This window comes from Deinococcus detaillensis, assembly GCF_007280555.1.
GTDB classification, from domain to species: domain Bacteria; phylum Deinococcota; class Deinococci; order Deinococcales; family Deinococcaceae; genus Deinococcus; species Deinococcus detaillensis.
Window position 1 is genome coordinate 57672 of record NZ_VKDB01000002.1, and the last position, 115343, is coordinate 173014.

The window sequence follows — 115343 nt, forward strand, 5'->3', positions numbered from 1 at the left end:
TATGTGGCAAATTGCCGCTGTGGCGTTTCGCTCTATCCCGCAAGCTTAGCGGGATTTGGGGGGCCTAGTCATGACTAAAATCGCTCGTTCACCGTCCGCCGTTCACCCCGTCGATGAAATTTTGCCGGCCCAGAACATGATCGCTTTTGGCCTCCAACACGTGCTGAGCATGTACGCGGGAATTGTGGCGGTGCCGCTTGTGCTGGCCAGCGCCCTGGGACTTCCCAGCAGCGACGTGGTGCTGATTATTGGAGCCAGCTTTTTTATGTGCGGCGTCGCCACTTTGATTCAGACGCTCGGCTTCGGCGTGTTTGGGGCCAAACTGCCCATCGTGCAGGGCACCACCTTCGCCTCGGTGGCCACCATGATCTTGATCGGCAAGCAAGCGGGGCTGCCGGGGATTTTCGGCGCGGTGATCGCGGGCGGGCTGTTCACGGTGCTGGCCGCGCCGTATTTCTCGCGCCTCCTGCGCTTTTTTCCGCCGGTGGTGGCTGGCACCGTCATTACCATGATCGGCGTCTCTCTGTTGCCGGTGGCGATCAAGTGGGCGGGCGGCGGCGTGCCGAGTTTGCCGACTTTCGGTTCACCCAGTAACCTCGCACTGGCCGGCATTACTCTCCTCATCGTGCTGCTGATCACCCGCTTCGGGCACGGCTTCGTGGGCCGGGTGGCGGTGTTGCTGGGTCTGGTGATAGGCACTGTGATCGCCGCCGCCGTGGGCAAAGCCGACTTCTCCGGCGTGGCGAACGCGGCTTGGTTCGGCTTCTCGGTTCCGTTTCACTTCGGCACGCCAACCTTTGCCCTGGTGCCGGTGCTGTCGATGATCATTGTGATGCTGGTCGTGATGGTAGAAACCACCGCCGATCTGCTGGCGATTGGCGAGGTCGCCGGCAAAGAAGTGGACGCCAAAACGGTGGCCAATGGCCTGCGGGCCGACGGGCTGTCTACTGCGCTGGGCGGGATCTTTAACGCTTTCCCCTTCACTGCCTTTGCCCAAAATGTCGGTTTGGTGCGCTTTACCGGCATTAAGAGCCGCTTCGTGGTGGCGGTGGCAGGCGTGATTTTAATGATGCTGGGCTTTTTGCCCAAACTCAGTGCGCTGGTCTCGGCCATTCCGCTTCCAGTGCTGGGCGGCGCAGGCTTGGTGCTGTTCGGCAGCGTGGCGGCGGCGGGCATTCAGACGCTGGCCAAGGTCAATATGGCCGACAACCGCAACTTGATTATCGTGGCCATCAGCATCGCGCTGGGCGTCATTCCGTCCACCGTGCCGAACTTTTACGCCCAGCTTCCCGATCAAGCGCGTTTGTTTCTCGACAGCGGCATCACAGCGGCCAGCTTATCGGCGATCTTGCTCAACATCCTCTTTAATTTGCTTAGCACAGGCCGTGAGCGCCTGTCATCCACGGCGGAAGTGGCCGCCCACGCGCCGCAAGTGGGCGACATTCACTAACGCTAAACACCATCCACTCAAATGCCGCCCGAAGTTCAGAGGGCGGCATTTTCACATTTCCCCTTGTGATTTCCATTCCAATCTGTTATGCTATAGACGTAATTGAGGTAAAGATATTAAGATATGGACTCAAGGAGGAACCGATGCTCTACCGTCACGGCGATGTTCTGGTTCAAAGTGTTTCTGAGCAGAGTGTCTCTGATCTGCCTGCCGCCCACCCCCGCCCCGGCGTTACGCTGGCACGCGGCGAAGTCACCGGCCACAGCCACCGTTTCCGAGACGCGGCGAGCGTGCAACTCTACACCGTCGGTGCAGACACTTACGCGCAGGTGCTGGCCGAAAGCGCCGAGCTGATTCACGAAGAACATGCCACCATCACCTTGCCGCGCGGCCTTTACAAAGTCTGGATGCAGCGCGAATACAGCCCCGAAGCCATTCGGCGGGTGCTGGACTGATGCTGGCCAGTCTGGGTACAGGTTCGCTCAGCGCGGCGCAGGCGAAAGAGGTGATTCTGAGCGGCCAAGTCGGCGGCCCGCTCAGCTTCCGGGGGCGCTTGGATTTATCTGGCGAAAAGAATCTGCGCTTGCCCGATCACCTCAGCGGCGACACGCTCGACATCAGCGGTACCCAGCTGAGTGCTCTGCCCGAACACCTCCAAGTCGGCGAGCTGATCGCCAAAAACCTGCCGCTCAGTGAGGTTCCGGCCAGCTTGCGGGTGCAGTTCCGGCTGACACTGGACGGCTGCGCCCGCTTGCAACACCTTCCCCAAAATCTGACGGTCGGTTCGCTGAGCTTGCAGGACTGCCTCTCTCTGGAGACGCTCCCAGAAGGTCTCAACGTCTGCTTTCTCAACGTGAGCCGCTGTGAAGCGCTTGTCAACTGGCCCCGGCAGGCCGAGGTGCGTTTCGGGCATCTGCTGGCCCGCGATTGCCTGAGCCTGCGCGGTCTTCCGAGCTGGCTGAACCAACTGGCCCAGCTCGATCTTTCGGGTTGCCGGGGCGTTACGGCGCTGCCGCCGCACCTCAAAATCAGCGGCTGGCTGGACGTGGCGGGCAGTGGCCTGACTGCTCTCCCAGCCCAGCGGCCCGCCTTGCGCTGGCGCGGCGTGCGAATCAGCGAGCGGCTGGCCTTTGAGCCGGAAACCATCAGCGGCGTGGAAATCGTGGCCGAGCCAAACACCGAAGTGCGCCGCGTGATGATGGAGCGGGTCGGCTACGAGCGCTTTTTGGACGAAGTCGGGGCGCGAGTCCTCGACCGCGACACCGATGCGGGCGGCGAACGGGTGCTGGTGCGGGTGGAGTTGCCGGAAGACGAGCCGTTCGTGGCGGTGTGTGTCAGTTGCCCGTCGACGGGGAGGCGCTACACCCTGCGCGTGCCGCCGACCATTACCCGCGCTCAAGCGGCCTCGGCGTGGCTGGCGGGCTTTGACGAGCCGAGTCTTTATCGGCCAGCGGTGGAAGCGTGAGCGGTGGAGGCATGAAGCTGCTGAGCGCGTGTCAGATACGCTTCCAGCCCCCCAGACTCGGCCCACCCGCCTGAGTCGGGAATGCGGGCCAGCAAGCCCTCGCCGTAAATATCCGCTGCGCCGAGTTCCGGCAAATGCACATACCCGATGTGGCATTCGCAGCTTGAGCGGCTGCATAGGCGGGGCCGCAGCAACTCGCGCACGTCCTGAGCGTAGATGTTGCCCAGAGGCCGCTCGATAAAGTGGCAGCGGCGAGCGGTGCCGTCGCCGTCCACGCTGATGACGCTCTCGCCCGCGCCGCAAGCATGGCCGCGCGTGCGGTAGCGGCGGGTATTGACTTCAAACAGGGGATCGGCAGCGCTTAGACGCGCCAAGTCAGGGGGTGAATAGTAGCTCTCCCCCACCTTGAAGGCGTTGACCCACAAATAAATTTCTGGCGGCAAAGCGGCCCTCAGCGCTTCTATTTCGCCGAAGTGGCTTTTCTTGCCGACCACGCCGACGCTGTAGCGCACACCCAAGGTGTCGAGCTCCGCACACTTGGCCAGAAAGCGCTCGCGTTTGACTTCATTCGGGTGGTAGGTGGCCCACAACCCAATTTTGCTGCGCTCAGCATGGCCCAACCAAGCCAGCGAACCCGACAAGTTGGTTTGAATGGCCAGTTGCCGGATGTGCGGCGCGTGGCTGAGCCGTGTCAGGGCGGCCTGATAACGTGGCCTGACCAGCGCTTCGCCCCAGGGCGTGAACAAGATGGACAAATCAAACGGTTGCGCTTCGGCCCAGCTGATGAAGCGTTCCAGCGCCGCCGCGTCTGCCGCGTGTTCTGCCGCCGTCTCGGTGTGCTTGGCGAACGGGCAATAGGGGCAAGCGTAATTGCAACTCGAAAGCGGGCCTCTGTAAATCACGGAGAGGTGACTTACCTCCACTGGTAGTCCTCGCTCAGTGCACGCACGGCGGGCGAATACAGCCACGGCCCCAGCGCGTCTGATTGCTCCAGTCCGGCGGGAGTGAGGATCAACCGACCCGTTTGCCAGTTTGCCAAGCCGAGTTCTGAGAGTTCGGCAAGTTGCGGAAAGTCACTCAGCGCCTCGCTGCCGAACTCGCGGGCGTACAGCGCCGCGTCCAGTCCAGAAAAGTGCAGCAGCGATTGAAGCGCGAACCTGCGCCGCCGCTCGTCTGGGCTGAGCTGAATGCCGTGCGTGATAAAGCCAAACGATTCGGCAGGCCGCGCCACGTAATCGGCAATGATCTCGCGCACCCCCACCGCGCCCACCGCGTATTCGCTGGAATAGTGCAGTGACCGCGTGTACGAGCGAGCGCCGCAGCCGAGGCCCACCATTCCGTCGAGCTGACAGGTGTATTCAGGTTCGGATGTCAGTGGTAGAGCGGATTTCTGGAATCGGCGCATAGAAGTCTGCGTGTAGCCGCTGGAGAGCAGAAATTCGCGCCCCAACTGGTAGAGTTCCAGCCGCTCGTCGTCCCAGGTGCGGCCCAGCCGTCCGATGCCGGTCAGCGGGCGCACGTACAGCGGGTACAAAAACAGTTCTTCCGGCGACCACTCCAGCGCGGCTTGCAGCGAGGCCAGCCAGGTTTGCGGCGTTTGGTGGGCCAGGCCGTAAATCAGATCTATGTTCAGCCCGCTCAGGCCAGCGGCGCGGATGTTGCCCAGCGCCCTCAGGACTTCTGCCGTGCGCTGGGCGCGGCCCACGCTCCGAACCTCGGCTTCGACAAAACTCTGCACGCCGATGCTGACGCGGCTGACGCCCCTTTCAGCCAGCACTTGCAGGCGATCTGGGGTGGCGGTGGCGGGCGAGGTCTCCACGCTGGTCGGCAGGCCCGCCACGCCAAACTGTCTGTCCAGCACCCCAAATACCCTTTCCAAGTCGCCCGCTTCCAGATAAGTCGGTGTGCCGCCGCCGAGAGCGACTTGCGAAAAAGTGGCTCCGCCCAGCTCACGGCTGACCACTTCGGCTTGGCGTTCCAGCGCGGCGAGGTAGCCCTGCTCCAAACTGAGTGGGGCGTTCACAGTCGTAAACAGATTGCAAAAGCCGCAGCGCATTTCGCAGAAGGGAATGTGCAGATACAAAAACAGTGCCGAGCGGTCTTGGGTGGCCCACGCCTCCGAGAGTTTGATCGGCGGGTCAAGCGGGCGGTAAGCGGTTTTGTGCGGGTAAGCGTAGGTGTAGCTCTGGTAAGGCCCGCCGCTGAGCAGATCAGGCAGGGAGGCGGTGGCGGCGGTCATGCCTTAGTTTGCCGCAGCAACGTCTCGGCGTAAGGCACCGTCCACACCTTCGGATGGGCCAGTCGGTGGCCCCAGTAGCCGTCGTCTCCGAAGCAGGTGCCGTGATCGGCGCACACGATCAGCAGCGTGTCGCCGCGTACTTGCAGCGCCGCCAGCAAAATGGGCAGCGCCGCGTCTACCGTTCTCAGAGCTGCCCGCTGACTTTCTGGCGAGTCTCGCTTTGCTCCCGCCAGATAAAAATGCGTTGGTGTATGGGTGGCAGCCACATTCAGCAGCAAAAAGACTTTTTGTTCGGGTGGCTGGGCGCTCAAAGCCGCCGCCGCTTTGTGCATCTGAACCGAGGCTGAATCGGGATTTTTGACGCCGCTGGCGGGCGACCAGTGCGCTTCATCAAACAGATCGGGCAAGACGCTGCCCAGCGCCGAGCGGCCATTGAAAAAGCCCACCCCGCCGACGCAGAGCGTGCGGTAGCCGCGTGCCGAGAGAGCAGCGGGCAGCGCCGCTTCGTCGAAGGTGAAGGTCTGGGCCGAGGTGCTGCGGCTGCCTTCAAAGCTGGCCGCAAAGAGGCGCGGATGCCGCCCCGGACGCGCGGGCGTCGGCAAGAAGCCTGATAAAAAAGCGTGGTGAGCCGCGTAGGTAAAGCTGCCGGGGGTGTGCCGCTCTTCCCAAGCGCCGCCCGGTAAGAGAGCTGCCAAGTTCGGCGTTTCCCCGAGTTCGAGCGCCCGCACGGCCACGTCAAAACGCAGGCTGTCCAGCGTGACGAGCGCCACGTTGCATGTTCCAATCAGCTCACGGGCGGGCAGCATTAAAGCGGCCCCAGTGCGGCTAGCTCCGCCGCGTAAGTGTCTTGACCGTCCACCAAAACGCCCCGGTGATAATCGCCAAAAGCGTTGACTTCCAAGACCGCGTGGCGCTTCCAATTCGGGGTCAGCAGCACGTCCACGCCACCGTAAAGTGCGCCGGGAAAGGCGGCGAGGGCAGCTTGACAGGTTTCTTGTACTGCCGCCCAGCGCTCCTCACCCACTGCTGCCAGCAGAGCCGCCACGTCGCCGCGCTGATTGCCACCGTGCTTGTTGCCCAAATGCAGATTGGTGATCGGCCCCTGCGCCTGCCTGACCAAAGTGTGCCGCGCCCGTCCGCCGATAACCACCACCCGCAGATCGATGCTGCCGCCGCCGCTGTTCTCGGTTTTGGCGACGTTGGCTTTGGGCAGCCAGCGCTCCACGTGCAGGCGCTGCGGAGCGAGAGCGTCGATCAGCTCGGCCACTTCTGCCCAAGTATGGAGCCGCACCAGCCGCCGCGAGTTGTAGATCCGCCTGCCGTCTCGCCGCACGGTGGTCACGGCGCTGACCCGTTTGCCCTGCCACTGCAAGGCCACCGCTCCCGACGCGCTGGAGCCGTAAGCCAGCTTGACGAACACCCGCGACCAACCACGCTGCCCAGCCGCTTCCAGCAACTCGTCAAACGAATGCACCTCCGGCAGCGCGTCCGGCACGGCCACGCCCGCCGCTTGCAAACGGGCGTGGGTGGCGGGCTTGTCGAACATGGTCAGGATGTGGTCGGTGACGTGCATTCGGCTGTGCGGCGGGGCGCTGCTGAGATCGGCGTCGAGCTGCTGCAGCACGGCGCTGAATCCCGCGTACCAAGCGGCTGAGTCGGCCAGTTCGCCTGCCGCGAGGTCTGCGGGCTGGCCGCCGCCCAGCTCAATCAGGGCCAGTTCGGTTTCTATATCCTCACCAGTGGATTCAAACCGCACCACGCTGCCTCGGCGCACTTCATCCGCCAGCTTCACCTGCCCCGCCAGCAAGTCGAGATACGAAATTACTTGTGCTGGGGGCCAGCCGAGGGCGCGCAAGCTGTCCTGAAAAGCGCGGGCGCGGCGGCCCTGCGGCGGAGCGATCAGCAGCACGTCACGGAGCGGGGGATTCACGGAAGACCTGTCGTCAAAACGGCTTCATTCTCCCAGCGCCACGAACCGCCAATCGTCTTCCTCGTCTTGCTGCTCGGAGGCGTCCACTTCAATCGGCAGGGCTTCAAGCTGCTGCATCATCTCGGTGCTGCAAAAGTGGTGGCTGACATCCAGCTTTTTGAGGGTTCTGACGCGCTCGCTGCCCAGCAAAGCCGCTGCGCCCTCGTCGGTCAGCACACCGAGCGACAGGTCGAGCGTTTCAAGCTGATCCAAAATCGGGGCGTGGGCGAACATCTGGGCGATCTCGTCTTGGTGGTCGCTGTTTTTCAGGCCCAGATACTTGAGCGCCGGAAAGCGCTGGCCGTCCAGCAGCGGTGTCAAATCGTCGGCGGCGTTGGTGGAGCCGTACTCCTCGGTTCCCAGATACAGCTCCAGATGCTCCAGCTTGGGCAAGTTGGCCGTGACCACTTCGCGCACCACTTCGGCGCTGAGGCCGCCCGCCTGAACAGTCAGCTCGCGCAACTGGGGCAGCGAAATTTGGCCGAGGCTGAGGTTGTTGCCGCCGCGAATGCCCAGATGGGTGAGCTGTGAATAAGCGCTCAGAATCGGTGAGAGGTCGGCCTGCACGATCCACGACACCTCGTTTTCCTCGTAGGTGATGTCACCGATAAACAGCGCCCGCAAACGGGGAAGCTGGGCGTGGGCAGCCACCAGCGCTTCCACCATCTCGTCGGGGGCCGCGTCCTCGCCCGCTTCGGCGCTCCACATCCCGACCACCAAGCCCTGACTGTTTTCCACGTTCGGCAAAGTCAGAAACGCCCGAAACTTGTCCGTCCAGCTCGTTTCCTCGTCGTACTCCACGCTGATGCGGTGAATGGTGGTCGCCGTGTCGCCCAGCGGCTGCCCGGGTTCCCAGGGCGTGACCTGCAAGCCGCCGAATTTGCTCAGGTGTTCGCCAATCGTCATGGCTTCAGTTTAGCCAAGAAGCGGCGCTATGGTGAGGCTATGGCCCGCTCTCAATTCGCCGACTGCCCGCCTTTTTACGCCCGCTACGTTGACCTCGCGCCGGAAGATGACGTGCTGAGCGCCATGCAGGTGCAGGCCGACGTGACCCGTCAGGCCATTTTGGGGTACGCAGACCGCCCCAGTTTCCGTTATGCGCCGGGCAAATGGAGCGTGCGGCAAGTGGTGGGCCACATGGCCGACACCGAGCGGCTATTCGGCTTCCGGGCGCTGTGGTTTGCCCGCGCCGACCCCGCGCCGCTGCCCGGCATGGAGCAAGACGGCTGGATGGCGGCCAGCGACTTCGACGCGGTGAATCTGGAAGAAGTGCTGGCCGGATTTCAAGCGGCGAGGGCGAGCAATCTCCTGCTGCTGCGCCAGCTCACCCCCGACGCTTGGTCGCGGCGCGGCGTTGCCAGCGGCCATTCCTTCAGTGTGCGGGCGCTGGCCCATATCCTGTTGGGACACGAGCGGGCGCACCTGCAGGTCTTGGCCGAGCGTTACCCGTAAAGCGCTTGCGCTCCGCTCCGGCGGTTATCCATGGGTGTGGCCCTCGCCCGTATGGGCCAGCCGGGTGAGTTCAGCTTTGTCGAAGGCCACCACGGTTCGGCGCTCGATGTTGATGAGGCCCAAGCGGTAGAACTCGCCCAACTTGCGGCTGACCAGCTCCGGCACGGTGCCGAGAAGGGCTGCCAGTTCGCTGTTGGTGGGCAGAGCGTGGGGCGAGTCGGCGTGCGCCAGCAGATACACGGCGAGGCGCTCGCTGAGTTCACTGAAGACGAGGCGGTCAATTCTCGACAACAGCTCGGCCTGCTTGCGGGCAAAAGCGGCGATTACCGACTGGGCCAGATCCGGCGCATGGAAAACTGCTTGCCGCACCGCTTCAATCGGCAGCAACAGCAACTCGGTGGGCGACTGAAGCGCTTGCGCGTAAGCTGGATACCTGGCCTGATTTTGAAAGGCCGCCACTCCCGCCACGACTTGCCGGGGCCCTTCGACGTGCAGCGTCAGCTCACGTGTTCCGCTCCGTGCCAAGCGGTAAACCCGCACGCTCCCTGCGCTGACGATGTGCAGCGATTCGGTCACGTCACCAGCGTGAAAGAGCATGTCTCCACGCTTCAAGCTGCGGAAGCTGCCCAGCACTGCCAAGGGGCGCAGGACTGCGGGCTGCGCTCCACCAAACATCACTGTTCGGCTCAGCAACTCAAGGGCGCGTTCACTCACAGCGCTTATGCTGCCACACCGGCAAGCCAAAATGGTTTCAGGGGTTGATTGACTGGCCCAGCGGTTGATCAACTCGTTGGTGAATCAACTCAGCGGTGGATCAACGTCACCACTACACTGCTGTCTTGGGTGGCGAGCAGCGACAGCGGCTGGTCTCCATCGTGGGTCAGGATTTCGGCGGCCTTGAGCGTGCGGCTCTCTTCAGCCGTCACCTCGACCTGACCGCTCAGCACCGTGACGACCACCTGAGCGCCGGGATGCTTGTGGGTTGGTACGCCCTCACCCGCCGCAAACGTGAAACGCAGCACCCGGCCATGTGGGGTTGCGGTGATGACCTGCGGAGACTCGGCCCGCTTCACGGCTTATCCAGGGGTAGGGTAGCGAAGCGCTCCAGATTGACGCGCATTCGGCTGGCCATCTTGAGAAGCGCCTCGGCTTCGGGCGGGTCAAGCTGCTCACGTAAAGTCTTGTCCCAAAGCGCCAGCCAGCGCTCAAAATGCTCGGCTTCCAGGCCGTGGCCTTGGTGGGCTGGCCCGGGTTGGCCCCGGTAAGTGCTCGGCCCGCCTGTCGTGGCCCGCCAAAAGCCTTCGAGGCGGGTCATGTGTACCGGCCAGCCGTCTTTCGGAAAGGTGCCGAGTTTGGCACGGAAGACGGGCGCGAGCAGCTCGTCTTGCATTACCCGCTCGTAAAAAAGCCACAGCACTCGCCGCAACGTGATTTCACCGATCTGGTCAAACAGACGGCCTGCCACAATGGGTGCAGTCACCATAACGGGCGCAGTCATGTCATCACCGCCGCGCCGCACAGCACCAAGCCTGCCGTCAGCGCCGTGTGGGTGGCCCAGCGCGGCGGCGGGCGCTGCTCACTGCGTGCCTGAAGCACATGCCATCCCACCAGCGAGACCATCAGCAGCAGCGCTCCAAATTCGGTGAGCAGAGCCGCCGAGAAGCCTCCCTGCCAGCCCTGAGCAAAAATGATCAGCGCCAGCCCCAGCATCAGCGGCCCCGCGACGCGGGCGTAAGCCTTACCCACACTCGTCCGGCGGGCGCGGCGTATCTGCGCGTCTGGAAAAAAATCTGAAAACGCTGGACTGACAATGAAGGTCGTAAACACATACATTCCCATCCACAGGCCCACCAGCAAGACATTGACGGCTTCCAAAACATTCATCGAGGCTCCTTACTTTTTGGGAAATGGGTGGTGGTTGGTGATCACGTGGGTCACCCCTCCAATCTGATCAGCTTTGCTTTGCTTGTCCATGACCTAAGTCAAGGTCGCCGGGGCAAGGGTGGAAGGTTTACCTGCACGGTCAAAAGAGAGATTCCTTTTTGACCGTGCGAAGGGTGTCGCTTTGCCCAAGAATCAACGGGAGTGGAAGAGAGAGAGCATTTGAGAGGATGGCTGAGCGTGCTTCTTGCTCAGCCATCCTCTCAAATGCTCTAGTAGCGCGGCAACCACAGCCGCCGAAATGGTTGAAATCTAGATGCTCTCTCCCACCGCTCGCTGGCGGGCTGCTTGGTAAGCGCTCAGGCCTTCAGCAACGTCCACTGCCGCCACCGCTTGCCCGCTGGGAGCCAGCGCCGTCATGACCGCCTGCACCGAGCCGTACAGTCCGGCAGCGGGCATGGCCAGCATCGCCGCGCCCTCGGCAGCGCCGGGTTCGCGGGCAGTTTGCTGCACCTCTAACCCCAGTGCCCCCGCCACCAGACCCAGCCAGAAGGCGCTGCGAGCGCCGCCGCCGGTCGCGAGCAAAGTTGTGAGGCCAGACAGTGGCCGCATCACGTCATATGTGTCGGCCAGCGCGAAGGCGGTGCCCTCCAGCAGCGCTCTGACCATCTGCGGACGGCCATGCGACAAGCTCAGCCCGCTGAAACTGGCCCGCAGATCAGGGTTCATGTGGGGGCTGCGCTCGCCCGACAAAAACGGCAAAAAGGTGACGCCCTCAGCAGACTGAATTCCGGCGGCTTCGTCCAGTAGGGTTTGGAAGGGCGTCTCGGGGGCCAGCTTGTCACGGAACCATTGCAGCGCTCCCGCCGCGCTGAGGGTCACACCCAACAGGTTATACCCGCCGTCGGCATGGGCAAACGAATGCACGCGCCCCAAAGGGTCGGGCGTCGGCTCAGCGAGAGGCGCGAACAGCACCCCGCTGGTGCCGAGGCTGACGCTGCCGAGTTCCGGCCGCCCGCTGGACAGTCCCAGCGCCACGCCCGCCGCCGCGTTGTCGCCGCCGCCCGCGATGATGGGTAGGCCCGCCGGAAGGCCGGTTGCGCTGGCCATCTCCGGCAAAAGCTGGCCGACCACTGCCCACGATTCCACCACCTCGGGAAACAGATCGGCGTCCAGCTTAAGAGCGTTCAGCACGTCTTTATCCCAAGTTTTGGTCGTCAGATTCAGCGCCCCAATGCCCGAAGCGTCGGACGGCTCGGTGCGGGCCTGTCCGGTCAGCAGGAAGCCGAGGTAATCTTTGGGCAGCAGCACGCGGCGCACGCGGGCAAAGTTTTGCGGTTCGGCGGAGCGCAGCCACAGCAGTTTGGGAAGCTGAAAGCCGCTCACGGCCCTGTTGCCGGTACGGGCGATCAGCTCGGCGCGGGGAATGGCAGCTTCGATTTCAGCCACCGCCGCCCCGGTGCGCTGGTCATTCCACAGCGGCGCGGGGCGAATCACGTCGCCCTCAGCGTCCAAAAAGACCGCGCCGTGCATCTGTCCGCTGAGGCCCAAGGCCAAGGGCGTGTGACCCGCCCCCTTAAGCTGAGCGCTCACGTCGCCCAGCGCTTCCAAAGTCGCCGCCGCCCAGTCTCCAGGGCGCTGCTCCGTCCAGCCGGCTTGGGGGGTGAGCAGCGGATAAGGCCTGAGGGCCTGCGCCATTACCTCGCCCGCCGCACTCAGCGCCACCACCTTCACGCCGCTGGTGCCGAGGTCTAGGCCCAGCACCACGTCCAAACCAGTAGGCATCAACGCATTCCCAAAATCAGATCAATGGTGAGCTGATCGAGGTGCTCCAGGCCGGGGCCGCGTGCGCCCAGCGCTGAGCGGTCAAAGGTGCGATTCTTGAGGGCTTGTGCGTTCTCAGGGCTGAACGTTTTGCTGAGCGCCTCCAGTTCGGTGTCCTCCACCCGGTAGGCGCTCAGCGCCGCTTGAATCTCACTGTCGTCGTTAAATTGGCGTGCTTTTTCCTTCAGCATCAGGTCGGTTCGCATACAGCCCCTAGCAAACGCCCACACGCCTGCTTCATCCTCGGTTCTCAGGACGTAGTCAGTGCGCCCGGGAAGCACCTTTGAGACTGTCGCGGCGCTGACCCCAGCGGCGGCGGCCACTTCCTTGATCCTGATCTTCATGGCCGCAGTGTTTCACACCCGGAGCGCGGCGGGTGCCGGTTCCGACTGGCGGCGGCCCTGACTTGAGCCGTTTCAGGCTTGACGGGCGTCCAGTCGGCACTTACCCTTAAGCATCGGTTAAGTCAGCTCCAGTGAGGGCGTGAACCGCCTGAGACCTACTCCAAGGCTCTGCCGCCGCTTTGCTTTGTCTTCGATGCGAGGTTGCCCATGCTTACTGACCCTCTTCAGCCCAGTGCCGCACTGCCCGAACGCTCGCCCAGTGGCAGCGCTTGGCAAGAACTCCTGCCGCCCATGAGCGCCCACGAAGCATTGGTGGAAGCCAACCGCTGCCTGTACTGCTTTGACGCGCCGTGTTTGCAGGCTTGCCCCACCCACATTGACATTCCCACGTTCATTCGCAAAATCAGCACCGAGAATTTGCGCGGAAGCGCCCGCGTGATTTTGGAAGCCAACTTTCTGGGCGGCACCTGCGCCCGCGTTTGTCCGGTGCAAGAACTCTGCGAGGGGGCCTGTGTGCTGGGCGCAGACCACACTCCCATTCAAATTGGACGTCTCCAGCGTTACGCCGTCGATCACGTGCAGGAACGCGGCGTGCAGCTCTTTAGGGCCGGAGCACCGACTGGCAAAAGCGTGGCGGTGGTGGGCAGCGGCCCCGCCGGAATCAGCGCCGCCGCTGAACTCGCCAAAGCGGGACACGCTGTGACGTTGCTGGAAAAACGTGAGTTGGCCGGCGGGCTAAGCAGCTACGGCATCATCAGCTTGCGCGAACCGCTGGAAGTCGCCCAGCGCGAAGTGGAGGCGCTCAAAGCGCTGGGCGTGGAGGTGCAGACCGGGCGCGAACTCGTTGGCGCAGTGGATCTGGACATTTTGCTGGCCGAGCACGACGCCGTGTTTTTGGCGCTGGGCCTCGGCGCGGTTCCGGCGATGGGCATTCCCGGCGAGGAGCAACTCGTTGACGGACTGGCTTTCATCGAGCAGGCCAAGCTCGACCCACTGGGCTTGCAGGTCGCCCAGAGCGTGGTGGTGATCGGCGCAGGCAACACCGCCATCGACGCCGCCACCATGGCCCGCCGCGCCGGAGCCGAGGTGCAGATAGTTTACCGCCGTACCGAGCGTGAGATGACCGCCTACCGCCACGAGTACGAGTTCGCGCTGCATGAAGGCATCGGCTTTACCTTCCTGACTCAGCCCATTGAAGTGCTGAGCACAGGCGGCAAGGTGACGGGTCTGAGATGTCTGAAAATGGCGCTGGCCGAGCCGGATGCTTCAGGCCGTCCGCGCCCTCAACCTGTACCCGGCAGCGAATTTGTCATCGAGTGCGGTACGGTGATCAAAGCCATCGGACAGGAAAAACCGGCTCTGGCCGCAGCGCTGGGCCTGGAACTGGCGGGCGGTTACATCAAGGTGGACGACGGCCTTGAAACCAGCTGGCCCGGCGTGTATGCGGGCGGCGACTGTATCCGTGTGCGTGGCAGCGCCAGTACGGTCATGGCCGTTCAGGACGGCAAGGTGGCGGCAGCGGCCATCAGTGAGCGGCTTTTCACCAAACAGCTCAGTGTCGAGCCAGCCGTAGAAAAGCTCTGAATTACGTAATTCAGAAGAGGTCTCACGGTGTGCTGTGTGGCTCAGCCCGCCGTTCAAACAGCACTGCGTACTGTTGACGGCTGCTTCTCGGCTCGTAGCTGTCCAGCCAGCCCTCAGCGCCTTCTATCCAGGCGTGGCCCGTCACCGCGCCCGCCTCGCGGCGTACTCCGCTGACAAACACCGCCGGATATCCGCGCCGCACCAGTGTGCGGTAAATTGCCAGCGCACGCGGCAAGCAGTCGCCTGCTGAGGAAGCGTAGAGGAGGCGGGTCAGGCGGCGCACGCCCGCGATGAGGCGCAGCTCTTCCTTGGCGCTCAGCGGAGGCTGACCTTGTGCCAGCGGCCAGCCTTCCAGCAGACGCCTTGGATCGGTGTGGCGCTGACGGTACACCGCCCAGACATCTGGCAGAGTGCCGAACAGCATTCTGGGCCAGTCGCGTACACGCCGTAGTTGGCGCGGCCCCCACAGCTTGCGGCCATCTCGCTCGGCGGCCCAGCGGAGTTGGCGGGCGGCGGCGGCGTCATCGAGGCGGAAAATGCCTTTCCACGGATCGCACACGGCTAGATAAGCCCGCCAAGTTCGAGTCAGGCCCAATTCATCGGCGCGGCGCTCAAGCTGCTGGGGCGTTAGGGCGAATCTGTCTTTCAGCGCCCGCAAATCGGGGTAGTCGGCGGGTTTGCAAAATCCTGCGTCACCTGTCCAAGCGCGGGAAACCGCTAAATGCAGCGCCATGTCGGGCGGCGCAGGGACGCGCACCTTGACGCCTTGCCATTCGGTTTCTCGGCTGGCTTCCCAAAGCTGTTGGGTCAGACGCTGCAACCTCCGACGTGATCCATTCGTCCATTCGGCGGCGTAGCGGTGAACATCCAGCCGCACCTGCCGGTCAGGGCTGTACAAGTGGGCCAGTTCGTGCGTCCAGTCTTGTGGTCGCTCCGAGTGGCCGTCATCGTGCCAGCCCAGCGCCACGGCGGCCGCCTTGGCACGCGGCAAGTCAGCTTCGTGAATCAAAATATCCACGTCGCCAAAAGGCCGCAAACCCGCATGTGGATACACCAGCTCGCTGAGGGCAAAGCCTTTCAGCAGCACGCTGGGCATGCCCGCTGCCTGCCAGGCCGAGAGCATGGCCTGCATCTGGCGGCGAATCCTCATGCTGCGGGCCAGCAAAGCCAAGCGGCTGGGTTGCAAAGCGGCCTGTGCCGGATGCTCAGCGCTCAGGCGAGAGGCGACTTCTCCGGTGAGGCCGGCTTGCTCTAGGAAAGGCACGTCGGCGGGCCGCACATCCGGCGGAGTTTGAACGAGCAAATCGGCCAAGCGGACGGCGACTTCGGGCCAGGATTGAGTGGGCTGAGATTGACTGGGAAGGGGTTGAGTGGAAAAAGGCATCGGCTCCTCCATGTGCAGCATAACCAAAAAACCCGCTCCCAAAACTGGGAACGGACTTGAGGAAATGAAATTTAAGGGCAGGTGGTGGCGGGAGAAGCGCTGTTGCGGGGTGCAGGCGCGTCGGCGGTGAAGTCGGCGCTGTTGTTGTCGGTGTCGGTGCAGCCAGCCGCTTTGCGCTGAACCGATTTGGTGTTTGCTGGTGCAGGTGCGGCGCTGCCTTCAGACTGCACGCCCACGCCAGCACCGAAGCCTACACGGTCAACCAAACTGCTGTTCAAGGTCAAGTCTATGCGCCCCGTTGAAGCAGAAATATTCGCGCCGAAGGTGGTTTCGTCCGGCGTCGGCAGGGGCGCGGACGTCGCTGCACCTGCCGCGCCCTGAATCAGGAAGTATTTGCCCGCGCCGAGGCTGCCGTTAAGGGTAACAGAGCCGCCAGAACCAGCCGAAGCCGAGCCGGAGAAGTACTCGACTTTGTAGCCAGTTAAGGTGATGCTGGCATTGGTCGGGTTAAACAGCTCCACAAAGTCGTTGGTGTACTGAGCGCCTGTGTTGCCGCCGCCGCCATACACCTGACTGATCACCAGATGGTTCACGGCGCTGCCGCCGCCGGTGCTGGGAGCCGCCACGGTAAGGCTCTTACTGGCCGTTACCGTTTGGGCGTCGCTGCTGCGCGAAACCGTCACGCTGATGGTGGGCGTGCTGGCAGTGGTGTAGGTGTGGGTCAGGCTCAAGGCATTGTTGGTGATTGCCACGTCGCTGTCCGTCTGGCCGTCGCCCCAAGTCACGTTGGCGCTCTGGGCACCGCTGCTGGTCAGGTCAAGGGTGTAAGCGGTGTTGGTGGTGGCCGTCGCTGCGCCGGACAAGCTGACGGTGGGAGCAGGGTTGGTGGTGGCCGGCAAATTGAAGCCGACTTTCAGCGGATCGTGGTCGCTGCTGCGGTAAGCCGAGTCGTTATAAAGGTTGGTGATTTGATCGGCGCTCTTGAAATCCAAGTTGTAATCCAAGATGTCTGGTTCGTCGGTGTTGTCGTGCCACTTGGCCGAGTCGCCGCTGAGCAGCGCTTTCATGCTCTGGGTCACGAAGGCGTGATCCAAGCTGCCGAATTGCCCGTCGAACTGGTACGAGTACACGCTGCTGTCAAACACGTTGAACAGGTCGTCGCCTGTGTTGGCCAAACCGTCGAGCCCTTTACGCAAGTTGACCAAGCTGGTTTCTTGGTCGTAGGCGTTGAAGTCGCCTACCGCGATCACGTTTTGCACGCCTCTGCCAATCACGATCTGGTTCTGGATCAAGTCGAGTAGGCGGGGCACTTGCTGCTCGCGCCGCGCCGCGCTGCCGCCCTGACCGTCGTTTTGGTCGGCGTTGGCTCCGCTGCCGCTGCCTTTGCTCTTCATGTGGTTGACCACCACGGCAAACTGTGTGCCGTTGGCGGCCTGAAACACCTGTGCCAGCGGGTAACGGTCATTGACCGGGTCGGTGTCGTTGAGCGCCGCGCCCACCAAGCTGACTTTGCTGGGTTTGTAGATCAGCGCGACCTGAATAAAGTCGGTGCCGGGGTTGGGATTGCTGACGGCGGCGTATGTACCCGCGCCCATTTTGGCGTTCAGCGCACTGACCAAATCGCGCAGCGCGTCGCCGCCTTTGCCTTCGGCAGCGTTGTTTTCGACTTCCATCAGCCCGGTGACGTCGGCATTCAGGCCCGCGAGGTTGCTCACGACTTTATCCAACTGCCGCAGGTACTCGGTGCAGTTGTTGGCTCCGCGCCCTGCCGCGTCGGTTCCGCCGTCGGTGCAGCCGCTGTTGCTGTCGTCGATGGTGTTGTCGCCCCGGTTGTTGCCCAGCGTCGTCCAGAAGTTGAGGACGTTGGCACTGGCGACCGTGAGATTGCCGCTGACGGTCGGTGCGGGCGGACGGACTGGGCCGGTGAAGGTGGCGTCGGCCAAGGTGGTTTCAATCCGGTAGGTGTCGGGCTGGCCGCTGTAATCGAAGCCGTAATGCACCACGCCCACCACGTCGGCGTTGTCGCCAGTTCGCAGGGTGTTGGCGGCGCTCAGCGGTTTGTTGTCCCGGCCATACAGAGCGGCGACATTCTGGGCCGTGCTGGCGTCGTCGATAGAGATGGTGCGCTTGGCGATGTCGGCTTTGTGCGCGGCGTATCCGGCAACGCTGGGCGCACTCAGTTGGGTGAACTGGGTCAGGCGGGTATCGGCCACCTTGACGGTGTTGCCGCGTCCCAGCTTGTAATTCTCAGTGACGACGCCTTGCACGCGCACCCGCATGCCTTCAAGGGGTTCCCAATCGGAAACAGGCAAAGTCACGGTGATCGGCGCAGGCAAGGCGATACCGCTGGCGACCACCGTCACGCCGCCCGTCGCGGGGTTGATCTGGGTGACGGTGTTGAACTCGCTGACGGGGCCAGTCACCCGCACGAGGTCGCCCACCTTCACCGCGCAGGCGGGGCAGTAGACAAAGACGCCTTCGCTGGTGGCTGCGTCAGTGTCGGCGTCCGCGTCCGGCGACTGGATAAAGAAGCCCTTGAGCTGCCCGGCGTCTTGGAAGTTGGCTGTCACCACGCCCTGAGTCGTCAGCGTCTGTCCAGCTTTGGGCGAGGCCGGGCCGCCGCCCTGAATCTCGTGAACCGGGGTGTAATTCAGCGGCGCTTGGTCATCGGCAGTCGTGACCACCACGCTGAAGCTGAACGGATCGGTTTTCGGCGAATTGGTCGGGAAATCCACCGCGAAAGTGATGTTGGTGCTCGCGCCCGGAGCCAGCGAGGTCACAGAGCGCCAGCCGCTGCCGGCGACACCATTTACCACGAGGCCGCTGGGCGCAGCCGGATGCAGGCCAGCTGTACCGGCGATGGCTGCGTAAGGCGTCGCTTCGAGATCGGTGCTGACAGTGCCGCTGGCCGCGCTGAAGACCTTGCCGGTCACGGGTGTCAGGCTACTCACCAAAGCGTCAGGCACCGCCGTGCCGCCAAAATCCGTCACGCTATTGAAATACGTGCTGCCCACCGTCGGGGCGCTGGCGGGAGCCGCAGCGCTGCCGTCGGGGTCGGTGTTGATCGGCACAAAACTCAGGTGCTGAATGGTCTGGGCGGTGTTGTTGGTGAGTTTGTAGACCGCCCGTACATGCCGGGTGCCGCCAACGGCGAAGGTGTCAAGGCCAATCAACGTCGCGGGCAGACTGTCGGGGGCGTCCACCAAGGCCTGAGCCTTAATGCCCGCGCTCAAGCGCTGCAAGCTGACGCTGGGTTTGGAGCCGCCCACGCCCTGAAAATGAATTTCGTAGACGCGGCCCAGTGCTGAGGCCACCGGCTTTGGGGCGGGTACGGTCACGGCGGGCCCAGTTACAGCAGGCACAGTCACGGCGGCTTGTCCAGCAGGCTGTTGAACACTGCCGCAGCCGCTGAGCAGGGCCGCGCTGAGCAAACCGAGGGCAAGGCCCGAGCGGGTCAGCCATGTGGTGGTGGGTTGGGCAGGGGCAGATTTAAGCATTAAAACTCCCAGTCATTGTTGCGAGTGTTGGTGAAGTTGAGGCTACCGACGCCGATTGGAAAGCTGCGGGCGAGGGTCAGCGCTTGCCATTGGCCCGCTTTCTCTAGCTGCGGCGGGCTGTAAGGAAGTTTCTTGGTGTTGACGGTATTGGGATTTTCGGCTTCTGGCGGGGTTGGGGTAAGCAGATTCATAGCATCTCCTTGGAGAGAATAGACTTCATCTTCCCTTTATCTACTCGGCAGCACTGCGCCGCGCTGGGAAAACGACTGCGGTGGTTTGCCGACTTGAAGACCAATGCCGACCAAGTATGCGGGGAGCTTGTAAGGTTTTTGTCAGCACCAGCACCTTAGCAAAAGTCGTGCGCCGATGACACGGCGCTGCTTACGAGGCGCTAGCATCGTTTGTGGAATGGACACTAAAATGATCTGGACGACAACTCCCGAAGTAATGGCCACCGAGCTGCCTGACGCGGTGGTGATCTTGGACGAAGGCGGCGAGATGTACCAACTGAGCGGCGTGGCCAGGGCGGTTTGGCTGGCCCTTCCCGCCGACTTAGAAACGCTGACGGCAGCGGTGACGGCTCAGTTTGAAGTCGGCGTGCAGGCCGCCCAAGCCGACATTTCCGCGTTCCTGAGCGAGATGACGCAGAGGGGTTTGCTGACCCAGAGCGGATGACCCAGCAGGCCTTTGACAGTCTGTCGACCCGGGTTACTTTCAGCCCCCAGACCGCTCAGTGGGCCGCTGGACTGAGGCCGCCACTCCTTCACCAAGCGCCGACCACGCCACTCACCAGCCATTTGCAGCTTGAGCGCGGGCCTGCGCGGGCAGACGGGCAACCCGTGCGGCTGAGTTGGTCGGGCGGAAATGTAGAAGCGCGGCGCTCAGGCAACCGCGTTTGTATTCCGGAGGTGCTGGCCTTTGATGTGCAGCCGCGCCTCACCCATGTCGAACTCGGCCCCGACGCCGAGTCAAGGGCCGCCGACGCTTGGCTCGGCCTGCATCTGGCCTTTGCCGAAACGCAGCGGGCAGCGGGGTGGCTGAGTCTGCACGCTGCCCTGCTTAAGCTGGCGGGGCCAAGCGGAGCTGAGCGCTTGATCGCCATCACCGGCCCGAGCGGCGCAGGAAAAAGCACCGCCGCCCTGCGGCTGATGCAGCGCGGCGCGGCGGTGGTTGCCGAAGACAGCGGTTGGCTCTCGCCGGAGGGCGAAGTGTTTGGCTGGGACAGCAATTTGCGCTTGCGGCCCGATACGCTCTCCCAGTTTGCTCCGTCGCTGAGCCGCGCAGGCCAAGACGCTCACGGCAAAGATGTGGTTGAAGTCGGGCGGTCGGCGGGCGGGCCACTTGCGTCAACTTGGGTGCTGGGAGCGCCGCACGGCCAGCTGCTCAGCGCGGCGGATCAGGTGCGGGCCTGGTGGGAGATGAGCGGCCTACCCATCACGCCCGCCGCCCGCAGGGGCGTTCAGCAAGCCGTAGCCCGCTGCTGCGTGCCCAACCTGACGAATATCCCGGTGTATGGCCTGAACCGTGACCGCTTGTTCGAGCTGGAAGATTTATTGAAGCGCTGAAGCTGGTGTCGGAACGATACGGGTCACGGCGATCTTTTCACGAATGAACAGGGTGTCGATTTTGGGGGCCATCTCGGTTTTCCACACCTCACTTTGATAAACCTTGGCGTACAACTCTTCGCGCTGTGCTTCGTTTTCAAAGCGGCGAATCCAGATATAGATGTCGGGGTCTTTTTCGTCCACGAACGAGCCAGTCACGTCCATTCCTTTCGAGACTTGAAAGGGAATGACCGTTTCCTCCATGAACTTCACCAGTTCGTCGCGGCGGCCTGCTTGAGCTTGATAACGGCGGTATTCGTAAAACATAGACGGCCTCCAGGGGCGCGGTAAGAAGCGGTGCCGCGCCTAGGCCTCTAATTCTAGCTGCATAGCTTCTAGCTGCACAGCGCTCAGTCCGTTTGCGGCCCGGTCTGGTTGAGCATCAAGAAGGCCAGCAGGTTGCCCACCGTTTCGTGCGCTTCTATAGGATGCCTCAGCGACTGCTCGCCGCGAATCTCATAGCGGTTGCGCCGCCCAACCCTGACCCGTATCAGAATTCCGGCTTCCTCCAAGTCGCGCACGATGCGCTGCACGGCGCGTTCGGTGATGCCCACCGCCTGCGCCGCCGAGCGCAGGGGCATGTCGGGTTCGCGGGCCAAATAAAGCAGGACGTGGCTGTGGTTGGAAAAAAACGTCCAGCCGGCGGGCGCTGGGGAGCGCTCAGGCCGCTGCGGTGCGGGTGATGGAAGATCGGAGGCTGGGGTCATGGCAGGTGGTGAAGCTGAGTGTAACCGAGTCTGGGGTCGCCGCGCCCTTGACAGCACGTTCACCCTCCTGATATACGATATGTGTTACGCGAAAAGTTTTTCGTATATTTGCCTCCACTTTCCCCCTTACTCGTTTCACGGAGTCCACCATGTCCAGCACCCTCACTGCGCCGCACCCCGCTTCCCCCGTTCTCACCGCCGTTCCGGTAGCAATTACCCGTGGCGACGGCATTGGCCCGGAAATCATGAGCGCCACCTTGCGGGTACTGGCGGCGGCGGGAGCGCGGATCGATACCCGCGAAGTCCGCATGGGCGAGGCGGTTTATCTCGGCGGCCACACCTCCGGCCTCGCGCCCGACGCTTGGGACGTGCTGCGGAGCACCGGAGTGCTGCTCAAAGCGCCGATCACCACTCCGCAGGGCGGCGGCTACAAAAGCCTGAACGTGACGCTGCGCAAGAGCCTCGGCCTGTACGCCAATGTGCGCCCCTGCCGCGCCTACGCGCCGTATGTGACCACCCACCATCCGGCGATGGATCTGGTGATCATCCGCGAGAACGAAGAAGACCTCTACGCAGGCATCGAGCACCGCCAGACCCGCGAGGTCATTCAGTGCCTCAAGCTGATTACCCGTGACGGTTGCGAGAAGATCGTGCGTTACGCTTTCGAATACGCCCGCCAGCACAATCGGCGCAAAGTCACGGCGCTGAGCAAAGACAACATTATGAAGCTGACCGACGGCCTGTTTCACCGGGTCTTCGACGAGATTCGCACCGAGTACCCCGAACTGGAAGCCGAGCACCAGATCATCGACATCGGCACGGCGCGGGTGGCGACCCGGCCTGAACTCTACGACGTGATCGTGACGCTCAACCTCTACGGCGACATTCTCTCGGACGTGGCGGCGGAGGTGGCCGGTTCGGTGGGCCTGGCGGGCAGCGCCAATATCGGGGCGAAGTTCGCCATGTTTGAAGCGATTCACGGCAGCGCTCCCGACATCGCCGGGCAGAACATCGCCAACCCCAGCGGCCTGCTGCAATCGGCGGTGCTGATGCTGGAGTACCTGGGCCAGCCGGACATCGCCAGCACCATCAGCAACGCTTGGCTCAAGACCCTGGAAGACGGTCTGCATACCCGCGACATCGCCTCGGAGCAGACCCGTCAGGTGCTGGGCACTCAGGAATTTGCCGACGCCGTGATCGAGCGCCTCGGCCAGTTTCCAGTTCACCTCAAGCCTACCCCCACGCCCCGCGAAGCCGCCGAGCCGCCCAAGATGAGGCCCCGTGCTCCGATCACCAAGCAGCTTGTCGGCACCGATGTCTTTTTCGAGTGGTTTGAAGGCGAGCGTGATCCGGAAGCGCTGGCGGCGGTGCTGCAATCGGCCCAGCTCGAGCACCTGCCGCTGCTGATGATGACCAACCGGGGCGTCAAGGTCTGGCCACAGGGCATACCTGAAACCTTCAAGTCCGACCACTGGCGCTGCCGCTTTCTGTCAGACGGGTCGATCACCCACGCCGATGTGCTGGCGCTGCTGTCCAACCTGAACCAGACCGGGCTGGATTTCATCAAGACTGAACACCTCTACACCTTTGACGGCGTGCCGGGCTACACGCTGGGCCAGGGTCAGTAAGCCGCCAGTCCAGCACTCGCCCGCTTCAGCTCTTAAAGCCGTGTGGGTGGGTGCGGTGCCAATCCCAGGCGGTCTGGACGATGCCGTTTAGATCGGTGAACTTGGGGTCAAAACCCAGCTCGCTTTTGATCCGGCTGGGATCGGCCACCAATGACGGCGGATCGCCGGGGCGGCGCGGCCCTTCCTCCCGTGTGAGCGGCGTGCCCACCACCGCGTCTACTGCGTCCAGCACCTGCCGCACCGAGAAGCCGTGACCGAGGCCCACATTGAAGGCCTGCCCGCTCACTGCGCCGCCAGAGAGGGCCTGTACCGCCAGCACATGCGCGTCGGCCAAATCCATGACATGCACGTAGTCGCGCACGCAGGTGCCGTCGGGGGTGGGGTAATCGGTGCCGTTGACAAACATTTTTTCGCGCTGACCGAGGGCGGTGAGCAGTGCCAACTCGATCAAGTGGGTTTTGTTGGGATGGTCTTCGCCGATGGTGTGGTCGGGGGCGGCCCCGCAGACGTTGAAGTAGCGCAACACGGTGTACGGAAGGCCGTGCGCCACGCCGAAATCGTGCAAAATCTGCTCCACCATCCATTTGCTGTGGCCGTAGGTACTGGTCGGGCGCTTGGGAGCGTCCTCGGGAATCGGCACGCTCTCGGCGTCTCCGTAGACAGCCGCTGTCGAACTGAACACCAGCGGAATCTTGCGCGTTTCCACGATGGCCTGAAACAAGTTGAGGCTGCCGGTCACGTTGTTTTGGTAATAGCGGCCCGGCGACCGCATACTTTCGCCCACCTCGATCAGCGCCGCGAAGTGAATCACCGCGTCGGGCTTCGCGCTCAGCAGCGCCGCTTTGAGGGCGGGTGGATCGAGCAAGTCGGCCACGATCAGTTCTACAGTTGCGGGCAGAGCTTCTCTGTGACCGCTCGACAAGTTGTCCAGCACCGTGACGCTGTGACCCACCGCTAAAAGTTGCCGTACCGTATGCGAGCCGATATAGCCCGCGCCTCCCACAACCATTAAGTGCATATGTTCGCTCCTTTTGAACAGATGTGATGAAGAAGAGCGGCTCGGACTGCTTCGGCCCGATTTTACCCGGTCTAGCGCCGCCGTAAGCTCCACGCCCCCTCTTGACGCCTGACCTCCTGTTCCCTACACTTCATAACATACGAAAGAAATGAAAGAAAGGGAGGCGGCAAAAGTGAGCCAGCGGCAAACCCAGATTTTGCAATTGCTTACGCGCCAGGAGCAGGTTTCTGTCTCTGAGCTGTCTTCTTTGCTCAGCATTTCGGAAGTTACGGTTCGCAGCGACCTCGAGCAGTTGGGGCGGGCAGGTTTACTGCGCCGTATTCGTGGCGGTGCGGCGCGGCCCCTGTCCACCGAGCAACCGTTGGAGGAAACCAGCAAGCAACACGCGGCGGCCAAACGCCGAATCGGGCGGGCAGCAGCGGGTCTGGTGCAAAACGGCGAGACTATCTTTTTGGACGTCGGCAGCACCACCACCGAAGTCGCTCGCCACCTCCCACCCACACTCAGCGGCGTGACCGTCGTGACCAACGGGCTGAATATTGCCTTGGAGCTTCAGCGGCTGCCCAATTTGCAAGTGATTGTCACGGGCGGCACCTTGCGGCGGTTGCAACACAGCTTGGTCAGTCCCTACGGTTTAGAAGTGCTTTCGAAGATTCGGGCAGACCGTTTGTTTCTGGGCTGCAACGGTGTGCACCTCCAGCACGGCGTGACCAGTGTCAACCACGAGGAAGCCGAAATTAAAGCCCAGATGGTGCGGTGTAGCCGCGAGGTGGTGGTGGTGGCCGATTCAAGCAAACTCGGTTTCGTCAGCCGCGCTCATATTGCTCCGCTCACCAGCGTTCACACGCTCATTATCAACCAATCTTCGGGCCAAAGCCTCAACGGGTACGCGGCTCAGGTTCAACAGATGCTGTGCGTTTAACGCGTCTACCCTTCCAAACGCTCCTTGTTTGACACATTCTCTACTCGCTCCACTTCCCCGCTTTCTACGTCCTTACAGGAGGATTCATGAAAAAAGTAGCTCTCAAATCAGGCGCTCTGCTCCTTTCCTTGGCCCTGGCGGCCAGCACCGCCCACGCCGCCGACCCGGCTTTTCCCAAGGCCCCCAGCGGCAACGTGACCCTAGAAGTCTGGTCGTGGGTGCCGGGCCTCGACAAAACGGTGGCCGCTTTTACCAAGCAGTACCCAAATATCAGCGTTAAGATCCTCAACCTCGGCGGTGGGCCGCAGACTTACACCAAGCTCACCACGGCCATCAAAGCCGGCAGCGGCGCACCTGACGTGGCGCAAGTCGAGTACGGCTTTTTGCCCGCTTTTGCCGATACCGGCGGCATCGTCGATCTGAGCAAGTACGGCGCGAACGACTACAAGAAATACTTCGTGCCTTGGACCTGGGGCCAGGTCAGCCCAGACGGTCAAGGGGTCTACGCCATTCCGCAGGATACCGGCCCGTTTGCGATGGTTTACCGCCAAGACATTTTGAAGAAGTACGGTGTGGCCGTGCCCAAAACGTGGGATGAATACGCCAAAGCCGCTGCGGCGGTCAATGCCAAGAGCAAAGGAGCCGTCAAGCTCGGCAACTTCTACTCTACCTTCGCGCCTTGGTTTATGGCGCTGGCGTGGGCCGACGGCGGGCAGTTTTTCAAGCGTGACGGCGACGGCTGGGTTCAAACCCTCAACAACTCCAGCAGCAAAAAAGTGCTGAATTACTGGTACAGCATGATCAAAAAAGGCGACGTCAGCACGGTCATCGCTTTCAGCGCCGATTACTGGAACGCGGCGGGCGCGGGCAAAATCGCCACCAACATGGAAGCGGCTTGGGGGCCGGGCGGTTACGCGGGCAGCCTCAAAGACAAGTCGGCGGGCCTGTGGCGTGTTGCGCCCATCCCGCAGTGGACGGCGGGCGGCAAAGTCGCCAGCGGCAACTGGGGCGGCAGCAGCAACGTCGTGACCACCCAGAGCAAGAATCCCGAAGCGGCCACTTTGTTCGCGCTGTGGCTCAATCTGTCCACGCCGGCCATCACTGCCAACTGGAACAACGGCGGGCTGTTTCCAGCCTCTGACGCGGGCCTGGGCTTATCAGCGCTGGATGACAAGAGCAAGAACCCCAGCAAGTTCTTCGGCGGCCAGAACATCAGCGCCGTCTATGCGCAGGCTTCACGCGGCGTCAACGTCAACTTTCAGTGGGCACCCTGGTTCCCGTTTGTCAACGACAACTTCAACAAGCAGATGGACAAAATGCTCAAAGGTCAACTCACCCCCGATCAAGCGCTGGACGCCTGGCAAGCCGAGTCGCTGGCCGAGGCCAAGAAAGGCGGCTTCACGGTTAAATAAGGTGTCTGCGGCGCGTGGCCTGTGAAACTCACACGCTGTGGGCCGTCAGCACACTGAACACGGGGAGGGGTGGCCGCAACGCTTCCCTTCCCCACTTTAATGATTTGAACTTGCTGAACTGAGCGGCGTCCCTTGACGCTCTGCCCAGCCCAAGAAAAGGAGGCCAACCCGCTTGCGAAACCGTGCGACCCCTTGGTTTTTTCTGGCTCCCTTTTTAATCGCCTTCACCGCCTTTTTTCTGGCTCCAGTCGGTTACGCTTTTTATCTGAGTTTGTTTATCAAAAAACGCAGCGGCTTCGGCCCAGCCAAAGACGTTTTCGGAGGCTTAGCAAATTACGCCCGCGCTTTTACCGATTCGGATTTTTTGCATTCACTTCTGAATATTTTGTTGTTCCTCGTTATTCAAGTCCCGCTGATGCTGGTGGTCGCCACCGCTTTGGCACTTATTTTAGACGGCGTGAAAAATGGTTTCGCCCAACGCTTTTTTCGCACGGCTTTTTATCTTCCCTATACTGTGCCGAGCGTTATTGCGGGGTTGCTGTGGGGTTACTTGTATTCCAAGAATCTTTCGCCGCTCAATTATATTACTGGTGCTAAAACTGACTTCTTGGCCAGCGGCATTTTGTTGTGGAGCATCGGCAATATCGTGACGTGGACGTGGACGGGCTACAACATGATCACCCTCTACGCCGCCTTGCAAAATGTGCCGACTGATTTGTATGAAGCGGCCCGCATTGACGGCGCGAGCGGTTGGGACGTGACCCGTTATATCAAGATTCCGCTGCTGCGTCCGGCTCTGACGCTTACTGCTATTTTCTCAGTGATCGGCACCATGCAAATCTTCTCCGAGCCGTTTGTTTTGCGGCCTCTCGGCTACGTCCCCGACAACATCACGCCCAACACCTATTTGTACTTGGCGGTGGCCCGTGACGGTAACTTTGGATACGGCGCAACGCTGGCTATCGTCCTGGCGCTGTTTACCTTTATTCTCAGCGGCTTTTTCCTAAAGAATGTCAGAGGAGAATCATGACTGCCGCCAAAGAGCTGCCTGAGAGCAGCGTGACGACCACGCCGAGGAGGCCCACTCCGCGCCGCGAAGGCTTTTCGCCGCTGCAATGGGGCCTGCTGATGATCTTTATGCTGTACTGCTTGTTGCCGCTGTGGTGGGTGATTACCACCATGAACAAAGACAACGGGCAACTGTTTTCTACTTTCGGGCTGTGGTTTGCTTCTCCCAGCCACCTGATCGACAACTTCCATACCCTGTTTACCCGGCAAGACGGGATTTTCTCGCGCTGGCTGCTCAACTCGGTGATCTACGCTGTGGCGACGGCGGCGGGCAGCATGTTGGTCTCGGCGATGGGCGGGTACGCTTTTTCCAAATTCAGCTTTCGGGGCCGTGATCCGATCTTCAATCTGATTCTGGCCACCATCATGGTGCCGTCCACCGCGCTGGCCTTACCGATTTTCCTGCTGATGCAAAAGATCGGCCTGATCAACACCTACTGGGCCGTGATTTTGCCCGGTTTGGTCAACCCGTTCGGCCTCTACCTGATGCGGCTCTTCTGGGACGCCGGATTCCCGACGGAGCTGATGGAAGCCGCTCGCATCGACGGCGCGTCGGAAGGCACCATTTTTTCGAGGCTGGGTTTGCCTTTGGTGCGCGGCGGCCTCGTCACGGTGGCGCTGTTTTCGTTCGTCGGCGCGTGGAACAATTTCTTTTTGCCGCTGGTGGTGGTCAACAGAGACACTCTCTTCCCGCTAACGCTGGGCCTATCGGTTTGGAATCAAACCAGTTCCAGCAGCGGGCAAGAGCCGATTTACACCGTGATCGTGTTGGGCGCACTCATCAGCATTTTGCCGCTGATCATCGCCTTCTTGAGCTTAGGCCGCTACTGGCAAGGCGGGCTGGCCAGCGGAGCGGTGAAGGGATAAAACTTGTTCGCGTTGCTTACCGCCCCCTCCCCAACCTTCCGTCTTCAGGGGTGAGGGAGGGGTAAGTCGAGCGATTGCCTTTAAGCCCTTGCCCACTCACGACCAGCTCAACCAAAAGGAACCCATGACCGAATATCTCCAACTCGCCACCTGTGATTACCCCGAACACGTTCCGGCAGACCGTCCGGCCATTTACGCCAAGCAGCAGCGCGAACTCGGCCTGACTTATGTGCGCCTCGCCGAGTTTGCCTGGAGCCGGATGGAGCCGCGCCAAGGTGAATTCGACTGGGTGTGGCTCGACGAGGCCATTGACGCTTATCAAGCGGGCGGCCTAAAGGTGGTGCTGTGTACCCCGACGCCTACGCCTCCGGCTTGGCTGATTTGCGCCCACCCCGAAATCTTGCCTTATGACGAGCAGGGACGGGTGCGCGAGTTCGGTTCGCGGCGGCATTACGATTTTGCCTCGCCCATCTACCGCGAGCATTCCCGCCGAATCACGCGGGCGATTGCCGAGCGCTACGGTGAGCACCCAGCGGTGGTGGGCTGGCAGACCGACAACGAATGGGCTTGCCACAACACGGGGCGCAGCTACGGCGGCGCGAGCGCGGCGGCTTTCCCGGCGTGGCTGGAGGCCAAATACGGCAGCCTGGAGCAGCTCAACACCGCCTGGGGCAATGTCTTTTGGAGCATGGAGTACACCGACTGGGCGCAGATCAAACCGCCGATTTTGCTCGTCACCGAGCCGAACCCATCGCATGTTCTGGACTACTACCGCTTTTGCTCCTCGCTGATCGCTTCGTTTCAAGCTGAGCAGGTCGCCATTTTGCGTGAGCGGTCGCCGGGCCGCTTTGTCACCCACAATTTCATGATCTTCGAGAGCGGCTTTGATCACTACGAAGTCGCCAAGGGCTTAGATTTCGTCTCGTGGGACAACTACCCCACCGGGATGCTGGAGTTCTTTGCGCCCAGCGGCCAGAGTGACGACATCAAAACCCACTTTGCCCGCACCGGCCACCCCGACTTGATCGGCTTTAACCACGACCTCTACCGGGGCATGCTGAAAGGTAAGGAGGGTCTGGGGCGGCAAGGCGCAGGCACGCCCAGCGGCCCCTGGGTCATGGAGCAGCAGTGTGGGCAGGTCAACTGGGCCCCCTTCAACCCGCTGCCAGCACGCGGCGCGGTGCAACTCTGGACGGCGCAGGCGTGGGCGCACGGCGTGGACGTGGTGAGTTATTTTCGCTGGCGGGCCGCCACGATGGCGCAAGAAGTCATGCACTCGGGCCTGCTGCGCCACGACGAAACGCCGGATCGGGGCTACGAGGAAGTCAAAGCGCTGAAGCTGAGTGATTTTCCGCTTGGCGAAGTCCCAGCCAAAGTCGCTTTGCTCCACGATTACGACAGCTTGTGGCTTTACGACGCCCAAAAGCACAGCGCGTCCATGAGTTACTGGACGCAGACTGTCACCTATTACATGGCGCTGCGGAGTCTGGGACTGGACGTGGACATTCTTCACTCCGACGCCGATTTGAGCGGTTACAAAGTGGTGGTGGCTCCCGCCCTGACCCTCATTTCGGCTGAGCAGGCGCGGCAGTTTTCGGCGCTGGCGGCCAGCGGCACTAAGTTGGTTTTTGGCCCGCGCACCGCCTTCCGAACGCCCGGCGGCGAGACGTGGAGCGAGGGGCAATTTGGCCCCATGAGCGATTTGATCGGCGCAAAGTTGCTGCAATACGACTCGCTGCGCCCTGGCCTTACCCAAAGTGTCAAGTACGGTGAGGGAACATTCGCGGCGACGGACTGGGCTGAGAGCTACCGGCTGAGCGGCGCAAGAGCTCTGGCGAGCTACGTCGGCGGGCCGCTGGATACTCAGGCGGCAGTCATCCGAAAAGGCCACGTCACCGTCATCGGCGCTCACCAGCAAGAACTCATCGGCACGGTCTTGAGCGAAATTTTGATGAATGTCGGCATTTCGGTAGAAACTTTGCCGGACGGGGTGCGCCTCAGTCGCCGGGCCGGCAAGACCTTACTCCAAAATTGGAATCCGCACCCTGTAAAGTGGCAGGGCCGCCTCCTCGCTCCGGTGAGCTTCACGGTGCTGGATGCTTAAAAGGAATCCATGACCCCACTCTCCGATCTCGCTTCGCCACAAACCACGCCTTTTTATGCCCAGGACTTCACCAAACCCGATGGCCGCTCCCTGACTTTGTACGGCCTCTTTCCGATTGAACTCGCCTCACCCGTTCCCAGCCCCAGCGACGAACCGGTGGACGCCCGCCCCGAAATGCGCTGGCATCCGCTGCGGGGAGAGTGGGTCATGTACGCCGCGCACCGCATGGGCCGCACGTTCTTGCCGCCGCCGGAATACAACCCGCTTGCCCCCACCTCCGACCCTGCTCATCCCACTGAGTTGCCGCGTGGGCGCTACGACATGGCGGTGTTCGACAACCGCTTTCCCAGCCTGAGCCTCTTGGCCCCGCAACCAGAAGCCGTGCCCGGCACCGACCCCCGGCCCGGCACCGGCAAGTGCGAGGTGGTGGTGTTTAGCCAAGACGCTTCCGGCACACTGGGGGGGCTGAGCGCCGATCGGGTCGAACTGCTGCTGCGAATCTGGGCCGACCGCACCGCCCGCTTGGAGGCCACCGGAAAAATCAAGAGTGTACTGGCCTTTGAAAACAGGGGCGTGGAAGTCGGCGTGACCTTGCACCACCCGCACGGCCAGCTTTACGCTTACGACCACATTCCGCCGGTTCAGGCCCAGATGCTGGCGAGCGCCGAGGCCCACTTCAAAGACAGGGGTCAGCCCTGGCTCAGCGATTTTGTCGCCGCTGAGCGTGAGGCCGCCGTGCGCTTGATCTTGGACGCCGGAGAGGCCCTCAGCGTGGTGCCGCCGTTTGCCCGCTACACCTACGAAACATGGGTGCTTCCGGCGCGGGCGGCCTCGCGCTTGTCTGACCTCAGCAGCGCCGAAGTCACTTCGTTTGCCCGCGTTCTCAAAGACGCTTTGCTGCGCTTAGACGCCCTCTTTGGGGTGCGGATGCCCTACCTGCTTACACTGCATCAGTCTCCCCTCGGCGGCGAGTATCCGGCGTTTCCGCTGCACATCGAGATTTATCCGTACCTGCGTTCACCCGGCAAGCTCAAGTACCTCGCGGGCACTGAGCAGGGCGCGGGCGAGTTTGCCAATGACAACTTCCCCGAGGGGGCGGCTGCCGACTTGCGGGCCGTTCAACTGTGAAGGCTGCTCAACTGTGAAAGCTATTTAACTGTGAAAGAGGTGGAGATTTGAAGACGCCAGAAACGTACCAATCGGTCTTCGGCGGTGAACCGGAAGTCGTCGCCAGTGCGCCGGGGCGGGTCAATTTGCTGGGCGAACACACCGATTATCAGGGCGGTTTCGTGCTGCCCACTGCCATCCCGCAGCGGGCCACCGTCAGCTTGGGGCGCAACGGCACGCAGCAGCACCGCCTGCGTAGCGCCAATCTCAACCATACGCTAGACGTTCCGGTGGGTGAGGTGGGCAGCAGTTTTGCGCCGTACCTGACCGGCTGCTTCGAGCTGAGCGGCGTCACCGAGGGCCTCAACGCCTTTATCTTCAGCACGGTTCCCAGCGGCGGCCTGAGCAGCAGCGCGGCGCTGGAGGTGGCGGCGCTACGGGCACTGCGCGAATTGTACGGTCTAGCGCTTGATGATGTGGAATTGGCTTTGCGTGGAGTGCGGGTTGAACACGAATTTGTGGGCGTGATGTGCGGCGTGATGGATCAGATGGCTTCCAGCCTCGCCGACACCAAGACGCTGCTGCTGATCGACACCCGCACTTTGGAGCGCCGGGCCGTGCCGCTGCCCGCTGGCTCAGAAGTTTTAGTGCTGGATTCGGGCGTGCCGCGCCGCCTCGCCGAGTCGGGCTACAACGAACGCCGCGCCCAAGTCGAGGAAGCCAGCCGCTTGCTGGGCGTGCCGCAACTGCGCGACGTGCTGAGCGTTGCCGAGCTGAGCGGGCTGCCGGAGCTGCTCAGGCGGCGTGCCCGCCACGTGGTCAGCGAAAATGCCCGCGTGCTGGCCGCCCTCAGCGCCGACGCCGCCGAGTTTGGCCGGTTGATGAACGCCTCGCACGCCAGCTTGCAGATCGATTATGAAGTCTCACACCCGCAGGTCGATGAGCTGGTGGCGCTCCTGCAAGCCCATCCGCAGGTCTACGGCGCTCGGATGACCGGAGCCGGATTCGGCGGCGCGGTGGTGGCGCTGATTCACGAAGGTGCGGCGGGTCTGGCCAGCAACGTGCTGTTCGATTATCACGAGCAAACCGGCGTGCGCGGCGTGCAGGTGGTGCCGTAGCCCTGATCTCCGTGTTCTCAACCCTTCCCTTCCCACTCTTTCCCTCACGAGGCTCCAACATGACCACACCCCACCACCACTGGACGCTAGACGTTCATTCTTCTGAACTGCGCGTGCTGACCAACGGCTACCAATCGTGGAGCGAGGCCGAGCTGCGCCCACTGACTGAAACCCAGACGCGGGCCAGTTTGGAATGGATGATCGACCAGGGCCAAGACCCTGCCTTCCCACCCAGCGGCGAGGCGGGTGTCTGGCGCAGTCACAGCCTCTTGGCCCTGATTCGGCCCGGTGGCGGCGGCTGGGTCGGCGCTCAGCTCGACGCCGCCCACACCTTTGCCCACTGGGAAGTGCGGGCGGCGGGCGAGCAAGTCCGCGTCACCTGCACGCTGGAAGGCCCGGACGTTGCGGTGGCCTGGGAAGAAACCAGCGACGTGATCGGCACCGTGGAGCGCCTCAGTGCTCAGCTCGCTCAGAGCATGCACGCCCGCACGCCAGCGCCGCTGCGGGTGTGGTGCAGTTGGTACAGCTACTACCGCAGCGTCACGCTGGACAATATGCTCGACAATGCCCGCCTCGCCAAGCAACACGGCCTGCCCTTTGACGTCTTCCAGCTCGACGACGGCTTTCAAGCTGATTTGGGCGACTGGACAGAGCCGAGTGAACAGTTTGGCGGCCACGCCAAAGACCTGCCCGCCGAACTCCGGAAACTCGGCTTCCGTGCCGGGCTATGGCTGGCTCCCTTTTTGGTGGGGCCGAACTCCAAACTGTTCGCCGCACATCCGGATTGGCTGCTCAAAAACCAAAGCGGCACCCCGCTGCTGTTCGGCCACAACTGGGGCGGTCAGTACGCGGCGCTCGACACCACCCACCCGGAAGTCTTGGTGTGGCTGCGCGAGCTGGCGGCGACTTGCCGGGCCTGGGGCTACGACTACCTCAAGGTGGACTTTTTATACGCGGCCTCTCATCCGGGTGTCCGGCACGACCCCTCGGTGAGCCGTGCCGAAGCATACCGGCGGGGCATTCAGGCGCTGCGTGAGGGCTTGGGAGACGACGGCTTTTTGCTGGGCTGCGGCGCTCCCCTGTCGGCCAGCATCGGCGTGATGGACGCCATGCGAACCGGGCCGGACGTGGCTCCCTACTGGGACGACGAAGCGCGGAGAATGCTGCTGGGTGACGGCAGCGTGCCGTGCAGCCGCAATGCGCTGCACACCGCTCTCTCGCGCTGGTATCAGCAGGCTTGGTATCAACCCGACCCCGACGTGATGATTGCCCGGAGAGAACGCAGCCTACTCAGCACCGACGAGCGCGGCGCACTGCTGGGAATGCTGGACGTGACCGGCGGCCTGCGGGCCAGCAGCGATCCGGTGGAAATGCTGGACGAGGCAGGCTTGAAGTTGCTGCGCCAGAGTTTAGAAATCAGCACCCCAGACCGCCCGCTGACGCTGACCGAAAGTCACGGCGGCGCGGTCACGCACTTTTCACGCGGCACCTTCAATTTGCAAGACACCCCAGCAGACGGGATTCAGCCGCACAGCTACCGGCCAAACCCCACTTAAGCCGGCTTCAGCGCCCCCGTGCCGGACTGCCCAGCAAGGCCACCAAGCGCTCGACCTGGGCTTGCTGGTTTGCTTCAAGGGCTGCCGCCGCTTCTTTTTGAATGCTGCGCCACGCTTCAAAGCTGCGCTCGGTGGTGTGGGTCACGGCGGCGTTGACGGTGAAGTGCAGGCTCGGTGAGCGCTTCATGGCCGCTTCGATCCCCTCGCCGCGTGCGCCGAGCAGCGCTCCCAGAATGCCTTTTTCTTCGGCGCGGCGCTGCAACTCACGCCTCAGGGCGCGGTCTTTGATGCGTTCCACCACTTCCCAAGCGGCGTCTTGCACCAGTTCGCGGCCCGGCGCGGCCCGGAAAACCTCCACCCACAAGTCCTCACCGCTGCGTCCGGTGCGCTGGGCCAAGCCGCTTGGCAACTCGGCCCAGTGGGTTTCAAAGTCGCGGGCGTCTTCGACCAGCACCTTGATCTGGCGGGTTCCGGCTTCCAGCGTGACCCGGTGGCCTTCGGGAAGCACGGCCCAGGCGCTGCGGCCCTGCTCATCGAGGGCCTGCATGCTGCTGTAAGCGTCGGCGAGCATTTCCGCTGAGTCGCTGGCGCTGCCCAGGCGGGCGCGGTCGGCGTAGAGGCCCACAGCGCCGCCGTCTTCCAGCCGGATTTCGTGCTTGACGTGGCGTAGGCCGTAGCCCCAGACCTCGTGGGCGGCGCTCAGGGCGGCGCTGAGTTGCTCGGCGCTCAGGTTGGCCACGCTGAGGTCAGGCAAAGCGGTTCTGAGCAGGCCTTGCAGCGCCTGAGCAGCCGAGCTGCTGAGAGCAGAATTGGCGGCGGTGGAACTTGCGTCTTTTTGCACCGCTTCTTTTTTGGGTTTGGGGGCTTGCGTCATCTGGCTCCTTGTGGAGGTGAATTCGGATCGGTGGACATTCACCTCAATTGTTATTCTGTTATATCACAAGTGGGGATGTTTTATTCGGTATTTGGCGCAGTATGCCGTCTCGCTGTTGGCTTGCTCAGCCATTCACATTAGCGCCGCAGGACTTCCTCGCGGCCCAGCAGCAGTTGGCGCAGGGTACTGTAACGCTGCTCGATGTCGGCCCTATCGCCTGAATTCTCGGTGACGCGCAGGGCGTCTTCGCGCACCATGTCGGCGTGGCGGCGAATCACGGCGCGGCGCTGTTCGTCATGGAGGCAGGAGGCCGTCACCGTCAGCACCTCCAGAAGCCGGATGGTGACGCTGGGGCTGCCGGCTCCGTACTGGCGGATCATGTCAAACATGCGGGCCAGCAGGCCTTCAAAGTCGGTCACGGGCATCACCAAGCGCAACTGCTTATCTCGGTAGAAAATTCCATCAGGCCAGCGGCGATCTTGCAAGCTGCACAGCGCGTCACCAAAGCGGTCAATCACGTCGATGGCCGTCACCGGATCATTGACTCCTGGCGACAGGGCGCGGGCCGCCACTTCACTGAGCTGGCGCACGCTGTATTCCAAATCTTGCCCGGTGGTGCGGGTGTCGCCCAGGGTCAGCGCGTCCATCACGCCTTTGGGCAATCTCGGCACGCCCACCGCAATCAGCGAATTGGGAAACACATAATCGCCGGGCCGCACCAACAGCCGCAGTGCCACATGGTCTTGGCCCGCCTTTTTAAGCAGCAACTCGGTGTCGAGCAGTTGCAAGTAGCCGCTGCTGGGTGCGTGCAGTTCTTCGCCGCCGTCCCAAAAGTTGTCGGGCGGCGCGGCTGCTCCTGGCGGACCCTGATCTTGCTGCTCGGTGGCGTTGAGCAAGGCCTGCCGCATATCGTTTCGCAGCGAGTTGACCACCCGCGTCATGCTGATGCTGCCGGTGATGTGGGCGAGGTAATACACCAACATGCCCACGCAGGCCAGCCCAAAAACCAGCGCGGCGGTGGTGTTGTAATGCGGAACAAACGGCGGGTCGCCGCCCTGCACGGCCCGGAGAGTATACAGCGAGAAAGCAAACGTAGAAATGAAGGTGCCGAGCGTCAACTGATTGCCTCTATCGGACGTGAAGTTGCCCAGCAGCCTCGGCCCCATCGAGCCGGCGGCGTAGGAGAGCGCAGCGATGGTGATGGAAAAAACGGTACCGGCCACCCCGATGCTGCTGGCGGCGATGGCCCCCAAGAGGCTCCGCGCCCCCGTTTCGCCGCCGCCATACACAAAAGTCAACCATTTGGGCACGCCGTAAGTCTCTTCGAGTTTGACGCCCAGCTCGGCCAAAACCAGTGCCAGCACCGTCATCACCGCCGGAATAAACCAAAACTGCACCGAGAGTTCGCGCAGGCGAAACAGCAGCCGGTTCACGCCGAGGGCTCTGCGCCGCTCTGACCTGCATGTTGGAGATCAGGCTTCTGGAGATCGGGTTGTTGGGGAGTGGGCGGCGATTGGCCCGCTGACGCTTCGGCTCTCCGCTTACCCTCAAACTCAATTTCTTGGCGGGTCTTTGGGTTGTCTTTGCGGGCGGGCCAGCCTTCGCGCTGCTTGACGCGGTCGCCGTCCACCGTCTCGGTTTGGTCGTGAAAGAGAATTTGCTGGGTGGGCATAGGCAGGTCTATTCCCGCCGCGATCAGCACGCTTTTGAGCTGCTCTAAGACCTGATCTTGGGCTTCCACCACTTCGCCCCGCTTGGGCGGATCGACCCAAAACCGGATATTCAAATTGACCGAAGAATCGCCCAAACTGTCCACCAACACGCTCGGTGCGGGGTCTTTGAGCACGTCGTCGATCTTGCCGATGGTGTCCAGAATCAGTTTTTTGGCCTGTGCAATATCGTCGCCGTAGCCGATGCCCACCGAGACGCTCAGGCGGCGATTGTCGTAAGCGGTGTTGACCGTGACGCGGTTGGTATACAAATCTGAATTGGGCACCACCACCAAGCGGTTGTCATAAGTCCGCAGCAAGGTGGCCCGCACCTGAATGTCTTCCACAGTGCCTTCGCTGCCGCCGGTCACGATCTGGTCGCCAATGCGGAAGGGGCGGGTAATGAGAATCAGAATGCCTGCCAGGAGGTTTTGAAAAATATCTTTGAAGGCAAAGCCGATGGCCACACCGCTGACCCCCAGCGCTCCAAACAAAGACGCCGCTGTCAGTGCGGGGAAAATAATGGTCAGCGCCACCAGCAAGCCGATGCCCAGCACCACCCAGGAAGCGATCCTCGAAAAGACCAGCGCAATGCCCCGGGGCTGTCCGGCCCGCTCGGCCACAGACACCACCGCGTTGCGAACCAGCCGGGCGATAAACATGAACACCAAAAAAAGAACAACCCCAATCAAGAGGTTGGGGATAATCAGTAAGACACTCTGCGCCATGCCTTGAAGCTTGGTCACGATAGCTGATAGGTCGAGGTTCATCTATGCAGCAGAGTAACAAGTCGGGCGCGGCAAGAGGGTATTTTGCGCCCAGAACGGCTGCGGTCTCTTGCCGAAGGGTTTATTGGGGAGCCTGAAAGCCGGGGTAGAACAGCGGCAAAGGCTAGCCGACTTTGCCTTCTTGCCGCCCCAGCCGACTTTGCAGCACCACCACCAGCAAGAGAAAACCGCCGCGAATCACGCTTTGCCAGTACGGCGAGAGCGAGATGATGCCCTTGCCGTTTTCAAAATTGAGGATGTTGAAAATCAGGCCCAGCAGCATCGCGCCGACCAAAGTTGACCAGACGCTGCCCACTCCGCCGGTCAGCAGCGTGCCGCCAACCACCACGCCGGCAATCGCTGAGAGTTCCCAGCCCAGACCCTCAGTGGGCTGCCCCGCGCCGAGTTGAGCGGCCAAGATCACGCCTGCCAAGCCTGCCAGCGCCCCCGACAGCACATAAACGCCCAGCTTGATGCGGCCCACGTTCAGGCCCATCAGTTTGCTGGCGTCCTCGCCGCCGCCGATGGCCAGCGCGTGGCGGCCAAACGGCGACGAGCGCAGGGCAATGCCGCCGATCATAAAGGCAATAATCATGATCACGCCCGGCACCGGCAGCCGCAAGAAATCGCCCTGCCCCAGCCACGTCAGGGCGGTGTTGCCGGGGTCAATGCCAACCCCGCTTTGGTTACGGGCCAGCAGCAGCGCCATGCCCCGCGCTCCCAGCAAGGTGGCCAGCGTAGTGATGAACGGCTGGATGTTGAGGCGGGTAATCACCAGCCCGTTGATCAGGCCCACCAGGCCGCCCGCCGCCACCGCGCCCAGCACCGCCACGACCACGCCGTAAGGACTCAGCAGCGCCGCCACCACGCTCGACATGGCCACCACACTGCCCACCGAGAGGTCGATACCGCCGGTAATAATGACGAAGCACATGCCCAACGAGATCAGGCCGAACATCGAGTTGTAGCGCAAAAAAGTGGAGAAATTGTACTCGCTCATAAAGCCGGTATAGCGCAGCGCCCCAAAAACAATCAGCAAAATCAGGGTGGCCAGCACCCCGTACTGACTCAGAGCGCTCAGCAGTCGGGTGCGCCCAGGGTTGGCGCGGGCGGCCTTACGGTCAGTGGACAACATTCATTCCCTCCGGCGGCGCTGCTGCAAAGCCACCGCGACGACGATAATGGCGGCCTTGACCACCAGCGCGGCGGCGTCCGGCACGCCTTTGGCCAGCAAGGTAAAGCGGATCAGTTGAATAATCAGCGCCCCGAACAGCGTTCCCAGCACCTGCGCTTTGCCGCCGGACAGCAGGGTGCCGCCCACCGCCACCGCCGCGATGGCGTCGAGTTCCATATTCTGGCCGACCTGATTGGCGTCCGAACTGGAATTGATGGCGATGACGATCAGCCCGGCGACGCCCGATAGCAGCCCGCTGATGGCGTAAACCCACAGCTTGACCTTTGAGACCGGAATGCCCGACAGCCCCGCCGCCGTTTCGTTACCGCCCACGGCCAGAACTGAGCGGCCAAACACCGTGCGCTTGACCACCCAGTAAGTCACCGCCACGATAATCAGCATCAAGATGACCTGAAAGGGAATCCCGAAGGGGCGGCCCAGCCCGATGTAGGTAAAAGCGGGCGTGCTGAAGCTCTGAAGCTGCCCGTTGGTGATGACTTGCGCGATGCCGCGTCCAGCGATGTACAGCACCAGCGTGGCGACAATCGGCTGGAGTTTGAGCCGAGTCACGAACAAGCCATTGAGCAGGCCGAACGCTCCGGCCACCAGCACCGGCAAGATAAAGGCCAGCAAGATGCCCAGCCACTGCAAGTTGGCAAATGCCGGATTGAGGAAAATCAGCGGAGCTAGCACACCGCTGATCGCCATCAGCGACCCCACCGAGAGGTCGACGCCGCCGGTGGCGATCACCAGCGTCATGCCCATCGCCACGATGATGATGGTCGCCACCTGCGTCAAGTTGACGTTGAGGGTCTGCATACTCAAGAAGTAGGGCGTGAAGAAGGCGTTGAAAATGAGCAGCGCTGCCAGAATCAGGATGCTGGCCCGCACCTGTTTGAGGTCGGCCAGCAGGCCTTGCCAGCCGCTGCTGCCCCGCACGGAGCGGGCCGCGCTCACTTGGCCACTCACGCGCTCACCGGCTGAGTCGGAGGCTGGGTGGGCGGTCTGGGCGCGTCTTCCGGCTCCAAGCCCTGTGCCATGGCGTGCAGCAGTTGCGGCTCAGTGATGCTCCCGCCCGATAAGTTCGCCACCGTTTTGCCGTCGCGCAGCACCGTGACGTGCTGGCAGCCCTCGATCAGTTCTTCGAGTTCGCTGGAAATCATCAGCACGCCCAGACCCTCCTGCGCCAGCTCACCGATGAGGCGCTGAATCTCGGCTTTTGCGCCCACGTCGATGCCGCGTGTCGGTTCGTCCAAAATCAGCAGCTTGGGATTCATGGCCAGCCAGCGGGCCAGCAGCACTTTTTGCTGGTTGCCGCCTGACAACTCACGGATCGGCTGATCGGGGTCGCTGGTTTTGATGCCGAGCTGGGCGATAAAGCGCTCGACGATCTCGGCTTGCTGCTGGGTGTTGACCACGCCCGCTTTCGATAAGCGCGGCAGCAAAGCCAAAGTCAGGTTCTCGCGCACGCTGAGTTCTGGCACGATGCCCTCGCCCTTGCGGTCTTCGCTGCAAAAGCCGAGGCCCGCTTTAATCGCCTCGCTGGGGCTGCGGAAGTTGACCGGCTGCCCGCCCAGGCTCACTTCTCCCCCATCGGCTTGATCGGCCCCGAAGATCACGCGGGCCAGCTCACTGCGCCCCGAACCCAGCAGGCCTGCCAGGCCCACCACTTCACCTTGCCCGACCTCCACCGACGCGCCCGAGAGCCGGGTGCCGCGCACCACGCCGCTGGCCGACAGCAGGGGACGCGCCACTCCGCCCGTCTCACTGCGCACGAAACCGGTCTGCGCTCCGGCGTTCTTGATCTCGCGGCCCAGCATCTGCTCCACGAGTTGCAGGCGGCTGATGTCGCTCATGTTTCCGGCGAACACGGTGCGTCCGTCGCGCATCACCGTGATGCGGTCGCACACCGCGTAGAGCTCATCTAAGCGGTGAGAGACGAAAATCACCGAGACGCCCCTTTGTTTGAGGCCGCGAATCACCCCGAACAGGGTTGCGACCTCGCGCTCGTTGAGACTGCTGGTCGGCTCGTCCATGATGACCAGTTGAGCCTGAATCGACACGGCGCGGGCCAGCGCCACCATCTGCTGAATGGCGGTGCTGAAACTGCCGAGCGGGCGCTTGACGTCCAGCTCAATGCCCAACTCTGTGAGCAGGCGGGCGGCCTCGGCGTTCATGGCGGGCCACTGGATCAGGCCAAAGCGTTTTGGTTCACGTCCCAGAAAGATATTCTCGGCCACGCTCCGCAGCGGCACCAGATTGACTTCCTGATAGATGGTGGCGATGCCGCCGCGCTGGGCCGCCAGAGGTGAGCCAAAGTCCACCGCCGCGCCCGCGAAGGTAATGCTGCCGCCGTCGCGCCGGTAAGCGCCGGTCAGCACTTTGATGAGGGTGCTTTTGCCCGCACCGTTCTGGCCGATTAGGGCGTGAACTTCGCCTCCGGCGACGCTCAGTGAGGCGTTGTCGAGGGCCTTGATACCCGCGAAGGCTTTTTGAATGTGTTGCATATCGAGCAGAAGTGGGCCGCTGGGGGCCGAAGAAACAAAAGGGGCAGCAGTCAAAGGCGCTTCTCCTTGAAATTGACTTGGAAGGACGTTGAGGAAAGAAAGCAGACTGGCACGGCCCGTTCACTGTGCGCTTGGTTCATTGTGCCCTCTATTCGGGCAGCCAAATCGGCGGATTTATTTCAGAAGCTTTATTCCAGAGTATTTTTTCTGGAAGGGATTTCAGCAAAAACTGCGCCACGCGGGCAAGGCGTGACGCAGCAAAGCACTCAGAACCCTAACTTAAAGGCTTAAAAAACTCAGTACGCGCCGGCCAGTCCCGCTTTGGCGGATTGCGGCGTGTAGTCGCGGTCAGCGTTGATGATCTTGGCCGGGAGTTTCTTGCCTGCCGCGTATTCTTTAAGGGTGGCAAAGGCCTTGGGGCCAAAGCGCGGGTTGCACTCCACGACGTAGTTGATCTTGCCGTCCACAACCATCTGCACGGCTTCTTTACCGCCGTCAATCGACAGCACCAAGATGTCTTTGCCGGGCACTTTGCCCGCCGCTTGAATGGCCGACACCGCGCCGATGGCCATTTCGTCGTTGTGGGCGTAAATGACATTGGCTTCAGGGTGGGCTTGCAGCAGCGTTTCGGCGACTTGGCGGCCTGTGTCGCGGGCGAAGTTGCCGGTCTGGGAGGCGACGATCTTGAACTTGGGGTTCTTGGCGATCACGTCGTCAAAGCCCTTGCGGCGGTCATTGGCGGGGCTGGCTCCGGTGGTGCCTTCCAGCTCAATGATGTTGGTCTTGCCCGCCGCGTTTTTGACCAGCCAGTCGGCAACCCGCTGGCCTTCTTTAATGAAGTCCGAGCCGACGAAGGTGACGTAATCGGTGCCCGCTTTGGACAGGGCCGGATCAATGTTGCGGTCGAGCAAAATCACCGGGATTCCAGCCTTACGGGCTTCGGCGACCACAGGGGCCAGTGGCTTGTCTTCACGCGGTGAAAGGAAAATGGCGTCGACTTTCTGGGCAATCATGCTGCGGACATCGGCGACTTGCTTGGCCGTCGAACCGGCGGCGTCGGTGTAGACGAGCTGATGGCCAAGTTTCTTGGCTTCGTCCTGCATACTTTTGGTCTGGGCAATGCGCCAGGGATTGTTGCTCTCGGTCTGGGCAAAGCCGACTTTGTAGCTGGCTTTTTGCGCCAGCTTGGGCAGCATGGTTTGGGCCAAGACAGTGCCAGTGACGAGGGCCAAGGCAAATGTGGCGATTTTCGCGGGTCGTTTCATAATTCTCCCTTGCGTGCGAAGTCCAACTTCTGCTGAAAAAACCAGTTGGTTTGAAGTTCGCCGAGGTGGCTCCGTAAAGAGAGGAGCGCTTTAGAAGGAGCGGCCTGATTTGAGCTGATTTGACTTGTGGGGATTGAACAGCGCAAAGTTACCAAAATCTTCCGAAAATGTCAACTTTTTTTGACTTAGTGAAGCTTTAGGGGTCTTCCGGCTTACACTGATGAGCCACATTGGTTAAGCAAAGTGGCCCCAATTCCTGCCTGCTGATGGGCTCGGAGGCCCACTCAAACATCAGTTTTGCTTCTTGGCAGGCTTTTGAGTAAAGTTGAATTCTGGCGTGCTGTCAGCAACCGATCTTGCATTCCCACCATTAAACTTGTAAGTTTGGTGGGTATCCGCAGGTACACCGGACTGCGGCTTAGGGGGAAAGCTATGCCGATTGCAGGGAGCCGCAGGTTGGTGGCAGAAGGGCAGCGGGCGCTGGCGATCATTCGCGCTGTGGACAGCGAAACGCGGCTCTCGATGCTGAGTCTGCTGTCACACAGCCCCATGAACGTCAGCGAACTGACGGCGGCAATTGGTTTGCCGCACTCCACCGTCAACTTCAATCTCAAGCTCTTGGAGGCTGCTGGCCTGCTCGACATTCAGTACATGCCCGGCACACGCGGGCGGCAAAAACTGATCAGCAAGCGCTACGAAGAAATTTTGATTCAGCTTCCTGGCGCGGCCATCAGCGCTCAGCCGAACGTCGTGGAAATCTCGATGCCCATCGGCAATTACCGCTTTTCGGACGTGGCGGCGACTTGCGGGTTGGCCACCGAGTCCAAATTGATCGGCATGGTGGACGACCCGCGCTCCTTTTTCGAGCCGGAGCATGTCTTTGCCCAGATTATCTGGTTTCGGCATGGCTCGCTGGGCTACGAGTTTCCCAACAACTTACCGCACGGAGCCGAGGCAGTTGAATTGGAAGTTTCGTTCGAACTCTGCTCGGAAGCGCCGGAACATGACCTTGACTGGCCCTCGGACATTACGGTCTGGCTCAACGGCACCGAGATCGGCACTTGGACGAGTCCGGCAGATTTCGGCGGCAGCCGGGGCAAACTCACGCCGCTGTGGTGGCCGATCAACCACAGCCAGTACGGCGTCCTCAAGCGTTTCAAGGTCAACCGCGAGGGCAGTTTCATCGACGGCAAACAGGTCAGTGACGTGACGCTCTCGGCCCTCGACTTGATGGCCCAGCCGCAGATTCAGCTCAAAATCGGCGTCAAGTCTGGCGCTCGGCACCAGGGCGGCGTCAACTTGTACGGGCGCAAATTCGGCAACTGTGAGCAAGACATTTTGATGCGGCTGTGGTACGAGTTCAGGGAAGGCGAGCGGCCCTACGTCATCAAATAGCGGGTGATCCGTTGGTCCGTGTCTAGGCCCGCTCATCATTTTCCGCTAGACTCACTTCTGAAAACTGGCTCGACCGGCACCAGCGGCCATACGCTGACTTGGAGGAGACTGCTAATTACGCGGTCTCCTGCTTTCGTGTCCCGGTCTGACAAGCTGCCCGCTCTCCCTTTTTTCCGCTCTCTCATTTTTGAGCTTTTGGCTCCTTTTTGGACGGACTTATGCACGAAACACTTTTGTACGCTTCAGCGGCTTTACCGCCCACCACCGAACACCAAACCTTGCTCGACTTGCTGGGCATTCACCTCAGCGGCGGCGGCTTGACGGCCCTGGCGGTGGCCCTCTTTATCCTGACTTACGCCATGATTTTGCTCGAAAAATATGTTCACCGCACGGTGGCCGCGCTGCTGGGAGCCTGCTTGGTGATGGTACTGGGCCTGCTGACGCCCGACCAAGCCTGGGGCAGCATCGATTTCAACACCATTTTTTTGCTGTTCGGCATGATGAACATCGTCAACGTGCTGAGCCGCAGCGGCTTTTTTGAGGTGGTGGCGCGGCGGGCGATGGTGCTCACGGGGGGCAATCCGGCGCGGGTGCTGTGGATTTTCAGTGTGCTGACCGCCGTGTTCAGCGCCTTTCTCGACAACGTGACCACCGTGCTGTTTATGGCTCCGGTGGTGGTGACGGTGGCGCTGCGGCTGGGCCTCAAACCTATTCCCTACCTGATCGCGGTGATTTTGGCCAGCAATACCGGCGGCACTGCCACGCTGGTGGGCGACCCGCCCAACATCATCATCGGCTCGGTGGCGGGCAAGGGCTTCGGGGAGTTTCTGGTCAATGTCGGGCCTTACGCGGTGCTGGCCAGCGCCATCGGCATCGCGCTGATGCACCTGCTGATGCACTGGCGCGGCGAGATGAGCAGCACCGGCAGCGCCGAGAAACTGAGGGCGGTGCTGGCCGACGAAACGCCCATTCGCACCGATCCCAGACTCATGAAACAGGCGCTGGGCGTCTTTGCTGTCACCTTGCTGCTGTTTATAGTGGGCCATCCGTTCGGACTGGAAGCGGGCCTGGTGGCGCTGACCACCAGCACCTTTTTGATGCTGATCGCCGATATGACGCCAGTCGAGCTGTTTGAGCAAGTCGAGTGGACGACCTTGCTGTTTTTCATGGGTCTCTTTATCGTGGTGGGAGGCTTGGAGCATGTCGGCGTCTTTGAGACGGTGGCGGCGAGCCTCACCAACCTGATTGGCAACGACATGGGGCTGGGTATTTTGGTGGTCGGCTTTGCCAGCGCCCTGATCAGCGGATTGGTGGACAATATTCCCTTTACCATCAGCATGGCGAGTGTGCTCAGAGAGCTGCAAGGCACGCTGGGCGAGGTGATGAATCCGCTGTGGTGGGCGCTGAGCCTCGGCGCGTGCTTAGGCGGCAACTTGACCCTCATCGGTGCGTCGGCCAATATCGTGGTGGCCGACATCGCCGCCCGCGAAGGGCACCCGATGGGCTTTGGGCAATTTATGCGCTACGGCACGCCGGTTGCGCTGGTGACGGTGATCGTGGCATTGGGGTTATTTTACTTGGTGTTTCAGGCCACTCACTAGATTGCCAGCTCAATAAGGACATGACTGATGCGAATTCTCGATCTTACTGCCATTTTGGTCAGCCTCACGGCGGCGCTGACGTTCCTGAATGCCCGCTACCTCAAGCTGCCCACTTCCATAGGCATTACCATCGGCGGCCTGATCGTCAGTTTGGTTGTTTTCGGCTTGGTTGAACTCGACGTGCCTTTTGCCAGAGACGCCGTGGAATTGGTGCGCGGCATTCAGTTCAGCGATTTCGTTTTTGAAGGCGTGCTGTCGTTCTTGCTGTTTGCTGGAGCGCTGGGTGTCAACTCGCCTGCGTTGTGGAGTTTGCGCGGCCCAGTGATCTCCTTTGCACTACTCTCCACCGCTCTTTCCATCGCTTTGGTGGGAGGCGGGATGTATTTGCTGCTGGGTTTATTCAATCTAGATATTCCGCTGGTGTACTGCTTGCTGTTTGGCGCACTCATCTCGCCCACTGACCCTATTGCGGTGCTGGGGATGCTCAAGGAAGCCAAGGTGCCTAAGCGCATCGAAACGTTGGTGGCCGGAGAAAGCCTGTTCAACGACGGCGTGGGCGTGGTGGCCTTTGCGGTGCTGGCGGGTGTGGCGGCAGGCAGTCACGGCGCGGGCGGGCACGGCCCGGAGCTGAGCGCGGCAGGCGTGGCCGGATTTTTTGCCCAAGAAGCGCTGGGCGGCCTCGTGTTGGGGGGCGTGCTGGGCTATATCGGCTGGCTGGCGCTGAGGGCGCTCGACGACTTCGTGGCCGAGGTGCTGGTGACCCTCAGTTTGGTGCTGGCCTGCACGGCGGTTGCCACTCAATTGCACGTTTCCGCGCCGCTGGCCGCCGTTGCTGCTGGTCTGTTGGTCGGCTCACTGAATGACCGAGTCCCTTCGGCGCTGTCGGCCCGCGAGCGCTACGAAGGATTTTGGCACCTGACCGACGAACTGCTCAATATCTTTTTGTTCGCGCTGTTGGCTCTAGAAGTAATCGCGGTGCGCTTTAGCGTTCAGTCGCTGTTGCTGGGCTTGATTGCCATTCCGCTGGTGCTGCTGGCCCGCACCATCAGCGTGCAGATTCCAATCTCGGTGCTCAGGCGGCGGCACGAGTTCTCGCCGTTTACCCGCCGTCTCATGATCTGGGGCGGTCTGCGCGGGGCCATCAGCGTGGCGCTGGCCTTCAGCGTTCCGGCGGGCAAGGAGCGCGATTTATTTTTGGTGATGACTTACGTGGTGGTGGTGTTTTCCATTGTGGTGCAGGGCCTAAGCGTGGGACGGCTAGCCGCCAAAGCAGGCGCAGATCATGAAGCCCGCGAGCAACTGGCGGAAGATTGAGCGGCTTTTCAGGGTCAAGGCTCAGCCCCCGTCTGACCGGCAGCGGCGGGCTTTTCCGTTTCCGGCGTTTCCTGTTCGGCTGCGCTTTCAGTTGAGTTTTCAATTTGTCCGATGACTTTCAAGATGGAATGTGGGTCGCTGGCCTGCTGCATCACGTCGGCTTCTTCGTCCAAGCGGTCGCGCACGCTGGGCAGGTCGCGGCGCAGTTCTTCGAGCAGGGCCACGATTTTGGCGCTGCGCTGCTCGGTCAGCAAAATGATTTGCAGTTGCAACTGCGAGCGCTGCTCGGCGAGGCCAGCTTGCCGCGCCTGTGAAATCAGCACGGTGGAGGTGATCACCAGTCCCAAGACGCCGATCAGCCCCTGCAACCAAAAAAAAGGCGGGCTGTCCCAAGACCGGTGGACAAAAAAGTGAAGATTGAGGTTGAGGACAATCCACATCAAAAACACCGTCAGCGCCGTGAAGATGAAATTGGGGCGGCTCAACAATTGGGCGAAGCGCTCTACCGGGCGGTGTAGGGTGGTCAGGTTGGCCTGCGACTGCTGTTCCATCAGGGTATGGATGGCCGCGTTTTGCGAGAGCAGTTGCTCCAATCTAGAATCAGGCGAGGAGTCGGGTCGGGAGTCGGTGAGCGTCACGCCCTGCATTGTCACCGTTTTGCCCTGATCCAATGCTGACAATTCGCCCAGTAGATCCGGTTGCCAGACGCTGAGCCTCCCAAGAGCGCCCAATACCAAAGCAACTTCATTCGACTTTCCCCCAAAAAGTGAGGTATAGATGATCCCCTCTCCCCTTTCCGACTTAGATGTGGTAATCGTTTCCGCCGTCCGCACGCCAATTGGCAGCATCCGCGGCGCACTCTCCAGTGTGCGGCCCGACGACTTGGCCGCCCACATCATCAAGGCCGCCGTGGAACGCAGCGGCGTGAACCCCAGTGACATTGAGGAAGTCATTCTCGGCTGCGCCAACCAAGCTGGAGAAGACAACCGCAACGTGGCGCGGATGGCCGCTTTGCTAGCGGGATTGCCGCAAACGGTGGCGGGTCTGACGGTCAACCGGCTGTGCGCTTCGGGCCTGAGCGCTCTCAACACTGCCGCCCGCGCCATCAAAAACGGAGACGGCGAGGTGTACGTGGCGGGTGGAGTCGAGAGCATGACCCGCGCTCCGCTGGTGATGTCCAAGGGCTCGGCGGCGTTTGCGGGCGGCAACGTCACCGTTTACGACACCACGCTGGGCTGGCGCTTTCCGAATCCGGCGATGGAAGCCCTCTTTCCGCTGGAGGCGATGGGCCAGACTGCCGAAAATATCGTGCAGCAAAGCCGAGAGGGAACTTACGAGGGCGGCGAAATCAGCCGTGAAGATCAGGACGCCTTCGCGCTGGAGTCGCAGCGGCGCACTCTGGAGGCCATCAACGCTGGGCGGTTCAAAGATCAGATCGTGCCGGTGCCGATTCAGAGCAAAAAGGGCACGACCCTCTTTGACACCGACGAGCACCCCCGTCTCAAAAAAGTGGGCGAACGCTTTGAACTCGCCACCGACTTAGAGACGCTGGCCAATCTCAAGCCTGCTTTCCGCAAGGGCGGCAGCGTCACGGCGGGCAACGCTTCGGGCCTTAACGACGGAGCGGCGGCGCTGGTGCTGATGAGCGCCAAGAAAGCGCGGGAGCTGAACCTTAAGCCGTTGGCCCGCTGGCTCGGCGGCGCGGCGGCGGGCGTAGACCCCCGCGTCATGGGCCTCGGCCCTATTCCCGCCACCCGCAAAGTGCTGGAGCGCACCGGGCTGAGCGTCCAAGACTTAGATCTGGTGGAACTCAACGAAGCCTTCGCTGCACAGGCGCTGGCCTGCATCCGCGAACTGGGCCTCGATCCGGCCAAAGTCAACGTGAACGGCGGAGCGATTGCGCTGGGGCATCCGCTGGGCATGTCGGGGGCGCGGCTGGCGGTGGCCCTCGTTCACGAACTGCGGGCGTGGGGTCAGCGTTACGGTCTGGCGACTTTGTGCGTAGGTGTCGGGCAGGGCGAGGCGGCAATTCTGGAAGCGCTGTAAGATCAAGTTCAGAGTCTCGGCTCGCCGCGCTGGAACTCCACCACCACTTTTAAGCCGCTGGGCTGGCTGTTTTCAAAGCTCAGTTCGGCGGCGTGGACTTTGGCGGCTCGGTGGACGATGGCCAGCCCCAGACCGTTGCCCTCTCCGACGCGGGCAGCGTCCACGCGGTAAAACGGCTCGGCCAAGCGGGGCAGCGCGGCGCTCGGCACACCGGGGCCAGCGTCACTGACCTCCAAGCGCACCAGTTCGGCCACGCCCACGACGCAGACTTGCATGTCGGCTCCCTGTCCGTGCCGAAACCCGTTTTCGATCAGGTTTTCGACCAAGTGGGTTAGCAAGGTCGCGTCGCCCAGCACAGTGGTGTCGCCACGCGTTTCGAAATCCAGCTGCACGTCTGGAGTGCGTTCACGCAGGCGATCAACCACTTCTCCGGTGAGGTGAGCCAAACTCAGCGGCAAGGTTTGCACTTCCCGCTCGCCGCCTGCCAGGAGCAACAGATCATCGGTCAGCAGACGCATTCTCTCGATATCGGAAAGCGCCTCACCGATGTCCTCGCGCAGCTCGAGCGGCGTGCGCGGCCCGGCCAGCGCTCCTTGCAAGCGGGTCTTGAGCGCTGCCAGCGGGGAGCGCAGATCGTGGGCCGCCGCCTGAGTGAACTCGGCCTCACGCTCACGCAGATCAGCGAGCTGGGCAAAGGTGACTTGTAGGGTGCGGGCCAGCCGCCCCAACTCGTCGGGCTGGCCCGCGCCGGGCAGCGCCAAACGCAAATTGCCCTCACGGCCCAGCCGAGCGGCTACCGCTTCAAGTTGCGCCAGTGGCCGCAGCAGCCGCCCCGTGAAAGCGAAGCTCAGCAGCGCCACCAGAAGAGTTGCCGTCGGCACGGTGATCGCCAGCGCCCGGAGGTAGGCCCGCAGCGGGTTGAGAACGCCGAGCAGGTCGCTGGCCAGTTGCGCGGTGGCGGGCTGCCCACTGAGATCCATCGATGCGATCAGCACATTGTGTTTGGCCAGAGGCCGGTAGCCCAGTGACTCGGTGAGCGCAATTGCAGGAAAATTGTTGGTTTGCGCCACGATCTTTCCGGCGCTCAGCACCCGGATGTCCACGTTCCGGGGCAAGGCGGTAAGTTTGAGCGGCGCAGTGCCGGAACGCAGTTGGGCCTCCAAACTGGTTTCCAGGGTGGGCACCAGCATCTCTAGGCGCTCATGCTCAGAGAGCGACAAAAAAGAGCGCAGCGCCAAAAACTGCACGCCCGCCACCACCACCACCACCAGCGCCGTGACCAAAGCCATGCCCAGCGCCAAGCGCAGCCTGATATTCACGGCACCCGGTAGCCCAGTCCACGAGAACTCAGCAGCATCTCGGCGGCCAACTTGCGGCGCAAGTAACTCACGTACACGTCCACCACCCGCGCCGCGCCGCTGAAATCCGGTCCCCAAACTTTAGAGAGCAGTTCCTCGCGGCTAAACCAGCGGCCCTTAGACAGCACCAAGGTTTCGAGGAGGGCGTATTCGCGGGCGGTCAGGCCGACCAACTCGCCTTGCCACCAGACTTGCCGCTGTCGGGCGTCCAGGAGGCCCGCGCCGTCACCGAAGGGCATCTGGGCCGTGCGGGCGACTTCGCCGCGCCGCACCACCGCCCGTAAGGTGGCCAGCAGCTCTGGAAGTTCAAACGGCTTGACCAAATAAGCGTCACCTCCAATGTCCAGTCCTTCCACACGGTCTTCAAGGGCGCTGCGGGCTGTCAAAAAGACGATGGGCACGCGGTTGTCGTCTGCTCTGAGGCGGCGGGCCAGTTCAAAACCGCTCAGGCCCGGCAGCATCACGTCCAAGAGCAGCGCGTCGTAATTGCCGGAGTTCGCCGCTGCCAAGCCGCTCTGGCCGCTGACTTCCAGCTTGACCTGATGGCCCGCTTCGCTGAGCGCCCGCGCGGTGGGCTGGGCGATTCGCCCGTCATCCTCAACCAGCAGCAGCCGCACCGCTCACCCACTCCCCTACCGGATTCTCCGCGCTCAACATGGCCTTACCTTAATCGCCTCTCGCCCAGCCAGCGTGAGCAAACCCAAATTGGGGGCTTGAGCGGCTCTTTAGGGACGGCTCAATCATCAGGCCCAGTCGTCAGCTCAAATCTGGTTTTGCTGCGGGACTACCCGGCGTTCACGGCTGCTCGTCAAGGCCAACACCACGAATCCAGCTTCCAAGAGCAGCGAGATGATTCCGGCGGGTTCGGCCCAGTTGCCGATGTCACCTTTGGCATTGGGCAAACCGACGCTGCGGGTCAGGACGAAAAAAAGAATGGCCCCCGCTGAGATGAGACTGCCCAGCCAGTATCCGGCCCGCCACAAACTGGACATCAACCACGCGCCCGCTGCGCCGCAGCCCACCACCAACAAAATGTAGAGCCAGCCCAAATACGGCGTCTCGCCCAGTTTGTCGGGAATGTCGCGAAAGTGAATCCAAGCGATGCCCGCCAGTAAAGCCAAGCCCAGCCAATGCCGCCAAAGAGAAGAAGCAGTCGAGTTCATAATGGTCTCCAGAGAGAAGAGCCTTATCTCGGGCGCTCTTCGGGCTGCATCACAACAGAGCAGTGTTGGCCCAGCGTTAGAAATATTTTTCGTCAAGAAAGTGTGAATAGTTGGCGGGTTCACGCAAACTTGAGACCGCGTTGAAACGGCCTTCAGTCAATCTTCAGGCGACCTTGAATCGTCTCTTTTTCTTACTTTCGTCTAACCTGGCGTGTTTAAGTTCAGTGGCAGTTGAGTTTCTTTGATCGCTAAAGCACTCACGGAGGATATATGAACGCAAAAACAATTCTTTTGGTTTCTTCCCTTTTAGTCGGCTCAGCCTTGGCAGGCGGCGCGGGTGCCCAGAGCAGCACTAAGTTGCCGGTCAACCAGTTCACCACGCTGCCCAAGAGCGGCACCGACGACCTCTCCAAGTCGACCAAAGCCTTGCAGGCGACTCTGACCGAGTTGCAAGCTCTCCAACTCCAGACCAAGCAGGCCCACTGGAACGTTTCCGGCACCTTGTACTACCCGGTTCACCTTCTCCTTCAGGAGCACTATGAAGGCGTCGCCAAGTACGCCGACGACGTGGCCGAGCGCCTACTCTCAGTGGGCAGCTCCAGCGACGGACGCGCTCCGACCATCGTGCAGACCTCGGGCCTTCCCGAAATCCCCGGCGGCTTCCTCGATGACGCCCGGGTCCTGAGCTTTTTCACCACCCAGTATCAGACGGTAGGCGCACGCCTCAAAATGCGGATCGACGACATCGAGAAGGTTGACCCGACCAGCGCCAACTTGCTGCAAGAAGTCGAAAGCGGCATCGAGAAATACCAGTGGCAAGTCCGCGCCACGTTCCAACAGACCAACACCGACCCCAACACCGGAGCCGACATCAACGGCGGTAAGCCGGTCAGCCTGCCGGGCAAATAAAGTCAGCCGACTTTAAGTTAGTCACTTCAGGTTAATCAAAGCTGGAACGTGTCCTCTTCACTGGGCATGTTCCAGCTTTTTCGCGGCTTACTTTTCTCTACGGCCCATTTGCAGAACTAGCCTTCCAGCCTGCTCAGCCAACTCGCTGCCACTCTACTCGGCTTTCCTTGCCTTGTGGGCTGCGAATGAGGTGCGGCAGCAAAGGCGGAAGAAAAGTGAAGGTTTTTTGCCACCTCATATCACATGACGCGCCGCCGAATAGATCAAATGCCTGTGAATTGGCCTGCGCTCAAAATCCTGTTTTAGCTGATCCTAGATACAGCGCGTTGACGTAGACGCTGTTGCCGCATACCTCACCCAATCAGCGTCTCAGCGAAGTCTAGCATGTATCTTTTGCTAGCATAGCACACTGCTTTCAGTGTTAAGCCCCTCCCGCTCTGTAGCGTCGCCGACAAAAAGCGGTGCGTCAGCTCGGTCAGGGCGGCAATTTGAATTGCAATGCGCATAGCTGCTCATTGAGCCAGCAGTCAGCAGACTCGCCTTAAGTTGCCAAGCTGGCCGCTGGCCCTGCTGATCGGCAGATCAATGTTAAGCTGCCGATGGGCCATTCTCTTACCGAGGTTGCTGCTGACTCATGTCACGAAAGCGGCGAGCTAAGCGGGCGCTTAAGAAATCATACCAACCAATTCCAGCGGATGGCGCGGCCTGTGCGGCAAATCAGCTCAGCAGTAAACCGCCGGTACTGCCGAACAAGCTGCCTGTGCTGTAGCTCGATTCCTGAGAAGCCAAAAACACATACAGCGGCGCTATTTCGGCGGGCTGTCCGGGACGGCCGAGTGGCGTGGATTTGCCGAATTCTTCGATGGTGTCTTGGGGTTGCCCGCCACTGGGTTGGAGCGGCGTCCAGTACGGCCCCGGAGCCACCGCGTTAACACGAATACCCTTCTTCGCGACTTGCTGCGCCAGTGACTGGGTGAAAGCGTAAATCGCCGCCTTGGTCGAAGCGTAGTCGAGCAGATTTGGGGAAGGTTGGGTGGCCTGGATGGATGAAGTATTGATAATGGTCGCTCCCGCCTGCAGGTGAGGCAGAGCAGCTTTACAGATCCAAAACAGAGCATAGACATTGGTCTTGAACGTCGCGTCGAACTGTTCGGTGCTGATGTCGGCGATGCTTTCCTGAGCAGTTTGCTTGCCTGCGTTGTTGACCAAAATATCCAAGCCGCCCAACTGCTTTGCGGCGTCTTTGACGAGCTGAGCGCAAAAGTCCTCGCTGCTGATGTTGCCGGGCAGGGCCACCGCTGTTTGCCCTGCCGCCTCAATCAGCTTGATGACTTCCTGCGCGTCGCCCTCTTCGGAAGGGAGATAGTTGATGGCTACGTCCGCGCCCTCACGGGCAAAAGCGATGGCAACGGCGCGGCCAATACCCGAATCGCCCCCGGTAATCAGCGCTTTACGCCCTTTGAGACGGCCCGAACCCTTGTAAGTTTCCTCACCGTGATCGGGTACTGGATTCATTCGATTGACACTGCCCGGTGCGTTTTGAGGCTGGCGTTCGAAAGGCGGCTGCGGGTACTGTGTCACGGGGTTTTGCATCTCGGTCTGATCTTTTTTGTCGCTACTCATATTGGCTCCTTACTCGCTATTAAAGAATTTCTTGACGGCTTTCTATGACTTTCTCTTTCAATCCAGCGCTCTAAGATTCTTTCTGACGTCATGACCGTCAATTACAGTTCGCCGCTGAGTGGATACCCGTGAATCAGCAAAATCGGTGAGCCTTGCCCGCTCCGCTAACGGTGTAATGGATGCTGGCTCCGTTGATCTGGGTGCTGCCCTCGCGCATGGGGGTCGAGGTGCCGCCAGACAAGGCCAAAGAAATTAGTAGAGCAGGTAAGAGGGCGCTCAGCTGTAGAGCCTTTTTGAAAGGTGTACGAAGAGCCATCTCCGATAGTCTGCCGCTGCACAGGCAAACTGGCTATTATGGGAGGCAAGAGCTTTTATTGAGCTGACCTTGGGTTTTAGAAAGTGCATCGAAAAATCCAAACTGCCTTGTTTAAAAAAAGTGATTGTTGCCGGTAGCCATAAATTGCTGATCACCTCCGACAAACTATGGCAAAGCCTTCTCACATTACTAAATTGCCGATGAGACGCGCTCTCCCCCATCACAAATTATTATCTTTGGCCCCGATAACTAATGTCGAAAAATGCCCTCTCAGACGCTATTTTCTTCTGAATTACGTAATTCAGAACTTGTCTTTTGCGTCGTAAGCGCTCTAAGCTGAGGCCATGACCCGAACCAAAGCTGAGTCAAACGTGGCTGGCCCAGAGTCGCCGCCTTCAAAATGTCTCATCATCGCGCTGACCAGTTTGAAGGGAGGCGTCGGCAAAACCACGCTCACCATGCACTTGGCGGCGGCCATTGCTGAAGAACTCGCAAACGTTGTGGTGCTAGACGCCGACGAGGAAGTGAGCGCGGTGCGCTGGCAGCAGCACGCCGTGGCCGACCAAATTCAGTTGCCCTTCGAAGTGGTGGCTGCTCAGCGCAACAGCTTGATGCGCCAAGCCCGCGAACTGGCTCGGACGGGGCACACCGTGATTATTGACACGCCGCCCAATAACCGAGAAGTCCTCAAGAGCGCAGCGACGGTGGCGGACGTGGTGCTGGTGCCGGTGTTACCGACGGGCTTGGATGTAGACCGGCTGGCCACCACGCTCGAACTCCTGACTGATCTGGAAGCGGCTCTCGAAACCTTTAACTACGCAATAGTGCTGAACCGTTTCGACGCCCGCAAAGGCATGGCCCACGAAGCCAATCAGGCCCTCAATGCCCACCCCCGCTTAGAGACGGTTATCAAGTCGCTCAGCGCTTATGAGAAAGTGTTTGGGCAAACGCCCAGTGAGTTGGGGCAATTCAGGGCAATGTGGGCCGAGATCAAGGGCGCGTTTGGAGAAGAAGCATGACCAAAAACCGTTTTCAAAGAGGAAATCAGGCATCAAGCTTGGGTAATCTGCTGAACCGTTCTTTGCAAATGTCGGGTGTAGGCACGCCAGATTCGGCTGATCAGCAGCGCCCGCCAGATGCCCGAGTCTTGCCGCTGAGCGCTTTGGTGGCCAATCCGCGCCAGCCGAGGCGCTTTTTTGATTCGGCCTCGCTGCAACAACTCTCGGAGAGTCTCAAAGAACGGGGCGTGTTGCAACCGCTGATGGTGCGGCCACTAGAGGGCCACAACGGGCAATATGAGATTGTCTACGGCGAGCGGCGTTGGCGGGCCGCACAGCTTGCCCAACTCAGCGAGGTGCCGGTACTGATTCGTGATTTGACGCCGCAAGAAGCTGAGATCATTTCAGCGGTCGAAAACTTGCAGCGAGAAGACCTCAACCGCTACGACGAAGTGATGTACAAGCTGCGCTTGGTGGCCCAGCTGTTTGAAATCGCGCCTGAAGAAGCCAGTAGCGTCCTCAAAGGGCTCCGCGCCAATCCGGATAGTAGCTCTGAGAAGGTCACTCAATTAGACGAGCTGTTTACCCAGCTTGGGCGCGAGCAGTGGCGCTCGTTTGTCACCAACGGTTTGCCGGTGCTCAGACTGCCGCCGAGCATTGCCGAAGCGCTGCAAAGTGGAGTGCTGGAATACAGCAAAGCGGTGCTGCTTTCCCGCGCTCCAGAGCAGCATCATAAAGCGCTGCTCAAGCGGGTTATCACCAAAAATCTGACCCACGCCGAACTCAAAGAAGCGATTGCCAAGCTCAAACCCGCAGCGCCTCAGCCCGCCGTTTCACCGCTGAGCCAAGTGAAGCGTCACCTCTCCGTTCAGCGCTTGAGCCAACTGCCTGAGCAGCAGCGGCAGCGGGCGGAAGCGCTCCTGAGCGAACTCGCCGACTTGCTTGAAGGCTGAAATCAGGAGCCCTGAATTACGTAATTCAGAAGAATAGGCCGTCTGGGACAAGCTCGGTGTCTTTCGCCTGAATTGGGTTGCAGCAGTCAATGGCAGCTGGCCTGCGGTGTAAGTCGGTTGCGGTGTGCAAGATAAATACTCAAGGTCATTCCCAACCGTTTCACCAAAAGGAGCAGCATGAACCGCACGCCCAAGTACACCCATCCTCAACTCAACACGCCGGACTACTCGTGGGCCGAGCCGAAAGAGAGCGGCCACTCGCCTCTCAAAGCAGATGTGGCGGTGATCGGAGGGGGAGCGGGTGGACTGACGGCTGCGTTGATGGCTGCTGTGACCAAAAAACGGGTACTTCTGATTGAGCGCGGGCTCACTGGAGGCGAATGTACCTTCACCGGCTGTGTTCCTTCGAAAGCGCTGCTGTCGATAGCTAAAACAGTTCATGCCGCTCGGCAAAGCGCCGCGCTGGGCTTGGCCGTCACCGGTGAAGCCGACTGGGCCAAAGTGCAGGCCGAAGTCCGGCGGGTGATCAACAGTTTTGAAGACGTGGACTCGCCCGCTTCGATTGAGCGGCGCGGCGTGCAAGTGGTGGCGGGTGAGGCCAAGTTCGTTTCGCCGCATGTGCTGGAAGTGCAGACCTCTACCGGCACGCGCACGGTGATGGCTGAAAAATTTGTGGTGGCGACAGGTTCCGAGGTGATGGTTCCTGATTTGGAAGGGTTAAGCGACGTGCCTTACTTGACCCACCAAACCATTTTCGACGTGGCTGAGCTGCCCAGGCACCTGCTGATTCTGGGCGGCGGTCCGATTGGCTGCGAGTTGTCACAAGCGTTCGTGCGCCTTGGAAGCCGGGTGACGACTTTGCAGCGTGGCGAGCGCCTGATCGACAAAGACGAACCGGAAGCGTCTCAAGCTTTGCTGGACGTCTTGCGGCGTGACGGCGTGACGGTTCACCTCGGCGTGGACGTGGTAAGGGCCGAAGCACTGCCGAGTGGTGTGCGGCTGCATCTCAAAGATGGCCGCCACATTGACGGCTCACATTTGCTGCTGGCGGTGGGCAAAAAGCCGAGAGTAGAGAATCTGGGCCTGGAAGTGGTCGGTGCGGCCTACGACGAAAAGGGGCTGAAAGTCAAAGCCGATATGCAGTCGGTGAGCTGCCCGTATGTTTGGGGTGCGGGCGACGTGGTGGGCGGGCCGATGTTTACGCACGGTGCAACCGAGCGCGGCACTTTGGCTGGACTCGGTTCGCTGGCGTGGTGGGGGAGAGCGGCGGCCACCTTCCGCGCTCCCGCTGCCCGCGTGGAAGATATTCCCTGGGTGACCTACACTGAACCCGAAATCGCCCACTGGGGGCTGACTGAGGCCCAAGCGGTCAAGCAGTATGGCCGCCGCGTGCAGGTGGTGGATTATGATTTCAGCCACTTAGACCGGGCCGCCACCGAGCGGGAAAGCGGCTTCGTCAAGCTGGTGGCACTCTCGGGCCTGCTGGGATCACCGTTGGGCCTGACGGTGGTGGGCGCTCAGGTGGTCGGCAGCTGCGCCGGAGAACTGATTCAGCTGCTCAGCTTGCCCAGTCGTTTGGGCTTTCACCCAGTCCGCTTGGCGTTGTTGCCAGTCTCATACCCCACCTACGCTGAAGCGGTGCGCCAAAGCTATTTGGGCCTGTTTACCAGTGGCCCCACCTTCGGAAAGCGGCGGGCAGGTCGGGCGGAGCAGGGGAGCATTCGAGAAGCACCCCAACCGCCAGCCTCTGCCCAAGGCGCTCGGGCCTGAGCGCTGATGACGGCACTTGACGCAGTGGTGATCGGTGCGGGCGCGGCAGGTTTGGCGGCGGCTTATGGTGTGCAGCGGCGTGGCCTCCGCTTTGTAGTGTTGGAAGCGGGCCAAGCGGCGACGGGAGCTTGGCCCGCTTATTACGACAGCCTCAAGCTGTTCACGCCTGCTCGGCACTCGGCCTTGCCCGGATTGCCATTTTCCGGCTCGCCGCAGCGTTATCCGGGCCGCGACGAGATGAGCGCTTATCTGCAAGCCTACGCCGCTTATTTTGCCTTTCCCGTGGAATTCGGAGCAGATGTAGCGAAAGTGCAAAAGCGTGGCCGACTGTTCAGCGTTACTGCGCGTGATTGCCGAGAATGGACAGCCCGCGCGGTGGTCTGCGCCTCAGGCACTTTCCAGCGTCCCTATCAACCCGATCTGCCCAACATGCAGCAGTACAGGGGGCGTCTGCTGCACTCAGCCAAGTACACCGCGCCCCAGCCGTTCGCAGGACAGCGGGTCATCGTGGTGGGGGCAGGCAATTCTGCGGCCCAGATCGCTGCTGAGCTCGGCCGAGTGGCGCGGGTGACTTTGGCCGTGCGCCGCCCGCCACGCCTTTTTCCGCAACGTCCTTTTGGCGTCGATCTCATCGATTGGTTGGCTCTCAGCGGGATTGAGCGCTTGCCGCTCGGCGCGTTCGGGCGGGTGCCGGACGCTCAGCCGGTGATCGCCGTACCCCACTTGCGCTCTGCTCTGCAAAGGGGCAACCCTGATCTTCAGCCGATGTTCAAGGACTTCACCTCCAGCGGGGTACGCTGGCAAAATGGACAGGTCGAACCGGTGAACACGGTTATTTTTGCCACCGGCTACGCTTGGAACGGCGCTTATCTTCCGCCTGAAGCAGTTGATCCGCTTGGTGAGCCTCGGCAGCGGCTGGGCGTGAGCAGCGTTTTGGCGGGCTTATATTTCACCGGTTTGCCCGGCCAGCGCAGTATTGCGTCCGGCACCATCCGGGCGGCTGGCCCCGACGCGGAGTACGTCGCCGCGCACCTGAGTCAATATCTGGAGGAAGATTGTGCCACCTATTCTGCGACGACCTAACCGTTTGACCACTGCTTTTTTAATCTTCGTGCTGAGTGGGCCGCTGAGCCCCGCCGCCCCACTGGACGACGCCCTCAACGCTTTGATGGGCGGCAAAGTAGACGCCACCGTGAATATGCTGAAAGACAACACCGACGCGCCCTCATTGGTGGTGCTGGCCCGCGCTTATGTGGGGCAGTCGCTGTTTGTGGGCAGCATGACCGCCAAGAAAAAATTGTATGAATTGTCGGAAGCGGCGGCCCGAAGAGCGGTAACGGCTGATCCCAGAAACGCCGAAGCCAAAACGGAACTGGCTTACGCCCTGGGTTTGCGACTTCAGGGTGCAGGAATCGTGGAAGCCACCCGCACAGGACTGGAAGTCAAGCGCCTCTTCGACGACGCGGTGAAGCTCGATCCCAACACGGCGCGGGCCTGGGTGGGTCTGGGCACCTGGAACGTGCAGGCGCTATCGCTCGGTTCGCTGGTGCGCTTTGCCACCGGAGCCAGCGAGGCGGACATGCGTCAAGATCACCGCAAAGCCATCCAACTCCAGCCCAACGAAGTGTTTTTTCGGCTGAGTTACGCCGATAGCTTGCTGCTGTTGGCCAAAAATGACAACCGCCGCGCCGCTGACCTGAAACAAGAAGCGAGGAGCATTTTACAAGCGGCCCTGAACCTCACGCCGCAGACGTATTGGCAGCGCTACGACCAGGATGCAGTGCGCCAGCGGCTCAAATCGTTGGGCGGCAGCTGAGCTCCGCAAAGTCGTCTGCCGCTCTCCAATTCCTACTTTGCAGTAGGGAAGAGGCAATGAAGTCTTTTCACGGCGTGCAAAATTAGAAAAAGGGAAGCCGTGAAAGTGGCTTCCCTTTTTTCTCCTGAGCTTCGGCTCAGTCTGCGGCCTGCGAAGTCGCCGCCAATCGGTTCTGGGCCGGAACCACCAAAGACAGCACGGTGGCGAGAGCGCTTAGCGCAGCCAAGAGCCAGAAAGCCAATTTCAACCCGTCAATAAATGGAGTTAGGGTGGCAGCCGGCAAATTGCTGCTCAGGCCGCTGAAGACTTTGAGCATCACGTCTCTGGGCACTTCGCTCACCACGATGCTGAGGGTAAAGATGATGGCGATGACGCCGCCCACACTCATCAGTAAGCTGCGCACGCCCGCTGCCACGCCGCGCCGGTCAGGAGCCACGCTGCCCATGATCAAGCTGGAATTGGGCGAGTTGAAGAGGCCGTTGCCCACGCCTGCCAGCAGCATCAGAGCGGCGATCAGCCAGTACGGAGTGGTGAGGCTCAGCACTTCGGCGAGCCCCGCCAGCGCCAGCGTGCCCAGCACTAAGCCCCAGCGAATCAGGATGCGCGGATCCATTTTGTCGGCGAGGCGTCCGGCAATCGGCGAGGCCACCAGCAGTCCCACTGCCACCGGCCCCAGCATAATGCCCGCCAGCACGGCGTCAATACCTTTTGCGCCCTGAAAGTAAAACACGAACAGAAAGGTCAGCGCCATCCGCGCCACGGCATTCAGAAAGACGGTGGCATTGTTGAGTGAGAAAGCGGCGTCTTTGAAGAGATGCAAGTCCAGCATCGGCGCTTTGACTTTGCCTTCGATGACCACGAACAGGGCTAGAGCTGCCAGACCGACCAAGATGTACGGCAGCACACCGCCCCACGACTGAATGCCGCCTTCCGAGAGGCCGATCATCAGCAGCGCAAAGCCTGCCGCGTAGGTGAGGTTGCCCCACACGTCGAAGCGGTCTTTGCGGTCCTGCTTGGTCGCCAGATCGCGCAGGGTAAAGGCCGCCCACAGCGTACCGATGATGCCCAGCGGTACGTTGAACCAAAAGACCCACTGCCAACCAAAAGCGGTCAGCGCTCCGCCGACAATCGGCCCCAAAATCGCGCCAACGGCCACCATCATCTGATTGGTGCCGATGGCAAAGCCGAGTTCTTCACGCGGAAAGGCGTCGGTGACGATGGCGCTGGAATTGGCGATCAGAAAAGCTCCACCGACGCCTTGGAGGGCACGCAGCGCGATCAGCAGCGGCACGTTTGAAGTAAAGCCCGCCAGCAAGGAAGTCAGGGTAAAGACCCCGAAGCCCAGCACGTACAGCTTTTTGCGCCCCACCATGTCCGACATCCGGCCCACGTTCAGCACAAATACAGTCTGGGTGACGTTGTAGGCCAGCAGAATCCAGATCAAGTTGAGCAGCGTGGTGTGAAGGTCGCGCAGCAAGGTCGGCAGGGCAATAATCAGCGTGCCGGAGTTCATGGACGCCATCAGTGCGCCGAGGCTGGTGACGCTCAGCGCCAGCCATTTATAGGAAAACTTGTCGTGCAACGTGGCTTTTTTGACTTGATTGGGTTGGAGCTGACTCATGTGCGGGCCTCTGCTGTGGTCTTTGCCGCGTTGGTCTCCGTCTGGCCCAGCAGGTGGCTTTCCAAACGCTCCAAGAGTGCTCGCATCTGGGCAGTGTCATCGGAGCTGAGCGGTGAGAACAGCTCACGCAGATGCGCGTGGAGCGCAGGCACCGCCTCTTGCATCAGGTCTTCGCCTAAGGGGGTGATGCACACCTGCAAGCTGCGGCGGTCTTGCTCGCCGCGCTCACGGGTCAGCAGGCCTTCTTGCTCCAAGCGGTCGAGAATGCCGGTCAGGTTGCCGGGGGTGACGCCCAGCCGCTCGGCCAGTTCGCTGGCGCTGAGTGGAGTGGCCGCGCCAACTTGGCGCAACTGGCGCAGCACCCGGTACTGCGGCGCGGTGAGGCCCAGCGCCGTGACTTTGCCGGTCACATTGCGGCTGAGAATGGTATAGACCCGGTCGAGCGTAACCCACAACTGCACTTCAGGCGGACGCGACAGGGGAGAGGGCAGCGGAGAAGAATTCATGCCAAAAGTATAAACCTAAATTATATAGACTTAAAGTATCTGTGCGTCAAGCGGTAACAATTGAGCGGTACGGAGGTGATTCTTATTTGGACTGTCTGGTTCCGGCGATGCCCGCCACGATAAAGCTGCTTAGCACGTCTGGGAGGTCATCGTCGGCCACCCCTGCCGTGTCCTCAGTCTGCATGACGCGCTCGTAGGCGAGACTGGTCAGCAAGTTGAGAATAATCGGCAGCAAGTGAGGGCGGCGGCGCACGGCGGGCAACTCGTGCAAATTCAGCCGCGACTCGATGGCCTGCAAAAAGGTGCGGCGGCAGCGGCGAAACAGCGGCCCGCCGCCGCTATTGAGCAGTAAGAGGAGTTCGCGTTCTTGCAGCAGCAACCGGAAGAGCGCCGCATACGGCACCACGCCCGATTCCGGCACCAGCGGCGAGAGGCGCTCGGGGAATTTTTCCAGCTTGGCTTCAAACAGCGACTCCAACATCGCCTCGGTGGACGCAAAGTAACTGTAGATGGTGGGACGCGAGACATGCAGTTCGGCGGCGATATCGGCCATGCCCACCGCTTCAAAACCGCGCTGAGTAAAAAGCGTCGCCGCGATGTCTAAAATTTGCTCACGGCGCGTCTGCGCGTTGAGACGGCGGGCCAACACAACGTCAGTCATAGTGGGGAGTTTAGCAAAAAACCTTAACATGGCGTCACTTGACAGATCGTCAGTAAATGCCCATACTCGGAACTTGTACTGAGTCTAATATTTTGGACTTATCTCTCACTGTTTTTCTCAACTCGCCGTTCTGCTCAAGGAGTGCCGCTTATGCCGCTCATCAACGATTACAAGATTTTAACACCCGCCGAGCGCAGCCTGTGGCGGCAGCCCATGATGTGGCTCTCGGCGGGGGCGATTGCCTTGGTGCCGCTGCTCTACGCCACCATCTATTTGGACAGTTCGCTTGATCCTTACGGCAATTTGTCTGAGCTGCCGGTGGCTTTGGTCAACGTGGACGCCGGAACGGCCGTGCGAGGTGAGCAGCGCAACATTGGGACCGAGACGGTCAAAACCCTCAAAAAAGACCAGCGGTTCAATTACCTGAGCTATAGCAGTGTCGCCGACGCCGAAGACGCCGTGCAGCGCGGCGAGGCTTACTTCGCGCTGAGCTTTCCCAAAGATTTTAGTCAAAAAGCTCTGGGCGCAGACAGCTCTCAGCACGGCCTGATCAATTTTTACATTTCGGAGGGCGGCAGCTATTTTGCCAGTCGGGTGGCCAAGACCTTTTCTGCCAGCCTCACCGACACCCTCAATGCCAAACTCGGCCAAAACCGCTGGAAGGCCGTGCAAACTTCGCTCGGTGAAGTGCAGCGCGGGTTTGCCGACATCCGCACGGCCACCGGCAAGCTGCAAAGCGGCGCGGCCAGCTTGGCAAGCGGCACCGCCTCGCTGAGCAGCGGAGCCGCCACCCTGCAAACCGGAGCGCGTCAGGCGGCGCAGGGCGCTCAGCAACTCACGGTAGGGGCCAAGACCCTTTCCGGTGGCGTGAGTAAGCTTACAGGAGGCAGCGGCCAGCTTTCCAGCGCTGTGCGGCAACTGGAAGCGGCTGCACCGGGTCAAAAGGAACTCGCACCCCTTCAGCAAGGAGCCGCGAACCTCAGCGGCGCGGCGGGCCAACTCGCGGGCGGCCTGGGGCAGCTCAGCGGCGGAGCGGCGCGGCTCTCAGCGGGAGCCAGCTCAGCGGACGCGGGCGCGGCGCAACTGAGCAAGGGCAGCGGGCAACTCGCTGCGCAGTTGCCGCAGCTTCAAAGCGGCTTGGGGCAGCTCACGGCGGCGGCCAATCAGCTTTCAGCCGGAGCCAACACCGCTAATCAAGCCGCGCAGCAAGTCGCGGCGGGCAGTGGGCAACTCGCCCAGCAGCTTCCGGCGTTGGCGAGCGGTATCGTCTCGGCCCAGCAAGGCGCTGGGCAAGTCGGAGTGACTCCACTGGCCCAAGCGCTCGGCAAGCTCGGCGTGGGTGCGCAGCAAGCGGCGGGCGGAGCCAAGTCGCTCAGCGCTGGGGCCACACAACTAGCCGCAGGTACAGCTCAGTTGCAAAGCGGCAGCCAGACACTCGCCAGCAAACTTGGTGAAGCTGAGAAAGCCAGCAGCGCCGCCGTCAAGGGTGCGTCGCAGATCAGCGCGGGCGCGGCCAAACTGCAAAGCGGAACAGCTAGTCTCAGCAGCGGCGCGGCAACCTTAGCCCAAAAAACCCAGCAAGCTGCCGAGGGAGCAGCGGCTCTCAGCGTGGGGGCCAGTAAGCTGCAAAGTGGCGTAGGACAACTTGTCGGCGGCAATCTCAAGCTAAAGAGCGCCCTCGGCCAAATCACCGCCAAGTTACCTGCCCAAGCCGACCTCACTCAGCTCAGCGGCGGCGCGGCGACGTTGGCTGAGAAAAGCGGTGAACTCGCTGCTGGCCTCAACACTCTGAGCAGTGGAGCCACCAAACTCAGCAGCGGAGCAGAGCAAGCCAGCAGCGGGGCGGCCCAACTCAGCAGCGGCCTGAGTACCCTCTACAGCAAGGTGCCTGCCAAGATAGAGCAGCTCGGCGGCGATCCAGCGGGCCTGAGCCAAAGCGTGCTGCCCGTCATTAAGACGTTTGCGCCGGTCAGCAACAATGGCACCGGATTCGCGCCGTACTTCATGGCGCTGAGCTTGTGGGTGGGCGTGACCCTGACCACTTTTATTTTCCCGTATCAGCAGCTTCCCCAAAGCGGGCGTGGCACCTCGCAGTTTGCCCGGATGCTGCGCAAGGCCAGTGTTCCGGCGCTGCTGGTGGTGATTCAGGCCCTGTTGGTGGTGCTGGGCGTGCATCTGCTGGGTGTGAGTTACCTGCACCCCGCCGAAGTTATATTCACGGCGGTGGCCTCCAGCTTGACGTTCCTCGTGATCGTGCTGGCTCTGATCTTTTTGCTGGGCGCGGCGGGTCGCCTCATCGCCCTGATCTTGTTGGTGCTGCAATTGGCGGCGTCGGGCGGCAGCTATCCGGTCGAACTCTCGCCGCGTTTCTTTCAGGTGATTCACGATTACGTGCCGGTTACGCAAAGCGTCAATGCTTTTCGGCATGCCATTTCTGGGGCGTTTAAAGGCAGCTATCCAGTGTTCACGGCGGTGCTGTTGGGACTGGCTGTCTTGGGCATTTTGCTGGGCCTACTGGGGCGGCGCAGGTGGGAGTTTGTGGCCGACAGCGACTTCAAGCCGCTGGTGTCGTCACCGATTCGGGCCAACGACTGACGACGGTGTTTGGGGAGCGAAGTCAAGCTGAGGAGCGGTGAGTATTCAGCTTGACTTCGCTCCCCCGTTTTTTAGCGCCCGCTTGGTGTGGCCCGCCGCTGCCTGCAACCGCTCCCGCGCTGCCTGAGCGTCCAGCCCCGTTTTGAGCATTACGATGGCCGTTTTGACGTGCATGGCCGAGGCAGTCAGGGCGCTCAAAGCTTCCGTTTCGCTCACGCCGGTGGCGTGCTGGGTGAGGCGCACGGCGCGGCGGCGCAGCTTGGCGTTGGTGGCCATCAGATCGACCATCAAATTGCCGTAGACTTTGCCCAGCTGCACCATCAAGCTGCTGGAAAAGGTATTGAGGGCGATTTTCTGGGCGGTTCCAGCTTTGAGTCGAGTGCTGCCGCTGATGACTTCCGGGCCGGTGTCCAGCTCAATCGGGGCGTCTACTGCGCTCGCCAGTGGGCTGCCGGGGTTGTTGGTCACGCCGATGCTGAGCGCTCCGGCGCTGCGGGCCGCCCGCACGCAGGTCAGGACATACGGAGTGGTCCCGCTGGCCGCCAGTGCGATCAGCACATCATTGGGGCCGAGCTGCGCCGCCCGCATATCGGCTTCGGCCAACGCCTCGTCGTCTTCCGCGCCTTCCGCGGCCCTGAACATGGCGCTCTCGCCGCCTGCGATCAGCGTCACCAACCGCTCCGGCGGCCAAGAGAAGGTTGGCAGCAGTTCCACCCCGTCCAGCACGCCCAGCCGCCCCGAAGTGCCCGCGCCCACGTAAACCAAGCGCCCGCTGCCCGCCTGCAATCTGGCGTAGGCGAGGTCAACCGCCCGCGTGAGCTGCGCGGCGGCTTTTTGCACCGCCTGTGCGGCCCGCGCTTGGTCAGCGCTAAACGCCGCGATAAGTTGCTCAGTGTTGTATTCGTCGAGCTGGGCGTGTTGCTGGCTGGGCTGTTCGGTGCTGAGTTGCTCGGTACTGATCAGATCGGTGTTCGGAGGCGGCGTCATGGCTGAACTCCTTGCAAAGAGGGAGCAAAAAGCCCCAAGGAGCGGGCCAGCGCCGGGCCGCCCAACAGGGGAGAGATGCTGGGCACGAGCTGAAGTTGAGCGCCGACGTGATTGACAAAAGCCCGTTTGACCAGCGGATTGAAGGCCCCACCCGCCGCCGCGACCTCATCATTGCCGACCTGCCTACTGACGATCCTGCCCAGCCGCGCCAATTCCTCTCCAGCTCGGCGCTGAATGGCTTGGGCCTCGGGGTCATTTCCCAAGGCTGCTGCATACACGGCGGGCGCAAGGCGGGCGACGGCGGCGCGGCCTCCCGCGTAGACATGAGCGCGGATGTCGGGCCAGTGCTGGCTGCCGATGGCCGCGTACAGCGCCGCCGCTAGCGGACCTTCTGGCTGCCCTTCGTCGGCTTGGCGCAGTGCCACCTTAAGCCCTTGCCGCCCTTGCCAAAAGGCTCCGCCCGCGTCGTCAATCAAAAAGCCGTGCCCGCCCGCCCGAATGACGTCTTCCCGCGCCGTGCGGTGATAAGCCATGCTGCCGGTTCCGGCATAAACCAGCGTGCCGGAACTCGCAGCAAAGTGCGCCGAGTAAGCCAGGTGAAGATCATCGGTGACGTAAATAGCGGCAGGTGGCAGGCCAAACGTTCGGCTGAGCAGCTCAGCAATCATTGGGGCGTACTCGCCTTGCAAACCCGTCACTCCAGCGACGAGTGCGGCGGGTTGACTCTGAACCTCGGCGCGAATACCTGCCAGTCCCTCGACCATCTGTTGCCGCGCTTCCGGCGTGTAGAGGTGGCCGGAAAGGGGGACGGCTTTGCCCTCAGCTAGGAACTCCTCGCCTGCGTAGAGCGCCCATTTGCTGCTGCTGGCCCCCAAGTCGAGGCTGAGCAGTGTCGGGGGGCCACTCACGCGGCGGCCTGCTTTGAAGCTAGATTAAACAGAGCAAAGTGGTATTTGATTGGTAAAGTTTACCACCCTTAAGCTGACGCTGCTTGGCCTGTCCCTTTTCCCAGCGCCACCCGAAAACCGCGTAGCTCGTAGCCCTTGACCACTTCGTTGTAACTCACGCTCGGCGGCGTGACGATCCGCAGATCATTCCAGATCAGCAAGCGGCGCAAAAACACGTCGCTTTCCCGGATCGCCAAAAACGCGCCGGGGCAGCGGTGGTGGCCGTCGCCAAACGCCAGCACCGGGGCCTGAACGCCGCGTGGCAAGCTGCGGGCCGGGCAGACTTCCAGCGGGCGCTCACCCACCGTGGATTCGTCGGTGTTGGCTTCCTGTACGTTGAGCGCCAGCAAGCTGCCCTTAGGCACGCTGACGCCGTCAATCTCCAAATCTTGCTCTGCGCGGCGGTAGAGGGTGGACACCACCGGCTCAAGCCGCAAAATCTCGTGCAAAATGGCGTGGCGCTCCTTTTCGGTGCCGTGCAGGTATTCGCTTCTCAGATCAGCGTTTTGTAGCAGGTGCCAAGCGGCGGCGCTGATAAACTCCCGCGTCGTGACCATGCCCGCCGTGCCGTAGGTCAAGCACTCGGTCATGATTTCGAGGTCGCTGTAGTTCTTGTCGAGCAGATGGCTGATTAGATCGTCGCGGCGCTCTTTTTTGCGGGCTTCGATGGCCGGTTTGACGTCCAGAAAGTAAAACAGCCCCAAGTTGAGCTGTTGGCTCAGTGCCTGACTGCGGTTGCGAATCTGCGCCGAGCCGGGTTCGCTGTCGCCGCCGCCGTCCACAAACGAAGTGATGCGCTTTTCCATGCCGGGCAGTCGGCTGCTGGTCAGGCCCACCACCTGCGCGGCCACCTCGACGGCCAGCTTGAGGCTCAGATCATCCAGATTGACTTCACCTTTGGCGCTCAGCTCAGCGACCAACTCGTCGGCCAGCTTGGCGATCATCGGCTGGTAGGTGGCCACCGAAGTCGGCGTGAAGTAGCGGGCGGTGTCGCGGCGCATGGCGTGGTGGGTGTCACCCTCGGCAAACAGCACCGGCGCGTTTTTCATTGCGCCCATCTTGCTGGCCATCTCGGACATGAAACCAGCTTGCCGCACGCCCTCGTCGCGCAAAATCTCGCGGGCGGCCTGAAAGTTGTGAACCCGGTACACGCCGCGCTCGTCCAGCTCAATGCTGGCTCCGGTTTTGGAAAGCTGATCTTGGCGGCGGGTCAGCGGCGCAGTTGGGGCGGCAGATGGAGTAGACGAATGGGGAAAAGGGCAGGTGCCCTCGCGAGGATGCTGGGTCATGGTTGCTCCGGTGAGGTGGGGGAAGGGTGAGGAGTAAGGTGCTGAACGGTGCAGCGCTGGGCGTGGGCGGCCAACTGCTCCAAGCCGAGGGTCAGCGCTTCCAGCGGCCCCAGCGCCTCAAGTGGCGGCTGCGTAACCGCTTGCACGGTGGCCAGCGCCGAAGCCCACAGCGCCTGCCCAGACGGGGTGACGCCGAGGGTGCGGCGGCGGGCATTGGCGGGGTCGCTGCGGCGGGTAATGGCTCCCAGCTTGGTGAGGCGGTCTAGGGTGCGGCTGACCTCGTATTTGGGAATGCTCATGGTGACAGACAATTCGCCGGGCGAGGTCATGCCGCCCTGTACGTAGCTCAGAGCAATAAAGGCCCGCAAATCGAGGTCGTGTAGCCGAACCAGAGCGCTGTCTACCGGCTGCGCCAGCGCTTGCCACAGCGTCCAGTAAGCATTCAGGAAGCGCAGTGGCTGGGCGGCGAGGTCGGGAGCAGAGGAGTCGGGCAGCACAGTTGCATTCTGCAATCAAATCATGAGAGCAAGGGTTGAGTTTGGTTGCTGCTCAGCGGGCATTGGGGGAAAAGCGCTGTGTCCCCGGTGTGAGAGTTGCCCTTTTTATTGCAGGTTAGTGGTTTGAGGTGGTGTGACCGAGTGCTCAGCACTCTGGGAGGACAAGATCATGATATGACGGCGGTATGGAGAGCGGCCCAGCGAACGCTTGAGCGCTTTGCCCAGTACAGCAAGCGGGCAGGCGTCCGTTTTGTCCAAGAAGGAGGGGACTTGCGCTGGTGGTGCCTCTCTGAACGCGTCTCTCGACTTCATCACCCAAACTGCAAGATGACACTCCCGGATTCCTCCGGCTGGGGGCGTCTTGCAGTGGTCAGGCCGCTGCGGCCCCTGAGAAAAAGCTATAGAGATTCGTCGAGAACCGTACAGTTCCGTCCTCGGTGCTTGGCTTCGTAGAGCGCTGTGTCCGTGCGCTCAAGGTTAGCTTCCAGTGTTTCGCCAGCCCGGTAGCATGTGAGACCGAGGGAGGCAGTAATCCGGTAATCTGGAGGCAAGCTCTCGGTCTGGAGCACGGGTAACGCCTGCCGTACACGTTCTGCGGCTTTACACGTTCTGCGGCTTTATAAGCTGCCGCTGCCGTAGATGCAGTAAAGATAAGTAGAAATTCCTCACCACCGTAACGGCCCACGAAATCGCCTTGCGGTATCGTCTTTTGTAACGTACTGGCCACCGCGCACAACACCTGGTCGCCAACATGATGTCCGTAAGCATCATTGACCCGCTTGAAGTGGTCAATGTCCAGCAGTCCAACGCAGACCACTCTCTCCCCGGAAGGCCGCGACTTCTCCTGAAAAATTGCTTGTTCCAAGTGCTCTAAAGCAGATCGGCGGTTCGGTAGGCGGGTCAGGTGATCTCGGGTGGCCAGATCATGCAGTTCTTCCAGGGCCTTCTCCAAATGGATGTTCACTTCTTGCAGTCGCGTGTTGCGGTCCCGTACGGTTCGCCGCAAGGCCGCCATGTAGCTGCCGATGTAGGTGATCAGCAACAGAACCACAGCGAACGCGAAGGCAGAAATGGCCTCAATATGCAGATCAACGCGTTCAGGAGCCCAGAGCACCAAAGCCAAGATCACCGCGATGTATGAAGCGAGCACGCCCCCACAGACGAGCAGCATGGAGCGGAAATTCAGGGCAAACACCCCAAACAGAACTCCGACGGCACCCAGCAGCAAAAACGGTACCCGTGCTTGGGGCTCGGAAACGTAAAACATGACGCAACCAGCCGGCCACATGGTGAGAATGATCTGAGCAGCAGTCATACTCGGGTCCCTGAAACGGAGATTGATGTTGGTGAAAATCAGGAGCAGGAACGTTGCGCAAACGACGGTGATACCCACCAGATAATGCGTCAGGTGCACGGCTGTAAGCATGCCTGTAACGAAACAGGCGATAACGATAAGGGTGGTTCCCAAGTGCGTGACCATACCCAGAAAGGTTCGCTTGAGGCGCAACTGCTGTGCGTGGGCAGTATTTCCAGAACGGGCAACTCGCGTCACCGAATGGGGAGCTCGTGGTGAAGCATTCACAGCCCGGCCTCTGCCATGGGGAGGAATCGGCCCCGAGCCATCAAAGCATCCCGGGTAGGCAGAGGCCGGGCCTCTTGGTCGGCATACACACAGCGCAAAGACATCCCATAAAGGATGAAGGCGTCTCTGAACCGCACCATCCGTTCACCAATGTATGCATGAGGAAGATTGGCCATTGGAAAAGTCTGTTGGCTCCGCTGACCGTCCTCGAAGCGCTGTTGGCTCACTGGCCTACATTTGAGCGGGAGTAGCGACGTCTCAGACATTCATCTTATAGTGAGGAAACGGCTCTTTCAGGCCTCTTACCCTCACAGACCTCTCATCCTTAACAAGACCAAATCAGGATCTGTGTACGCTCTTACGCCGAGGAGGGGTATCCATGTTTCTCAGCTTCAGCAGACACAACTCACTGGCGGTTTGCTGGCGCTGCGCCTCAGCTGCCTCACTTCTCGGCCTCGCTCACGATGTCCCATAGGTAGGTATTCAGCTCCTTGAGCGTGCCCTATGGAGGCCCATATGGATTGATGCTGATGACTGTTTTGCTCAGCCTCATCTGCATCCAGACGATATAATCGGCCGTCACGGTCGAGTTTCCGGACACACGTTTGTCCTGGGTGTTGGCGATGCTGGTCAGGAGCTGCGCCACTTTTTTTCGCTGCTGGCTGGTCAGGACGATGGGACTGCTCAGCTTGGGGTCTGCCTTCACAGACGCCCCCACTTTAGCCACCTCCGACCTGAGCGTGCCCCCACGCAGATCGTAGACCAGCAAAGTTCTGTCCGACATCAAACCGCCCGAGCGAAACACCACGCCGTGAACGGGAAGCAGCGGATCGACGGTTTCAGTCTGAGCAGAAGCTAAGCCCATCAGTGCCAAGAAAGCAACCGGAACCAGCAGTACGCGGGACAGTCTGGACGGGAAACGCCAAGTCAACTGTTTCATCATTCCTCCACCCAGCAAAAACTCCCGTCGGCACTGGTCTGCTTATTAGCATAGAACTGTGCGCCGAATGCCTGCAAGCCGGCGCTTGGTACGGTAATTCTCAGCACCTGCCTCAGCAGCCGTCAGCTGAACTGGCGAAGTGCAGGAGCCGCAGGAGACAGAAATCTTTGACAGGTTTTTGACGCCCCTCAGCCTATCTTCATAAACGGAGGTATGTCATGTCAATTGGCCGCTTCGTGGCTTCTGGTGTTCCGCCCTCGGCGTGTTGGGACAACCGGCGAACATCGGTGTACAAGCCGCCTCAACCCAAGCTGTCCCAATTCAATTCGCTCAGCCGAGCTTTACGGTGAAAAGGGCCAAGTCTGGGAGGGCCGGAGCGCTCAGTTTGCTGCTGTGCAGCTTTGCCAGCGCTGCCAATACCAACGGCGATTATGTGCAGTTTCGCTACTTTTATCCGTCCAGCGGCTTGGAGGGAGCCACGCTGGACGGCCAGTACAGTTACCGCGCCGTAGCCTTTAGCGTCAGTCTGCGGGCCAGCGAACTCAGCTTGCAGCGCCAGAACGCCAACCTGTCGCTCAGCAGCGGCGGCTATTTCGGCTACGCCAGCGTCAGCAGAGAAGCCGAGCGCCAAACCGCCACCTACACGGCCCTGGCAGGTTACTCCTCGCCTAATCCGGGCCTTTTTTCAGACGCCACCCTGACTTACGTCCGGGCCGAAGATGGGCGGCCCGATCAGGGTTACGTGCTCAACAGCGTCTCGCTGGATACGCGGGGCCAATTTTCCAAAGCTTGGCGCTGGAGTGCTGGCGGAAGCTGGGACAACACCAAGCTCAACTTGGCCCCCGACGATCCCGGCACCAACCGCAGCCTCAATCTGGGCCTGACCGGCAAAGTCGCCAGCGTGGACATACGTGCCCGCGCCAAGCTGAGCAGTTCGGACACCGGCAGTGCGCCCAACGCCCTCAAGTGGTCGGTCAACCTGGACGCGGGCGTGCCGATCACCAGCACCGAGCGCTTGGCCGCCGCTGTGAGTTACAACAGCCAGCAACAAGACAGCGAGAGCCTGACGCTGAGCAGTGCCCGCTTCACGCCGCTGAGCCTCAGCGCGGCGCTGACGCGGGCCGACAGTGTGTTTGGCGCTCGGCTAAATGCCGATTACACCTTCAGCGAAGCGCTGAGTCTGTCGGGCGAGTACGGCCTGAGTTTTGCTTCACCCTTGTCACAAGACGGCAGCCTCAGCTTGGATTACCGCAGTGGCGTTTGGATGCTCGGCGCGGGGCTGGCCGCCGACTCCACGCCGGACGTAAACAACGTGCCGACCTACAGCGTCTCGCCGCGTCTGAACGTGGGCTATGCAGGCACGGCCTTCACCGCTTCGGTGCGCGGCAACGCCCGCTACGCCCCGGCTCAAAAAGACCCTTGGTCGTATCACGTGGACGCCAACGCCCAAACCCTCGGCTCGGCGCTGACCTTCGCCTTCAACTTGGCCGCCGACAGCCCCAGTACCAGCCGCCCCCTGACCGCGCAAATCGGCTTACAAGCGCTCTATACCCTGAGCGACCACTGGACACTGAATGTCAGCGCCCGCTCCCGCCTCGGCACGGCTCAGCCGTCCATTCAGGGCGGGCTGGGGGTGCGCTATGTGTTCTGATCCCGGGTGTTCTGAAGTTGTTTTTAGGAGGTGGGCTGTGCAACGTTTACCGTTTCAACTCTCGCGTTGGCTCACCATGTTGCTCACGGTGCTGGGGATGTTTGCAGCTCTGCTGAATACAGCCTCGGCTCAGACCTACGCTGCACTGGATATCACGCCTTCACGGGCCGAAGTCGGACAACTCGTCACGGCCAATTGGACATCCGACACGGCCCCCAATACCATGTCCATTGACTGGGGTGATGGAACCCGTGATCCGCAGCCTGGAACTTCGGGCAAAGCGTCTCACCGGTACACCGCCGCTAAAACGTATACGGTGATTCTCTATATCCGTGACGTCGTAGGCACCCGCCAGCAAGTCACCATCACCGAGGCCACCGCCTGCGAGATCAGCGCCGATCCCAACCCCGCGCAGCCCGGCAAGAACGTGGACATCGTGGTCAAGTTCACTGGCCCGGCGGACAGCAAATACGGCATTGATTTTGGAGACGGCGGCGTCAATAACTTTGGCGCACCGAACAACAAGGTTGCCAGTTTCAAGCACACTTACCAGCAGGCGGGCGCTCAAGTGGTGGTTCTGAGTGACCTCGTTACCCAGCGCCCGCTGTGCCGTTTGGTGGTTAATGTCGCGGCTTCTCAGCCGACGCTGAGCCTTGATCCCAGTCCGGCCAACGTGGGCCAGACGGTCACGGCCACGCTGGGCAATCTGTCTACCTTTTTGTCGAGCGCCAGCCTCGATTGGGGCGACGGCACCGTCGTTCCAGTCAGCAGCAGCACCGTGACGCTCAAGCACGCTTACCAAGCGGCGGGCGCTTACGTGGTCAAGCTGGACGCCGAAAGGCCGAGCGTCATCAAGCAGATCACCATTCTCGACCCCACCGCCTGCGAGATCAGCGCCGACCCTAGCCCCGCACAGATCGGTAAGAACGTGGACATCGTGGTCAAGTTCACCGGCTCTGCTGGCAGCAAATACATTCTTAATTTTGGAGACGGCAGCAATCAGGCTTTTGCGCCCTCCAACAAAGCGGCCAGCTTCAAGCACACTTATCAGCAAGCCGGGCCGCAGGTCTTGGTGGTCAGCGACCTCAATGAGCGCCCGCTGTGCCGTCTGGTACTCAATGTCGCTGCGCCTACACCGACGCTGAGCCTCGATCCGAATCCGGCTCTGGTGGGTCAAACGGTGACGGCCAACCTGGGTAATCTTCCAGCGTTTGCGTCTGGTGGCGCGACCCTAGATTGGGGTGACGGCTCCGTCGTTCCGGTGAGCGGCGTCGGACAGGCCACCCTCAAGCACGCCTATACAGGAGCAGGCGTGTACGTGGTCAAACTGAACACGGGCAATACGCCTGTGGTCGCCAGCATTACCATTCGCGCTCCCACGCCGACCCTCAGCCTTGACCCGAGTCCGGCCAGCATCGGCCAGCAGGTCACTGCCAGCATGGGCAACCTCGTTCCCAGCTTTCCGTATTCGCTCGACTGGGGAGACGGCACCGTCGTTCCTGTAAGCGGCGGTAGCGGCAGCGCCACGGCCAAGCACGCCTACACCCTTCCCGGCGTGTACGTGGTCAAACTCAGTGCCGACGGCGTCGCGCCTGTCACTGTCACGCTGAATGTCACCGCCCCCACCGCGACGCTGAGCCTCGACCCGAACCCAGCTCTGGTGGGCCAAACAGTCACGGCCAGCATCGGCAGCCTCGTTCCCAGCTTGACCTACTCGCTGGACTGGGGAGACGGCAGCGTCGTTCCCGTGAGTGGCGGCAACGGTAGCGCCAGCGCCAAGCACGCTTACCCGGCCCCCGGCACGTACCTCGTCAAACTCGTGCGTGACGGCGCAGCGCCTGTGACGGCCAGCATCAACGTTCGCCCGCCCAATGCTGCCCTGACAGTCGATCCGAATCCGGCGCTCGTCGGGCAAGAAGTCACGGCCTCCATGAGCAGCTTGCTTGTTAGCTATCCTTACACCCTTGATTGGGGAGACGGGACGGCAGTTCCGGTGACTGGCAACGGCAAGGCCACCGCCAAGCATAAATACGCCGCGCCCAGCATCTATGTGGTCAAACTCACGGCAGACGGCGTGGCTCCGGTCATCGTCAATGTCAGCGTGCGCCCGCCTGCACCGACTCTCAGCGCCGATCCCAACCCGGCGGAAGTAGGCCAGAGCGTGACGGCCAGCATGGGTAACCTCGCGGCGGGCCTGAGTTACTCGCTCGACTGGGGAGACGGCGCTTCTGTGCCTGTCAGCGGCGGCAACGGCAGTGCCAGCGCCAAGCACAGCTACGCCGCTCCCGGCGTATATGTGGTCAAACTCAGCACCGAGGGCGCTGCGCCCGCCACGGTCAGCCTGAATGTCAAACTGACGGTTCCCACCCTCAGCCTCGATCCCAACCCCGCCAACGTGCGCGAGGACGTGAGCGCCAGCATCGGCAATCTGGTGCCCAACTTCAGGTACAGCCTCGATTGGGGTGACGGCACCACCGTTCCCATCAGCGGCAACACAAGCGCCAGCGCCAAACACAAGTTCACTGCTCCCGGTGTCTACGTCGTCAAACTGACGCCCGAAGGCGGCGCACCTGTGGTGGTCAGCTTGAATGTCAAAGTTCCGGTGCCGACTTTGGATGCCCAGCCCAACCCGGCCCGCGTCGGTGAGAACGTGACCGCCACCCCCGGCAACCTCATAGCAGGCCTGAGTTACACCCTCGATTGGGGCGACGGCACCACCACGCTGGTGACTGGCCCGCTCAAGCACCAGTACGCGGCTACCGGCCTCTACGTCCTCAAGCTTAGCGTGGACGGCGCAGCGCCTGCCACCGCCACCGTCAAAGTGAACGCCAGCCTGACGGTCGACACCCTGACGCTGCATTTCACCAAGCCCGGAGACAAACCCAACTTAATGGTTCTCCTCGGCAGCAAAGTAGACGCCGCGCTGGAGCTGGACTACAGCGGTCAGGGCCAACTCACTGGCGAGCTGCAACTCGACGGCACCACGCTTTCCAGCGTCAGCATCAGCGCCACCAAGGGCAAAACCCACGTCACCTTCCCCATTCCCAACTTGCCGACGGGTGCCCTCGGCGTGCATACCTTGATTTATGTTCCCGCGCCCGCCGCCGGTGAAGCGCCGGTGCTGTCCACCCCGCCCGCCATCAGCTACACGGTGCGCCCAGCGCCCACCGAGCTTGAAATAGACGGCTTTATCTTCAAGATCACTTCCATCAGCAACCCCGACTTCGCGGCGTTCGCGGGCAAAGCCAGCCACACCTTGGTGGTCGGCGGCGTGGAAGCCTTCAAAGACGTGCAGGTCAGCTTCTCCAAACTGGTGGTCGAAGCCGTCAGTGACGAGCGGGTGCATGTCACGTCCGGCGAGATCAGCATGAACCTCAACACCTTCAAGACTGTGCCACTGCCAGCCGGTCTCGGCGGGTTCCAGGTGCTGCCCAACAATGTGCAGTTCACGCCGATCAGCGCCGATTTCAGCGGCCAGGTTTCGCTGGCGATCACCTGCGAGCCGCCTCCTAGCAATTCCAATCCTTTCAGAGACCGTCACGATTATCTGCCCGCCCACCCCACCATCCTCGACATCGTCTCGCGCACCAACGAAGTGCTGTACGGTGATCCCATCAATATCCTGAACGGCAAGGGGCTGCTGCCGGTGTTTGCCAGTCCCGTTACCGGCCTGCGCGGACAGGGCCAGCAAGTGGTCATCCGGGCCGCCAGCACCCGCACGCCCGTGATGGCACAGGCAGGGGCCGCGTCTCTCAGCGCCTCAAACAGCTTGGGCCACAGCCAGGACTTCCGCTTCAGCACGCTGCAAGGCGGTCTGAAAGTGGCCACGGCGGTGAGCGCTTCCGGCGTCCTGTTGGAGGCCACCAAGTACTGCCGCCCCGATCCCAAGTTCACTTACCCGATTAAGGCGGCCCTCAAGCCCGACTCGGGCGACCTTTACGGCAGTGCCAGCGCCGATGTGAGCGCCCTCAAAGTGCCCACCACCCCGCTGACCTTCAGCGGCAGCACCAGCCTGACGCTCGACCTGAGCGCGTCGCAAACCGCCGACTCGGTGGCCAGCGTGCTGAGCTTGTATGACGCGCAGCCCAGCGTCACCAAACCGCCGGAAGGCGCAGCTTGGATGGGTGTGGTGCTGGACAAAGCCAAAGTCGGCTTCAACGCCGCGCTCACGCCGCCCACCACCGCCACCTTGCGCAGTGGCTACACCTTCAGCGGCGACCTCGGCGCGGGCAATTTCACCGATAGGGGCTGGATCTTTACCCTCAAGCAGCTCAGCCTGGTGGCCGTCGAAAATCACATGAGTGACGCGGCGGGCGCGGCCAGCGCCAAGATTCCCCTGTTCGAGAAGCAGGCTGATGTGGCGATCACGCTGGCAGGAGGCGACTTCCACTACGCCCTAACCGGCGAACTGAGCCGCGACTTCGGCAAGAGTGACCTCTCGGCGGGCGGCGGCGCGTGGGTAGAGCGCGGCCAAACCCTTGATTTGCAAATCACCGCCAACAGCTGGGATCTCAAAGAACTCTCGACCCTCAGAGCTGGAGCGCAGGGCAGCGGCATCGCTTCCGGCACCACCCTGGGACAGTTCACGGGCAGTTACAGCGGCGGCTTTAAGTACGTCGGCAATGTTCCGGCCATTAGTGGCGGGTCTGCGGCTTCCAATGCCATTAGCAGCTCGGTGAGTGCCAACGCACCGATGCTCACGGCGCGGATGCTAGGGATAGCCTTCGTCAGCACGACTGGCGGCACTAAGCCCGCAGCTGGCGGAAGCTCGCTCAACACCGCCCAGCTGGTCAGCCCCACCGGCAGTCTCACTTTCGGCAGCGCGGGCCAGTATCTCAAGTTACCCAGCGCCTCGCTCAGCGGAGGCGTGGCGACCCTCAATACCCTGACCTTTACCGCTGACGGCAGCGTGCGCTTCGGTGAATCAGCCCTCAGCGCCAGCAACCAGAAAAAGAGCGCCGACGGCCTGAGCAAAGTCAACCTGCCGTCCAGCGACTTCAAGTTGTTCGGCCAGACCTTTAACGTCACCGCAGCCGTCATCGGGCGCAGCGGCAACGGCTACGCGCTGGGCCTGGACGGCAAGCAGCAGCTCAGCAGCCTGACCCCCAGCGTACCGGCTCAGATGCGCTACCTCGTCAGCGGCGGCGTCAACCGCAGGCTGGACCTTCACACCGACGCCTTCAGCAAGCAAGTTGACCCCAACGCCACCATGCGGGTGGAGGGCAGCGACGTGTCGGCAGTCTTTACCACCACCGGCATGCTCTCCTCGTCAGACGTGCGGGCCAGCCTCGGCAGCCTCACACAAAGTGGAACGATTGGCCTCAGGCAGGTGACAGGCGGCTATGAGCTGACCATCAAGGGCGGCCTAGACACCGGCCAGGGCGCGTCGGTCATGAAAGTCACGGCTGAAGCGCTGTTCGGCCTCACCAACGACCCTTACTTCTACGTCAAGGCGGCCATAGACAGCCGCACGCCCATCGTCACGGTGCTGGGGGCCTTCAACCTCTACGGCTTTACCGGCGGCATTGCCTACAACATGAAGTGGCCCGACAACGCCAGCATTCCGCAGTACGCCCTTGCCCCCACCAAAACCGGCACCCACGGCGTGCAGATTATCGGCGGCATCACGGCGGCCTTTGAGGAAGGCAGCAGCCTGCACTTCAAGGCCATCTTCAAAATCGACACCCAGCGCGGCTTTGAGCTGACTGCCGACGGCTGGATTCTCACGCCGATGAATCAGGGCGTCTTCGGCGGCAAGGCGGCTCAGGCGCGGATTCTGATATCGGTCACGGGCGACGGCTTCGACATGCTGGGCTGCTTGGGGCCACAGTATCTCAGCGGCCTGAACTGTAACGACCTCAGCAAGTTCACGCTGGCCGGCGTGGTGGACATCACCGCGTGGCTGCATGTGCGGATTGCCGACCAGAAATTTGTCAAAGTCGGCACCTACGGTAATCCCATCTCGGCCAAACTCAATATTCCCTTTCTCGGCGGCGTCGAATCACGCGGCTACCTGATTATCGGGCAGGCCTTCGAGAACGGTGACCGCAAAGACAACAAAAAAGGCACCGGCCTGTTTACCGGCTACGCCTTTGACGCCAAATTCGGCATCGCCGGTTCGCTGGGCCGCATCGGTTGGCCGTTCAAGTGCTACCCCTGGGGACGGGCCTCGCTCGGCTACGGCATGAACATCGACGTGGGCTTTGAACTCGACCCCGTGCGCTTTGACGCCGCCGCAGGCTTCCACGCCGACTTGGATGTGCGGGCGGGTTGCGCCAAGAAGGATGGTGGCTTTGCCAACAAGCAGGAGATCATGAACTGGAACGGCAAGAGCATTGGCATTGGCCTCGGGGCCGACATCAACGGCCACCTCAGCGCCTTCAATCCGATTGCCTTTAACGGCGACGCCACCCTGCACGTCGATCTGCCGATCATCCCGACATTCAATATTCACGCGAGTGTGAGCTTCTAGCAGCGCTTGAGGGGCGGGGTGAGCGTGAAGAATATTTCCCTCGCCCCGTTCAAGGAGAACCTGATGCGAACCCTGTTGACCCTCTCCCTCACGGCCTTGCTAGGCCTCGGTTCGGTGCTGGCCCAACCTGCCAACAAGCTCCTCGTTCTCGGCCTCGGCCAGAAATCAAGCGTGCTGCTGCGGCTGCCGATTTTGCCCGCTGGTCTGCCCGACGCCGGATACGTCGTCAAGCGCTCCGGCGCTGGCGGCACGCAAACCTTCACCGTCAAGCCGCTCAACAAGCTCGAAGCGGTGGGCAAATACAAACTCGACCCTGACGACTACGACCTGACGGTGGGCGCACTGGCCGCACTCAACGACGACAAACTCAGCGCCGACGAACGCGGGTTTTTGCTGCTCAACTTGCTCAGCACCGTGAGCAATCCCAATCTGGCCCGCGCCTTGGGCCTCATTTTTGAAGATTCCAACTTGGCGGCGGGCAGCTACAGCTACAGCGTCACGGCGGGGACTCAGAACCTCGGTACGGTGACAGCTCAGGTGGGCAAAGACGTGCCCTTGTCTGCGCCCAATGCCCTCAAAGTTTCGCCCGCGACCCGCCAAGCCGCCCTGACCTGGCCGCGCGGTGACGACCTAGTGGTGTCTTACCGCGTGCAGCGTGCGCTGGGCAGCGGCGACTTTGCCAACCTGACCGAGAGTCCCCAGCTCAGCAACCGGGGTGAAGCCCCCAAGTTCGGCGACACCAAGCTCGATTCCAAACAAAGCTACCGCTACCGCGTCACCGCCCTAGACGTGTTTGGGCGCGAGAGTGCGCCGAGTAACGTCGTCACGCTGGAAGCCCGCCTCGCCTTTCCGATCTCGGTTCCGCTAATCACCACCGTCAAAAACAACCAAAATCAGGTTGAACTCGGCTGGGACAAGGTGACAGACGCGGGCATCAAAGAAATTACCGTACTGCGCGGCGACCGTCCCGGCAAGCTCGCGCCGCTGACTAAGCTGCCGCCGGGAGCCACCACCTACACCGACAAGAGCGCACCGCCCGCCAGCCCGCGCTACTACGCTCTGCAAGTCAGCGACGGCAGCCGCCAGAGCGACCCCAGTCCCGAGCGGGTGGGCCGCGCCTACAACGAAACGCCGCCCAGCGCTCCTAAAGCGCTGAAAGCCGAGGGCAGCGAAACGGCGATTGCCCTGAGTTGGGCGGCCAACGCCGAGAAAGACATCGACGGCTACAACGTCTACCGCGCCGAGATCGGGGTGAGCGGCAACGCCCCGGTGGTGCTGCTCAACGGCGAACCCATCAAAACCCCAGTGTTCAAAGACGCCATCCCACAGGGTATTGAGAGCCAGTTCAAGTACACCGTCAAGGCCGTCAACACCTCCGGTGTGGAGGGGGAAGCGTCCAGCGCGGTGCTGGCAGAGCTGACCGACAAGACCCCACCCCAAGCGCCGCTGCTGATCCACGCTCAATCGGCGGCGGGCAAGGTGGCGATCATCTTTACGCTCGCGCCCACGCCTGATCTCAAGGAATATGAGATTTACCGCGCCGCCCAGAATGAAACCGAGCCGGTCAAAGTGGCGACCCTGCCGCCTGATAGCCTCGGCTACCTCGACAGCAAAGTGCGCGGCGGCGTGCAGTACAGCTACGCGGTGGTGGCCGTGGATTTGCGCGGCAACCGCTCCAATGCCTCCAATGTGTTGTCTGCTGAGCCGCCCACCCAAAAGCTGAGCGCTCCGGCGGGCCTCAGAGCGGTGCTGGGCAAAGATCAGGTCAGCTTGAGCTGGACGGATTCGCAAGACGCTTTGGCCTACTACGTGTTCCGCTGGGAGGGGCAACGCCGGGTTCAAATTGCTGGGCCGCTCATCAAGCCGCAGTACGCCGAGGCCGCCCGCAAAGGCGCTCGCTACAGCGTGCAGGCCGTAGACGCAGCGGGCACGGCGGGGCCGATGTCGGCGGCGGTGGACGCCAAGTAAAAAACTCGTCTGGTACAGACAACTGCGCCGTTTTTTATCTTCTTGCCGAGGGAAGATTGAAAACGGCGCAGTGTTTTAGCTTTGTATTTTTGGGATATCGAAACATTTGCCGAAGAAGAAGCTCTTTTTAATCAATCAATGAGAGCGTTTAAGAGAATAGTTGGTCGAGTATGATTTCAACCCAGCCGTCTCTTACTACAAATGATCTAAATCACCAAAAACAGACTCATTTACAAGACATATCACTGCCACTTTAGTTAAGCGTCCCAACCCTTACGGCCCGGTTACTTCGCCCACCGGCGTCGTTGCCGTTGGCGTCAGAATCAAGCGCACGCTGCTGGTTTTTTGGCCGCTCGGCCCGGAAGCGGTGAGCACCAGATCATATACACCCGGCGCGGCGTGCTGAGGCACTTTCAGCGTGATCTCGGCGCGGTTGTCAGTTAGGGCGGCGGGATAATCTTGCCCGAAAGCCCGCACGCTCAGCGAATCTGCGCCCTGAAGCTGTACGTCCAGGCGCACCTCGTCGCCCGCTCGAGCGGTTTCGCTGTCCAAGCGGGCAAAAATCGCCGCCGCGCCGTTTTTGTAGGACAGCACCGGTTTGGGGATGAAAGGAACCGCGCCAAGTTGCAGCGCTCCGGCCCCTGCCGCGCCGACTTGCACATCGGCTTGCAGCGGAGCGGCGGCGCTTAGGCCCGCGATGCCGGTCAGATCCAGCGCCGCCGTGTAGCGGCCCAGCGGCAAAGTGGTGCGGGCGTGGCCCCGACTGTCGGCCTGCACGGTGCGCGTCACTGGCCCCACCAGCCGCACTGAGGCGTAAGGCAAACCCGGTTCGTCTGCGTCATACACCCCGTTTTGGTTGAGGTCTTGGTAAGCCAGCACGTCCACGTTGCCGACCGGCGCAAAGCCGATGTCGCGGGTCTCGCGGCTGCCGGCTGTCCCCGTAAGGCGGCGCGAATCGCCAGCCCCAAACGGTTCGAGCGCGGCGCTGAGCCCCGAGGGAAAACTCAGCGTCTGCGGCCCGCTGACCTGAAGTTGGTAGCGGCCCTGCGCGTCGGTGACGCTGGTCTGGTTGCCCGCCTGCACCGTGACGCCCGCCAGCGCCGCTTCGCCGGGGTCGCGTACGCCGTTCAAGTTGTCGTCGCGGTAGAGCGTGCCGCTGACCAAGCTGCCGCTCAGGCCGCCGAAGGCCTGCACCACTGCCGCTGGCGTAGCGACTGCAAAGGCCAAATCGTAGCTGACCCCCACACGTGCCGCTTGGCTCAGCGGCTGCCCGCTGCCGCTCGGCCCCGTTTTGGCGCTGTCGTAGGCAAGGCGGTAACTCGCCCGTAGGCTCAGCCCCGGTGTCAAAACGTTCTGTCCTTCGACGCTCACTCCTGCCGACGAACGGGCGCTGCTGCCCTCTGAGTTGTTTTGCCAACTCTGGCTAAAATCGAGGGCGCTGCTGAGCTGAGCGCTCCACTGACGCTGCCAACTGACTTGCCCGCCGTAAGTGGTGGTGGGCACGCCATCTAAACTGACCCGCGCCGCGCCGACCTGCGCTCCGAACTCGTTTTGGCCGAGGCGGTAGCTGCTGGCCAGTCCCAAGCTAAGCTGATCGCGCTGCTGCTGAGTGTTGGTGTAGTCCTGCTGGGCGCTGGCGCTGGCCCGCAGTTGCAGCGCCGCCGTGCTCAGGCCGACTTCCAGGCCCAAGCTGCGGTCCGTGGCGAGCGGCTTGTTGTCGTCGCTCGACAGCGCCGCCCTCAGGGTCGCGGCCAGGCTCAGCTCGCCAAAGCTGGCCGCTTTGACGCGGTAGGTTGGTGACGAGACCCCCCCGCTGGCTTGCCACTGCGAGGCCCGCGTGAGGTCGCTACTAAACTGGTAATGTCCGCCGATGCTGGCTCCAAAGCTGCGGCTGCCGCCTCCGTCAAAAAAGGCCAAGCCCGACACGCCGTACCAGTTTTCTTTGGGCGTGAGCTGCACAGTGGCCGCTGCCCGTAGGCCCAGCGGAGCGGCGCTGCTCAGTCCGCCCGACACCCCGAAAGTGTGCAGCCCGCCCAGGGAAGCGCTGTACGTCTCGGTGAGATCGACGTTGCCGCTGCGGTAGGTCAGGATTTGAGCGGCCTGCGCCCCGAAGCTGTAACTGCTGCTGGGCGTGCCGGTGGGCGCGGGCTGAGCGGCTGGAACAGGTGAGCTGGCGTCAGCGGGTGGATCAGTCGGCAGGGGAGGAGCAACACGGCGCAGGCTGCTCTGGGTGCCCTGAGCGCTGGCCGACACACTCAAATCCAGCGCGGGGCTGAGCGTCACCGCGTACCGTGCGCCGAAACTGTCTTGCCGCTGGCTCTGCTCGCCGAGTGTCACGGCCTGCGAACTGGCGCTGGCGCTGAACTTGCCGCCCGCAACTGGCCCGCTGACATCCACCCCTGCGCCGTAGCGTTTGGCCGCGCCCAGCGCTTGATACTGCGCTCTGGGCGCAATGATCCAGTCGCCCGCTTGGACGCTGCCGGCCACGCTCACGCCGCTGCTGCTGCCCGTAACCTGGGCGCTCCACGTTTCGCTGCGGAGTTCGAGCTGAGCGGAGAGGGTGCTGGGCAGCGCCGCAGCTTGGTCGCCGCCCACTTCGCTGCTGGCGGCGGCTTCCACCGAATCTGAGAGCTGGCCGCTGCCGCTGGCATGCACGCTGTAGCCCCAGTCCACTTGGTCGCCCTGATCGCTGCGCTGATAAGCCACTTCCGCTTCTGAGCGCACCTTGAACAGCAGGGAAGGGCCGCTGTTGGCCGCGCCGCCGCCAGTTCTATTCGTGCCTGCCCCAAAAATAATTTCGCTGCGGGTGCGGGCCAGCACTGCCGAGTCCAAGCGCGAAGTGGCCAGAACATAGGTGGTGTAGTGATAATCCGGTGAAATCCCCGACAAGATCAGCGAAACCTGCACAGTCGTGCGCTCACCGGCCTTGAGCGTCACGCTGCGGGCGCTGAGCTGCGGTCTGCTGTCTACGTTTTCAAGCGCCAGATCAAAGGTGTCGGTTTGGTTGCCGAGATTGACCACGTCCACCGGAATTTTGAGAAACACGCCCGCCGCGCCCTCGACTTTGGCCGGACTGCTCAGGCCCACCAAGCTTTTGGCCTGCACCGTGACGTTTGACTCGGCGCTCATCACGTCCTGTCCGCCTTGCTGGGCGCGGACGGTAATCGGCACCTGACCCGCCGGAGCCTGCGCCGGAATGCGGAACGTTACGGGAAAGAGGGTCTGCCCGCTGAGGTCGAGCTGGGCACGCGGCGTAATCGGCACCCAGCCCGGCGGCGACTCGACCGAGAGGTCGTAGCGCCCCTGACCCTCCAGCCGGAAAGTCAGCGTGACGAGCTGGCCGGGCACGCCGCTGCGGGGCGTCGGCGAGGTCAGCGAAAAGGGCGTGGGCACCGGCAAAGCGCTTTGAGCCTGCGCCGCACTCAGCGACGCCGCCAGCATCGCCGTCAAAACCGCTGCCCGCCGTGACCTTTTCACTGTTTTCTCTCACCTCCCTGTGTTTTCTATATTGTTTAAAGTCTTTGGTTAGAAGGGGTTAGTGTAAATGGGTTTAAAAGAGTGTTGAGATTGGTACATTCATTTGAAACTTTATAGAAAACAGAGTTAGTACCTGACTTCTATGGCAATACAGTCGCCGTAAAGCGCACGTTGAAGCTCTCCTCGTCCAGTTCGCCGCCTTGCAAATCGAGGACAAATTCCAAGGTGATCGGCTGCCAGCCGAGGGTGGGTGAAGTGCCGCTCAGCACCACTTGGGGAGTGGCGACCACCGGAAGCCATCCGCCACCGTTGATGCGGTAAGACACATTCTTGAGATCGGGAACGCGCCCCCGCGTGTCGGCGTTTGCCACGATCTCCATTTGCACTGTCCACGGCTTGGGGCTGCTGCTCAGCACCGCGAAACTCTTGAGCGGCGCGAGGTAGCGGGCCGGAAAAGTGGCGGGCGGGTAATTTTGCGGGGTGATGGCAAAGTCGATTTGCCCGTCTGCCGGACTCCGCAGCGAAATCACTTCTGGAATCAGGCCGCGAATCACCGTATCGGGCTTGCTGGGCGCGGTTTGGGCCGCAGCCGGCAACCAGAGCGCCGCGCCGAGCAGGATTGACCAGCCCAACAGCAGCCAGCCACCTGGACTGCGCGTCGCCGGCACGCTTTATTTCCCCGCTGCGCCGGGCGCAGGCAGTGGAGCGGGGGCGGTCAGATCAAACGGCAAGCTCAAGACATGCTCGCCGAGCAGCTCCCGGCTGGGGTCGCCGTCATTGAGCACGACGAGGGCGCTGTACTGCCCTTTGGGAACTGGCCCGGTAAGGCTGGCCTGGAGCAGCAAGGTGTGATTCGGTAGCGCCACGTCCAAATTGAGCGGCAGCGTGGCAATCCGTTCGCCGCCCGCGTCACGCAGCTCGACTCGGCCCTGCACTCCGCTCACGGCGTTGCCGGTGTTGCGGTACTGCACGCCGATGGTGTAGGGACGGTCTGCTGTTTGGGGCACCTGATCGAAAATGCCGCTGATCTCGCCGGAGCGCTTGATTGGCTCCACGTTGACGTAAACGGTATGGGCCACCCGCAGCCGGAACGACGCCAGCGTTTTGCCGGGCACTGGCGCGGCGTCTTGGCCCTCCAGCATCAGCATGATCCAGTGGGTGCCGGGCGCGGCGTCTTTGGGCACCTGCACGGTGTAGCGCACGTTCTGGGTTTGCTGCCCGCCCAAATCGAGTGAGGTCGGTGAAAACGTCATCCAGTTTTTGAGGCTTTCCGGCAAGGTTCCGGCGCTGAGGTACTTGGTTTCGCCGGTTTCGCTGATGTCCATATCGGATAAGTAAACCGCCACCCGCAGCGAGGCCGGGTCGGCGTTGGGATTGTAGATATTGAGGTCTTGAGTAACGCTGTCGCCCGGCTTGGCCGTAAACAGCCGCGCCACTGGGTCGACGCCGACCGTGCCCTGAGCGCTGATCGGCGCAGCAAGGAGAAGAGAAGTGAGTAAAGCGAAAAGGCGGCGCATGAACCTCCAATAAAGGGCTTGTCAATGTTTACAGAACAGGAAAGATTCTCAAAAGCCAGAAAGCGCAAAACGAATTGCGGCGCTTTCTGGCTCGGGGGCACTCTTTAGAAAAGCACCGAAAAACTCAGCATGACCTCTAGAGCCCTAGAGCAGTGGAGCTTTAAGGATTGACGACTTTGGAATCGGCCAGCACGAACGGCGCGGCTTTGGATTCGAGTGTGTAGGTCAGCGTGGCGATGTTGTCACCGGCCAGGTCGCCGTCAACCACAACGGCCACCACCACCAGATCGTCGAGCCAGCTGGTGTACTCGCGGCAGAGTTTGGGGGTCGCGGCTGCGCCGGCTGCCGCCCGCTTACCGGTGGTGCCTTTGGTGAGATTGAGCGGAATGAGCTCGCGGGTCGAGCCGGGCAGCAGTTGGTAAAGGCCGGTGGGCTGCCCGAACGAATCACAGGGGTTGTCTTGAATGTACATCAGTTGCTTGCCACGGTCGCCAGTGGGCGTATCGCGGCTGACACTCAGCTTGAAGTTGCCGAGGTTGGAGAACTTTTGCAGCACGAAGGTGCGGTAGCATACGAAGTAGGCTTTGGATTTGTTGTCCACCACGCCGTTGAGCAGCGCGACAGGCGGATACGACTTGACCTGCGGGCCAGCATTAATAGTCACTTTGCCGAACTCCGTGGTGGGCGAGTACGAGGTGCCCAGCGGCAGCACTTCTTTTTGGTTCCAGAAGTTTGCGCCGGGGGTGTCTGTAATGTCGCGAGCCACGCCGTCGCTGCCGGGTTTGCCGTAAGCGCAGTACCACGTGCCGTCTTGCTGGCCGATCTTGGAGATGTCGAATTCGAGGTTGGTGGTGGCGAGGTGCAGCGCCGTCGCTTCGGGCAGCTTGAGGTTGACGGTCTGCTGTACGGTAGCGGTCTTGGTGCCAGTGGCCACCGCTTGATTGGTACCGCCCAACGTGGGCGAAATCGTTTGAGCGCTGGCCAAACAAGCTCCCGCCGCTGCTAAGGTCAACCAAATGTGATTGATGTGCTTCATGAACCCTCCTCAGCCCCCCTGCTGTCAGATTTTCGACAGAGTGCTGTGTGAATAATTCTACTTGTCTGAGTGGAAAATGTGATGAGGACGACACCTCTTGTGAGAGGTGAGAGAAATTCGCACATTTTTTTGAGACGGCAAAGTGAAATTCAACACGTATTGTTGAGTGCTGAGCGTCCTACTATAAAGTTAAAGGATCCATTCCGCTGCTACAGCGAGCTTTTTCTCATACTTTTCATTCTTTTCATGAAAGAAAAAAATAGAAAGCGCATATTTGTAGAATTTCTCACGTTTACAACAAGGCGGTCATTTTTAAGTCGCCCATAGACGGTGAATAGAAATAAATTAGAGAAATCAATCTCACTCAAGATATTTATGGTTTGCTCATTTTATGGGGGGTGTCGTCGCTCTCTTGTCCCATGCCCCGGTCAACCGCCCGCTGAATAAACTTGACGGCCTTGAGGGTACTCAGCCCCAAATACTGCGCGACCCGTTGCTCATCGTGGGTGAGGTTGAGCATTCGCAGCCCGGCGTGATTTCTCAGCGCCCGCCAAGCGCGGTACGGCACATTGCCGCTCAGGCACACCCGAAAAAGTGCGGCCCGCACCATGTGGTCGTTGTCTAATTCTGGAAAAACTTTGCCTTCGCCGCCGAAAAGCTGGGTCACGCCCTGTGAGTGGGCATAGTGCTGCAAAGCGGCGTGCAGGGCCGTGCCGGTGGGCACTTCGCGGCCCCGCACGCTGAGGACGCCCTGCTCGAACTGCATGTCGCGCCAGTTGAGCTTGGCGACTTCCGGCCCGGTCAGGCCCGCGTGTGCGCCGAGCAGCACCAGCGCTTGTTCGCGGGCGTTACCGTGCGTGAGTAGGCGCTGAATTTCAGCTTCTGTGTAGGCTTCCTTATGCAGTGCCGGATCATTGCTGGGCGCGTCGAGTTGTGTGAATGGATCGGCGGCGACTGCGCCCTGATCTCGCAGCGCTGTATACAGGTTGCGGGCGTGCGCGAGGCGGTTGATGACGCTGGCGGGCGTGTCGGGGTGCTTGCGCTTAAGAAAAGCCAGATACGCCGCTCCCAGCGTTTCGGCAGGTGACAGCACGCTCTGGCCGCTGTCAAAGGCCCAGCGCAGAAAAATCCGGCAGCCGCTGACATTGTTGCGGCGGGTGGCGTTGCCGGGCTGACCGGGCAAGCTCGACTCGACAGCATTGAGGACGCCTTCCACATCTTGTTTGATCAGCAGTTGACGCAGTTCGCTTTCACTCATTCTAAGAATATATAACGGCCCGCCCAGAGAAACACTTCATGATCTGGAAAAACAATTCACAGCTAAGTGGGGGGCCCAATCAAACAGTCAAGCGGGCGGCTCGACAAATTCAAAGACGTGTCCTTCCGGGTCGCGCACCGCTAGCCCCACTTCGTCAATTAGGTGCGGCAGGCCCGCTTGCTTGACCCGCCGGGTCACGGCCTGCACGTCGGCGTAGAACCTGACGAGGGCGTGGTCGCCGCCCAGCATATCGGCGAGGCCCACTTGCGGATCCCAAGCATAGAGCCAGCGCCGGGGCGTGCCGTCGCCGTCGGGTTCGGGGTGTGGGGCCAACGTGAACTGAGCAAAGTCACGGTCTTCTTGCTCTTTGGCAAAGGCGAAGCCGTAAGCCTGCGGCAAGTGGGTTTTCATGGTGGAGTAATCCTGAAACGCCAGCGCCGCTTCGCGCAGACCGATGATCGGCAGGACGTGGGGGCGGGCCGGTTGCACTGAAGGCAAAAAGTAAGGGCGGCGCGAATCAGCCAAGTTGACGCCGCGCAGTTCCAAGCCGTGCCCGAAGGGATCGAAAAAATAAAGGCCTCGGTCAGGCGCGTCGGAAGTGCCCAGATTGATCTCTTGCCAACTCAGGCCGTGTTCGTCCAGCACGTCTTTGCAGCGCGGCAAATCTGAACTCTGTACCTGGAAAGCGTAATGCAGGTGAGAGGCCCCGCGTGCTTGCAAAGGCGCGAGCCGGGCGTCGTTGTGCTGCCGCGTCACCGGCTGCCACAAGCTCAGGGTCTGGTGGGCGTTGACGCGCAGGGTAGCGACGCTGCTGGTGTTCCCTGCTTCCTGCTCAAGTCTCTCAAGGCCCAGCACCTGCTCGTAAAAGCGCACGCCCCGCGCCAGATGGTTGACTTCCAAGGTGATAGAGGCCAAATCGAGCAGCGGTGAGACGGCGGCCTGAGGGGCAGTGGTGGTCTGCGAATCGTTCACGCCCCCAGCATGAAAGGCGGCGGCCTGCGCGTCCGTAGGCTGGCTCACTGGCAAAGTGAACTGTTACTTCACGTTCATGCTGAGGTATTTGGTGGTGAGGTACTCCTGAATGCCCCACAACCCACCCTCGCGTCCGTACCCGCTCTGTTTGACACCGCCAAACGGAGCCTGCGCCGTGCTGGGAACCGGATCGTTCAGCCCGATGATGCCGTACTCCAAAGCAGCGGAAACCCTGAATGCGCGGGAGAGGTTGTTGGTCCACAGATACGCCGCCAGCCCGAATTCGGTGTCATTGGCCGCCCGCACCGCTTCTTCCTCCGTGTCGAAAACGATCACCGGAGCCACCGGCCCAAACGTTTCTTCCTGCATGATCAGCATCTCGGCACTCACGCCGCTGAGCACGGTGGGCTGGAAGTACAAGCCTTCACCAGCCTCACCACCTGTCGTAGCGATTGCGCCTTTGCTCAGCGCGTCCGTGACATGGCGCTTGACTTTCTCAAGACCCTGCTGATCCACCAGCGGCCCGATTTGGGTGGCAGCGTCCAGTGGATCGCCCACTTTCAGTTTGGCCGCCGCTTCGCTCAGCTTGCGGGTAAACTCATCGGCGATGCCGCGCTGCACATACACCCGGTTGACGCACACACAAGTCTGCCCAGCGTTGCGGAACTTGCAGGCTATGACGTCGGCCACCGCCTGATCCAGATCAGCGTCATCGAAGATCAGGTACGGCGCGTGCCCGCCGAGTTCCAGCGATACGCGCTTGAGGGTCGGTGCAGCCTGAGCGGCCAGCAAGCGGCCCACTTCGGTGCTGCCGGTGAACGTGATTTTGCGGATGCGGACGTCATCCATCATCACCTTGGTGGTCGGCACCGGGTCAGAAGTGGTCAGCACGATGAACGTATCTGCCGGGCCACCCGCCTCAGTCCACAGTTCGGCCATCTTGAGTGCCGTCAGCGGTGACTGTTCGGCGGCCTTGAGAATGATGGTGCAGCCTGCCGCCAGCGCTGGGCCTACTTTGCGGGTTGCCATCGCTGCCGGGAAGTTCCAGGGGGTCACGGCGTAAACAGGCCCGACCGGTTCGTGGGTGACGATCAACTGTTTGGTGACGCTCTGGCTGGGCACCACTGTGCCGTAGATGCGTTTGGCTTCCTCGGCGTACCACTCCAGGAAAGACGCGGCGTACTTGACCTCGCCCGCTGCCTCAGTGACCGGTTTGCCCATCTCGGAGGCGATCAGGCGGGCGATTTCGCCGACGTCACGCAGCATCAGATCGTTGAACTTGCGCAGCAGAGCCGAGCGCTCGTAAACGCTGGTTGTGCGCCACGACCCGAACGCCTTGAGGCTGCGTTCGACGGCGTCCTGGGCGTCCTGCACCGTCTGGTCGGGAATCTGAGCAATCACTTGGCCGCTTGAAGGGCTGATCAGATCAAAAGTTGGCTGTGCTGTTCCGGTCATGCGTTTACCTCTTCTGGCGCTGCCGAGAACGGGCGCGGCAGATAAAATGGAAGTCGTGGGAAAGGTCGTTACCTCAGCAGTCTACCCGTGACGCTGGGACATGTGGGTAGGCGCGACCCCCCGCTCTCTGCTGCCGTCCTCAAGCCGTGCCTTTCAAGAAAGCGGCGCGGTGGTCGCTCATCTGGTGTGCCACGCTGGGAAAGTCGGGGTCGATATCGAGTTTGTAACCGTCCCAGTAGCCGTCACGCTCAGGATCAAAGAAGCGGGCGGGCGGCATCTCGGCGCTCATGGCCGCCGCTTTGATGGCCCGCCGCGTACGGACGCGCAGGGTTTCTGGATGGGCGCTCCGCACTTCTTCGGCGCTGATGGGCGGCAAAACCCGCAGGCCCACCCGCACACCGGAACGCAGCGTGGGCGCAAAAGGATGCTCCCAGATGCGGTGCGCACCGGTCAGCGCCACCGGCAAAATCGGCACACCCAGCAGCTTGGCCACTTCAAATACGCCGCGCTGAAAGTCGCTTTGAATGCCCGCGATGGTTCCCTGCGGAAAAGTCACCAGACTCTCGCCGCCTCCGAGAATCTCCTCTGCGCCGCGCAAAAGATCGCGGAAGCCGCCGAGCGGGTGTTCGGGATTGATCGAAACATGGCCGAGTTTGCCCAGCACCGGTCCGATCTCAGGCCAGGTAAAAATCTCGCGCCGCGCCACGAACCGCATCATCAGCGGCAGTTGCAGCAAGCACGGCACGTCGGCAATGCCTTCATGTAGCGAGGCGATCAGATACGGCCCTTTAACGGCGGCGGTTGGGCCGATGTTCTCCAAGCCGTGCAGTTCCAGCTTGACATTCAAATGAGTCAAGATGCTGCTGCTGAGCGTTCGCTGAACTTTCATCCGCTGGGCGGGCGTCAGCGATTCGGGGAAGCGCTGCGCCCACTTGAGACTGCTCCAGATCAGCGGGCGGCCCAGCAGTGCAAAACGCAGCCGCGTGGCGAGGCCTTCTGGCGCAAAGATCAGCTCGACTGGGTCATCGGGGTGGGGGGTGACGGGCGGGGGCAAGCAGACCTCAAGCGGGGCGAGTAGGGGAGAGTGTTGAGAGGCGGCCTTCAGGTTATTTACGAAAGAGAGCGCCAAAAAGTTCAGCGCTCAATCTTCCTCGAAAATTTTGCCGGGATTCATCAGGCCTTGCGGATCGAACAGCGCTTTGATGCCGCGCATCAGTTCTAGGAGGTCGCCGTGTTGGGCGCGGAGGTGGCGGCGTTTGTGCAGGCCGATGCCGTGCTCGCCGCTGCAGGTGCCGCCCACCGCCAAAGCTGCGGCGACCATCAAGTCGTAGACCCGCCCGATGGTTTGCCAAGTCGCCGCGTCTTCCGGCGGCGCGTGAAACAGCACGTGAAAATTGCCGTCTCCCACGTGGCCGACGAAGCTGGCGTCCAGCTTGTTCTCGGCGCACAGGCGGTGGGTCAGGGCGATGGTGGGAGCCAGTTCGTGCAGCGGCACGCACAAATCGGTGCTGAGCATTGCGTGGTCGGGGTGAAGGGCGCGGGCGGCATAGTAAGCTTGGTGCCGCGCTTGCCAGAGTTGCTGGCGCTCGGTTTCGCTGCGGGCCAGCTCCAAGCCGCCCGCACCGCCCGCCGTGCAGAGTTCGGCGCAGAGGGCCAGCGCTTCGTCCAGCGCCGTGCGGCTGGCAGCAGCGAGTTCGATCCAGAGGGTCGGCGCTTCGGGATAGCGGGTGCACTGATGCAAGTTGACGGCCCGCATTTGCCGCTCGTCCATCAGCTCCAAGCGCTCGGGTTGCAAGCCCGCCTGCATCACGCTGGCCGCGCACTGGGCCGCCTCTTCCACGCTCCCGAAGTGACAGCGCAGCACCGCCAACTCGGAAGGCAATGGGTGAAGCTTGACGCTCAGCTCAGTGATGACGCCCAGCGTGCCTTCCGAGCCGATCAGCAGGTGGCGCAGGTCGTATCCGGCGCTGCTCTTGCGGGCCTGAGTGCCCAGCTGGATCACTTTTCCGCCGATCAGCACCGCCCGCATAGACAGCACGTTGTCGCGCATGGTGCCGTAGCGCACCGCTCCCGTGCCCGAGGCGTTGGTGGCCGCCATGCCGCCGAGACTGGCCTCCGCGCCCGGATCAACCGGAAAAAACAGACCGTGTGGCCGCGCCTGCCGGTTGAGCGCCGGATACGTCACGCCCGCCTGCACCGCTGCCAGAAAGCCCTGCGGCTGGATGTCCAGCACAGTGTTCATCTGCGAAACGTCCAGTGAAATCCCGCCGCGCACCGGAATCAGCTGGCCTTCCAAGCTGCTGCCCGCCGCGAAGGGAATGATGGGAATTTCAAACTGTGATGCGGACGTCATCACCCGCCGCACCTCGTCTTCGCTGCGGGCAAAAATCACCGCGTCGGGCAAGTGGCGCTCGGCGCGGCTCTCATCGCGGCCATGCTGCTCCAACACGTCCGGTACGGTTGAAAAGCGTTCGCCAAAATGGGCACGCAGTTCGCTGAAAGCTGAGCTGTTTGGAACTGGGCTGTTCATCTGGGCAGCAGTTTAGCGTCTGGGCAGCTATGCTGAGCGTACAAAGCCCTACAGGAGGCTCGATGAACCTTGCAGACTTGCACAACCTCGCCCAGATAGAAGCGGCGGCCAAGTCGCGGCTCGCTCCCAGCACCCTGAGTTACTACGACGGCGGAGCCAACGACGAGCTGACGGTGGCGGCCAACCGCGCCTCGTATGCCAAGCTAGCGCTGCTGCCCCGCGTGATGGTGGACATCTCGGAGATCGATTTGACCACCAGCGTCTTGGGCACGCCGCTCAAGTTGCCGGTTGGTATTGCGCCCAGCGCCCTGCACGGACTGGCTCACCCAGATGCCGAGTGCGCCACCGCCCGCGCCGCCGCCAGCATGGGCAGCCTGATGACCCTGAGCACCTTGAGCAATTCCACTATTGAGGAAGTGGGTGAGGCCGCGCCGGGAAGATGGTGGTTTCAGCTCTACCTCTACCGTGACCGCGAGGTAAGCCGCGCCCTGGTGGAGCGGGCCGAGGCCGCCGGAGCCGGAGCGCTGGTGCTGACGGTGGACGCCGCCTACCTGGGCCGCCGCGAACGCCTCCTGCGTTTACCGATGGTGGTGCCGGAGCAACTGGCCCTGCCGAATATCGGCGCTCAGCACCCTCAACCGCTTCAGTATTTCGTTTCGCTCCTCGACACTTCGCTCAACTGGAAGGATCTGGCGTGGCTGCGCGGCCTGACCGATTTACCGATTGTGCTCAAAGGGATTTTGACTCCCCAAGACGCCGACCTCGCCGCCGAGCACGGCTGCCACGTTTGGGTCAGCAATCACGGCGGGCGGCAACTCGATACGGCGGTGACGGCTCTAGAAATGCTGCCCGAAATCAACGCGGCGCTGGCTGGCAGGCGCGAACTCTACCTCGACGGCGGTATTACGCGCGGCACCGACGTTCTTAAGGCGCTGGCGCTGGGGGTAAATGCAGTCTTTTTAGGCCGAGCGGCGCTGTGGGGCCTAGCCGTGGCGGGCGAGGTGGGCGTGGTTCACACCCTCAAACTGCTGGAAGATGAACTGCGGTTGGCGATGGCCCTGTGCGGCAAAACGAGCTTGGCGCATTTGGGGCCGGAGTTGGTGCGGGCGGGCGGCTGAAACGGGAGAGACTTCAGTTGAGGCTCAGCGTGACCCCGCCCGGCGCGGCAGAATCTTCCACCAATGTCAGGGTATTGGTGGTGTTGCCCAGCAGGGTAAAGCTCTTGGTGACTTCCAGCGAGGTGGCCGAGCAGCGAACGCCCAGCGAGTATGACACGTTGCCGGTGTCGCTCTGGCTGCCGCCCTTACTGGTCAGTGTCTGCTGAGTATAAGGCGGAGCAAAAGCAGTGGCAAGTGCCTGAGCGCTGCCCGGCTGAATATAGACTTGAAGCTGCTGGGTAGCGTAGCTACCGACTCCTCCCGAAGCCGTGAAAACCACAATTTCACTACCGCTTTTATTGATCAGCGCCATATTGGGGCACGCGCCTGCTGGCGTGTAAATGATGTTCAGAATCGCCAGATTCGGCAGAGGGGAACCAACGTTATTTGGGTAGCCGCAACTGCCGAGCATGGGCAAGGCGAGAAAAATTAGAGCGCCGAACTTGAGCATATTTTTCGTGTACATGGCGGTTCTCCTTATTGGTGCGGGACTTGAAACGGCCTTCCTGCTAAAGCTGCTGGGAAGGCCGTGAGCCGGATGGTTTGGTTGTTCTGGATAGAGTCCATAGTCAGGACTGGAGTGGCAGGAGCGGTGCTGGAAATTTTCAGGAAATCATTAGACGCATCGCCGCCGTGGAAACACTGGGCGGGGGCAGGTGCAAGGATTATTTGTTGGCGAGGTAATCGACGATCAGAGTGGGATTATTGTTAATTTGAAGCTGATCCTTGATGCTGTTGCTCAGGAAGGGTTTGGCGAACCGCACCTGATACTGGCTGAGGTTGTTTTGCGTGGCCCGGTTCGCCCAGTCGCCCTGAAGTTGGGTTTTGACATCGGCACTGTATGGACCGCCTGAAGGCCCGAAGTTGCCCGTGATTTTGTTGGCTGCGGTAAGATTCAGAAAGGTGACCCAGCTAAAGCCAACGGCTGCGGGGTCGCCGTATTTAACGCTATACAGTTGCAGCGCTTCACCACTGTCGGTCAGATTGGAGAAGGCACCGGGAGTGACTGAGCTGTGTCCAGCAACCAGTGGCGCGGTAAGAAAGCTGTTGGGCTGCTGGTCTGTAGGCAGACCACTCAGTGTGGTCAGGTCAAAAGTCAAATACGCAGCAACCGTGTGGTCGGCAGCGGTGTCGCCGATACAGAGCGTGATCGGAGTGCAGGTATAGCTCGCCTGGGTCGTAAAATCGACACTCAGCGTTTTGAGAGCCACAGAAGGGATAGCCACTGCAGTGTGTTTGACCGCCGTGCTGAAGGTCACGTCAAGCTGGCTCAGGTTCAGATTTCCGGAAGGCGCGTCACTCTTGGCCGCTGAAGTGATGGAAAAGCTGTACTTGTTGGGCGTGGATGGCCCGGTGCCCGCAATGCTGGCATAGGTCGTCAGCGCCGTAGGAGTGATGGTCAGTGTCTTGTTATCAGGCGACCAGACGAAGGTTGCGGTGCCCAGTGGGGTGGTGCCTGTCACAGCGGGGGAGCTGTAGGCGCTCTGAGTTACAAAGGCGTCCATCGGCTTGCTGAAGGTCACCACGATGGGCGTTCCAGCGGCGTTGCCTACCGAGCCGTTGGCTGGTGACACGCTCAAGACGGTGGGCGCAGCGGGCGCGGTAGTGGTCACGGTAATCGTCGCGGTCTTGGTATTCGTGGCGTTCTTGACGTCCTTGGCGGTTAGGGTCACGGTGTATGTTCCGGCGGCGGCGTAAGTGTGGGTGGGCGCGGCGGCGGTGCTGTTGGGTGTGCTGTCGCCCCAGTTCCAGACGTAGGTCAGGGTTGCGGTTTCGCCTGCGTCGGCGTCGCTGCTGGTGTTGGCGGTGGTAACAATGAGGGGGGCGGGGCCGCTGGTCGGGGTGACGGTGAAATTGGCGACGGGCGCGGTGTTGGTGGTGGCGGGCGTGCCACCTCCGCTGCAAGCGGTCAAGCTGAGGGCGGCGGTCAGAATAAGGGCGGGAACGAGGGCGGTCCTGAAGGTCTTGTTCATGGTCATACCTGCCTTGTGGTGGGCGAGTGAGCGGGCCAAGAAACGCGAGCGGGCGGTGATTTGGTCTGCGGCATGGTCTGACATGGGGCTTCCTCCTGTGGACGTGGGGCGAAGTGGTGAAACAGTCAGGCAGCGGAGGAGATCGGCAGGCACCTTTGGCTCCTTATTGAGCCGCTGCCCATTCTTGTCAACCTCTTCTTGCTCGCTGCTGAGATCAAGATACGCGCTTATCCATGAACGACCCCTGAACGACCATGAACGCTGCGGCAAGGCAACAAAAAACCCCGCGCAGAGCGGGGCAAGTGGCGAACATCAAATTTCGTTTTTTCAGTATCCGCTCAGCCGCAGCATCGGCAGACCCTGACTGAGCGCGTCCTGATTTGCAGCGACGCCAGTGACAGCAACTTTAGATGTGGACAAATTGCCGCTAGTTCCCGCGATAACCCGTCCGCTCGACAGCATGTACGTCCGCAGCGCTGCCGCCGTCATGTTGGGGTTGGCTTGCCGTGCCAGTGCTGCCGCGCCCGCCACCAGCGGCGCAGCAAACGAGGTGCCGCTGTAGAGTTGAACGTGGCCCAAATCGAGCGCCTCACCCGGAGCGCTGATATTGAGGTAACTGCCCCGCGTGCTGAACCCAGACACGGGCCACAGCGCGGAAGCGACCAAGCTGCGTGCGCTCCACGTAGGCGGCGTGGTAGAGGCCACCGCCAAGAGCGGCAAAGCGGCCTGACTCGGCGCGTGCGAGCGGGCAAAAGCGGCGGGGTACTCTTCGGGGTCGGTTGGATTGCTGGCTTGGTGCTGATTACCGCCCGCCGCGACCACCACCGCACCCTGAAGCTGCGCCCAGTTGAGAACCGCGTGAATGGCCCCCGTCGGTGACGCGCCGCCCAAACTCAGGTTGATGACGAGTTGCTGTGCCGGAACTTGGCTGAGCGCCACGCACAGCCCGCGCAGCACGTCTTTGGTGCTGCAACTGGCCTGCCCAGCGCCCTCCAAGCAGACTTTGATCGGCAGCACGCCCGCAGCGGGGGCCGAGCCGCTGAGTGCCCCCGCTGCCAGTATGGCCACCTGTGTCCCGTGTCCTTCCCAGAAGTCCTGCGACCCGGCCAGCGAAGGCGCGGGATTGGCCGGATCAAACGGCACGAGGGCATTGATCGGTGGCGACACGCGGGCCAAACGAATTCCCTGCTTGTCGGTCAGTTCGTGGGTGGGGTCGAGCTGGGGGCTGAATCCGGTGTCCAGTACGGCGATGGTCACGCCTGCGCCGGTCATGCCGCCCGCCGGACTGCCCAGCACCACCCTTGGCGACACGGGGGCGAGGACATAATGAAAACTCTGCTGGTTAACCTGTGCTTTGAGGTTTGGAAGCTGGGTCTGAGCCTGTGCGCTCTGAGACATAGCGGGCAATGTCTGACTAAGCGCACCAGCACCCCAGCGCGTGAGCGGATCGGGATACCAGACATCCTCGCCGCCTTCCTGCGCCAGCAGGTTGAGAGCCGCTTCCAGCGTGATGCCCGCGCCCAGTTGAATATCGGCCAGCGTGCCTCCGCAGGGCGAGGTTGCCGCAGGCTGCGCCGCCTTGGTATTGGGACTGGAACGCGAAATTGGAGCGGGCAGCGTTTCCCGCGAGTAGAGCGTGCCGATACCAGGAAGCAGGAGCAGGCGTGCCAACAAATCACCCGCTTGCGTCTCATTGAGGTTGGGATCAATCAGCAGTTGTACGCGCCGCGCCTCTGGATCGTTGGGTGTCTCCGGGGCCAGCACTTCAACATCGCGGGTGGTGATGGTTTTATTGGTGCTGTCGTTGACAAACTGCACCCGCAAGCGTCCCGGCGGGGTGCTGGCAGGAATTCTCACCGTGACCTGCTTGCCCCTACTGGGAGCAATGGCCCCGGAGATCGTCACGGGTTTTCCTTCCACCTCCGACACACTCAGGGTCACTGTACCGCCCGCACGGCCCCAAGCGTCCGGCAAAGCGCTGCCCGGTACTGGGGCTACCCCTGCGCCCAGCGCCGCGCCGCACAGCAAGCCCACACCCAGCAAACCCGTTGCCAGCCACCCCATCATTTGTCTTGTTCTGTTCATGGTGTTCCTCCTGTGGTTGAGTTTGTCAAACGCCCCCTGAACGAGCCATGAACGTTAGGCGCTGCTCTTCGTAATAGGCGATCATATCTTCTTGTCCAGTGCCGCGTAGTAACTCAAGAGCCTCCTCAATCAGCGGTAGACTTTCCTTTAATTCGCCAAGATTGCCCAGTACCATCGCCAGCGTGTGAATTTCACCAGTCAGGCGTGCGTGAATGATGGCATTCTGGTAAGCCTGCTCAGCGGCTTCAACATGCATCAATCTCTGCTCAAGTGCGCCCACGTTATTCCAAGCCAGTGCTGCTGTCGCCGCTTGTTGCTTAATTTGCGCCAATTGTGCCGCCTGCCGATAAATGTCCAGTGCCTGTTCTGAATCGTTTTGGCGCTCAAGAAGCCAGCCAATATTGTTCAAAGTCAGGGCATGTGGATGTTTCACCGAGAGCGTTCTGATTTCTTCCATTGTCGTAGTAAGGTCATCAGCAAGTTCGGTCATGGCAACAGCTTGCTGACAAAGCACTTTGAGATAGCTTAGCTCATCTCCCAACAGCCGAAATAGGCCACATGCCCGCGAAAAAGCGGCTTTTGCCTGTGTGTACTCTTGAGCCGACAATGCCAGTGTTCCCAAAACCATATGACCCCGTGCGCGGGTTGCCAGATCGCCAGACAATGCCGTTTGCGCGGCGTCACGGGCTTCTTCTGTGCGCCCAGTCCGCCACAGCGCCAAACTTCTCACCGCCTGAACCTCCGGCGTCAGCGGCAAGGCGTCCAGCCGTTTCAGCGCTTCCGGCCCGCGTCCCAGCGTATCTAGGGCGCGGGCGTGCAGCAGCCAAGTTTCGGGCGTTCGGGCGTGGGCAGCCAGAAGTTGCTCGGCCTCGCTTTCCTGTTCAGCATCTAGCAAAGCTGCCGCGCTGGCCGAAAGCGCCGCTTGAAAGCCCGGCAACTCGCTGGAACCTGTCAGCGTCTGCGCCCGCAAATACAGAGGCAGTGCGTAGGCAGGCGGTAACTGAGGCGCGAGCAGCATCAGTACCTCGGCTTCCATACTGGGCTGGGACGCCAGCCACTTCAGCACCGTTGGGCGGGCCGCCACCCCAACGCCGCCACCTTGCCACAGCCCAGCCAAACCGAGTGTTTCTTGAATGTGGGCCAGCACCTCGGGGTCAAGTTGCAGGGCGCGGCGGGTGACCTGCGGGTCAGGCTGATCTTGCAGCGCGAGGCAGGCCAGCACCTGACGTACCTGCGGCGACAGCGGCGACAGCAGGGTGGCAAGCGCGTCGGTTAGGGTCTGCCCGTGTTGGGGAGCGGCCAGCAGCGCCGGAATACCGCCAGTGTGCCGAGCGTCCTCGGCGTTCAGACTCTCCAGCGGTAATGGGCGCAGCAGCAGCTCGCTCAGGCCGCTGCCGCTGCCGAGTGCCGAGCGCTCACGGCTGCTCAGAATTAGTGGCCCAGCGGCCCGCGACTGGGCCAGGCGCAGCAGCACCCGCCGCGAATCGGCATCGGCAGCTTCCCAGTCGTCCAGCACCAGCCCTGCCGAGAAGAAGCTGTCCGGCCCCGCGCTCAGCAGGCGCAGCCATCCTTCATCAGTGGTGGGCGCGGCACTTATCTGCTTGCCCAGCAGCGGCAGCAGGGTTTGGTAGGGCTGCCCCGACTGCCCCACCAGCAAGGCCGCGCCTGATCTCGCCGCCGCCCTTTGAAGCAGCGCCGATTTGCCCAGACCGCGAAAACCGCGCACCCACAGCGCTTCTCCGGCGGCCAGCTCCATCAGGCGGGCCAGCTCGCTCGCTCGGCCCAGCAGCGCGGCCCCGCCCCCACCCACGCTCTGCGGTTCACGCAGGTGCAGGCCGAGCTCCTGCGCTTCGTGGGCCGCTGCCGCCGCCGTCGGATGACCCCCCGCACTCAGCAGGCCGTGAACTTCGCGCAGCTGGGAGGCAGTCAGGGGAGCCGCGCCGGTGAGCGAGTAGGCCGCTGCCGCCGTCTGAGCGGCCTCGCCCGCATCATTGGGGGCCTGAGTCCTTGCCCGCCCCAGCAGCGCTTGCCGGTATTCGCCTGCCAGTTGCTCGCGGGTGGTCATCACCCACTCTTCGAGCTCTTCGGCCAAGTCCGCAAAGCTGAGGTCAACCAAAAACGGCCCTTGATACAGCGCTTGGGCGGCGCTGAAGTCTTGGGCCGTCAAAGCCGCCAAAAAGAGCGGAACATCACTCTCCAGTTCGGTTCGGATTTGGGTTTCTGAGGCTTCAATCAAGTTCGGCGCAGCTTTGCGCAGTTGCGCGACCGCCACCGACAAGCTGTTGAGCGGATTGGCAGCGGCGGGCCAAAAAAGCTGTGCGACGCTGCGGCGCGGCTGAACACCCTTCAAACTGAGATACACCAGCAGCAGCAGCGGCTTTTCGCGGCCAAACTTCAAGCCCACCAAGTCCAGATGACCCAGCGTTTGAAGGTGGTGGCTTGGCATACCTGCAAGTATAGGCTGCCGCACGCCATGTCAAACGGGTCGGAGGGCCTCGTTATCCTGCTCTGACCTCTTCTGCGTAAACCCTCCGGCTTTGCTCAGGTCGGCAGACCCGAGTCGAGTGAGGGGTGGGCACTTTACCCCAATTTGAACGGCAGATACTTCGGCACCCAGAACTTGCCGCGCACCCGCTCCAACAGCGCTTCGTCGCTGAGATCGCGTACGCCAAATTCGGCGGCCACGCCGTCTTTGAGGGCCTGTTTAATCACGGCGGCGGCGACTTCTATGCTGGCGGCTGAGAGTTCGGAAACCGGCGGGTAAATCCGTTCTGGATAGTGGCGCTCGGTGTAAGCGGCCAGCGCGTAGGCGGCTTCCAACACCATTTCGTCGGTGATTTCGCGCACGCGGGCCAGAATGCAGCCGAAGCCCAGCCCCGGGAAAATGAAAGCGTTGTTGCCCTGCCCGACCGGATACGTCTGTCCATTCAGCTCTACCGGATCAAACGGGCTGCCGGTGGCGACAATCGCCGCGCCGTCGGTCCATTTCAGCACGTCACTCGGCAGCGCTTCGCAGTTGGCGGTGGGGTTGGAAAGCGGGAAGACCAGGGGGCGCGGGGTGTTGGCGAGGGTCGCCTTGACCACTTCCTCGCTGAAGGTTCCGGCGATGCCCGATAGCCCGATCAGCACGGTTGCGCCCGCACCCTTTACGGTGGCGAGCAGGTCGGGCGCTTTGCCCTCGTACTCGAAGCCCAGCGTGGCCGGGTCGTGGGCGTAAGCGCGTTTGTACTCGTCGAGCTTGCGGTCAGACAGCAGCAGGCCGCCGGAATCCAGCACGAACAAGCGGGCGCGGGCCTCGGCGTCGCTCAGGCCGTCGCGGATCAGGCCGCGCCGCAGGGCGTCGGTGACGCCGATGCCGCCTGCTCCCGCGCCGCTCAGCACGATTTTTTGGTCGCGCAACCGCTCGCCTTTGATTCGGCAGGCGTTCAGCACGCCGCTGAGTACCACCGCGCCGGTGCCCTGAATGTCGTCGTTGAAGCTCGGCACCACTTTGCGGTAGCGCTCCAGCACGGTAAAGGCCGCGTCACGCGAGAAATCTTCCCACTGGATGATGGCTTTGGGGTACCTCTCCAAAGTGGCTTCCACGAAGCGGTCGACAAAGCGCAGGTACTGCTCGCCGGTCAGCCGCTTGTGTTTGACGCCGAGGTAGGAGGGATCTTCGATCAAATCTTGGCGGCCGGTGCCCACGTCCAGCTCGACGGGCAAGGTCTTGTCGGGGCCGACGCCGCCTGCGACGGTGTAAAGGCTGAGCTTACCAATGCTGATGGCCATGCCGCCAAAACCCTGATCGCCGATGCCCAAAATGGCGCTGGAATCGGTGGCGACAATGATCCGCACGTCGTTGAGCGGCACATTGGTCAGTGCCTGCCCAGCCCGCTCGATGTTGAAGGTGCTGAGGGTCAGGCCACGCGGCACGCGGTAAATCTGGCTGAACTGCTGCACGGCGAGGCCCACAGTCGGCGTGTAGACAATCGGCAGCATTTCTTCCACGTGCCTGGAGAGCAGCGCGTAAAACAGCACTTCGTTGCGGTCTTGTACTCCGCGCAAAAAAACGTGCTTTTCCAGCGAGTCTTGTAACTTGGTGTAATCGGCGTAGAGGCGCGTCACCAGGTCGTCCAGCGAGTCTACCTGCGGCGCGAGGAGGCCGTCTAAGCCCAGCGTCTGGCGCTCCTCACTGGTAAAGGCGGTGCCTTTGTTGAGCAGCGGAATGCGGGTCAGGTCAAAGCCCAACACCAGCGGATGCAGGTAGCGGTGGCCTGCTTCGTCGCGTCGCACGTCGTAATGGGTGGTCAGAGGGGTGTTGAGGTTGTGGGTCATGTGGCTCCTTTGGTGGGTTGCGGGAAGCGGAAGAATGTGAATGAACAAGGGCCAGCAGGTTTATCAGAGCCCGTTTCCCACCATCGCCAGCGGGTGCCGGTTCATGTCTTTGTAGAGCAGGTACTTGCTCCAGTCGCGTCCCAGCGCTCCGTACCACTGCGGGCAGTGCGCGGCCATCCAGATCACGTCTCCTGTTTTGACCGGATAGTAAGCGTCTTGCAGCTTGTAGAGCCCCTCGCCTTCCAGCATCAGCAGCCCGTGTTCCATGTAATGCACTTCGGTATACGGCAGTGTCGCGCCCGGCGCAAAGCTCATGGTGGAGATCATGAAATCGTGTTTGGCTTCGTCAGGCAGCAGTTTGCGGGCGATCAGGTGGTCGTCGCCTTCAAATTCAAAACCGGCATTCTCGCGCTCGTTGCCCCAGAAGATTTCGGGTGCGTCCACGCCTGTGCCGGCTTCATACGGCTTTTCAAACACGGCGAGGCGGGCGGCGGTTTTGGCAGTCAGGGTGTGCTCCAGCCCCGCCGGAACATAGACGTAATCGTATTCCTTGAGACTGCGGGTTTCGCCGTTCACCTTTGCCTCCACCTCGCCTTCCAGCACGAAGGCAAAGCGCTGATAACCGAGGCTGGACTGCGTGGCCGCCGCGCCTGCGGGCATCTCGGCGCTGAACTGCACGAAGCGTGAGCCTTGCCCGATGACGGGCGCGATGTGCAGCACGATGGCGCTGCCCGGCCACTCGCTCAGGCCGGTGCGAACGTGTGTTTCGGGCGTGATGACGGCGTGCGAGGGCGCGAGGGCGCTGCGGGTTTGACCGAGGTGTTTCATGTGGCTCCTTTAGAGAGGTGAGGGAAGGGCAAGTTCGCTCCGCTCACCACCCCCTCTGTCCCTGCGGGACATCTCCCCCTGAAGAGGGAGAGGAAAGATTAGGGGCTTCTTAGCTCCTCCCCCCTTAAGGGGGGAGGCTGGGAGGGGGTGGTGAGCGCTAGCGATTGCCTTTAATTCTTAGACGTTGGCCGCAGCAACTTTCCGCGCACCGAGTTGTCAAAACGGCCCTGCTCGTAGACTTTGCGGCCCCGCGAGTAGGTGGCCTGCACCAAACCCTTGAATTTTGCGCCGAGGTAAGGGTTTTGTTTCCAGCGATCGTACAACTCGGTCAGCTCAAACTCACGGCTGAGGTCAATAAGGGAAAAATCAGCGTCCAGGCCGACTTCCAACGCGCCTTTCTGGGCGATGCCAAAACGGTGGGCCGGATTAAGGGCGCTGAGGGCCGCCACCGCTTCTAATGGCAGGCCGCGCTTGAAGTGCCCGTCCGTCAGCAGCACATTCAACGTGCTCTGAGCGCCGCTGATGCCGCCCCACAGCGCGAAGAAGTTCTCGCTGGTCTTGCGGTCAGGCGGGGCAGGCGAGTGGTCGGAGCCGACGATGTCGATGTGTCCGGCCAATAGTTCTTCCCACAAGTTACGCTGCACTTCTTGACTTCTGAGCGGCGGAGCACATTTGAGTAGCGCTCCCATTTTCTCCACGTCCTCATCGGTGAAGTGCAGGTAATGCGGGCAGGTTTCGATGCTGACGTCCACACCCCGCTGCTTGGCCTCGTAAGCCATCGCCACCGCCGCGCCGCTCGACAAGTGAACGAGGTGCAGTTTGGCCCCCAGCTCACCTGCGTACAGGAGCGCCCGCTGCACCGCTTCCAGCTCGGCCACCACGGGGCGGGTGCCGAGGTAATCGCGGGCCGTATGACCGCCGCCCAAACGCGCCTGCTCGGTGAAGTGGCGAGTCAAGTTGTCGCTCTCGGCGTGGGTGGCCAGCACCAAATTCAGCCGCGCCGCCGTTTTCAGACCCTCGTACAGCGCCGTGTCGTCCACCGCCGGAAACTCGTCCAGGCCGCTGTGCGACATGAAGGCCTTGAAGCCGATCACGCCGCAGTCGGCCAGCTCGTCCATTCGTTCTAGGTTTTGCGGCGTGAGGCCGCCCCACAAACCGAAGTCGATCAGCGAGTTTTGCTCGCCGTGTTCGCGCTTGGCATCAAAAGTGGCTTTGTCCAGCACGGGGGGCGAGGAGTTGAGCGGCATGTCAAAAAAGCTGGTCGCGCCGCCTGCGGCTAAGGCCCGCGTCCCGGTTTCAAAGCCTTCCCAGTGGGTGCGGCCCGGCTCGTTGAGATGCACGTGGGCGTCCAGCAAGCCGGGGAAGATGTGCAGGCCGGAAGCATTCAGCGATTGGGCCGAGTCGCTGGAAATCTCCTCGGCAATTTCTACGATCTGACCCCCGGACACTGCAAAATCGGCTTGGCGCGGGCCGTCCGGCGTAACCAGCGTGCCGCCGCGAATGATCAGCTCAAAACTCATACGTTTTGCTCCGCCAGCAGGTGCAGGAAGCGCACGCTGACGCGCAGGGCGTCGGTCACGTCTTCGGGCAAAACCAGCTCATCAGGGTGGTGTGAGAGGGCGTTGGGCGAGCGCACGAACAGCATCGCCGACGGCATGTGCGCGGCCATGATCATGGCGTCGTGGCCCGCGCCGCTGACCAGTTCGGGATGAGGAAGCCCCTCGGCTTCGGCGGCGCGGTGCAGTAGCGCCTTGAAGTCGCCTGACATCGGCGTGGCCTTTTCTTCCATTTTGGGAGTGATGGTGACGGTGACGCCGCGCTCTGCTGAAGCCGTCTCAGCCGTCTCCAGCAACGCTTTGAGGGCCCCCAGGCGTACCTCGTCGCGGGCGTGGCGGATATCCAGCGTGCAGTTGGCCTCGCCGGGAATCACGTTCATGGCTCCGGGCAGCGCCTGCATCACGCCTACAGTGGCGACCAATCCGGGCGTGGAGCGGGCCAGGTCCTCGGCGGCCACGGCAAAGCGGGCGGCGGCGGCCAGCGCGTCGCGGCGCAGGTTCATCGGGGTGGTTCCGGCGTGCGAAGCCTGCCCCACGAAATGCAGGAGCAAGCGGTTCTGGCCCGCGATGCCTTCCACCACACCCAGTGACGCGCCCTGATCTTGCAAAACTGGCCCCTGCTCGGCGTGGATTTCAAAGTAGCCCAGCGCCGCGCCCTTATACTGGGCCTCAGCCATTTCTTCCACGTTCAGGCCGTACTCGGTGATGGCGTCGCGCACGCTCTGGCCCGCTGCGTCGCACAGCTCCAGCATGTCGTCTACGGTGCCGACCAGTGCCCGGCTGCCGATAAAGGGAACGCCGTAGCGCACCCCCTCTTCCTCTGAAAAGCCCATCACTTCCACGGCGTAGGGGAGAGCCTCACCCTTGACTGCTTCCAGCATGGCGTACCCCATCACCACGCCCAAAATCCCGTCGTAAGCGCCCGCGTTCGGCACAGTGTCGAGGTGAGAGCCGAGATACAGCGTCCGTGCGTCCGGTGTTGGCCCAGCCAGCCGTGAACGCAGATTCCCGGCGGCGTCCTCGTAGGTGGTCATGCCCAGTTCGTCGGCCCAGTGGGTCAGGTACTCATGCACTTGATGGGTGGTGGGACACAGAAAGGGGCGGTTGGTTTCGCCCTCGACTTCGGTGTAGCAGGCCAGCGCGGCGCAGGCGTCCATAATTTTGGTGGTCAGCGTTTGCCATCTGGTATCGGTCAGCGGAGCGTCGGCGGTCATACGGGCATCTCCTGAGTGGGAAGTGGCTCCCGAGCAGCGAGCTGCTGAGCAAAGCGCGGAAAATAAGCTGGACACGTTTCTGCCAGCACCAGAGCGTCGAGCAACTGGGCTTCGGGCGTGTCGTCGGCTCTGAGGGCGCGGCGCTCAGTCCGGTAACGGTCAGGGGTCAAGAATGCATCACTGCTCAATTGTGCAGCGCAGCTCACCCATTGCCACACCTGAGCGCGGGCGAGTTCGGCGGTGGCAGTGTCTTCGATGCGTCCGTTTCTGACCACCACGCCTTGTCCGGCGTACCACGCTTCAAATACGTCCAGCGCCAGGCCGATGGTGTCTTGCAGCACGTCCAGCGGCAGCGGCTGAGGCGCAGGCAGGTCGAGTAAGCGCTTCAAGGTATGCTCCACAGGCTCGGCAGACAGGGGCGCGGGCGCTTCACCGTCAAACCCGGCCCGCACGTCGCCCAGCAGCATCGGCAGTCCGGCCCAGGCTGCCGTGAATCCCTGCTGGGCCTCGCGGCGTTTGTCAGCCTGCACCAGGTCTAACGCAGGTTGCGGGTTAGCAGCATCGGGGGCTACCGCCGCGCTGCCGCCAATCGCCTGTGCGCCGCGCCGCTGGGCCACCCGCAAGAGGGCTTCGGCGTAGGCCCGCATGGCGTCCACGTCCATGGTCAAATCACTGCGGGGCGGTACGGCTCCACGCTGACTGCCCACCGCTTTGATGAGGCTGAACACGTAATCCCAGCGCCCGGCATTTAGCCCGAAGGCCCGACCTCTCAGCGCGTACAGCAGCGCGTCGGCGTGCTGGACGGCCAGAAAGGTTTCAATTTGAATGCAAACTTTAATGGTATTCGGCGCTAAGCCCAGTTCGCGTTCAGCCAAACTCAGCGCGTCGTCCCAGAGCTGCGCTTCCGCTACGGTTTCCAGCTTGGGAACATAAATATGAATGGGTTGCTCAGGCCGCGCCGCCAGAATGACCGCCAGATCGGTGAAGGCGGCGATAGCAGGACCACCAAAGTCGAGGTGCTGTTCGACGGCGTAGAAGGCGCGGGGCCGGGCCAGCAGGGGTTTATCCGACGCGGCAGCGCGGGGCAGAGCGTCGTAAGCGGCCTGCACATTCGCCAATGTGGGCGTGAAGGTATCGTCAAAGTCGATCACCAGCGCGTCGGCGTCGGAACTCAGGGCGTTGTTGAGCGCAGCCAGATCGGAGGCTTCCACGATCAGCTCGGCGCGGCGGCCTATCAGGTCAACCGGAACGGGCGCGGCCTGATACTCCGGCGTCGGCTGAGGAGGCGTTGACGCGCCCGGTAAGGCTTCCCAGCGCCCGCGAAAAGCAGTATGAAGGGTCTGGGCCAGTCGCCGCGCCGCCGCAGCCAGGATGAGCGTTTGACCGGCTTGGGTGTCGGCGCTTTTAGAGGCGTTTTTTACGGTGGGCTGAGTCAAAATCTCTCCTTCGTTGCTTAAAGGGTAACGCCAAAAGCAGCGCACTCGCTTAATTGCTTAGCCGTCTAGATATCTCCATCAAAGCATCTGGGCGCGGGACTGTCAAACTCAATCGGAACGGCGGTCAATTTCCGTAGAATGAAAAATGTCTTTCACCTGTTGACAAAATATACTTAGTCGTCTAAGCTTTTGTCAACAGGAGGCAAACAATCATGGCGAAGATGAGAGCGATTGAGGCGGCGGTGGAAGTGCTCAAGAAAGAAGGGGTGAATCTGGCGTTCGGGGTGCCGGGGGCGGCCATCAACCCGCTGTACGCGGCGATGAAGAAGCTGGGCGGCATCGACCATATTCTGGCCCGCCACGTGGAAGGTGCCTCGCACATGGCCGACGGCTACACCCGCGCCAAGTCGGGCAACATCGGCGTGTGTATCGGCACCTCCGGCCCCGCCGGAACCGACATGATCACCGGTCTTTATGCTGCCATCGCCGACTCGGTGCCGATTTTGTGCATCACCGGTCAGGCTCCCCGCGCCCGCCTCTACAAAGAGGACTTTCAAGCGGTGGACATTGAGAGCATCGCCAAACCCGTGACCAAGTGGGCCGTGACCGTGCGCGAACCGGCGCTGGTGCCCCGCGTGTTTCAGCAGGCTTTCCATATCATGCGCTCCGGCAGACCCGGCCCCGTTCACATCGATCTGCCGTTTGACGTGCAGATGGCCGAGATCGAGTTCGACATTGACACCTATGAGCCTCTCGCGGCCTACAAGCCCACTGCCAGCCGCGCTCAGATTGAAAAGGCGCTGGACATGCTGTTTGCCTCCGACCGCCCCTTGCTGGTCGCGGGCGGCGGAGTCATCAACGCCGACGCCTCCGAAGACTTGGTGGCCTTTGCCGAGCTGACCGGCATCCCCGTGATTCCTACCCTGATGGGCTGGGGAAGTATTCCCGACGATCACCCCCTGATGGCGGGCATGGCCGGACTCCAGACCTCACAGATGTACGGCAACGCCACCGTGCTGGCCTCCGACTTCGTGTACGGCATCGGCAACCGCTGGGCCAACCGCCACACCGGCAGCATCGAGAAGTACACCGAGGGCCGCAAGTTCGTTCACATCGACATCGAGCCGACCCAGATTGGTCGCGTGTTCGGCCCGGATTACGGCGTCGTCTCAGACGCGGGCGCGGCCCTCAAGCTGATGGTCGAAATTGCCCGCGAGATGCGGCAGGACGGCAAGCTCCCCGATTACGGCGAGTGGGCCGAGCAGTGCCGCGAGCGCAAACGCACCATGCTCCGCAAAACCCACTACGACAATGTGCCGATCAAGCCGCAGCGCGTCTACGAAGAAATGCTCAAGTCGTTTGGCCGCGACACGGTGTATGTCAGCACCATCGGGTTGTCGCAGATCGCCGCCGCGCAGTTCTTGCACGTGTACCAGCCGCGCCAGTGGATCAATGCTGGACAAGCTGGCCCGCTGGGCTGGACCATGCCCGCCGCGCTGGGTGTGGTGGCCGCCGACCGCAGCAAGAACGTGGTGGCCCTCAGCGGCGATTACGATTTCCAGTTCATGATCGAAGAGTTGGCCGTCGGCGCACAGTTCAAGTTGCCTTACATTCACGTGCTGGTCAATAACAGTTACCTCGGCCTGATTCGCCAGTCGCAGCGCGGTTTTGATATGGACTATCAGGTGCAACTGGCCTTCGACAACATCAACGCCCCCGAGCTGAACGGCTACGGCGTGGATCACGTGGCGGTGGCGCAGGGCTTGGGCTGCCGCGCCATCCGCGTGACTGAGCCTGACAAAATCAAAGACGCCCTGGAAGAAGCCAAGGGGCTGGCCCGCGAATTTCAGGTGCCGGTCTTGGTGGAAGTCATCCTGGAGCGCGTCACCAACATCAGCATGGGCACCGAGCTGGACAATGTGATGGAGTTTGAAGAGCTGGCCGATCAGCGTGAAGACGCGCCGACCGCGATTGCGATGCTGGACTGAGAGCCACCCCTCACCCCGCTGCTTTGCCCTCGTCGTGAACGGACGCTCATGAGGACGCCACTCCTCAGCGCCCCTCTCCCGCAGGGGTAGAGGGGGAAAGCCGAAAGATCAGGTTTTTAGCTCCCTCCCTCTTCAGGGGGAGGGCTGGGGAGGGGGTGAGTGAGCGAAGCGATTGCCTTTCCCACATCCATTCTTCAAAGGAGCCACCATGCCCAAGTACGCCGCCAACACCACCATGCTTTTTCAGGAACACGACTTCCTAGACCGCTTCGACGCGGCGGGCAAGGCCGGATTCCAGTTCATCGAATACATGTTCCCCTACCCCTACGACGCCCACGAGTTGCGTGCCAAGCTGGATCAGAACAACCAGACCCAGGCGCTTTTTAACCTCCCCGCTGGCGATTGGGCGGGCGGCGACAGGGGCATTGCCGTGCAGCCGAGCCGACAGGACGAGTTCCGTGAAGGCGTCGGCAAGGCTGTTGATTACGCTGCCGTGCTTTATAAAGATGTTCAGGGACCAAAATTAGTGAACGTCCTCGTCGGCAAAGCTGAAGGAGATGAAGCCATCACCCGCAGAACTGTTATCGGCAACTTGCAATACGCCGCCGACAAATTCGCGGATGCGGGCCTGACCCTCATCATAGAACCGCTCAATCCTTATGACGTGCCCGGTTTTTACCTCTACGGCACTCAGAACACTCTCAACTTGATTGAAGAAGTCGGGCGCGAGAATGTTCAATTGCAATACGACTTCTATCATATGCAGCGCGTGGAAGGCCGCCTGACCCAGACCGTGCGCGAGAACCTCGATAAGATCGCTCACATTCAGCTGGCAGACGTGCCGGGACGCCACCAACCCGGCACCGGCGAAATCAATTACCCGTTTTTGCTTGCTGAACTTGACCGGCTGAATTACAAAGGCTACGTGGGACTGGAGTACATCCCCGAAGGCCACACCGAAGATACTTTGGGCTGGCTTAAAGAGTTGAAAACGAGCTGATTTAGCTCCAAATCATCAAAAAGGAGTTTCTATGACGCAAGACAGCAAACCCACTCTCGGCTTCATTGGCCTGGGCATCATGGGCAAACCGATGGCCCTCAACTTGATCAAGGCGGGCTACAGCCTGACTGTCAACAACCGCACCCCCGACGTGATGGACGAGTTGGTCGAACAGGGTGCCAGGGCCGCCCACAGCGCCAAGGAAGTCGCCCAGAACAGCGACATCATCATCACCATGCTGCCGGATTCGCCTCAGGTGGAAGAAGTCGCGTTGGGTGAAGGCGGCGTCATTGAAGGCATCAAAGCGGGCGCTTTATTTATAGATATGAGCAGCATCTCGCCCACCACTTCGCGCAAAGTGGAAGAAGCCCTGAAAGCAAAAGGAGCCGATTCGCTAGACGCTCCGGTGTCGGGCGGGCAGGTCGGCGCGGAAGCTGCCACCCTCAGCATCATGGTGGGCGGCAGCGAAGAGGCCTTCAACCGTGCCAAGCCAGTCTTTGAAGCGCTCGGCAAGAACATCGTCTACATCGGCGGCGCGGGCGCGGGGCAGGTCACCAAAATTGCCAACCAGATCGTGGTGGGCCTGACCATCCAAGCGGTCTCCGAGGCCATGACCCTCGCCAAGAAAGCGGGCGTGGACGCGGGCAAAGTCCGTGAGGCCTTGCTCGGCGGATTCGCCCAGAGCCGCATTTTGGACTTGCACGGGCAGCGCATCCTCGATGGCAACTTCAAGCCGGGCTTCCGCATCAACTTGCACCGTAAAGATTTGCGCCTGGCGCTGGAAACGGGCCGTGAAGCGGGCGTGCCGCTGTTTGCCACCGGTCTGGCCGCCAACATCATGGACGCCATGATCGCGCAGGGCGACGGCGACCTCGATCACTCCAGCATGGCCAAGTTCTATGCTGAGATGAGCGGAATCGAGTAAAGGAATTGCTCCTCTGCTCCGCATTGCCCTTCTCCGGCAGTGGGTGAAGGGTAAAAGCCTTTCCAAAATTTATTCTAGTTTGCATCAGCAACGGAGGCGGGGCTTAGGCTTCCGTTTTTTGATATCGGTGTATTTGAGCGGGTATGAACTGAAGGAAAATCAGGTTTTAGCTCCCTCCCTCTTCAGGGGGGGAGGGCTGGGGAGGGGGTGGTGAGCAAAGCGATTGCCCTTCCCGAAAGGAGTTTCTATGCCACCCAACCCCCGCGCCCTTCTGACTGCCACTTACCATGCTGCCCTTGAAGCCACTGGCGCGGGAAGGCTGGTGCGTGCCCATTTGCCTGCTCAGCCGCCTGCCCTGATTATCGCCTTCGGAAAGGCCAGTTTGCCGATGCTGGACGCGGCCCTGAGCGTTCACCCCCACGCGCTGTTTCTGGTTGTGCCGCCTGACGGTTTAGAAGTCAGCCCAGCGGTGCAGGCGGCGGCGGATAGGGGACAGGGCCAGATCATCTTTGCCCGTCATCCGGTGCCCGACGAGCGCAGCGTGAAAGGTGCAGAGCAGGCGCTGGAACGGATTGGCAAGCTCAACGAAGGCGACGAACTCTTGGTATTGGTGTCCGGCGGTGGCAGCGCTCTCTTTTCTGCACCCTGGGGAATCACGCTCAGCGAAAAGCAGCAGCTCACCCGCGATTTGTTGGCCAGTGGGGCCGATATTCACGAGCTCAACGCTGTACGCAAGCACGTTTCGCGCATCAAGGGCGGACGGCTGGCGCAAGCGGCCCTGGAGCGCGGCGCACACCTCACGGCGCTGCTGCTCTCGGACGTGATCGGTGATGACCCCAGCGCTATCGCCTCCGGCCCCACCGTGCCTGACCCCAGCAGCTTTGCCGACGCGCTGACTGTGCTTGATCGCTACGGCGTGCAGCACGAGGCGGCGCGGGCGCATTTGCAGCGTGGCGTAAGCGGTGAGCTGGACGATACACCCAAAACGCTAGATAACGTTCATACGCAAGTCATCGGCTCCAACCGCTTGCTACTAGACGCGGCGGCCAGTTATCTGGAAAGTCAGGGCGTGCGGGCCGTCATTCTGGGCGACACCTTCGGCGGCGAAGCTAAGGAAATGGCCGCTGCTCACGCTGCCATTGTCCGCAGCGTGCAGGAGTTCAGCACTCCCGTCAGCGCTCCAGTGGCCCTGATTTCCGGCGGGGAAGCCACCGTGACCCTGCGCGGCAAAGGCATGGGCGGACGCAACCACGAGTTTGCTCTGGCGCTGCTGCTGCACCTGGGCCAACTTTCAGGTCAGCGCGGCGTCTGGGCGCTCTCGGCAGGCTCAGACGGCGTGGACGGTTCCTCGCCAGCGGCGGGCGCGTTCCTGACACCCGACAGCTCAGCACGGGCGCAGCAACTGAATCTGAATGGGCGTGAGGCGCTGACCGACAACGATTCCGGCACCTTCTTCGCCGCACTGGGCGATACTTTGCAGACGGGACCGAGCGGGCATAACCTGAACGACTTGCGGATTATTTTGGTGGAATAGGGCGGGGAAATTCAAAGTTGTGTCTGTCTGGGTAACACCCCAAAAATTTGCGGTAAGCTCAGACGGTAAATTACTGAGTGAAAATCAAACTTCAGCCAGTAAAAAATTCCCCGACCAGACCCTACTCTCACTTTCTTCGGAGGCACCCACCATGACCCAGCCCAATTCAGCTCAGCCCGTCCTGCCTAGCGGCCTCAAGCTCGCGGCGGCGCTTACCGAAGCGCACGCCAAAGTCTTGACGCCCGCAGCCTTGGAATTCGTCGTGGAGTTGCACCGCCGTTTCAACCCGCGCCGCTTGGAACTGCTCTCGGCCCGTGAGGAGCGTCAGGCGCGGCTGGACGCGGGCGAGAAGCCGGACTTTTTGGCTGAAACCAAGAGTGTACGGGAAGGTGACTGGAAAGTGGTGCCTCCCAAAGCCGATCTCACTGACCGCCGAGTCGAAATCACAGGCCCAGTTGACCGCAAAATGGTCATTAACGCGCTCAATTCCGGCGCGAAAGTCTTTATGGCCGATTTTGAGGACGCCTCCAGCCCCAGTTGGGACAATATGGTGATGGGCCAGCAGAACTTGGCCGACGCGGTGCGCCGCACCATCACCTTCGAGCAGGGCGCAAAAAGCTACCAGCTCAATGAAAAGACCGCCACCCTGCTGGTTCGCCCACGCGGCTGGCACCTGCCCGAAAAACACGTCTCGGTGGACGGCGAAACCATGAGTGGTAGCCTGTTCGACTCCGGCCTGTACTTCTTCCACAACGCTAAAGAACTGCTCTCACGCGGCAGCGGCCCTTACTTTTATTTGCCCAAACTGGAGTCGCACCTCGAAGCCCGCCTCTGGAACGACATCTTCAACTTTGCCGAAGACACACTGGACGTGCCGCGCAGCAGTATCCGCGCCACCGTGCTGATCGAAACGATTCTGGCGACGTTCGAGATGGACGAAATCCTGTATGAGCTGCGCGAGCACTCGGCGGGCCTCAACTGTGGGCGCTGGGATTACATTTTCAGCATCATCAAAAAGTTCCGCGAAGATCCCGCCATGATTTTGCCCAACCGCGCCCAGGTGACGATGGAAGCCCACATGATGAGCAGCTACAGCCGCTTGGCAGTCAAGACCTGCCACAAGCGCGGTGCGCACGCCATTGGCGGCATGAGCGCCTTCATTCCGGTCAAAAATGACGAGGCCGCCAACACGCGGGCCTTCGAGCAAGTCCGCCGCGACAAAGAGCGCGAAGCCAAGAACGGCCACGACGGCACCTGGGTCGCTCATCCTGGCATGGTGGGGCTTGCCACCGAAGTCTTTGACGAATTGATGCCGACGCCCAACCAGATTGACTCTGGCAAGCAGATGGACTTTGAAGTGAGCGCCGCCGATTTGCTGCAAGTCCCAGTGGGCCAGATCAATGAGGACGGCCTGCGGATGAACATCAACGTGGCCTTGCAATATCTGCGGGCGTGGCTGAATGGTTCCGGCGCGGTGCCGATTCACAACCTGATGGAAGACGCCGCCACCGCTGAAATCTCGCGGGCGCAAATCTGGCAGTGGCTCCGTCACGGCGCGAAGTTGGAAGGCGGCGAAACCGTCACCGCTGAACTCGTCGAGCGCCTGCTCAA

General features: G+C 61.6%; 92 protein-coding genes (1 of these 92 only partly in view). 36 read left to right on the forward strand and 56 right to left on the reverse strand.

Annotation, left to right across the window (positions count from 1 at the left end; all coding sequences use genetic code 11):
• Positions 1-70 precede the first annotated feature (70 nt).
• The 3 genes from FNU79_RS02805 to FNU79_RS02815 all read left to right on the forward strand — a co-directional run bounded on the left by FNU79_RS02805 (position 71) and on the right by FNU79_RS02815 (position 2915).
• A complete protein-coding gene (locus FNU79_RS02805; protein WP_124874314.1) occupies positions 71-1450 on the forward strand; it encodes a nucleobase:cation symporter-2 family protein in 1380 nt (459 codons plus the stop codon).
• Positions 1451-1593: 143 nt separating this feature from the next.
• Positions 1594-1905, forward strand: coding sequence for a hypothetical protein (locus FNU79_RS02810; RefSeq protein ID WP_143719392.1), 312 nt, complete (start codon positions 1594-1596; stop codon positions 1903-1905).
• Positions 1905-2915 carry a DUF6745 domain-containing protein gene (locus FNU79_RS02815; RefSeq protein WP_143719393.1) on the forward strand — a complete coding sequence of 337 codons (1011 nt, stop codon included), beginning with the start codon at positions 1905-1907 and terminating at the stop codon, positions 2913-2915. Before FNU79_RS02810 ends, FNU79_RS02815 begins: the two co-directional genes overlap by 1 nt.
• Here FNU79_RS02815 and FNU79_RS02820 read toward each other — a convergent pair.
• The 5 genes from FNU79_RS02820 to FNU79_RS02840 are packed head-to-tail and all read right to left on the reverse strand — an operon-like array spanning position 2891 to position 8029.
• Positions 2891-3817, reverse strand: a complete 927-nt coding sequence (locus FNU79_RS02820; RefSeq protein WP_263862360.1) for an STM4011 family radical SAM protein — start codon at positions 3815-3817, stop codon at positions 2891-2893. The genes FNU79_RS02815 and FNU79_RS02820 overlap by 25 nt on opposite strands.
• Positions 3818-3828: 11 nt before the next feature.
• Positions 3829-5154, reverse strand: a complete 1326-nt coding sequence (locus tag FNU79_RS02825; protein ID WP_143719395.1) for an STM4012 family radical SAM protein — start codon at positions 5152-5154, stop codon at positions 3829-3831.
• The gene (locus FNU79_RS02830; RefSeq protein WP_143719396.1) at positions 5151-5960 is read right to left on the reverse strand and encodes an STM4013/SEN3800 family hydrolase; all 810 of its coding nucleotides are present in this window, start codon (positions 5958-5960) and stop codon (positions 5151-5153) included. The genes FNU79_RS02825 and FNU79_RS02830 overlap by 4 nt, the downstream gene beginning before the upstream one ends.
• The gene (locus FNU79_RS02835) at positions 5960-7084 is read right to left on the reverse strand and encodes an STM4014 family protein (RefSeq protein WP_143719397.1); all 1125 of its coding nucleotides are present in this window, start codon (positions 7082-7084) and stop codon (positions 5960-5962) included. Before FNU79_RS02835 ends, FNU79_RS02830 begins: the two co-directional genes overlap by 1 nt.
• Positions 7085-7108: 24 nt before the next feature.
• Positions 7109-8029 carry an STM4015 family protein gene (locus FNU79_RS02840; protein ID WP_143719398.1) on the reverse strand — a complete coding sequence of 307 codons (921 nt, stop codon included), beginning with the start codon at positions 8027-8029 and terminating at the stop codon, positions 7109-7111.
• 39 nt (positions 8030-8068) lie between these two features.
• Here FNU79_RS02840 and FNU79_RS02845 point away from each other — a divergent pair, with 39 nt between their 5' ends.
• Positions 8069-8575: a DinB family protein gene (locus tag FNU79_RS02845; protein WP_143719399.1), complete on the forward strand. Its 507-nt coding sequence runs from the start codon at positions 8069-8071 to the stop codon at positions 8573-8575.
• Positions 8576-8599: 24 nt separating this feature from the next.
• Here the strand turns inward: FNU79_RS02845 and FNU79_RS02850 are convergent, their stop codons facing one another.
• The 6 genes from FNU79_RS02850 to FNU79_RS02875 all read right to left on the reverse strand — a co-directional run bounded on the left by FNU79_RS02850 (position 8600) and on the right by FNU79_RS02875 (position 12624).
• Positions 8600-9289 (reverse strand): Crp/Fnr family transcriptional regulator, encoded by a 690-nt coding sequence (locus FNU79_RS02850; RefSeq protein ID WP_225429840.1) that lies wholly within the window; start codon positions 9287-9289, stop codon positions 8600-8602.
• An 89-nt stretch (positions 9290-9378) separates the two neighbouring features.
• Positions 9379-9648, reverse strand: a complete 270-nt coding sequence (locus FNU79_RS02855) for a cupin domain-containing protein (RefSeq protein WP_143719400.1) — start codon at positions 9646-9648, stop codon at positions 9379-9381.
• Positions 9645-10073, reverse strand: coding sequence for a group III truncated hemoglobin (locus tag FNU79_RS02860; RefSeq protein ID WP_225429841.1), 429 nt, complete (start codon positions 10071-10073; stop codon positions 9645-9647). Before FNU79_RS02860 ends, FNU79_RS02855 begins: the two co-directional genes overlap by 4 nt.
• The gene (locus tag FNU79_RS02865; RefSeq protein WP_143719401.1) at positions 10070-10459 is read right to left on the reverse strand and encodes a hypothetical protein; all 390 of its coding nucleotides are present in this window, start codon (positions 10457-10459) and stop codon (positions 10070-10072) included. The genes FNU79_RS02860 and FNU79_RS02865 overlap by 4 nt, the downstream gene beginning before the upstream one ends.
• 309 nt (positions 10460-10768) lie before the next feature.
• Entirely contained in the window at positions 10769-12241 is a 1473-nt protein-coding gene (gene xylB, locus FNU79_RS02870; protein ID WP_185974584.1) for a xylulokinase, read from the reverse strand.
• Entirely contained in the window at positions 12241-12624 is a 384-nt protein-coding gene (locus FNU79_RS02875; RefSeq protein ID WP_143719402.1) for a LacI family DNA-binding transcriptional regulator, read from the reverse strand. Before FNU79_RS02875 ends, xylB begins: the two co-directional genes overlap by 1 nt.
• Positions 12625-12831: 207 nt before the next feature.
• Here FNU79_RS02875 and FNU79_RS02880 point away from each other — a divergent pair, with 207 nt between their 5' ends.
• Entirely contained in the window at positions 12832-14208 is a 1377-nt protein-coding gene (locus FNU79_RS02880; RefSeq protein WP_143719403.1) for an NAD(P)-dependent oxidoreductase, read from the forward strand.
• Positions 14209-14230: 22 nt separating this feature from the next.
• Here the strand turns inward: FNU79_RS02880 and FNU79_RS02885 are convergent, their stop codons facing one another.
• The 3 genes from FNU79_RS02885 to FNU79_RS02895 all read right to left on the reverse strand — a co-directional run bounded on the left by FNU79_RS02885 (position 14231) and on the right by FNU79_RS02895 (position 19280).
• Positions 14231-15592 (reverse strand): lasso peptide biosynthesis B2 protein, encoded by a 1362-nt coding sequence (locus FNU79_RS02885; RefSeq protein ID WP_185974585.1) that lies wholly within the window; start codon positions 15590-15592, stop codon positions 14231-14233.
• Between the two features lie 71 nt (positions 15593-15663).
• Positions 15664-19089 carry an ExeM/NucH family extracellular endonuclease gene (locus tag FNU79_RS02890; RefSeq protein ID WP_143719405.1) on the reverse strand — a complete coding sequence of 1142 codons (3426 nt, stop codon included), beginning with the start codon at positions 19087-19089 and terminating at the stop codon, positions 15664-15666.
• On the reverse strand, positions 19089-19280 hold the full coding sequence (locus FNU79_RS02895) for a hypothetical protein (protein ID WP_143719406.1): 192 nt from the start codon (positions 19278-19280) through the stop codon (positions 19089-19091). The genes FNU79_RS02890 and FNU79_RS02895 overlap by 1 nt, the downstream gene beginning before the upstream one ends.
• 217 nt (positions 19281-19497) lie before the next feature.
• Here FNU79_RS02895 and FNU79_RS02900 point away from each other — a divergent pair, with 217 nt between their 5' ends.
• Together FNU79_RS02900 and FNU79_RS02905 are read left to right on the forward strand one after the other, a co-directional pair.
• Positions 19498-19764, forward strand: coding sequence for a PqqD family protein (locus tag FNU79_RS02900; protein WP_185974586.1), 267 nt, complete (start codon positions 19498-19500; stop codon positions 19762-19764).
• A complete protein-coding gene (locus tag FNU79_RS02905) occupies positions 19761-20654 on the forward strand; it encodes a phosphoenolpyruvate carboxykinase (ATP) (protein WP_143719408.1) in 894 nt (297 codons plus the stop codon). The genes FNU79_RS02900 and FNU79_RS02905 overlap by 4 nt, the downstream gene beginning before the upstream one ends.
• Here FNU79_RS02905 and FNU79_RS02910 read toward each other — a convergent pair.
• Entirely contained in the window at positions 20640-20960 is a 321-nt protein-coding gene (locus FNU79_RS02910) for an NIPSNAP family protein (protein WP_143719409.1), read from the reverse strand. The two genes, FNU79_RS02905 and FNU79_RS02910, sit on opposite strands and share 15 nt — an antisense overlap.
• 83 nt (positions 20961-21043) lie before the next feature.
• On the reverse strand, positions 21044-21400 hold the full coding sequence (locus FNU79_RS02915) for a helix-turn-helix transcriptional regulator (RefSeq protein ID WP_143719410.1): 357 nt from the start codon (positions 21398-21400) through the stop codon (positions 21044-21046).
• A gap of 149 nt (positions 21401-21549) precedes the next feature.
• Here FNU79_RS02915 and FNU79_RS02920 point away from each other — a divergent pair, with 149 nt between their 5' ends.
• On the forward strand, positions 21550-23028 hold the full coding sequence (locus tag FNU79_RS02920; protein WP_143719411.1) for an NADP-dependent isocitrate dehydrogenase: 1479 nt from the start codon (positions 21550-21552) through the stop codon (positions 23026-23028).
• 25 nt (positions 23029-23053) lie between these two features.
• On the opposite strand, the gene galE is transcribed toward FNU79_RS02920, so the two are convergent.
• Positions 23054-24046, reverse strand: coding sequence for a UDP-glucose 4-epimerase GalE (galE, locus tag FNU79_RS02925; RefSeq protein ID WP_143719412.1), 993 nt, complete (start codon positions 24044-24046; stop codon positions 23054-23056).
• Positions 24047-24218: 172 nt separating this feature from the next.
• Between galE and FNU79_RS02930 the strand changes: the two genes are divergently transcribed.
• From FNU79_RS02930 to FNU79_RS02965, 8 genes are all read left to right on the forward strand, one after another.
• Entirely contained in the window at positions 24219-24968 is a 750-nt protein-coding gene (locus tag FNU79_RS02930) for a DeoR/GlpR family DNA-binding transcription regulator (protein WP_225429842.1), read from the forward strand.
• Between the two features lie 86 nt (positions 24969-25054).
• Positions 25055-26380 (forward strand): extracellular solute-binding protein, encoded by a 1326-nt coding sequence (locus FNU79_RS02935; RefSeq protein ID WP_143719414.1) that lies wholly within the window; start codon positions 25055-25057, stop codon positions 26378-26380.
• Between the two features lie 172 nt (positions 26381-26552).
• Positions 26553-27410: a carbohydrate ABC transporter permease gene (locus FNU79_RS02940; protein WP_143719415.1), complete on the forward strand. Its 858-nt coding sequence runs from the start codon at positions 26553-26555 to the stop codon at positions 27408-27410.
• Positions 27407-28315 (forward strand): carbohydrate ABC transporter permease, encoded by a 909-nt coding sequence (locus tag FNU79_RS02945; protein WP_143719416.1) that lies wholly within the window; start codon positions 27407-27409, stop codon positions 28313-28315. The genes FNU79_RS02940 and FNU79_RS02945 overlap by 4 nt, the downstream gene beginning before the upstream one ends.
• A gap of 124 nt (positions 28316-28439) precedes the next feature.
• Positions 28440-30419, forward strand: coding sequence for a beta-galactosidase (locus tag FNU79_RS02950; RefSeq protein ID WP_143719417.1), 1980 nt, complete (start codon positions 28440-28442; stop codon positions 30417-30419).
• Between the two features lie 9 nt (positions 30420-30428).
• Positions 30429-31547 (forward strand): galactose-1-phosphate uridylyltransferase, encoded by a 1119-nt coding sequence (gene galT / locus FNU79_RS02955; RefSeq protein ID WP_143719418.1) that lies wholly within the window; start codon positions 30429-30431, stop codon positions 31545-31547.
• A gap of 47 nt (positions 31548-31594) precedes the next feature.
• Positions 31595-32644 carry a galactokinase gene (galK, locus tag FNU79_RS02960; protein ID WP_143719419.1) on the forward strand — a complete coding sequence of 350 codons (1050 nt, stop codon included), beginning with the start codon at positions 31595-31597 and terminating at the stop codon, positions 32642-32644.
• 59 nt (positions 32645-32703) lie between these two features.
• A complete protein-coding gene (locus tag FNU79_RS02965; protein WP_143719420.1) occupies positions 32704-34200 on the forward strand; it encodes a glycoside hydrolase family 36 protein in 1497 nt (498 codons plus the stop codon).
• Positions 34201-34207: 7 nt separating this feature from the next.
• On the opposite strand, the gene FNU79_RS02970 is transcribed toward FNU79_RS02965, so the two are convergent.
• The 7 genes from FNU79_RS02970 to FNU79_RS03000 all read right to left on the reverse strand — a co-directional run bounded on the left by FNU79_RS02970 (position 34208) and on the right by FNU79_RS03000 (position 42496).
• Positions 34208-35074, reverse strand: coding sequence for a DNA repair protein (locus FNU79_RS02970; protein ID WP_143719421.1), 867 nt, complete (start codon positions 35072-35074; stop codon positions 34208-34210).
• A 137-nt stretch (positions 35075-35211) separates the two neighbouring features.
• Positions 35212-36507 carry a DUF2254 domain-containing protein gene (locus FNU79_RS02975; RefSeq protein ID WP_143719422.1) on the reverse strand — a complete coding sequence of 432 codons (1296 nt, stop codon included), beginning with the start codon at positions 36505-36507 and terminating at the stop codon, positions 35212-35214.
• A complete protein-coding gene (locus tag FNU79_RS02980) occupies positions 36504-37553 on the reverse strand; it encodes a mechanosensitive ion channel family protein (protein WP_143719423.1) in 1050 nt (349 codons plus the stop codon). Before FNU79_RS02980 ends, FNU79_RS02975 begins: the two co-directional genes overlap by 4 nt.
• Before the next feature lie 121 nt (positions 37554-37674).
• Positions 37675-38685 carry an ABC transporter permease gene (locus FNU79_RS02985; protein ID WP_143719424.1) on the reverse strand — a complete coding sequence of 337 codons (1011 nt, stop codon included), beginning with the start codon at positions 38683-38685 and terminating at the stop codon, positions 37675-37677.
• Positions 38686-39693 (reverse strand): ABC transporter permease, encoded by a 1008-nt coding sequence (locus tag FNU79_RS02990; protein WP_318636127.1) that lies wholly within the window; start codon positions 39691-39693, stop codon positions 38686-38688.
• Positions 39690-41285 (reverse strand): sugar ABC transporter ATP-binding protein, encoded by a 1596-nt coding sequence (locus FNU79_RS02995; protein WP_318636128.1) that lies wholly within the window; start codon positions 41283-41285, stop codon positions 39690-39692. The genes FNU79_RS02990 and FNU79_RS02995 overlap by 4 nt, the downstream gene beginning before the upstream one ends.
• Before the next feature lie 242 nt (positions 41286-41527).
• Positions 41528-42496 (reverse strand): ABC transporter substrate-binding protein, encoded by a 969-nt coding sequence (locus tag FNU79_RS03000; protein ID WP_143719425.1) that lies wholly within the window; start codon positions 42494-42496, stop codon positions 41528-41530.
• A gap of 432 nt (positions 42497-42928) precedes the next feature.
• On the opposite strand from FNU79_RS03000, the gene FNU79_RS03005 reads away from it, so the two are divergent.
• The 3 genes from FNU79_RS03005 to FNU79_RS03015 all read left to right on the forward strand — a co-directional run bounded on the left by FNU79_RS03005 (position 42929) and on the right by FNU79_RS03015 (position 46806).
• Entirely contained in the window at positions 42929-43891 is a 963-nt protein-coding gene (locus FNU79_RS03005) for an ArsR/SmtB family transcription factor (RefSeq protein WP_143719426.1), read from the forward strand.
• Between the two features lie 218 nt (positions 43892-44109).
• Positions 44110-45492 carry an ArsB/NhaD family transporter gene (locus FNU79_RS03010; RefSeq protein ID WP_143719427.1) on the forward strand — a complete coding sequence of 461 codons (1383 nt, stop codon included), beginning with the start codon at positions 44110-44112 and terminating at the stop codon, positions 45490-45492.
• 27 nt (positions 45493-45519) lie between these two features.
• A complete protein-coding gene (locus tag FNU79_RS03015) occupies positions 45520-46806 on the forward strand; it encodes a cation:proton antiporter (protein WP_143719428.1) in 1287 nt (428 codons plus the stop codon).
• Positions 46807-46820: 14 nt separating this feature from the next.
• Here FNU79_RS03015 and FNU79_RS03020 read toward each other — a convergent pair whose 3' ends face one another.
• On the reverse strand, positions 46821-47486 hold the full coding sequence (locus FNU79_RS03020) for a DUF1003 domain-containing protein (RefSeq protein WP_225429843.1): 666 nt from the start codon (positions 47484-47486) through the stop codon (positions 46821-46823).
• A gap of 97 nt (positions 47487-47583) precedes the next feature.
• Here FNU79_RS03020 and FNU79_RS03025 point away from each other — a divergent pair, with 97 nt between their 5' ends.
• The gene (locus FNU79_RS03025; RefSeq protein WP_143719429.1) at positions 47584-48852 is read left to right on the forward strand and encodes a thiolase family protein; all 1269 of its coding nucleotides are present in this window, start codon (positions 47584-47586) and stop codon (positions 48850-48852) included.
• Positions 48853-48860: 8 nt separating this feature from the next.
• Here the strand turns inward: FNU79_RS03025 and FNU79_RS03030 are convergent, their stop codons facing one another.
• The 3 genes from FNU79_RS03030 to FNU79_RS03040 all read right to left on the reverse strand — a co-directional run bounded on the left by FNU79_RS03030 (position 48861) and on the right by FNU79_RS03040 (position 51373).
• Positions 48861-50171: a sensor histidine kinase gene (locus tag FNU79_RS03030; RefSeq protein ID WP_143719430.1), complete on the reverse strand. Its 1311-nt coding sequence runs from the start codon at positions 50169-50171 to the stop codon at positions 48861-48863.
• Positions 50168-50827, reverse strand: a complete 660-nt coding sequence (locus FNU79_RS03035) for a response regulator transcription factor (protein WP_143719431.1) — start codon at positions 50825-50827, stop codon at positions 50168-50170. The genes FNU79_RS03030 and FNU79_RS03035 overlap by 4 nt, the downstream gene beginning before the upstream one ends.
• Positions 50828-50971: 144 nt before the next feature.
• Positions 50972-51373 carry a hypothetical protein gene (locus FNU79_RS03040; protein ID WP_143719432.1) on the reverse strand — a complete coding sequence of 134 codons (402 nt, stop codon included), beginning with the start codon at positions 51371-51373 and terminating at the stop codon, positions 50972-50974.
• A 270-nt stretch (positions 51374-51643) separates the two neighbouring features.
• Here FNU79_RS03040 and FNU79_RS03045 point away from each other — a divergent pair, with 270 nt between their 5' ends.
• Positions 51644-52282 carry a Dps family protein gene (locus FNU79_RS03045; RefSeq protein WP_143719433.1) on the forward strand — a complete coding sequence of 213 codons (639 nt, stop codon included), beginning with the start codon at positions 51644-51646 and terminating at the stop codon, positions 52280-52282.
• Positions 52283-52999: 717 nt separating this feature from the next.
• Here the strand turns inward: FNU79_RS03045 and FNU79_RS03050 are convergent.
• On the reverse strand, positions 53000-53905 hold the full coding sequence (locus FNU79_RS03050; protein ID WP_143719434.1) for an SDR family oxidoreductase: 906 nt from the start codon (positions 53903-53905) through the stop codon (positions 53000-53002).
• Positions 53906-54565: 660 nt separating this feature from the next.
• Between FNU79_RS03050 and FNU79_RS03055 the strand changes: the two genes are divergently transcribed.
• From FNU79_RS03055 to FNU79_RS03075, 5 genes are all read left to right on the forward strand, one after another.
• Positions 54566-55240 carry a ParA family protein gene (locus FNU79_RS03055; protein WP_143719435.1) on the forward strand — a complete coding sequence of 225 codons (675 nt, stop codon included), beginning with the start codon at positions 54566-54568 and terminating at the stop codon, positions 55238-55240.
• Positions 55237-56172, forward strand: a complete 936-nt coding sequence (locus FNU79_RS03060) for a ParB/RepB/Spo0J family partition protein (RefSeq protein WP_143719436.1) — start codon at positions 55237-55239, stop codon at positions 56170-56172. The genes FNU79_RS03055 and FNU79_RS03060 overlap by 4 nt, the downstream gene beginning before the upstream one ends.
• A 177-nt stretch (positions 56173-56349) precedes the next feature.
• Positions 56350-57942: a dihydrolipoyl dehydrogenase family protein gene (locus FNU79_RS03065; protein ID WP_143719437.1), complete on the forward strand. Its 1593-nt coding sequence runs from the start codon at positions 56350-56352 to the stop codon at positions 57940-57942.
• 6 nt (positions 57943-57948) lie between these two features.
• Positions 57949-59025, forward strand: coding sequence for a flavin-containing monooxygenase (locus FNU79_RS03070; protein ID WP_143719438.1), 1077 nt, complete (start codon positions 57949-57951; stop codon positions 59023-59025).
• Entirely contained in the window at positions 59000-59758 is a 759-nt protein-coding gene (locus FNU79_RS03075) for a hypothetical protein (protein WP_143719439.1), read from the forward strand. The genes FNU79_RS03070 and FNU79_RS03075 overlap by 26 nt, the downstream gene beginning before the upstream one ends.
• A 136-nt stretch (positions 59759-59894) precedes the next feature.
• On the opposite strand, the gene FNU79_RS03080 is transcribed toward FNU79_RS03075, so the two are convergent.
• The 3 genes from FNU79_RS03080 to FNU79_RS03090 all read right to left on the reverse strand — a co-directional run bounded on the left by FNU79_RS03080 (position 59895) and on the right by FNU79_RS03090 (position 62546).
• Positions 59895-61379: an MFS transporter gene (locus FNU79_RS03080; protein WP_143719440.1), complete on the reverse strand. Its 1485-nt coding sequence runs from the start codon at positions 61377-61379 to the stop codon at positions 59895-59897.
• Positions 61376-61885, reverse strand: coding sequence for a MarR family winged helix-turn-helix transcriptional regulator (locus FNU79_RS03085; RefSeq protein WP_143719441.1), 510 nt, complete (start codon positions 61883-61885; stop codon positions 61376-61378). Before FNU79_RS03085 ends, FNU79_RS03080 begins: the two co-directional genes overlap by 4 nt.
• An 82-nt stretch (positions 61886-61967) precedes the next feature.
• On the reverse strand, positions 61968-62546 hold the full coding sequence (locus FNU79_RS03090) for a TetR/AcrR family transcriptional regulator (RefSeq protein WP_143719442.1): 579 nt from the start codon (positions 62544-62546) through the stop codon (positions 61968-61970).
• Between the two features lie 150 nt (positions 62547-62696).
• Between FNU79_RS03090 and FNU79_RS03095 the strand changes: the two genes are divergently transcribed.
• Positions 62697-65141, forward strand: a complete 2445-nt coding sequence (locus tag FNU79_RS03095; protein WP_143719443.1) for a YhgE/Pip domain-containing protein — start codon at positions 62697-62699, stop codon at positions 65139-65141.
• A 45-nt stretch (positions 65142-65186) separates the two neighbouring features.
• Here the strand turns inward: FNU79_RS03095 and murQ are convergent, their stop codons facing one another.
• The 6 genes from murQ to FNU79_RS03125 form a co-directional block, all read right to left on the reverse strand.
• Positions 65187-66128 carry an N-acetylmuramic acid 6-phosphate etherase gene (gene murQ / locus FNU79_RS03100; RefSeq protein ID WP_143719444.1) on the reverse strand — a complete coding sequence of 314 codons (942 nt, stop codon included), beginning with the start codon at positions 66126-66128 and terminating at the stop codon, positions 65187-65189.
• Positions 66125-67036 (reverse strand): N-acetylglucosamine kinase, encoded by a 912-nt coding sequence (locus FNU79_RS03105; RefSeq protein WP_143719445.1) that lies wholly within the window; start codon positions 67034-67036, stop codon positions 66125-66127. The genes murQ and FNU79_RS03105 overlap by 4 nt, the downstream gene beginning before the upstream one ends.
• A gap of 68 nt (positions 67037-67104) precedes the next feature.
• Positions 67105-68364: a cytochrome P450 gene (locus tag FNU79_RS03110; RefSeq protein ID WP_143719446.1), complete on the reverse strand. Its 1260-nt coding sequence runs from the start codon at positions 68362-68364 to the stop codon at positions 67105-67107.
• Positions 68361-68861, reverse strand: a complete 501-nt coding sequence (locus tag FNU79_RS19880; RefSeq protein ID WP_143719447.1) for a MarR family winged helix-turn-helix transcriptional regulator — start codon at positions 68859-68861, stop codon at positions 68361-68363. The genes FNU79_RS03110 and FNU79_RS19880 overlap by 4 nt, the downstream gene beginning before the upstream one ends.
• 370 nt (positions 68862-69231) lie before the next feature.
• Complete coding sequence (locus FNU79_RS19625; protein ID WP_263862361.1) at positions 69232-70443, reverse strand: GGDEF domain-containing protein; 1212 nt, start codon at positions 70441-70443, stop codon at positions 69232-69234.
• A 502-nt stretch (positions 70444-70945) separates the two neighbouring features.
• Positions 70946-71386 (reverse strand): hypothetical protein, encoded by a 441-nt coding sequence (locus FNU79_RS03125; protein ID WP_185974587.1) that lies wholly within the window; start codon positions 71384-71386, stop codon positions 70946-70948.
• Between the two features lie 343 nt (positions 71387-71729).
• On the opposite strand from FNU79_RS03125, the gene FNU79_RS03130 reads away from it, so the two are divergent.
• The 3 genes from FNU79_RS03130 to FNU79_RS03140 all read left to right on the forward strand — a co-directional run bounded on the left by FNU79_RS03130 (position 71730) and on the right by FNU79_RS03140 (position 81474).
• Complete coding sequence (locus tag FNU79_RS03130) at positions 71730-73034, forward strand: hypothetical protein (RefSeq protein ID WP_143719449.1); 1305 nt, start codon at positions 71730-71732, stop codon at positions 73032-73034.
• 37 nt (positions 73035-73071) lie between these two features.
• Entirely contained in the window at positions 73072-79506 is a 6435-nt protein-coding gene (locus FNU79_RS03135) for a hypothetical protein (RefSeq protein WP_143719450.1), read from the forward strand.
• Positions 79507-79569: 63 nt separating this feature from the next.
• Entirely contained in the window at positions 79570-81474 is a 1905-nt protein-coding gene (locus FNU79_RS03140; protein ID WP_143719451.1) for a fibronectin type III domain-containing protein, read from the forward strand.
• 273 nt (positions 81475-81747) lie between these two features.
• Here FNU79_RS03140 and FNU79_RS03145 read toward each other — a convergent pair whose 3' ends face one another.
• The 9 genes from FNU79_RS03145 to FNU79_RS03185 all read right to left on the reverse strand — a co-directional run bounded on the left by FNU79_RS03145 (position 81748) and on the right by FNU79_RS03185 (position 93719).
• Positions 81748-84951 carry a hypothetical protein gene (locus FNU79_RS03145; RefSeq protein WP_143719452.1) on the reverse strand — a complete coding sequence of 1068 codons (3204 nt, stop codon included), beginning with the start codon at positions 84949-84951 and terminating at the stop codon, positions 81748-81750.
• A 140-nt stretch (positions 84952-85091) separates the two neighbouring features.
• The gene (locus tag FNU79_RS03150) at positions 85092-85619 is read right to left on the reverse strand and encodes a hypothetical protein (RefSeq protein WP_143719453.1); all 528 of its coding nucleotides are present in this window, start codon (positions 85617-85619) and stop codon (positions 85092-85094) included.
• A gap of 3 nt (positions 85620-85622) precedes the next feature.
• Positions 85623-86468, reverse strand: a complete 846-nt coding sequence (locus FNU79_RS03155) for a COG1361 family protein (RefSeq protein WP_143719454.1) — start codon at positions 86466-86468, stop codon at positions 85623-85625.
• 160 nt (positions 86469-86628) lie between these two features.
• Positions 86629-87504: a hypothetical protein gene (locus tag FNU79_RS03160; RefSeq protein ID WP_124874126.1), complete on the reverse strand. Its 876-nt coding sequence runs from the start codon at positions 87502-87504 to the stop codon at positions 86629-86631.
• A gap of 373 nt (positions 87505-87877) precedes the next feature.
• Entirely contained in the window at positions 87878-88762 is an 885-nt protein-coding gene (locus tag FNU79_RS03165; protein WP_143719455.1) for a tyrosine-type recombinase/integrase, read from the reverse strand.
• A gap of 87 nt (positions 88763-88849) precedes the next feature.
• The gene (locus FNU79_RS03170; protein WP_225429844.1) at positions 88850-89782 is read right to left on the reverse strand and encodes a VOC family protein; all 933 of its coding nucleotides are present in this window, start codon (positions 89780-89782) and stop codon (positions 88850-88852) included.
• 15 nt (positions 89783-89797) lie between these two features.
• Entirely contained in the window at positions 89798-91189 is a 1392-nt protein-coding gene (locus FNU79_RS03175; protein ID WP_143719456.1) for an NAD-dependent succinate-semialdehyde dehydrogenase, read from the reverse strand.
• Between the two features lie 139 nt (positions 91190-91328).
• Positions 91329-92243, reverse strand: a complete 915-nt coding sequence (locus tag FNU79_RS03180) for a lysophospholipid acyltransferase family protein (protein ID WP_225429845.1) — start codon at positions 92241-92243, stop codon at positions 91329-91331.
• A gap of 87 nt (positions 92244-92330) precedes the next feature.
• Positions 92331-93719 (reverse strand): FAD-binding oxidoreductase, encoded by a 1389-nt coding sequence (locus tag FNU79_RS03185; protein ID WP_143719457.1) that lies wholly within the window; start codon positions 93717-93719, stop codon positions 92331-92333.
• A gap of 62 nt (positions 93720-93781) precedes the next feature.
• Between FNU79_RS03185 and FNU79_RS03190 the strand changes: the two genes are divergently transcribed.
• Positions 93782-94837: an alpha-hydroxy acid oxidase gene (locus FNU79_RS03190; RefSeq protein ID WP_143719458.1), complete on the forward strand. Its 1056-nt coding sequence runs from the start codon at positions 93782-93784 to the stop codon at positions 94835-94837.
• Positions 94838-94850: 13 nt separating this feature from the next.
• On the opposite strand, the gene FNU79_RS03195 is transcribed toward FNU79_RS03190, so the two are convergent.
• The 9 genes from FNU79_RS03195 to FNU79_RS03235 all read right to left on the reverse strand — a co-directional run bounded on the left by FNU79_RS03195 (position 94851) and on the right by FNU79_RS03235 (position 108285).
• Positions 94851-95342, reverse strand: a complete 492-nt coding sequence (locus FNU79_RS03195) for a hypothetical protein (RefSeq protein WP_143719459.1) — start codon at positions 95340-95342, stop codon at positions 94851-94853.
• 199 nt (positions 95343-95541) lie between these two features.
• On the reverse strand, positions 95542-96933 hold the full coding sequence (locus tag FNU79_RS03200) for a PKD domain-containing protein (RefSeq protein WP_143719460.1): 1392 nt from the start codon (positions 96931-96933) through the stop codon (positions 95542-95544).
• A 243-nt stretch (positions 96934-97176) separates the two neighbouring features.
• On the reverse strand, positions 97177-98934 hold the full coding sequence (locus FNU79_RS03205) for a S8 family peptidase (RefSeq protein ID WP_143719461.1): 1758 nt from the start codon (positions 98932-98934) through the stop codon (positions 97177-97179).
• 25 nt (positions 98935-98959) lie between these two features.
• Positions 98960-101380 (reverse strand): tetratricopeptide repeat protein, encoded by a 2421-nt coding sequence (locus FNU79_RS03210; protein WP_143719462.1) that lies wholly within the window; start codon positions 101378-101380, stop codon positions 98960-98962.
• 134 nt (positions 101381-101514) lie between these two features.
• The gene (locus tag FNU79_RS03215; RefSeq protein WP_143719463.1) at positions 101515-103251 is read right to left on the reverse strand and encodes an NAD-dependent malic enzyme; all 1737 of its coding nucleotides are present in this window, start codon (positions 103249-103251) and stop codon (positions 101515-101517) included.
• 63 nt (positions 103252-103314) lie between these two features.
• Entirely contained in the window at positions 103315-104079 is a 765-nt protein-coding gene (gene allE, locus FNU79_RS03220; RefSeq protein WP_143719464.1) for a (S)-ureidoglycine aminohydrolase, read from the reverse strand.
• 170 nt (positions 104080-104249) lie between these two features.
• Positions 104250-105599 carry an allantoinase gene (locus tag FNU79_RS03225; RefSeq protein WP_143719465.1) on the reverse strand — a complete coding sequence of 450 codons (1350 nt, stop codon included), beginning with the start codon at positions 105597-105599 and terminating at the stop codon, positions 104250-104252.
• Positions 105596-106849, reverse strand: a complete 1254-nt coding sequence (locus FNU79_RS03230) for an allantoate amidohydrolase (protein WP_143719466.1) — start codon at positions 106847-106849, stop codon at positions 105596-105598. Before FNU79_RS03230 ends, FNU79_RS03225 begins: the two co-directional genes overlap by 4 nt.
• Positions 106846-108285: an aldolase/citrate lyase/malate synthase family protein gene (locus tag FNU79_RS03235; protein ID WP_143719467.1), complete on the reverse strand. Its 1440-nt coding sequence runs from the start codon at positions 108283-108285 to the stop codon at positions 106846-106848. Before FNU79_RS03235 ends, FNU79_RS03230 begins: the two co-directional genes overlap by 4 nt.
• A gap of 212 nt (positions 108286-108497) precedes the next feature.
• Here FNU79_RS03235 and gcl point away from each other — a divergent pair, with 212 nt between their 5' ends.
• The 5 genes from gcl to aceB all read left to right on the forward strand — a co-directional run.
• Complete coding sequence (gene gcl / locus FNU79_RS03240; protein ID WP_143719468.1) at positions 108498-110273, forward strand: glyoxylate carboligase; 1776 nt, start codon at positions 108498-108500, stop codon at positions 110271-110273.
• Between the two features lie 208 nt (positions 110274-110481).
• Complete coding sequence (otnI, locus tag FNU79_RS03245) at positions 110482-111273, forward strand: 2-oxo-tetronate isomerase (protein WP_143719469.1); 792 nt, start codon at positions 110482-110484, stop codon at positions 111271-111273.
• Between the two features lie 31 nt (positions 111274-111304).
• Positions 111305-112198, forward strand: a complete 894-nt coding sequence (locus FNU79_RS03250; protein ID WP_143719470.1) for a 2-hydroxy-3-oxopropionate reductase — start codon at positions 111305-111307, stop codon at positions 112196-112198.
• A gap of 247 nt (positions 112199-112445) precedes the next feature.
• Positions 112446-113732: a glycerate kinase type-2 family protein gene (locus tag FNU79_RS03255; protein WP_143719471.1), complete on the forward strand. Its 1287-nt coding sequence runs from the start codon at positions 112446-112448 to the stop codon at positions 113730-113732.
• A 151-nt stretch (positions 113733-113883) separates the two neighbouring features.
• On the forward strand, positions 113884-115343 hold the 5' portion of the coding sequence (gene aceB / locus FNU79_RS03260; protein ID WP_143719472.1) for a malate synthase A. The gene runs 124 nt beyond the window's last position; 1460 of the gene's 1584 nt are visible here — the first part of the coding sequence; the start codon lies at positions 113884-113886; its stop codon lies beyond the right edge, outside the window.

What these genes read in the sequence shown, in the direction of transcription:
- FNU79_RS02805 (WP_124874314.1), top strand. Translation starts at nt 71, where the DNA reads ATGACTAAAATCGCTCGTTCACCGTCCGCCGTTCACCCCGTCGATGAA.
- FNU79_RS02810 (WP_143719392.1), top strand. Translation starts at nt 1,594, where the DNA reads ATGCTCTACCGTCACGGCGATGTTCTGGTTCAAAGTGTTTCTGAGCAG.
- FNU79_RS02815 (WP_143719393.1), top strand. Translation starts at nt 1,905, where the DNA reads ATGCTGGCCAGTCTGGGTACAGGTTCGCTCAGCGCGGCGCAGGCGAAA.
- FNU79_RS02825 (WP_143719395.1), bottom strand. Translation starts at nt 5,154, where the DNA reads ATGACCGCCGCCACCGCCTCCCTGCCTGATCTGCTCAGCGGCGGGCCT.
- FNU79_RS02830 (WP_143719396.1), bottom strand. Translation starts at nt 5,960, where the DNA reads ATGCTGCCCGCCCGTGAGCTGATTGGAACATGCAACGTGGCGCTCGTC.
- FNU79_RS02840 (WP_143719398.1), bottom strand. Translation starts at nt 8,029, where the DNA reads ATGACGATTGGCGAACACCTGAGCAAATTCGGCGGCTTGCAGGTCACG.
- FNU79_RS02845 (WP_143719399.1), top strand. Translation starts at nt 8,069, where the DNA reads ATGGCCCGCTCTCAATTCGCCGACTGCCCGCCTTTTTACGCCCGCTAC.
- FNU79_RS02860 (WP_225429841.1), bottom strand. Translation starts at nt 10,073, where the DNA reads ATGACTGCGCCCGTTATGGTGACTGCACCCATTGTGGCAGGCCGTCTG.
- FNU79_RS02865 (WP_143719401.1), bottom strand. Translation starts at nt 10,459, where the DNA reads ATGAATGTTTTGGAAGCCGTCAATGTCTTGCTGGTGGGCCTGTGGATG.
- xylB (WP_185974584.1), bottom strand. Translation starts at nt 12,241, where the DNA reads ATGCCTACTGGTTTGGACGTGGTGCTGGGCCTAGACCTCGGCACCAGC.
- FNU79_RS02875 (WP_143719402.1), bottom strand. Translation starts at nt 12,624, where the DNA reads ATGAAGATCAGGATCAAGGAAGTGGCCGCCGCCGCTGGGGTCAGCGCC.
- FNU79_RS02880 (WP_143719403.1), top strand. Translation starts at nt 12,832, where the DNA reads ATGCTTACTGACCCTCTTCAGCCCAGTGCCGCACTGCCCGAACGCTCG.
- FNU79_RS02885 (WP_185974585.1), bottom strand. Translation starts at nt 15,592, where the DNA reads ATGCCTTTTTCCACTCAACCCCTTCCCAGTCAATCTCAGCCCACTCAA.
- FNU79_RS02890 (WP_143719405.1), bottom strand. Translation starts at nt 19,089, where the DNA reads ATGCTTAAATCTGCCCCTGCCCAACCCACCACCACATGGCTGACCCGC.
- FNU79_RS02895 (WP_143719406.1), bottom strand. Translation starts at nt 19,280, where the DNA reads ATGAATCTGCTTACCCCAACCCCGCCAGAAGCCGAAAATCCCAATACC.
- FNU79_RS02900 (WP_185974586.1), top strand. Translation starts at nt 19,498, where the DNA reads ATGGACACTAAAATGATCTGGACGACAACTCCCGAAGTAATGGCCACC.
- FNU79_RS02905 (WP_143719408.1), top strand. Translation starts at nt 19,761, where the DNA reads ATGACCCAGCAGGCCTTTGACAGTCTGTCGACCCGGGTTACTTTCAGC.
- FNU79_RS02910 (WP_143719409.1), bottom strand. Translation starts at nt 20,960, where the DNA reads ATGTTTTACGAATACCGCCGTTATCAAGCTCAAGCAGGCCGCCGCGAC.
- FNU79_RS02915 (WP_143719410.1), bottom strand. Translation starts at nt 21,400, where the DNA reads ATGACCCCAGCCTCCGATCTTCCATCACCCGCACCGCAGCGGCCTGAG.
- FNU79_RS02920 (WP_143719411.1), top strand. Translation starts at nt 21,550, where the DNA reads ATGTCCAGCACCCTCACTGCGCCGCACCCCGCTTCCCCCGTTCTCACC.
- galE (WP_143719412.1), bottom strand. Translation starts at nt 24,046, where the DNA reads ATGCACTTAATGGTTGTGGGAGGCGCGGGCTATATCGGCTCGCATACG.
- FNU79_RS02935 (WP_143719414.1), top strand. Translation starts at nt 25,055, where the DNA reads ATGAAAAAAGTAGCTCTCAAATCAGGCGCTCTGCTCCTTTCCTTGGCC.
- FNU79_RS02945 (WP_143719416.1), top strand. Translation starts at nt 27,407, where the DNA reads ATGACTGCCGCCAAAGAGCTGCCTGAGAGCAGCGTGACGACCACGCCG.
- FNU79_RS02950 (WP_143719417.1), top strand. Translation starts at nt 28,440, where the DNA reads ATGACCGAATATCTCCAACTCGCCACCTGTGATTACCCCGAACACGTT.
- galT (WP_143719418.1), top strand. Translation starts at nt 30,429, where the DNA reads ATGACCCCACTCTCCGATCTCGCTTCGCCACAAACCACGCCTTTTTAT.
- FNU79_RS02965 (WP_143719420.1), top strand. Translation starts at nt 32,704, where the DNA reads ATGACCACACCCCACCACCACTGGACGCTAGACGTTCATTCTTCTGAA.
- FNU79_RS02970 (WP_143719421.1), bottom strand. Translation starts at nt 35,074, where the DNA reads ATGACGCAAGCCCCCAAACCCAAAAAAGAAGCGGTGCAAAAAGACGCA.
- FNU79_RS02980 (WP_143719423.1), bottom strand. Translation starts at nt 37,553, where the DNA reads ATGAACCTCGACCTATCAGCTATCGTGACCAAGCTTCAAGGCATGGCG.
- FNU79_RS02985 (WP_143719424.1), bottom strand. Translation starts at nt 38,685, where the DNA reads ATGTTGTCCACTGACCGTAAGGCCGCCCGCGCCAACCCTGGGCGCACC.
- FNU79_RS03000 (WP_143719425.1), bottom strand. Translation starts at nt 42,496, where the DNA reads ATGAAACGACCCGCGAAAATCGCCACATTTGCCTTGGCCCTCGTCACT.
- FNU79_RS03005 (WP_143719426.1), top strand. Translation starts at nt 42,929, where the DNA reads ATGCCGATTGCAGGGAGCCGCAGGTTGGTGGCAGAAGGGCAGCGGGCG.
- FNU79_RS03010 (WP_143719427.1), top strand. Translation starts at nt 44,110, where the DNA reads ATGCACGAAACACTTTTGTACGCTTCAGCGGCTTTACCGCCCACCACC.
- FNU79_RS03015 (WP_143719428.1), top strand. Translation starts at nt 45,520, where the DNA reads ATGCGAATTCTCGATCTTACTGCCATTTTGGTCAGCCTCACGGCGGCG.
- FNU79_RS03025 (WP_143719429.1), top strand. Translation starts at nt 47,584, where the DNA reads ATGATCCCCTCTCCCCTTTCCGACTTAGATGTGGTAATCGTTTCCGCC.
- FNU79_RS03040 (WP_143719432.1), bottom strand. Translation starts at nt 51,373, where the DNA reads ATGAACTCGACTGCTTCTTCTCTTTGGCGGCATTGGCTGGGCTTGGCT.
- FNU79_RS03045 (WP_143719433.1), top strand. Translation starts at nt 51,644, where the DNA reads ATGAACGCAAAAACAATTCTTTTGGTTTCTTCCCTTTTAGTCGGCTCA.
- FNU79_RS03050 (WP_143719434.1), bottom strand. Translation starts at nt 53,905, where the DNA reads ATGAGTAGCGACAAAAAAGATCAGACCGAGATGCAAAACCCCGTGACA.
- FNU79_RS03055 (WP_143719435.1), top strand. Translation starts at nt 54,566, where the DNA reads ATGACCCGAACCAAAGCTGAGTCAAACGTGGCTGGCCCAGAGTCGCCG.
- FNU79_RS03060 (WP_143719436.1), top strand. Translation starts at nt 55,237, where the DNA reads ATGACCAAAAACCGTTTTCAAAGAGGAAATCAGGCATCAAGCTTGGGT.
- FNU79_RS03065 (WP_143719437.1), top strand. Translation starts at nt 56,350, where the DNA reads ATGAACCGCACGCCCAAGTACACCCATCCTCAACTCAACACGCCGGAC.
- FNU79_RS03070 (WP_143719438.1), top strand. Translation starts at nt 57,949, where the DNA reads ATGACGGCACTTGACGCAGTGGTGATCGGTGCGGGCGCGGCAGGTTTG.
- FNU79_RS03080 (WP_143719440.1), bottom strand. Translation starts at nt 61,379, where the DNA reads ATGAGTCAGCTCCAACCCAATCAAGTCAAAAAAGCCACGTTGCACGAC.
- FNU79_RS03085 (WP_143719441.1), bottom strand. Translation starts at nt 61,885, where the DNA reads ATGAATTCTTCTCCGCTGCCCTCTCCCCTGTCGCGTCCGCCTGAAGTG.
- FNU79_RS03090 (WP_143719442.1), bottom strand. Translation starts at nt 62,546, where the DNA reads ATGACTGACGTTGTGTTGGCCCGCCGTCTCAACGCGCAGACGCGCCGT.
- FNU79_RS03095 (WP_143719443.1), top strand. Translation starts at nt 62,697, where the DNA reads ATGCCGCTCATCAACGATTACAAGATTTTAACACCCGCCGAGCGCAGC.
- murQ (WP_143719444.1), bottom strand. Translation starts at nt 66,128, where the DNA reads ATGACGCCGCCTCCGAACACCGATCTGATCAGTACCGAGCAACTCAGC.
- FNU79_RS03110 (WP_143719446.1), bottom strand. Translation starts at nt 68,364, where the DNA reads ATGACCCAGCATCCTCGCGAGGGCACCTGCCCTTTTCCCCATTCGTCT.
- FNU79_RS03125 (WP_185974587.1), bottom strand. Translation starts at nt 71,386, where the DNA reads ATGATGAAACAGTTGACTTGGCGTTTCCCGTCCAGACTGTCCCGCGTA.
- FNU79_RS03140 (WP_143719451.1), top strand. Translation starts at nt 79,570, where the DNA reads ATGCGAACCCTGTTGACCCTCTCCCTCACGGCCTTGCTAGGCCTCGGT.
- FNU79_RS03155 (WP_143719454.1), bottom strand. Translation starts at nt 86,468, where the DNA reads ATGCGCCGCCTTTTCGCTTTACTCACTTCTCTTCTCCTTGCTGCGCCG.
- FNU79_RS03160 (WP_124874126.1), bottom strand. Translation starts at nt 87,504, where the DNA reads ATGAAGCACATCAATCACATTTGGTTGACCTTAGCAGCGGCGGGAGCT.
- FNU79_RS03165 (WP_143719455.1), bottom strand. Translation starts at nt 88,762, where the DNA reads ATGAGTGAAAGCGAACTGCGTCAACTGCTGATCAAACAAGATGTGGAA.
- FNU79_RS03175 (WP_143719456.1), bottom strand. Translation starts at nt 91,189, where the DNA reads ATGACCGGAACAGCACAGCCAACTTTTGATCTGATCAGCCCTTCAAGC.
- FNU79_RS03185 (WP_143719457.1), bottom strand. Translation starts at nt 93,719, where the DNA reads ATGAACAGCCCAGTTCCAAACAGCTCAGCTTTCAGCGAACTGCGTGCC.
- FNU79_RS03190 (WP_143719458.1), top strand. Translation starts at nt 93,782, where the DNA reads ATGAACCTTGCAGACTTGCACAACCTCGCCCAGATAGAAGCGGCGGCC.
- FNU79_RS03195 (WP_143719459.1), bottom strand. Translation starts at nt 95,342, where the DNA reads ATGTACACGAAAAATATGCTCAAGTTCGGCGCTCTAATTTTTCTCGCC.
- FNU79_RS03200 (WP_143719460.1), bottom strand. Translation starts at nt 96,933, where the DNA reads ATGTCAGACCATGCCGCAGACCAAATCACCGCCCGCTCGCGTTTCTTG.
- FNU79_RS03205 (WP_143719461.1), bottom strand. Translation starts at nt 98,934, where the DNA reads ATGAACAGAACAAGACAAATGATGGGGTGGCTGGCAACGGGTTTGCTG.
- FNU79_RS03210 (WP_143719462.1), bottom strand. Translation starts at nt 101,380, where the DNA reads ATGCCAAGCCACCACCTTCAAACGCTGGGTCATCTGGACTTGGTGGGC.
- FNU79_RS03215 (WP_143719463.1), bottom strand. Translation starts at nt 103,251, where the DNA reads ATGACCCACAACCTCAACACCCCTCTGACCACCCATTACGACGTGCGA.
- allE (WP_143719464.1), bottom strand. Translation starts at nt 104,079, where the DNA reads ATGAAACACCTCGGTCAAACCCGCAGCGCCCTCGCGCCCTCGCACGCC.
- FNU79_RS03225 (WP_143719465.1), bottom strand. Translation starts at nt 105,599, where the DNA reads ATGAGTTTTGAGCTGATCATTCGCGGCGGCACGCTGGTTACGCCGGAC.
- FNU79_RS03230 (WP_143719466.1), bottom strand. Translation starts at nt 106,849, where the DNA reads ATGACCGCCGACGCTCCGCTGACCGATACCAGATGGCAAACGCTGACC.
- gcl (WP_143719468.1), top strand. Translation starts at nt 108,498, where the DNA reads ATGGCGAAGATGAGAGCGATTGAGGCGGCGGTGGAAGTGCTCAAGAAA.
- otnI (WP_143719469.1), top strand. Translation starts at nt 110,482, where the DNA reads ATGCCCAAGTACGCCGCCAACACCACCATGCTTTTTCAGGAACACGAC.
- FNU79_RS03250 (WP_143719470.1), top strand. Translation starts at nt 111,305, where the DNA reads ATGACGCAAGACAGCAAACCCACTCTCGGCTTCATTGGCCTGGGCATC.
- FNU79_RS03255 (WP_143719471.1), top strand. Translation starts at nt 112,446, where the DNA reads ATGCCACCCAACCCCCGCGCCCTTCTGACTGCCACTTACCATGCTGCC.